The following is a 114,092-nucleotide window of genomic DNA, read 5'->3' on the forward strand; positions in this document are numbered from 1 at the left end:
TCGCTCTTAATCCCAGTTTTCAGACCCGGCTTGCGATCACGCCACGCCTTCATAGCCAGCAGAGCCGTTGTCCAGCAGTTGCCGCAGAATGCCAAAGGCTTCCGTAAGCTCCGCGCGGGTTCTGGGTGCGGAAAAACTGATGCGGACGCGGTGGAAAACTTTTTCCGAGCGTCCGGCTTTGAACTCATCCTCGTCATCGATGAGAATGCCTTCCTTCATGGCCGCGCTGCGGAAGGTGCCCGATAGCCATGGCTCCGGCAGCTTGAGCCAGAGGAATGGAATGTCCGGCATCGAATTGAACTCAATATTGGCAAAGGCTTTGCGGGCGATCTGTTCGCGGGCATTGATTTCTGCGGTCACATCCCTGCGGATGTCATGCGCATCGCCGCTATTGACCATGCGAGCGCAGAGTTCTGCCAGCAGGAAGGGCAGGCCGCCGGTCATCATGGCGTGGGAAATGCGGATGCGCGAGGCGAAATTCGAGGGGCAGGCGACCCAGCCGCCGCGCACGCCAGCCGAAACGGATTTCGACAGGCCGCCGACAACGAAGGTGAGATCAGGCGCAAACTGCGCAATCATCGGCGGCTGGTTGCTGACAAGCGCGCCATAGAGATTATCCTCAATGATCCAGACATTGTATCGATGGGCAATATCGGCAATAGCGCGGCGGCGATCCTCCGGCAGCACGGCGCAGGTCGGGTTCTGGCCGGTTGGCATGAGAAAGACCATCTTCGGGTGCTGCTGGGCGCAGACCCGCTCGAAATCCTCGGGGATAATCCCCTGCGCGTCGCTCTCCACCACGGATGCGCGGCGACCGGCCAGAATGGCGGCGCGGGCGATCTGGGAATAGGTGACGGGCTCGAAGACGATCCGATCGCCCGGAGACGTCATGGCCGTAATGACACTCATGATGGCCGCGTGAGCGCCGAGCGTGGGGACAATATTGTCTGCCATGGGTGACCAGTCGCCCTGGCTCAGCCAGCGAACACCGGCTTGCGTCCACTCATGTGGAAATGCGCGCGCGTAGTCCGTGATCTGCAACGAGCATTCCCTGACGATATCGGCGATGTGGCCGTCGATCAGCAGGTTCTGGCCGATATCCGGGGCGGCTGTCGTGTTCAGCCGATGTTTATTGGGCGTATCGGAAGTGGGGCGCGTACCACCGAAGGAAGTGACTGCGCGTTCAAGCTTGGCCGCGGGGCTGGGCGTGACGCTCGTATTCACATAGGTGCCGCGACCGACTTCACCGCTGACGAGCCCACGCTCATGGATCAGCGCATAGGCACGGCTGATCGTGCCAATTGTCACCCCCAGATCGAAGGCAAGATTTCTCTGCGGCGGCAGCTTTGTGCCCGCGGGCAGGGTGCCATCGGAAATCGCCGTTTCGATGCTGTCCGCCAACTTGATGTAGAGCGGGCCTGTGCCGGCCGAGAGGTCTGGAATCCAATTTGTCATGGTGACAATATATGCATTGTATTCATTGATCTGTCAATTGTATCTGTAGTGAAGCAACCAGATGAAAGGCGCTTTTGCGGTGACGGGTACAATATGCTCAAGATGGATCAATACAATCAGACAATAGATACAATCTACCCCGATGGCTATCAGCGTGAGCGCATTTTTCGGGATAGCGGCGATATGCTCGACCCAAAAATGGTCCCTGCTGCGCGTGGTTTTTTCGGACGGTTGATCGAAGTGATTGTGTCCTGGCAGAGCAAGCGGGCTGGGAGGCTGGCGCTTCGGGAACTGTCCGACGAACAATTGCTGGATATTGGCGTGACACGCGAACAGGCAATGAAGGAAGCGCGCAAGTCGCTGTTTTGGTCTATGCCTCCGCGATCTTTCTGAACATCGTGGCTTTTCCTGCCGCAATGTGAGGCCGAGTTCCCCCGGCCTTTGCCCAAAATTGTCGGCAGAGCCCGTCGCGCCAGTCCCAACCGGTGCTGGCGGGTTTTCTTTTACGAGCAGCCCTTGCCACCATTGGCCCAGCGCTTCACGTCGGTAGCGATGCGGGCGGCGTGGGGTTCGTTCATGGCGGGGCCGAAGGCGTCCAGCTTGGCCGGGTTGCCTTCCGCCTGCACGACGAGCATGGGGCGTGATTCCGGGCTGTTGCGCGGCACCAGAAGAATGCGCGGACGACCGGAGAAGGAGTTGAGTTCTGGCGCAAGGCGATAAGCCTTGAAAGCCGGGTCGCCCGACTTGAACCAGCAGGCATTGGCGCCCAGCGCAACGCGCTCCATGGTTGGCAGAGCTGCCTGCGATGTGGAGGATGCCGCCGGCTTTCTCTCGGATTGGCATGCCGCCAGAGACAGCGCGACGAGGCCAAGGCCTGCAATGTTCAATGCTTTACGAAGGGGCAGGCGGTTCATCGCTTCAATCCATGAAAGGGAAATACAACAAAGCCGGTGTAAACCGGCTTTGTTAATATTTACGCTGCGATGACGCCGAGGGCGGAGGCAAATATGCTGCGGCCATCATTGCCGCCATGCGCGGCTTCAATGAGATTTTCCGGGTGCGGCATCATGCCAAGAACATTGCCCTTGGCGTTGATGACACCTGCGATATCGTTGAGCGAACCGTTCGGGTTCGTGCCTTCGGCATAACGGAACACGACCTGGCCGTTATCTTCGATGGATTTCAGCTCTTCCGGCTCCACGAAATAGTTGCCGTCATGGTGGGCAACGGGCGAGCGGATGATCTGGCCCTTGTCGTAAGCGCGGGTGAATTCGGTGTCGTTGTTGACGACTTCGAGCTTCACTTCGCGGCAAACGAATTTCAGCGATGCGTTGCGCATCAGAGCGCCCGGCAACATGCCTGCTTCCACCAGAATCTGGAAACCGTTGCAGACACCGAGAACCTTCACGCCCTGTTCGGCCTTTTCGCGAATGGCCTGCATCACCGGCATGCGCGCGGCAATGGCACCGCAGCGCAGGTAATCGCCATAGGAAAAGCCGCCGGGAATGACGATGAGATCGACATCGGGGATTTCGGTTTCGGTCTGCCAGATGGTAACCGGTGCCTTGCCGGAAATCCGTGTCAAAGCCGCGATCATGTCACGGTCGCGATTGAGGCCCGGAAGCTGGACGACTGCGGATTTCATGGGGCGGCTCCTTGGTATCAGAGGATAGCGATAGAGTAGTTTTCGATCACCGTGTTGGCGAGGAGCTTTTCGCACATCGCCTTCAGGTCGGCTTCGGCTTTCGCCTTGTCGCTTGCGTTCAGTTCCAGATCGAAAACCTTGCCCTGACGGACCTGGCCGACGCCATCGAAACCGAGGCTGCCGAGCGCGCCTTCGATTGCCTTACCCTGCGGATCGAGAACGCCGTTCTTCAGCGTAACAGTCACCCGTGCCTTGATCACCTGTTGCTCTCCTGAATTTACTTGACCAGAACCGGGCCGGTGCCGCGGATCGGTTCATTTTCGTTGATGATGCCGAGACGGCGCGCGACTTCCGAATAGGCTTCCAGCAGTCCACCCATATCGCGGCGAAAACGGTCCTTGTCCATCTTTTCCTGCGTCTCGATGTCCCACAGGCGGCAGCTATCCGGGGAAATCTCGTCGGCCAGAACGATGCGCATCATATCGCCTTCGAAAAGGCGGCCGCATTCGATCTTGAAATCGACCAGCTGAATGCCGACACCGAGGAACAGGCCAGAGAGGAAGTCGTTGACGCGAATGGCAAGCGCCATGATGTCATCGAGTTCGGCAGGGTTGGCCCAGCCGAAAGCGGTGATGTGCTCTTCGGACACCATGGGGTCTTCGAGCGCATCCGACTTGTAATAGAACTCGATGATGGAGCGCGGCAGAACCACACCTTCATCGATGCCCAACCGCTTGGAGAGTGAGCCAGCGGCGACATTGCGCACGACGATCTCAAGCGGGATCATCTCCACTTCCTTGATCAACTGCTCGCGCATGTTGAGGCGGCGGATGAAGTGCGTGGGGATCCCGATCTTGTTAAGGTGGGTGAACACATATTCGCAGATACGATTGTTCAGCACACCCTTGCCGTCGATGACTTCGTGCTTTTTCTTGTTGAAGGCGGTTGCGTCGTCCTTGAAGAACTGGATGAGAGTTCCCGGCTCTGGACCCTCATAAAGGATCTTGGCCTTGCCTTCGTAAATACGGCGGCGACGGTTCATATTGACAAATCTCTTGGTTGGCGCCGGATGGGCGGCGTTCGTTTCGTGTCTTGAAGCGGTCCCATAACGGAAAAGAAGCAATTCCACAATGAGGCTATAGCGCGTTCGCTCCAATTCTGGACTGTGCGTGTTGCTTCTGCGAGGTGGTGGTCGACTGATGAAGCCTTTTCAACAGCTTTCTTTTACCGGAGACGGGCCCGGAGAAGAGCACGCCAATAATATAGAGCAAAACCCGGCTGAAATTATGATTATGACCAAAATAAAAGCGGATTTTATAACACGATAAACTTTGTCTGAAAGGCGTGGATTAATCGCTGGTCTATCGTCAAACGGCGGATCATCATGCGCTTGCATACCGATGCGGTCGGACGATGTGCGGAAAACTTTCTCATTTCGAAAGCAGTGCGACCCCCGCGGCGCTCCTTGCCGGTCTTAGGCTCTGGAAAGGTGCCGTTCTCCACGCTTGTGCCGCAACGAAGGGCGCGACCTGATCGGCAGCGAGCGGTCGACAGAGGGCGTAACCCTGCAGCGAGTCGCAACCCATGTCCTGCAGCACATGAATATGTTCCGCTGTCTCGACTCCTTCCGCGACGACCTTGATGCCGAGCGAATGGCCGATATCGATGATGGAACTCAGCAATTTGCGCTGCTCGTTTGATTTGGGAATGAGGCGAACCAGTTCTCGATCGATTTTCAGCGTGTGTGGGCTCACCTTCAGAAGGCTGATGATGGAGGCGTGGCCCGTGCCGAAATCGTCTATTTCAATGTCGATCCCGAGAGCGCGCAGCCTCCGCATGTTGTCGACGGCGATGTCGTTGCTGTCATCGAGGAAAATCGATTCCAGAAGCTCGAACGACAGGGTGCCTGGTTCTATGTCCAGCCCGTCCAGCGTCTCGGTTAGTGCCGGATCGTGCAGACGCCGCGCTGACACGTTGACGGAGAGCTTGGGAATGGCGATGCCCTGTGCTTTCCACGCTTTGAAATCCGCCATTGCTTTCTTCAGGATCATGCCATCGATCGTGGAAACGGCATCGAGATCTTCTGCAATGGCCAGAAACTTGTCGGGTGTCAGTATGCCCTCGGCGCTATGGTTCCAGCGCGCCAACGTTTCCACGCCGGAGATGTCGAGCGTCCGCGCATCGAACTGGAACTGGTAGTAGGGAATGAACTCGTCACGCTCCAGCGCAGTCAGGATTTCGTCCGACACGCGCTTGGTGTTGATGAGCCAGTCCTGTGTATCGGCGGAGAAGAACTCATAGCGGTTACGACCGCGCTTCTTGGCGTTGTAGAGCGCGATGTCGGCATTGAGCAGTACCTGCTTGTCGTCGACGGCTGCACCGATGCCGCAGGCAATGCCGATGCTCGCCCCGAACCGGCATTCATGGCCCTCGTGCAGGACCGGCTGGCGCAACTCCTTGATCAGGCGGTCAGCAAGAGCGGCAATCTTTCGGGTATTGCCGTTGAATGGCGAGACGAATACGAATTCGTCACCGCCGATCCGCGCGACGAAATCCTTCTTCTTGCGGGCCTTGCACAGAAGTGTGGCGACATGTTTCAGCATGACGTCGCCGGTGCGGTGGCCGAGCGTATCGTTGATCTGTTTGAAGCGGTCCAGGTCGATATGGAGAATGGCGATGCCCTGGCTGTTCTTGTCGCTGGAAAGCTTACGCCGTTCCAGGACCTCGTCCAGATAGCGGCGGTTGGGCAGATCGGTGAGATAGTCGTGCAGCGCATTGTGCTCGATGCTGATGCGGGCTTCTTCGAGCTCGATGTTGCGTGCTTCCGCTAGGGTCTTGGCGCGCTCCAACTCGTTTCGCAGCGTCACATCCGCTGTGACATCCCAGTTGACGCCGATCATCTTGCGCTTGCCGTCGATATCGATGAAGGGCAGCGAGCGGGCGCGGACGTAGCGCACGGACCCATCGGGCATGACTGCGCGGTAGTCTTCGGAAAAAAGCTGAAGCTGTTCGATCTTCTTCGAAACATTGCCGGATACCCGCTCCAGATCATCCGGGTGAATGCGGCTTTCCCACAAGCCGCCGATCTTGATCGGCGTATTCTTGTCGATGTTGAAAATCTCGTACATCCGGTCGTCCCAGATGGTCATGCCCGCCTCGAAGTCTACTTCGAACACGCCGACCTGCGAAGCTTCCAGTGCCAGTTTCAGGTGCCGCGAGATGCGTTCCATCTCGTGTTCGGTCGCCTTGCGCTCTGATACGTCGGTATCAGTACCCACGATCCGCACCGGCTTGCCGGAAAGGTCGCGCTCGACGCATGCGCCACGACATTCGATCCAGATGTAGTGGCCCTGTCTGTGGCGCTCCCGATACTGGAAGGTCATATAGGCGGGATCACCGGAGTTCTGCCGCTCGATACAATGCAGCGTGTGTTCGCGATCATCCGGGTGCAGCAGCGCTACCCATTTATCGAAATCGCCCTCGATCTCTTCATCGGGGGTGATACCCCGGATGGCGCGCCAGGTGTCGGATCCATACATTTCGCCGGTTACGAGATTTTGGTCCCAGACGCCGGAGAGAGAGCTGACGAGGGCGTTGTTCCACCGGCTTTCCCGCTGCTCGATGTCTTGCGCGCGTGCGCGCCGCTCGCTGATATCGGTAAATTGAGCAATACGGATACTGGCCTTGACGCCGCCGAGAGACAGGATCGCGTAACGCTCGATCGTCTCGTCGCCGTTCAACCGAACTTCAAGGGATGACGCGTCTTCTCCAAGCGCCACGCGGACCGCCGGATGGTCGGCGGCGTGTATGAAGTCTAGAAGATGCGTCGGCGGCGTTTGCGACGCGCAGAGCGTGTAACGGGTAGGGCGCTCAAGGATATCACCGCTCGGCCCGATGTGAAACGCGGGTAGAGGCAGGGCGTCGATAACGGCTGTTAGCGAAAGATCTTGATTCACGCGATCCTGCCAATATGTCTAACCGATTAAAATCGCGCACACGCGCTCGATTTACACACTATTGTCGCAGAATTAATCCGTCGTTAATAGAGACGTGCAGGAAATCCCCCTCCCTATTTATCGCTAATTCTAAAAAAGAACCCTCTAAATCAGCTTTCGAAAGCGGCAGGTGGTTTGAGCTTGCTCAGAAACTGCGCAAATACCATCGTGCCTTCCGGCCACGGACCATGTCCCGACTCGGTGTTGATATGACCCGACATGCCGGCATCAATCAGCAGCGAACCCCAGGCATTGGCGATATCGCCCGCATGTTCATAGCTGCCAAAGGGGTCGTTCTGGCTGGCGATGGTGATGGCGGGAAAGGGCAATGGATCGCGCGGGTAGGGACCGAACGTCATGAGATGCTTGGGCCGGATATCCGGGTTGGCGACATCCGGCGGGGCCACGAACATCGCACCGGCGATCTTGTCCTTGATCTGAGGCAAAGCATGGATGACCGTGGGCACGCCGAGCGAATGCGCGACCAGCACGACGGGTTTCGTGCAAGCATTCACCTCTTCGACCAGCTTTGCCACCCAGTCGTCCTTGACCGGTTTCGACCACTCGGTCTGCTCGACACGGCGGGCCGTCGACAGCTTCTCCTGCCAGCGGCTTTGCCAGTGTTCAGGGCCGGAATTGGTGTAACCGGGAACGATGAGGATATCTGCTTCAGATGCTTTCATGCCGCATATCTCGGTGTAGCGGCCGCCCTATTCAAGACATGGCCGCAGATTGGTGATGAGGATGACAAAGCATTGGTGCCTTTTGCTTCCGTCATCCCGGCCTTGAGCCGGGATCCAGTGCGGTCAAGTCCTTGACAGCAAAAGACCCTTTTGCACCGCAGACGCGGCGCTGCTGGATTCCGGCTCAAGGCCGGAATGACGGAGGCAACAGGGTCAAGCCTTACCGAACACACGATTGAAAATCGTGTCGACATGCTTGGTGTGATAGCCGAGATCGAACTTTTCGCGGATCGTTTCTTCCGGCAGGGCTGCGCGGACTTCTTCGTCGGCGAGCAGTTCCTCCAGGAAGTCAGCGCCGTGTTCCCAAACCTTCATGGCATTGCGCTGCACCAGACGGTAGCTGTCTTCGCGAGAAACGCCAGCCTGCGTCAGCGCCAGCAGAACGCGCTGGGAGTGCACGAGACCGCGGAACTTGTTCATATTCTTGAGCATGTTGTCCGGGTAGATCACCAGCTTTTCGATGACGCCAGCCAGACGGTTCAGTGCGAAATCGAGCGTAATCGTCGTATCGGGGCCGATGGCGCGCTCGACGGAGGAATGGCTGATATCGCGTTCGTGCCAGAGAGCAACATTTTCCATAGCCGGAACGACAGACATGCGCACAAGACGCGCAAGGCCGGTGAGGTTTTCGGTCAGCACGGGGTTGCGCTTGTGCGGCATGGCGGACGAGCCCTTCTGGCCCGGAGAGAAGAACTCTTCGGCTTCCAGAACTTCCGTGCGCTGCATGTGACGGATTTCGATGGCGACGTTTTCGATGGAGGATGCGATGACGCCGAGTGTGGCGAAGAACATCGCGTGACGGTCACGCGGGATGACCTGCGTGGAGACGGGCTCTGGCGCGAGACCCAGCGCTTTGCAGACGTGTTCTTCGACGGATGGGTCGATATTGGCGAAGGTGCCGACGGCGCCGGAAATGGCACCGGTTGCGATTTCTGCGCGGGCGGCGACGAGGCGGGCGCGGTTACGATCCATCTCGGCATAGAAGCGAGCGAAGGTCAGGCCCATCGTCGTCGGCTCGGCGTGAATGCCGTGGCTGCGACCGATGCGGACAGTGTCCTTGTGTTCGAAAGCGCGGGTCTTGAGGGCTGCAAGCACCCGGTCCATATCCGCAATCAAAAGATCGGCGGCGCGCACAAGCTGGATGTTCAGCGTTGTGTCCAGCACGTCCGATGATGTCATGCCCTGGTGGATGAAGCGGCTGTCTGGGCCGACGAATTCCGCCAGATGGGTCAGGAAGGCGATGACGTCATGCTTGGTGACGGCTTCGATCTCATCGATGCGGGCGACGTCGAATTCCGCGGCGCCGCCCTTTTCCCAGATGGTCTTGGCTGCATCCTTGGGGATGACGCCGATTTCGGCGAGAGCATCACAGGCATGTGCCTCGATTTCGAACCAGATGCGGAACTTGGTTTCCGGCGACCAGATTGCGACCATTTCCGGCCGGGAATAACGAGGGATCATGGCAATGACTTTCTCTCAGGAAGGAATATTTCTGCCCCTTTAGCAAAGTGTTCCGGCAATCTCAACGCATTCGAGGTCGAGACGATGTCGCGAGGGGGCAGGGCTTGAATTGGCAGTGGCCTAGCTGCGGCCCTGTTCTGCCGAAGCGCGCACGGCATTGACCATGGTGCGGTAGTCTTCGATGCCGTCACCCTTGAAGATGGCAGAACCGGCAACGAGCACGTTGGCACCGGCGGCAATCGCGCTGCCAGCCGTCGCAATGGTGATACCACCATCGACTTCGAGCTCTATCGGCCTGTCACCGATCAGCGACTTGGCGGCGCGGATCTTGTCCAGCATGGCGGGGATGAATTTCTGGCCGCCAAAACCTGGATTGACGCTCATGATGAGAATGAGGTCGACATCGTCAAGCACGTTTTCCAGAACCGACAGCGGGGTGGCCGGGTTGAGCGTAACGCCGACCTTCTTGCCCAGCGAGCGGATGGTTTGCAGCGAGCGGTGAAGGTGAGGGCCTGCTTCGGCGTGAACCGTGATGCCATCGCAACCGGCCTTGGCGAAGGCTTCAAGATAGGGATCGGCAGGCGCGATCATCAGATGGCAGTCGAAGAAAGCCTCGCTGTGTGGGCGCAGTGCCTTGATGACATCTGGACCGAACGAGATGTTGGGCACGAAATGGCCGTCCATGACATCAAGGTGAATCCAGTCCGCGCCCGCTGCCGTCACATCCGAGACTTCCTGTCCGAGTTTGGCGAAATTGGCGGCGAGGATGGAAGGGGCGATCCGTACGGGTAGGGTCATGGCTCAAGGCTCCTGAAACAACGGCTTTGCGCGCCTTTACCACTGATGCGCCGCATCAACAATCGCCGGGCTGCAGCAATCTGGTCAGCGTTCGGCGCGGTCCACAGGTACGAAGGCCGTGCCATCCCATTTTTGCAGCCGATAGGGGTTGGTTTGCAGCTCGTGACGATCGTTGAAGACGATCTGGCCGATTGCCGTGTCGAATGCGGTGCCGATCATCAATGTGGGTGCTGGTTTGTCTTGGGCGTCCACGAGTTCGATGAGCTTTGCGCTGATCTGCGTGGCGGCAAAGGCAGGCAGGCTGTAGCCCTCCGGCTCGATGTTGGCTGCACGCAATTCCTTTACCGCTTCGGCTGCGAAGGGAAGTGTTGCGTAGTCTGGTGTGGTGATGGCAAGGACGCCGGGCTGCAACGGTACGGGGGCGTTGGCGGCGCGCATCGTATCGCCCGACAGAATAGTGATCGCCACCTTCTCGGCGACTGCGTCGCGCGCGATGATCGAGACGTCATTGCGCTCTGCCGCAATGAAAACATGGGTTATTCCGGTTCGGCTCAAACGCCTGACGAGAGCCACCTGCTGTTCCTGCGCTGGACGCATCGTATCCGTGAAGGTTGGCTTCAGACCGGACTCCTCCAGCTTGGATCGAATGCGGTCCACCAGTTCGCGACTGTATATCGTGCCGTCATCGATGAGACCGAAGGAATGCCCTTTCCAGTCGCGCAGCATGATGTCCGTCGCCGCCTGCGACTCGCCACCCTCGGAAGGGCCGAGGCGAAACAGCGGCCAACCACGTTTCAGCGTATCTTCCATAAGACCTGGTGCGCGGCTGGACAATGTGATGGCCGGAATGGCCGAATTCTTGAGAGTTGGCAGAGCGTCCTGAAGCGTTTCCGTGCACAGAAACCCAACCACGACGCTGACCTTGGCTGCCACCAGCCCATCAGCAATCGCGCCACCGCTGCCTTCTTCGCAGCTTTCGTGGATTTCCATGACATCGAGGCCAGCCTTGGCAGCAGCAATCTTGACGCCCTGACGGATTTGCGTGCCCAGCATTTCGTAAGCACCGTTTTGCGGCGCGACGACGCCGATGGTTGCGGCGCTTGCCGTGCCGGCGAAACCAGCACAGGCAACAATGGTGAGCAGGCGAAATAAATACATCGGGCGGCTGTTGTCCTCTTCCTGTCCTGCGATGTTTATCGACACGGAACGGTTTACAAAAGAGGCAATGTTTTCGAAAACGCGTCTGCCCGACGAATTTTAGCGTATTTTCAGCAATCTAGCTGATTTGGTGCAGTCAGAAACGCTGCTTGCGTAAATGCCTGAAGGCGTCCTGCGCAAAAAGCGACAGGGGCTGCGGGGCGTCATCGATGTCGAACCAGCCTAGATCCGACAATTTGTCGGGCTCTGTCAGGCTTGGCTCACCCTTCACGTCTCCGGCAGTATAAATCAGCGACAGCCAGTGATGGCCATCCAATGGCAGGATTTGTTCGCTGATGCACAGAAACTCGACATCGCCGATGGACAGGCCGGTTTCTTCTTCGGCCTCACGTTTCGCGGCTATGGCGGCAGACTCCATGTGGTCCACCTTGCCACCCACAATGCTCCAGTGTCCGGCCTCGGGTGGTTTCACCCGCTTGTAGAGCAGGACCTTTCGGTCCCGCATAATCACGAGACCTGCGCCAACGCCCGGAAAGTCGGTGCGGGGGGCCATGTCAGGCCTTCGCGTTCGCCACGATCAGCATGAAGGCGGGGATGTCGTCGCCGAAACCGACTGGTGTCGGGCCATCGTCATAGTCGCGATAATGGCGGCGGCGATTGTCGTCATTTGCGGGCGACGTATTGTGGTTCCGCTCGAAATTGCGAGGTGCCTTTTCGTGCTTGCGCTCTGCCTTCACCTTTTCGCCTCCGTTTGCAGCAACATCGATGATAGTGGCTGGCTGAGTGATTTTTTCTTCGACTTCGATCTGCGGTGCAGCATCGCGACGATTTCTGTCGCGACCACGGCCGCGTTGTTCCTTTTCCTTGCCACGACGTGGACGCTCCGAAGAGAAGCTTTCCATTGCCGCAGGCAATTCCGACAGGTCACCGCTCAGCCATTCGATCTTTTCGCCAATCAGCTTTTCGATGGCGTCCAGATACTTCGTGTCGCGGCGGTTGACGAGTGTAAACGCAGCGCCGGAGCGGCCTGCGCGGCCTGTACGACCGATGCGGTGAACATAGTCTTCCGCATGGATCGGAACGTCGAAATTGAAGACGTGGCTGACATCGGGAATATCGAGACCGCGAGCGGCAACGTCCGATGCAACGAGCAGGGTGATCTGGTTATCCTTGAAACCCGCCAGCATCTTGGTGCGCGAGTTCTGGTCCATGTCGCCATGCAGCGCGCCAACTGAGAAACCATGACGCTCAAGAGAGCGGAACAGGTCAGCGACATCCTTCTTGCGATTGCAGAAGATGATCGCGTTTTTCAGGTCGGTCTGGGCATTGATGAGATCACGCAAGACCGCGCGCTTCTCATAATCTTTGTCATGCGTGGCGACGATGCGCTGCGTGACGGTCTTTGCCGTGGACGATGGCTTTGCCACTTCGATGCGAACCGGGTTCTGCAGGAAGCGGTCGGCCAGCTTCTGAATTTCCGGCGGCATGGTGGCCGAGAAGAACAGCGTCTGACGCGTAAAGGGGATCATCTTCGCGATACGTTCGATATCCGGGATGAAACCCATGTCGAGCATGCGGTCGGCTTCGTCGATGACGAGGATTTCGACGCCGGTCATCAAAAGCTTGCCGCGTTCGCAATGGTCGAGCAGACGACCGGGGGTGCAGATGAGAACATCCGCGCCGCGTTCAAGCTTGCGGTCCTGTTCATCGAAGGACACGCCGCCGATGAGCAGGGCAACGTTGAGCTTGTGGTTCTTGCCGTATTTCTCGAAGTTCTCGGCCACCTGTGCGGCGAGTTCGCGGGTCGGCTCCAGAATGAGGGTTCGCGGCATTCTTGCGCGCGCACGGCCTTTTTCCAGAAGTGTCAGCATCGGCAGCACGAAGGATGCCGTCTTGCCGGTGCCCGTCTGCGCGATGCCGCAAATGTCGCGTCGCTCCAGCGCTGGTGGAATCGCACCTTCTTGAATAGGCGTCGGCGTGGAATAGCCGGCACTTTCAATAGCGGAAAGAACTTTTTGGCTCAGGCCAAGATCAGAGAATGTTGTCAAAGGAAAAACTGTTTCCGTGTTGGTTCGAAAAGAACACTTAGCTGTCACAGCGGCGACGCCGCAGACCGTAGCGGCGAGATAGGCCGAAATTGCTGTAAAGTCAAGGAAACAGGGATTTATCCCAAAATGGCACGGCTTTATGCCTGCGTAAGCGCTTTATTGGCCATAAGACCAGCAGTCAGGGGTAACGAAAGCTCTTATTACTGCAAGTATGTCTTCAGTTCGGTTCCGGCCACGAGAAAGCGCATCGGATCGACAGGATTGTCATTCAGGCGTACTTCATAATGGACGTGCGGACCTGTAGAGCGTCCGGTGCTGCCAGCCTTGCCGATGACATCGCCCAAGGCCACCTTGTCGCCTTCCTTGACCAGAATTTGCGACATATGACCGTAGCGGGTGGTGATGCCTTTGCCGTGGTCGATCTCGACCATATTGCCGTAACCACCTGAAAAACCGGCACTTGTGACCGTTCCAGCACCTGTCGTGTGGATATCCGATCCGGTTTCCGCCACGAAATCAACTCCGGCATGCAAGGCCAGACGTCCGAGAAACGGGTCCATACGGTTTCCGAATCGGCTGGAGATGTCACGCCCGGGTGCCGGGTTGCCGAAGGGCAGGGTAACAGCCGCGCCGCGAACGCTCTCCAGACGGTTGAGCGCATTGTCGAGATTGCTAAGCGACGTTTCGAAGCTTTCCGTGCCATCCGTCATCGGCTCGAGGAACGGACCGCCAATGGCGTCTTCCTGCTTGTCGTCGATCTTGATGCCGGTTCTGCGAATGATTCCCGCCATCGCATCGGCCTTGTTTGCAGCGCCAATGGTCAGGGAAGCGATTCGGCTCAACTGTTCGTTTTCGACCTTGCTCAGAGAGGCCACCATTCGCGCAAGGCTACGTTCCGAAACTTTGTCGCTGGTTGCGCCATATCCCAGGCTGCCCTTGAGCGCGGTAGCAGGTGAGCTGGGTGTCATCAGGTGCTCGATGGCGCTGGAAGCGCCCGAAAGGCTTGCCCTCTTGTCGGCGGAATAAGCGTTGACGGGGCGGCTTTCGACCGGGGTTTCGGACAGGCCTGATTTTTCGGCGCGATCCAGCAGTTCCGTCATGCGGCCATGGCGGGAGGTGAGGGCGCTCTGGCGCTCCAAAAGCGTTTCGACTTTGCGCTCAACCACCTGCTGGTCCAGCAACTGCTTGGATGTGACGCGATCTACCTGCGCACGAAGCGCTGCTATCCTGTCTTCGTATTCGCGCTGGATGCGAGACTGGCGGGCGATGGTTGCGCCCACGAGATCATCCCGCAGGATGAGATAGGCGGTCGAGCCAATGTAGCCGACGCTCAAGAGACCTGCGAGGCAGAAGGCGGTTGCAGCCAGCCAAGGGCGGATTGTGATGTGGCGAACCTTGTCGCCACTGGCCAGAATGAGGACGTGCTGCTGGCGCTTTTTGCCAAAGGCCAGGTTTCTACCCGCTTCCGTCAAAATCCACCTCCAGCCAAAACCGCGTTCGGCTGGATAGTAATTTGTTAAGGTTAACGAAGTTTTGACTTTCTGGGGTCGGCTCTACCACAGAGCAATATTTCAGAGTGCCTTGATTGCATCCAGCACGGCCTGTGCGTGGCCGGGAACCTTTACCTTGTTCCAGATTTTGGCGATTTTTCCGTCCGGCGCCACGAGATAGGTGGTGCGTTCCACACCCATGTATTTCTTGCCATACATGCTCTTTTCTTTCCAAACGCCATAGGTTTCCAGCACGTTCCGCTCTTCGTCAGATGCCAGCATGACGGTCAGGGCGTGCTTGGCGGCAAACTTGTCGTGGCTCTTTACCGAATCGGGTGAGATACCGATGACCACGGCGTTGGCCGCTTGGAAATCTGCGCCCATGGCACTGAAGTCGATGGCCTGCGCCGTGCAGCCGGATGTGTCGTCCTTCGGGTAGAAATAGAGCACGACTGCCTTGCCCTGCAGGCTTGCGAGGTTGATGTCGCCGGAGCCGTTTCGGGGCAGGGTAAAATCCGGTGCGGTACCGCCGATTTTCAGTTCTGACATGGGTGACCTTTCTTTCGCCGAATTTTTGAGTAAATGGGCCACTATTCGATATATACCGAATAAGAGCTTCGTCCAGTCTTGTGGCGAGTCAGACGGTGTGGTTGGTTGAACCGTCACTCCGAACAGGTCCTGATGGTATTTTCAGGGCCGTGGCAATTCCGGGAGCAAGCACAGGCGGATGGCGGAAATTCGTGGCGAAAAGGTCAGCTTCAGCAAGCGCGATATCACGCCGCTGCATGCGATGCCCTCTGCCCAGATAGAAGACCCCATCATCGTCCATTGTCCGCGTCCTCGGTCGATGATGCGATCATTGTTCAAGGTCTTTGCGGCACTGGTCGTTCTCGCCTTCATTTCCATCGGCGGCATCATTCTTTCGGTCGAAACGGGCTCCATCGACAGTACCTTGTCGACCCAGGCCAAGCAGGCGCTGGAGCGTTCTTTGGGCTCCCGCTACGAGGCGCGGATCGGCTCGACATCGGTGCGTTTTGCCTCCGGTTTTCATCTTGCGCTGGTGGCGCAGGATGTGGACATCATCGAGAAGGGAAGCGGCCAGCATGTCAGCCGCGCCCGTGCCATCGGCATGGCGCTGAACCCGCTGGCGCTGCTGGGTGGGCGGGTTTCGGTTCAAAGTCTTGAAGCGACCGGCATGGAGCTGGACACCGCACTTCTGCCGAAGGGGCAGGGAATCGACTTCTCCAGTCTGCGGGTCGGCGACGTTCCGGCCTATCTCAATCTGGCCTTTGCAGAACTGGATCGTTTTGCGCTGGCTTTCGAAGCCAGCGGCACGGAGGAAATCGATCTTTCCGACATTGCCGTGCGGTTGCCGCCGCGCGGGAATGGTGAGCCGCGCATCATTTCGTTGCAGGAACTGTCGCTGGTGCCTGACGGTGAGGGCGGTTACTCGCTTGATGGCAACGTCGCCTTCAACGGCGAAGTCGCGACACTGTCGCTGGCCGCCCGAGGCTCGCAAGGCCTCATCGGCAATTTCAGCGCACGGCTCGATGGTTTCGATATTGGGCCGCTTCTTGAGGAGCATGACCCGGAAGGGCTCATGCACCAGGGGCTGAACGTCAAGGCCGGTATCAACATCATCGGTAATCGCGATCATGGCGAGGCGGAACCGTCACTCTCGGTCTCTGTCGGGATCGGTGACGGCAAGCTTTATATCGGCGGCGACGCGCAGCCGGTTTCGAGTGGCGTGATCAATGCCCACTACGATTTCGACAAACGGGTCATCGCGCTCGAAAATTCCCAACTGACGCTTGGCCAGACCGTTCTCCCACTGCGGGGCGAAATCAAGGACAGCGCCATCGGTTACGATCTGGCGATGCGTATGGAGCAGGCCACTGCGCTGGCCGAAGCGGGTGGTGAGCCACCCGTCACCTTCGACCTGACTGCGGATGGTACCTTCGACAAGTCCACCCGCAGGCTCGATGTTCCGGCCCTGTACGTCAAGAGTTCGCTTGGCGATATGGCAGGATCGCTCAAGGTTCATTTCGCGGATAAAGGCTCGCCTGAAATCAGTTTCGGCGGACAGATCGCCAAGATGGAGGCGACCGCCGTCAAGCAGCTGTGGCCATTCTGGATGGCGAGAAAGGCGCGGCCATGGGTTGTTTCCAACCTCTTTGGCGGCACTGTCAGAAACGGCTCCATTTCCGTCTTCATCCCGCAGGGCAGGATGTGCGGTCCCGGTTGCCCGCTGGAGCTTGGCGACAGCGAGTTGCAGATCAGGTTCGATGTCGACAATACGCGGCTCAACATAGCGGGCGACATACCGCCCTTGCGAGATGCGTCGGCGCATTTCGAACTTGTGGGCGAAAAGATCGATGTCGATATCATCAAGGCGACGTCGTTCTTCCCGTCCAACCGAACATTGTCGCTCGAAAACAGCACGTTTGCGATCCATTCGGTCTATGACAAGCCGTTGATGGCGGATCTCGACCTCAACGTTACCGGTTCCGCCGATGCCGTGGCGGAGCTTGCGACATTCCAGCCGATCAATGCGCTGAAGGACACGGAGTTCAAGCCAGGCGATTTTGCAGGTCAGGTCAAGGCCAATGCCAAGCTGCGTATCGGCCTGTTGAACAGTCAAAGTCCGCCACCGCCGGTGTGGAGCGCACGGCTCGATCTTGACGATGTTTCGCTGACACGACCCTTTTCCGGTCGCAACGTCTCGGCGGTCAATGGACCGCTGACCATCGACAATGATGCCTTACGCCTGAAAGGCAAGGCGCGCATCGACGACGTCGCCATGGATATCGATCTCGTTCAGCCGACACGCAAGACAAGCACGGTTGCGCGCCAGATGCTCCTCAAGGCGACCATCGAGCCCGGGCAGGTCGCAAGGCTTGCGCCCGAACTCAGCAAGCTTCTCGGCGGCACGACGCTGTTGGAAATCAATGCGTCCGATCCCAACCGTCAGGCGGTAAAGCTCGACCTGTCCAACGCCTCGATCGTGCTGCCCGGCATCGGTTGGACAAAGGGTACGGGCATTCCGGCTGGCGCGTCATTCGTCATGCAAACGGTGGACGGTCGCACCAGCGTCGATAATTTTTCGCTCAAGGGAGACGGTTTCGGAGCGCAAGGCGACCTGACATTCGACAAATCGGGACTGACGGCGGCAAACTTCTCACGCTTCCAGCTGTCGCCGCAGGATGATCTTGCCGTGAGCATTTCATCGTCGCGCAAGAATTACACGGTGAACGCCAGCGGCAAATCCGCCGACCTGCGTCCGCTGATCGCAAGGCTGCGCAGTTCATCCGCAAAGAACGGAGGCGCAGCTTCGGGCGACGGTGATTTCGGCGCCTTCACCGTCAAGGTGCAACTCGACAAGGTCTACGGCTTCAATGACGAGGTGATGAGTAACGTCAACGCAGAAGTCAATCTGCGTGATGGAAAACTGCGCAGGATCGATCTGAAGGCCGTCACCAGTCGGGGACAGGCACTGGTCGCCCAGACAACGAACCGTGGCGAAGGCGGCACCATCAATCTGACCAGCAGCGATGCAGGATCATTTGCCCGTTTCACCAATCTCTATTCGCGCGTGCGCGGCGGTCTGCTGAATCTTGCCCTGACGACGGCCAATGGCAACGATTGGAGCGGTTCGCTCGATCTGCGTAACTTCGCCGTTCTCAACGAAGCCAAACTTCAGGATATCGTCGCGACGCCGACAGGGCAGGATGGCCGCAGCCTCAACACCGCCGTTCGCCGCAACATCGACGTGAGTTCGGAAAAATTCCAGCGTGGCTTTGCCCGCGTGGTCTATGTGAACGGTACGCTGGCGCTTGAAAACGGCGTGATCCGGGGTGAGCAGATCGGAGCGACCTTCCAGGGCATCGTCAAGGACCAGAATGGCAATATGGACATGACGGGCACGTTCATGCCGGCTTATGGGCTTAACCGCCTGTTCGGCGAACTGCCCTTCATCGGCATCTTCCTTGGCAATGGAAGAGACCGAGGACTGCTCGGCATAACCTTCAAGCTGACCGGCCAGACGGATACGCCGCGCCTGACGATCAACCCCCTGTCGCTGATTGCGCCGGGCGTCTTCCGACAAATCTTCGAATTCCAGTAAAAAGCGGGCCGCTGGTTGCGGCCCGCTCGATTTCAAGTTCTGGCACTGACAATACGTCCACCGCCGAAGCGCTTACGCAATGTCAGGTGGCGTTGCCGTTACCGGCACCATTGCCGTTCCCTTCACCGTTACCATTGCCGGTTCCGTTGCCGCTGCTACCATGGCCGCCATCGCCGTGGCCACCGCCATGACCACCACCGTGGCCACCGCCATGTCCACCGCCGTGACCGCCGTCACCGTTGCCGCCGCCGTGACCACCACCGTGTCCACCGCCTTGACCTCCATGATTGCCGCCATCGCCGTGACCGCCCCCATGGCCACCACCGTGACCGTCGCCTTGGTTACCATTGCCACCTCCATTGCCGTTGCCGCCACCGTTGCCGTTGCCGCCGCCCCAGCCGCCATGTTCGCCACCACCGCCGTGACCACCCCAGCCACCGCCGTGGTTGCCACCGCCGCCATGGTTACCGCCACCGCCGTGGTTGCCACCGCCGCCATGGTTACCGCCGCCGCCGTGGTTGCCACCGCCGCCATGGTTACCGCCGCCGCCATGGTTACCGCCGCCGCCATGGTTACCGCCGCCGCCGTGGTTACCGCCGCCGCCATGGTTACCGCCGCCGCCATGGTTGCCACCGCCGCCATGGTGCCCGCCACCGCCGTGGTTACCGCCACCGCCATGATGGCCACCGCCTCCGTGATGGCCGCCACCGCCAGGATTACCGCCGCCAGGATTACCGCCGCCGGGATTACCGCCGCCGGGGTTGCCACCACCTGGATTGTTGCTGCCGGAATTTCCGCGATTGCCATCGCTGTCGCCTTGGCTGCTCAGTGCCGAGGGAATGGTAGCTGTTGGTCTGCAGAGCGCTGCTTCGAGAGTTCCGGGTGTGACCCGGTCGCATCGTTGTGGGCGCGTTTGTGCCGATACCAGTGTCGTACTGGACAGCAAGATTGCAATACACGAGAACACAGTTGTTATCTTACTGCTCATGGGATTCCTCCATTTATTGGCAGTTCATCACCGCATTCTGGAGGCTATCTTAGGAAAAAATTATCCACAATATGATGGTATACTGTGATTATTTCGTACTAACACCTTGACTATAGCTATAATTGATTATGATATTTGCATTTTTACTCGAAGTGATTACGCATACCGCGGAAATATATTCTAATTTTCGTGTGTTTTTGGGTGTTGATGTGTAGCGCTGAAACTCAAAGGAACGTTTGTTTCAGACGTGGAATTTCCCGATTCGGCACGCATCAAAAGGGGCTACGTTAATTTTTTTTTGAAATTTTAGGCTAATCATGCCATGAGGTGGGCTTAGGCGCGTTTTAAAGGTGTTTTTGTTCGAGTACGACGTGGCGTCGGGTCACCTTCAGTGTGAATGCCTTAGTTTTACTGCGTGAGTCGAGCGGTGTTTCGCCGCTCCATGATCACCAGGCTATCTCGAAGGGACTGGCATCTTATGAAGATTTCTGTATTGGGCTTCGCTCTTTTGAGCGCGGTGGCGTGTGGTACGTCTGCTTTTGCCGGGCAGTTGCAGGCCACCCGTGCCATTGCCGCCCCGGAAGGGTTTTCCTCCGCGTGTCAGCGCTACAGCTGGCTGTGCACCACCAAGGCAGGCGTAAAGATGAGCGACAGCGATGCTCTCGTGTTGCTGACCAAAGTCAATCGCCAGGTCAATGCCGCCATCAGGCCCGCCGAAGACACGGTGGTCTATGGGCGCAGCAACTACTGGGCCTTGCCGAAGGACGGTCGCGGCGACTGCGAGGACTATGCGGTGGCAAAGACCAAGGCGCTTCTTGACGCGGGTTTTCCGGCCAACAAGATGGCCGTATCCGTGGTGCTGGATCGCAGCGGCAACAACCACGCAGTCCTGATGGTTCGCCTTGCCGACGCAGACTATGTTCTTGACAACATGACCAGCACGATCAAGTCGTGGGATCGCACCGGCTACACATTCCTTGCTCGGCAGAAGTTCGAGAACAAGGCTGCATGGGAGGTCATTCTTTCCGGTCCACGCGCCAAGCAGTTCAGCCAGATTTGACGGTGAACTTCTTTTAGAGCGTTTGCACTCGACAGGAAACGTTCTAGCGGTCCCGCAGCCTTAACTCATCCGTCTGCATTTGCAGCGAACCGAGCGTAGACAGGAAGGTCATGCCCAGCAGGCTTTGGTCAAGCTGACCGTTCTGAGCGACCAGCGCCGAAACGTTACGGCGAACGATGGGACCGATGGCGATTTCCGACAGGCGTACCGGCGCGGCTGATGTGCGTCCATTGGCCGTCATGACCGTGACGGTGTAGGCGAGATCATCGACATTGATACCGGCGGCTTGCGCGTCGCTATGTGACAGAACCACGGAGCTTGCACCGGTGTCGACCAGCATGTGTATCGTGGATCCATCGACCTGCGCGTTGGTTTCGAAATGGCCGCTCATGGTTTTGTTGAGAATGACTTCCTGTTCCCCGGTCATCGTGGTCGCCACCACGGCGCGTCCCGGTATCAGCCCGGCCAGCAGCCTGTCTCCGAAACGTTGAAAATCGTACCGGTAAACATAGACCGCGACGAGACCGAGAATGATGACGAGCCATATGGCGAGCTGGCGTAACGCTGTTGGCAGTCCACCGCGATTTCCAGCCAGAATACCGACCGATAGCAGCCCAGCGATGGGTAGCAGATAGATCACCTCTCCGAATTGCTCGTTGTTGATGCCGAAGGTCTGGCCGCTGTCATGGTTGATGATCAGCAATGCAAGGCCGATGCCCAGCACGAGGAAAACGAAGGTCAGCCTGTTCATATGGTCGCCGTCTCCTGAGGGGTCTGGTTGCGCGTCGCGGCGCGGTGGGCAAGATCCGCCATGATGATGCCGCGCTCGCCCGCTGTGTAGCGCGTCCAGCTCATGATTTCCTCGATGCTGCGATGACAGCCTGTGCACAGGCCATCCAGCGGGTCGAGCGTGCAGATATTGATGCAAGGTGATTCCATCATTTCCATATCTGCATTTCACGCAATGAGCGCAAGTGCGGCGAGCATCACGATCTCTGTGATCTGCTGGGTTGCGCCGATCGTGTCGCCGCTATGCCCTTCGATCCTGCGAAGGCAGAGGCGGTTGAAGAGATGCGTGACGCCGAAGAGAGCGGCAAATGCGGTCACCAGAATCAGGGGCGAGAAGAACGGCAGACAAAGCAAGATGGCGATGGCCAGGCCGTAGACGATGGCACCCTGGCGGTCGCGCTCTCCCGGCTGGCCAGCCATAGCCGCGACACCGCCGTCTCTGGCGGCTGGCAGGGCCTGCCAATGCCACACCATCAGGCCACGGCTGAAGCAGGCGGTGGCAACGAGGCAGGCCGCAATGCCGAAGGGAGAAAGGTCACGCGCCAGAGACGCAATTGCCGTGGTTCGGATGAGAAAGGAAAGAACGAGCGCGATTGCGCCATAGGTGCCGATGCGGCTGTCCTTCATGATATCAAGTGCGCGTTCCCTCGTGCTGCCACCGCCCAATCCGTCTGCGGTGTCGGCAAGTCCGTCTTCGTGCAACGCGCCGGTCATCATGGTCGCGGCGGCAAGAACGATGGCGGCCAACAGTAGCGGGTCTGCCTCCACCCACACGAAAACAGCCGCCAGACATGCCGGGGGCAGGGCGATCAGCACCCCCGCCACGGGAAAGGCACGTACCATCTGGCCAAGCGGACGCTGGTCATCTTCGAAGAAAATATCGTTGACGGGAATGCGGCTGAGAAAACTCAGCGAGCGCATCATATCCGTCATAAAATTTCCCACAGCCAAAGGCCTCTCCTTGTGTTCAGCACGCGCCTGTCGCATTTGAGGTTGTCCCTCTGCGCATCCCCGATTATGAGAGGCGCAGAAAAGACCGATTTGCCGGAAAACACAAGCGCCCGGCGTGACCAGAGAGACCGATACCATGAGCATGAGCGGATTGCCTTTCGATGATTTTCGCACCCTGCTGCGCGACCTTCCGGGGCCTGATACCTACGCGCTGGTGGCTGCCAAAGAGCGCAATGCGCAACTGACGAAACCGGCCGGTTCCCTCGGTCGTCTGGAAGAAATCGCCATGTGGCTGGCGGCATGGTCGGGTCGTGCGCCTGCTGTCAACCGCCCGCTGGTCGCGATTTTTGCCGGTAACCACGGTGTGACACGCAATGGCGTGACGCCTTACCCATCTTCCGTCACCCAGCAGATGGTGGAAAACTTCGCTGCCGGCGGCGCCGCCATCAACCAGATTTGCGTCACGCATGATCTGGGACTGAAGATATTCGATCTGGCGCTGGACTACCCCACCGGCGACATCACCTGCGAGGATGCGCTTTCCGAGCGTGATTGCGCCGCCACCATGGCCTTCGGCATGGAAGCGATTGCGGGCGGAACCGACCTTCTTTGCGTGGGAGAGATGGGTATCGGCAACACCACCGTTGCGGCGGCCATCAACCTCGCTCTTTATGGCGGCACGGCGGAAGAGTGGACCGGCCCCGGCACGGGTTCGGAAGGTGATGTGATGGCGCGTAAGATCGCTGCCGTCAAAGCCGCCGTCGAGTTTCACAAGGAACATCTGTCCGATCCGCTGGAAATCATGCGACGTCTGGGTGGCCGCGAAATTGCAGCAATGGCTGGTGCCATTCTGGCTGCACGCGTGGAGAAGATTCCCGTGCTGATCGACGGCTACGTGGCAACTGCCGCCGCCGCGCTTCTCAAGGCGGCCAATCCCGCAGCGCTCGATCATTGCCTCATCGGCCACGTCTCGGGCGAGCCCGGACATCTGGCCGCCGTCGAAAAGCTGGGAAAGACGCCGCTTCTGGCACTGGGCATGCGCCTGGGCGAGGGCACTGGTGCGGCACTCGCAGCAGGCATCGTCAAAGCCGCCGCTGCCTGCCATTCCGGCATGGCGACCTTCGCTGCAGCGGGTGTCGATACTCGCACAGACCACTGAGAGCATCATGGACAACACCAACGGCATGCCGCCAACAGAACCGGTCTTTCGCAAGGAGACCGGATTCAAGCACCTTTTTGCAGCCGCCCGCTACTCGGCGCAAGGCCTATCACGGCTGTGGAAAGAGGCGGCGTTTCGCCACGAGGTTCTTGCGCTTGGCGCGGGGCTGGCCCTCATGGGCGTCGTCGGCGCGCCGTTGGCCCACTATCTCATTTTTATCGTGCTGATGCTGTTGCTGTTTTCCGTGGAAGCGCTGAACACAGCTATCGAAGAAATCGTGGACAGGGTGTCTCCGGAGTTTTCCTCCGCCGCCCGCAACGCCAAGGACCTCGGCTCTTTTGCCGTGTTCTGCCTGCTCATGGCCAATGGCGGCTTCGTGCTGTACTCGCTGGTCAGCACGCTCTTCTTGCCGGTGGTTCTGATTTAATCCACAAGGTTTCCAGCCAAAAAGGAAACGTTCAGGCGAAGGACCGCTTGCGCGGTTGTACCACCGGCACGTCCTCGACGGCCGGGATGCTTTGCAGAACGCGCTTGGCAGGCAGGATGGCGATGACCTCGGTCCCCTCACGCAGGCGCGACTTCAGCATGAACTGGCCGTCATGCTTGGCCAGAATGGCCTGTACGATGGGCAGGCCGAGGCCGGTGCCCTGTTCGGCGCTTTTGATGGCAATCGACCCCTGACCGAAGGCAGAAAGCACCACCGGAATTTCCTCTTCGGGAATGCCGGGGCCATTGTCCTTGATCGAGACATATTGTCCGCCGCCCGCCGTCCAGCCTGCCTTGATGGTGATCTCGCCCCCTTGGGAGGTGAATTTGACGGCATTGGACAGGAGGTTGAGGATGACCTGACGGATGGATTTCTCGTCCGCCCAGACATGCGGCAGGCTACCTTCGAACTGTTGCGAAATGCGGATGTTCTTTGCCCGCGCCCGGAGCTGGATCATGCCGACGCAGTCATCGGCAATCTCCAGAAGTGCTATGGCCTCTTCATGCAGATCGTAACGACCGGCTTCGATGCGGGAGAGGTCTAGAATTTCGTTGATGAGATCAAGCAGGTGCTGGCCGGACCGGTGAATATCGCCGGAATACTCTTTATAGAGCGGATTGTTGAGTGGCCCCAGCACTTCCGATGCCATGACCTCCGAAAAGCCCAGAATCGCGTTGAGTGGCGTGCGCAGCTCGTGGGACATGGAGGCAAGGAAGCGGGACTTGGCCATATTGGCTTCTTCGGCACGGCGTCGCGCCTCGTCCGACATGGATTTCGCGACTTCCAGTTCCGCTATCAGGTCGTCCTTTTCGGATTGGAAAGACAGAAGCTTGATGCTGGACTGGTAGAGCCGTTTCGTGACGTGGTGGCAAAACAGCATCGACAGGCCAAACATCAGGGCAAGGCCAATTTCCATCGGACTTCGCGACAGTGCCGCCGTTACGGTCAGCGCGACCAGTACCGGCAGGAACGTCATCAGCATGGCGCGCCGCAGCAGCACGTTTGAGGTCGCCGTTATCGACAGGGCGATCAGCAGAGTGCCGCCTTTGTAGAACATGATGAGCGACGGGTCGCCCGGTTCTATTTTCTGGAAAGCGAACAGCACCCAGACCAGCCCCATGACGATCTGGGCTGCCAGAAACAGGCTGCTCCACGTCGACAGGTTGGCGGCGGTCAGTTCCAGTCGGGATGCGCGGCGCGCGAGAAGCAGGGTGATGGCATGGGCGGTCAGCGCCAGGATGGCCCAGCCCAGGATCTGCGGATCACGGCTGATATAGATGCCGACGCCGGTTGCCAGGATAATGAACAGAGGCATGATGGTCGCGCTCTGCAAGGTCTCGGCAATGTGCATCTGCAGCATGTCGCGTTCGAAAGCATGCCCGCTGACGGGACCGTATTGCAAGCGCTCACGCGTCGCCCTGACCGTGTCGAACACGGCCTTGTTACGGCGAGTCCGGGACCGATCGACGATGTTCTTGTCGGCAGTGGTGCTGGCGCTCTTACTCATTGACACAACGCAAGTGATCTAAAGACTTGCAGCCTAGTGGCAAAATCTTAAGAAGATGCTGCCGTTAAAGGATTTGTTTGCCATTTCTGAAAAGGGTTTGTTCTTACATGAGACGAAAGTCAGGCGGACCCCTCCGGCTGCTGAAGGACGGTATCATTGCCGTTTTGATTCTGGTGCTGGGAACGTTGATCGCCGCACGGCTGGATGGCATGAATGAGGAGCGCTTTTCGGGCCTCTTCGCAGCGATTGACGGAGACACGATTGCCCGCGATGGCGAGCGTTTCCGCCTCATCGGCATAGATGCGCCGGAGCTGGGGCAAAGCTGCATGCGCGATGCCGAACAATGGCCTTGCGGCAGGGAGGCGAAAGCGTATGTCCAGACATTGCTTCGAGGTGGTGCAGTGGAATGTTCCGGCAGTGAGCGGGATCGCTATCGGCGGCTGCTTGTTCGCTGCCGGATCGGCGAGCGCGATCTGGCTGGACAGATCGTAAAGGCCGGTTACGCCGTGACGACCGAATATTTTCTCTTTTCGAACGAACAGGCGCACGCGCAGGATCGCAAGGCTGGCATATGGTCCGGCACGTTTGAACGTCCCGGAGACTGGCGGCGCGAGAACAAGGCCGCCGATATGGATGTGCCGCTTGCCGGTCTTCTCGGACTGGTCCGGCATATTCTGGGATGGTAGACAAGGCCATGATCGTAAAAGGCACGGATGATGGGATCGCGGCGCTGCGGCTGCACATTGCGCAATGTCGGCTCTGTCGAGATGCGCCGCTGAAAGGTGAGGACGACCGTTTACCTCACGAGCCGCGTCCGGTCGCTGTCATCTCAACAACGGCGCGGGTGCTAATTGCCGGGCAGGCGCCCGGATTGCGAGTGCACGAAAGCGGCTTGCCCTTTGACGATGCGTCTGGCAACCGTCTTCGGAACTGGCTGAATGTCGATCGTGAGAGATTTTACGACAGCGACCGGTTCGCGATCGTGCCGATGGGTTTCTGTTTTCCCGGTTATGATGCCAGCGGCAGCGATCTGCCTCCGCGCCGGGAATGTGCACCCCGCTGGCGACAGACCGTGCTGCAAGCCATGCCGCAGATCGAGCTGGTTCTGGCTATCGGCCAATATGCGCAGGCATGGCACCTTGGGGCGCGCCGTCAGAAGACGATGACGCAGACCGTGCAGAACTGGCGAAGCTACCTTTATGCCAATGAGGGGCTTCCGGTGCTGCCCCTGCCGCATCCGAGCTGGCGCAATACGTCGTGGCTCAAGAAAAACCCTTGGTTCGAAATCGAATTGTTGCCGATACTTCGCAACTCTGTGGAAAGGCTTTGCGCCTGAAACAAATTTCTTTTTTTCTGAATTTTTTAGTGTAAACAGAGGAAAATAATTCCGTAGGAGAGTAGATTGGACCGACTCGACCGAAAAATACTACGCATTTTGCAGGAAGATTCCACTCTGGCCGTCGCTGATCTTGCCAAGAAGGTCGGCCTTTCGACCACGCCATGCTGGCGTCGCATTCAGAAAATGGAAGAGGATGGCGTCATTCGCCGCCGTGTCGCCATTCTCGATGCCGGCAAGGTCAACACCAAGGTCACGGTCTTCGTCTCCATTCGGACGGCCTCGCACTCGATCGAGTGGTTGAAGCGCTTTTCCGAAGTGGTTTCCGAATTTCCGGAAGTGGTGGAATTCTACCGCATGAGCGGCGACGTCGATTATCTTTTGCGGGTCGTTGTGCCTGATATCGCTGCCTATGACGCCTTCTACAAGCGTATGATCGCCAAGATCGAAATTCGCGACGTATCGTCTGTCTTTGCGATGGAGCAGATCAAATACACGACCGAACTGCCGCTGGATTATATGCTGCTGGACAATCCCAAGTCCGGCGAAGAGTGATGCGAAGAGGCGTGCCTGACGGTACGCCTTTCCGTTTTTCCCTCTGCCACGCGGACAGGTGCCACATGCTTGGGGGCAAGCCCGAGCTTGGCGATAGACCGCGCTATCACCCCTTGAACTTTGCAATCACCAGATGGCCCGGCGTCGGGTGCCCGTCCTGCATACGCACATTGATATCGGTGACTTCAACGATGTCGAAACCTGTCGCGGCAAGGCGTTCGCGGACATAGGTTTCTGAATGTGCAAATCGCTGGTGCGGGCCGACCATGTAGGGGCGACCGGCAAGGATTTCTTCGGACAGGGTTTCCGACGAAAAGATGAAGATGCCGCCTTCGACCATGTTTTCAGCCGCGCCGAAGAAGATCGGTTCCAGCGCGCCGAGATAGGGCAGAACATCGGTCGCGGTGATCAGATCGAAGGGCTCGTCATCGTTGTCTTCCAGAAAATCTTCGACTTCGGCGACGTAGAGTGTTTCGTAGAGGTCCTTCTCATGGGCGAGTTCGACCATGTTTTCTGAAATATCCATGCCGGTAATGTCGTCCACCATGTCGCGCAGCGCTTCACCGGTGAGGCCCGTGCCGCAGCCCAGATCCAGCATCCGCTTGAAGGGGCCGAGTTCCAGCGTTTGCAGGCGCTGGCGCACGATCATCGGCACCGCATATCCCAGTTGCTCGACAAGAATATCCTCGAAAGCTTCGGCCTGCTGGTCGAACAGCGTTTCGACATAGGCGTCCGGAGCCTTGGGTGGCGTCTCGCCGCGGCCCATGGAAGCGATGCGCACGGCAGCCCCGCCATGATCTTCCGGGTCGATCTCGAGAACCTCTTCATAGGCCTTGACGGCTGCGTCGATATCGCCCGCCTTTTCCAGCGCGAGTGCGCGGTTATAGGCTTCGGCTAGGGCTTCTTCATCGATCTTCTGGTTCTTTGTCATCACACGCATCCGGGCTTTCGTCAGGTTTGGACGCCTGCTTAGAGGGTTTCCCGGTCAAATGGAAGCGTTCTGCCAAGGCACCTTTTATAGACAGGTGACCTCGCGAAGGAAGCTCCCCAAGCTCAGTCGCGCCGGACTGCAAATCCGCAGGGTGCGACGTCTGTCTTCTCAGTGAATGATGAACTCGCCTTTCAGCGAGCGCCATTCCTGTGCGGAAATCAGCTGGCGGTGAATATAGCGGACCGAATGCAGCGGACCGTCCAGCTTTTCCTTCCAGAATTTCAGAAAACCGTGCATTTCGGGGAAATCAGGCGCCAGATCGTAGTTCTGCCAGAGGTAGGTCTGCAGGACGATGGGGTGATCCGGCATTCTGTAGATGATTTCAGCAGTCGTCAGGCCATAGCCCTTCAGCATCATTTCCATGTCTTTGTTCATGGTGGCTGCTCCCGTTCTCGCTGGTCGCGATATCATTCGATACCGATGACCATGGAAGCATGACATGATTAACCGAAGCTTGCCAACGGGTGCGTTTTTCACAAAAATGTTATATTTTTCAGTGTGTTAGCATCCGACTGACAAGAGTGCTGCCACGTCGTTTCAGCGCTTGAGATGGCGGGTCAGTCTCGCCTCCAGCCGTGCCCATGTGTGGCGCAGGATTTCGACCATGGAGAGATAGAAGATCGCAGCCCATAGATAGGTCTGGTAGTCGAAGGTGCGGGAGAAGGCATAGCGCGTCTGACCCATCAGGTCGAATACGGTGACGATGGAGACGACAGCAGAGCCCTTGATCATCAGGATGATTTCGTTGCCATAGGGACGCAGCGCCACGATCAGTGCCTGTGGCAGAACGACCTTCCAGAACGTTACGGCCTTGGAAATACCGAGGGATGCGGCACCCTCATGTTGCCCTTTTGGAACGCTCTGGATCGCTCCGCGCAGAATTTCCGCCTGGTAGGCTGCGGTGTTGAGCGTCAGCGACAGGAGACCGCAATACCATGCCTCACGGAAGAACCACCACAGTCCGACCGCTTCCATCTCGGGCCGGAAGCTTCCCAGGCCGTAATAGATAAGGAAAAGCTGTGCCAGAAGCGGGGTGCTGCGAAAGACGTAGACATAGACATAGGCCAGCGAGCCGATGATCCTGTTGTGCGACATGCGGGCAAAGGCGATAGGCAGCGATAGAACGGCCCCGAGGACGACCGATGTGCCCACCAGGGTCAGCGTGGTCAGCAGGCCGTCGAGATAGCGCGGTCCATAGCGGGTGAATTTGTCTGGGTCCCAGTCGGAAACGACGCTGTAGATCAGTCCCACGGCCAGCAGGCACCAGAGTGCGGTGACACTTACGCCGACGACTTTGGCGGTGGAGAGCGCCCTGATTGGTGCGGGTGGAGCCGGGCGTGCGGGAATTAGCTGGTCGATATGGCTCATCGGCGCGCCTCCGAGCGACGAGACCAGCGGTCTATGAAACCAAGGCCAAAGGAGGAAATCAGTGCCAGTATAAGATAAAGAAGACAGGCGATGCCATAGAAGAAGAAGGCTTCCTTGCTGACACGCGCGGCGATGCCTGTCTGGCGCAGGATGTCCGAAAGGCCGATGATCGAGACGTAGGATGTGTCCTTGAGCAGGATCATCCAAAGATTCGTCATGCCGGGCAGGGCGATGCGCACGAGTTGCGGAATGATGATCAGCACCATGGTGCGGCTTCTGGGCAGGCCGAGCGCGTCGCCTGCCTCGTACTGACCCTTGGGTATGGCCCGAAAAGCCGAAAGCAGAACTTCGGACGCGTAGGATGAAAAGACGACGGAGAGCGCGATCATGCCCGCCACGAAGGCGTTGATCTCGATGGGGCCGTCATAACCGATATAACCGCCTATCGATTGCAGCAGCATCTGAATGCCGTAATAGACGATGAACAGAGTCAGCAGTTCAGGCAGGCCGCGAAAGATCGTGGTGTAGATACCCGCTGCCAACCGCAGCGACTTTTCCTGCGATTGCGCCGCCAGTGCGATGAGAAAGCCGATGACAAGGCCAACCGGTAAGGTCGCCAGCGCGACCGATATGGTGATCTTGACGCCGAAGGCGATTTCATCGCCCCAGCCCGCATTGCCGCAGGCCACGAGGGTTCCATCGCCAAAAAGAGAGAAGATGCCGACCGGTCCGCAGAAGGGATCGAAAATATACGTCAGATAGGTCCAGAACGAACCTATGGCGGAAAGTGCTCCGCTCATGCCAATTTCCCCTGCGGACTTTGCCGCGCGTCTCATATTATTTTATGAACTTGTTCTCAAACAAAAATGGCGGAAGGGCAAGCCTTCCGCCACGATATTTCAACAGAACAATCGGCCTTATTTGCCGTAGACGTCGAAATCGAAGTACTTGTCGTTGATCTTCTTGTACTCGCCGTTTGCGCGAATTGCCGCAATCGCTGCTGTCAGCTTGTCCGCAAGTGCCTTGTCACCCTTGCGAACCGCAATGCCTGCGCCCTGACCATTGATGGCTTCATCGACAGGCATGGGAGCGAGAATCTTGCAGCATGCGCCAGCGTCGGACTTGACCCACTCGGACAGTACGACGATGTCGTCGATGACGCCATCGATACGGCCATTGGTGATGTCGAGCTTGTACTCGTCTGCTGTCGGATAGAGCTTCAATTCGGAATCAGCCAGATGCTTTTCGGCGTAGTTGGCGTGGGTGGTGGAACCCTGCGCGCCGATTGTCTTACCCTTCAGGTCTTCAACGGTCTTGACCGGGCTGTCCTTCGGGACGGCGATGGCTGGAGGCGTATTGTAGTACTTCTTGGAGAAGTCGACCTTCTCCAGTCGCTCCGGTGTGATCGACATGGAAGCGACGATAGCGTCGAACTTCTTGGCCTGAAGCGCCGGGATCATGCCGTCCCAGTCGTTGGTGACGAAGGTGCACTCGGTCTTCATCTCGGTGCAGAGCGCCTTGGCAATATCGATGTCGAAGCCGGTCAAGGTGCCGTCTGCTTCGAGAACGTTGAAGGGTGGGTAGGCGCCTTCCGTGCCAATGACCAGCTTGTCCTGAGCCATGGCGGCACCGGAGAAAAGCGACATCGCGGCAATCGATGCAGCAGCAAGCAGACGGGTGGAAATACGCATTTCGATCCTCTCTTTTGGCAGGTCCCGCTTCGGTTTGTTTATGTTTTCCGTGCGGTAAAAGTTTCGCGCGGCGACCGGGCCCGGAACGGGGCGGCAGGCGCGCTTGGCGGATAGTCTTATCCTTGCCTAAAAAATGCAACCCTAATCGTTTCGCAGTGCAACGAACGCCACAAACAACTCACGAAAACGCCTTGATCTGTTCATTTACGGTACAGAAGAGCTTCGTCATCATGGGAACAAGGCTGCCATTCAGGCGTTGTTCAGCGCCCGCATGTGCAGACGCGTTTTTCCAAATGCCGTGAGACAAGCGGTAGAAACTATTTTCAGGTGAGGAACTTTGATGCTGAAGAAAAACAAGCTGCTGACCGGGGTGGTCTTTCCCCTGATGTCGATTGCGATTGTTGCCGAGCCTGCACTTGCGGCTTCTGGCCGTGGCGCAGCCTATTACACGTCCACGCAGCCCGGTATGGTGAGTGGCGAAATGCTGCTGGCGCAGGCAGAACCGCCTGCCGAAGAGGTGCCCAAGAAGCGCAAGGCCGAAGAGCCGCAGCGCGAAGAGCCAAAGGCCGAGCAGCCGCGCGAGCAACAGCCTCGGGCCGAGCAGCGCCAGGAAGAAGCGCCGCGTCCGCGCCGTGAGGCCGCGCCGGAAGCTGCACCCGAGCAGCAGCGCCCGCGTCGCGAAGCTGCACCCGATGCCGCCGAACAGCCGCAGCGCCGACGCGAAGCTGCGCCTGACGCAGCAGAGCAGCCCGCTCGTCCGCGTCGTGATGCCCAGCCAGATGCCGCGCCTGCGCAGGCACAGCCGGAGCAGCAACAGGAACGCCCACGTCGTCCGCAGCGCGACCAGCAGCCTGCTGCAGAGGGTGAACAACGCCCCGATCGTCCACGCCGTGGCGACGCGCAGCCCGACGCAGCCCCTTCCGAGGCAAAGCCGGAACAGCAGACTGAAACACCGCGCCGCCCGCAGCGTGAGCAGCAGCCGGCAGCCGAAGGCACGCAGGCACCAAACGCCGACAGCGAACGCAAGCGCCCGACGCGTGACAATGCGCCCGCAAGTGGCGAAGCCAACCCGGAAAAGCCAGCCGTTCCCGGCAAGAAGCCAGCAGCATCCGAGCCTGAAGCAGGCAAGGCCCCTGTGCCGGTCGAACCGCCGACACCGGGCAAGGCCCCAGCGCCTGCCGAGCAGCCGAACCCGGCTCCAGGCCAGCAGCCGTCAGAACAGCCACGCCCACCGCGTGCACAGAACGGTGAGCCCGCACCTGCACCGGTGCCGACTGCACCTGCGCCCGCACAGGACGGCGCAACAACGGGTCAGGCCCCAGCCGGAGAGCCGGTACCGGATCGCGTGCTTGCTCCGCAGCAGGAAGCCGCACCGACAAGCAAGGAAGATCTGGACAAGGCCCGTGCTATCGCCAAGGACCCCTCCAAATCCGCTGATACAGTGCTTCTGCCCGTCGACAAGGGTGCTGCCGTACTTGACAGCGACAAGGAAGCCTATCGTACCGGCAACCCGCAGAGCCGTGAAGAACGTCGCCGCGAGCGTGAGCAGGTGAAGGACTTCAAGGTGCCGACATCCGACGCCGAAGCCCAGTCCGCTGCCCGCCAGGAAAGCGGAAACACCACAATCAACATCCAGAACATCACCAACGTTCAGGGTGAGCGTATCGACCGCCGTCCGCAGTTCGATCGTCCCGATGGTGTCCGCGAATGGCGTCCGCGTGACATGCCGCGCGACCGCGATATGGGCGATCGCGTCTTCCTGCAGTTCGGCGACCGTGTGGTCGTTCGCGGTAACGATGACGACCGCTTTATCAGCGAAGGCGCAAAGCCGTATTACGAGCGTCTGCCGAACGACCGGTATCGCGAAACCATCGAGCGTTCCGACGGCACGCAGGTCGTAACGATCCGCAACCGTTATGGCGACGTGGTTCAGCGCTCGCGCATCGATGCCCGCGGCCGCGAATATGTGCTGTTCTATGCGCCTGAGCTCGTCGACCAGCCGGACCGTGAATATGTCTATCGCGATCCCGGCCTCGACCTGCCGCCGCTGCGTCTGCGCATTCCGGTCAACGAGTACATCATCGACACTTCGTCCGATGAGGATCGCGACTACTACCGCTTCCTCGAGCAGCCGCCGGTCGAGCCTGTGCAGCGCGTCTACTCGCTCGATGAAGTCCGTTATTCCGCGCGTGTCCGCGACATGGTGCGCCGTATCGACCTCGATACGATCACCTTTGCCACCGGCAGTGCGGAAATTCCGATGAGCCAGGCGCAGTCGCTGCGCAAGGTCGCGGATGCCATGAACAAGGTGCTGAAAAACAATCCGGCTGAAACCTTCCTGATCGAAGGCCATACGGATGCCGTTGGCTCGGATGAAAGCAACCTTGTTCTGTCCGACGAACGTGCGGAGTCGGTCGCCAACGTGTTGACCGAGGTTTACGGCATTCCGCCTGAAAACCTCACGACGCAGGGTTACGGCGAACGCTATCTCAAGGTTCAGACGCTCGGTCCGAACCAGGAAAACCGTCGCGTCACCATCCGCCGCATCACGCCACTGGTTCGCCCGGTCGCCCAGAATTGAGGCCTGATACCCGAGATGAGAAAGGCCCGGAAGCCAATGCTTCCGGGCCTTTCTGTTTTAAACGAGTGCCACGGCGATTTCTGCCGCAAGGCGCGCATTGTTGCGCACCAGCGCAATATTCGTATCGAGGCTGCGGCCTTCGGTGATCTCGAAAATCTTGGACAGGAGATAAGGCGTGACGGCCTTGCCGGCGATCTCGTCTTCTTCCGCGTGGGACAGGGCGCGGGTGATATAGACTTCCATCTCTTCGCGGGAAATTTCGTCTTCTTCCGGCACCGGATTGGCAACCAGCATGCCGCCATCGATGCCAAGCTGTTCGCGTGTAGCCTGGAAGTTGGCGATGGCCGCCGGGCTATTCAGCGAAAGCGGGCTTTTCAGGCCAGATGCGCGCGACCAGAAGGCCGGAAATTCCGTCGAGCCGAAGGTAACGACCGGCACGCCGTTGGTCTCCAGCACTTCAAGCGTCTTGGGAATATCGAGAATGGCTTTTGCGCCCGCGCAGACCACGATGACGGCTGTTCTGGCCAGTTCGGTCAGGTCCGCAGAAATATCGAAGGTTTCTTCCGCACCGCGATGCACGCCGCCGATGCCGCCGGTGGCGAAGACCTTGATGCCCGCATGTTCTGCGGCAATCATGGTGGCGGCGACGGTGGTGGCGCCCGTGCGGCGCTCGGCAATCGCAAAGGCGATATCGGCCCGCGAGACCTTCATGGCATCCTTGGTCTGGGCCAGTGCTTCCAGCTCCTGCTTTTCCAAGCCGATATGCAGTGTGCCGTGAATGACTGCGATGGTGGCGGGAACCGCGCCCTGATCGCGGATGATCTGCTCGACGCTTTCGGCCATCTGGATGTTGCCGGGGTAGGGCATGCCGTGGGTGATGATGGTGGATTCCAGCGCGACGATGGGCGCACCGCGCTGCTTGGCGGCGGCGACCTCTTGCGAATAGGCAATCGGCAACAGGGGGGAAAGGGACTTTGTCATTTTGTTCTTCCGGGTTTATTTCAGGGGTCTGTTCACACCATTTCGGCAGGCGGCACAAGGGCCAGCATGGCATCCAGCGTTTGCGGGTCCAATTCGGACGCTGTCGCGCTGGAAGATTGTACGGTGATGGCGGCAGCGGCTGCGCCCCAGCGAAGCGCCTGCGACGGGGCGTGCCCTTTGATGATTGCGGCCAGATAGCCCGAAGCCATCGCGTCGCCCGCACCGGTCACGTCGCGCACAGCCTCGATCAGGGGCGGGTGGAGGATCGCGGTTTCGTTTTGCGAAAACGCGACGACGTTTCGTGCGCCGCTGGTGATGACACCACCGCGCAGGCCAAGTGCTGCAAGATGCCGGGGCCAGTCGCAAACGTCATCGACCTTCGCCTCCGTCAAAGCCCGCGCCTCGGCCTCGTTCATGAACAGCATGTCGATATCGGCCAAGGCGGGCTTCAGCCGCACCACCTTTGCCGGCGATATGGCAATCGCCGCCAGCGGCTTGCCACAGGCCTTTGCCGCCTTGCCGATGGCGCTCAGCGTATCCTGCGGCAGGTTGGCGTCGCATAAAATGACGTCACTATTCTCTATCGCGTCGCGAACGGCGCGTACTCGCAGGCGACGGGGGGTGAACAGGCGGTAGAGATCCATATCGGCAATGGCGATGACGAGATTGCCGTCGCGCTCCAGAATGGCGGTGTAGCTCGGCGTGCGCCTGTCGAGGAAGGTGAACGGCGTGTCTTCCACGCCAGCCTCGAGTGCCGCCGCCGCAACGGTCTCGCCATTGGCATCACCACCGCGAGGTGCAATCATCCGGGCTGAAAATCCAAGCCGGGCGAGATTTCGCGCCGCATTGAAACCGCCGCCACCAGCTTCTTCCATCCATGAGCCTGGATTGCTGGCACCCATTGCCGTTTCGGTCTCGATCATGCCCCGCCGGTCTATGTGCGCGCCGCCCAGAACGAGTATTTTTGTCACTGCGAAACTTCCTGTTTTGATCGGTCAACCATGCGTCGATTCGTGCCGGGTAGGCTATTCCAACCCTACCTTACGTCCCTGTTTTTCCACAGCGCCAAAAGAAAAACAAAAGTAGAACAAAGGACTTATCCATATTTGTTTTCAATATGATGATGCGCGCTTGTGGAATGAGAACAAATAAAGTACAAAATCGCCACAGAGAGCTTCATTGCCTGTGCGGCTTCAATAACCTAAAGGTGGTTTCCAGATGGCACAAAATTCTTTGCGTCTTGTAGAGGACAAAGCAGTGGATAAAAGCAAGGCACTGGAAGCGGCGCTTTCCCAGATCGAACGGTCGTTCGGCAAGGGATCGATCATGAAGCTCGGTTCCAATGAAAGCATCGTCGAGGTCGAGACCATTTCAACCGGTTCGCTCAGCCTTGACGTCGCGCTCGGTATTGGCGGTCTTCCGAAGGGCCGTATCATCGAAATTTACGGACCGGAAAGCTCCGGTAAGACGACACTGGCTTTGCAGACCATTGCAGAAGCCCAGAAGAAGGGCGGCATCTGCGCCTTCGTGGATGCGGAACATGCGCTTGATCCGGTCTATGCCCGCAAGCTCGGCGTCGATCTGCACAATCTTCTGATCTCTCAGCCCGACACGGGTGAACAGGCACTTGAAATCACCGATACGCTTGTCCGTTCCGGTGCGTGCGACGTTCTCGTTGTCGACTCCGTTGCGGCGCTGACACCACGTGCGGAAATCGAAGGCGAAATGGGAGACAGCCTTCCCGGTCTTCAGGCTCGTTTGATGAGCCAGGCGCTGCGCAAGCTGACCGCTTCGATTTCCAAGTCGAAGACCATGGTCATCTTCATCAACCAGATCCGTATGAAGATCGGCATTTCCTACGGTTCGCCGGAAGTGACGACCGGTGGTAACGCGCTGAAGTTTTATGCGTCCGTTCGTCTCGACATCCGCCGCATCGGCGCGGTCAAGGATCGCGAAGAGGTTGTCGGCAACCAGACGCGCGTCAAGGTCGTCAAGAACAAGATGGCGCCTCCCTTCAAGCAGGTCGAATTCGACATCATGTATGGCGAAGGCGTCTCCAAGACGGGCGAGCTGGTAGATCTGGGCGTGAAGGCCGGTCTGGTCGAAAAGGCTGGTGCGTGGTTCTCCTACAAGAGCCAGCGTCTGGGGCAGGGTCGTGAAAACGCCAAGACCTTCCTCAAGGAAAATCCTGCCGTGGCGGAAGAGATCGAACTGGCGCTGCGCCAGAATGCCGGTCTCATCGCCGAGAAGTTCCTCCAGAATGGTGGACCTGAAGCGGATGCGGATGGGGTTGAACCTGACGCATGATCAGGCCTTTCGAGGCTGAAGTCTTGAGATATTCGGGCGTTTGAAGATCAAAGGTCGTGCGATTGTGTCGCACGGCCTTTATTTGTGCTGTAACCCCGCCCTCTTTGGCTGGACAGGCAGGGTGGTGAGCGATAAAAGCCAGTGTTTTTTATGCTATGGCCGCGGGATCGCGTGGAAATGAAGGACTTCTGATGAGCGGTGTAAATGAAATCCGGTCGACCTTCCTCGACTACTTCAAGAAGAACGGCCACGAGATCGTGCCCTCCAGCCCGCTGGTGCCGCGCAACGACCCGACATTGATGTTCACCAATGCGGGCATGGTGCAGTTCAAGAACGTTTTCACCGGATTGGAAAGCCGCCCATATTCGACAGCCGCCTCGTCACAGAAGTGCGTTCGCGCCGGTGGCAAGCATAACGACCTGGACAATGTCGGCTACACCGCCCGCCACCACACCTTCTTCGAAATGCTGGGTAACTTTTCCTTCGGGGATTACTTCAAGGAAGAGGCGATCAGCCATGCCTGGAACCTGATCACCGGGGAGTTCGGCATTGATAAGAACCGCCTGCTGGTGACGGTCTATCACACCGACGACGAAGCCTTTAACCTGTGGAAGAAGATTGCCGGTTTCTCCGATGACCGCATCATCCGCATTCCGACCAGCGACAATTTCTGGGCCATGGGCGATACCGGCCCCTGCGGTCCATGCTCTGAAATCTTCTATGACCATGGCGATCACATCTGGGGCGGCCCTCCCGGTTCTGCCGATGAGGATGGTGACCGGTTCATCGAAATATGGAACCTCGTTTTCATGCAGTATGAGCAGGTGACGAAGGAACAGCGCATCGATCTGCCGCGTCCTTCCATCGATACCGGCATGGGCCTCGAGCGCATTTCCGCTCTGCTTCAGGGCAAGCACGACAATTACGATACCGACCTCTTCCGTGCGCTGATCTCGGCGTCCGTCGAAGCAACCGGTGTTCCGGCTGAAGGTGCGAACCGCGCCAGCCATCGCATCATTGCCGACCATCTGCGTTCCAGCGCCTTCCTGATTGCCGATGGCGTTCTGCCGTCCAATGAAGGGCGCGGCTATGTTCTGCGCCGCATCATGCGTCGCGCCATGCGCCATGCCGAATTGCTGGGCTCGCGCGAGCCGTTGATCTGGAAGCTGTTGCCAGCGCTCGTTCAGCAGATGGGCCGCGCCTATCCTGAACTGGTGCGTGCCGAAGCGCTGATCTCCGAAACCTTGAAGCTAGAAGAAACCCGCTTCCGCAAGACGCTGGCACGCGGTCTCACGCTGCTGTCTGATGCAACATCCACGCTCCACAAGGGCGACATGCTGGATGGCGAAACGGCTTTCAAACTCCACGACACCTACGGCTTCCCGCTCGATCTGACGCAGGACGCCCTGCGCGCCCGTGAGATCGGCGTCGATGTTGCCGGCTTCACCGACGCGATGGAGCGCCAGAAGGCCGAGGCACGCTCGCACTGGACCGGCTCCGGCGACAAGGCGACCGAAACCGTCTGGTTCGAACTGAAAGAAAAGCACGGCGCGACCGAGTTTCTCGGTTACGATACCGAGACGGCAGAAGGTATCGTTCAGGCCATCGTTAAGGATGGTAAGGCGGTGGATAGCGCCGCCGAAGGCGAAAACGTCCAGATCGTTGTCAACCAGACGCCGTTTTACGGTGAGTCCGGTGGCCAGATGGGCGACACCGGCATCATCGCTTCCGACGACGGCAGCTTTACGGTGTCCGACACCCATAAGAAGGGCGAAGGCCTCTTCGTGCATATCGGCACTGTCGCCAAGGGTGGCATCAAGGTCGGTGATGAAGTTCAACTGACGGTCGATCACGATCGCCGCTCGCGCCTGCGCGCCAACCATTCCGCCACGCATCTGCTGCATGAAGCGCTTCGCGAAGTGCTCGGCACCCACGTGGCCCAGAAGGGTTCGCTGGTCGCGCCTGAACGCCTGCGTTTCGACGTTTCTCACCCCAAGCCCATGTCGGCGGAAGAGTTGAAGATCGTCGAGGATATGGCCAATGAGATCATCCTCCAGAACTCGCCGGTCGTCACCCGCCTGATGAGCGTCGACGATGCGATTGCCGAAGGTGCGATGGCGCTGTTTGGCGAGAAATATGGCGATGAGGTTCGCGTCGTCTCGATGGGCACCGGTATTCATGGCGCGAAGGCCAATCGTCCTTACTCGGTCGAACTTTGCGGCGGCACGCATGTTGCGGCGACTGGCCAAATCGGTCTCGTGCGCGTTCTCGGCGACAGCGCCGTGAGTGCAGGCGTGCGCCGTATCGAAGCGGTCACTGGCGCAGGGGCTTTCGCCTATCTGGCCGAGCAGGATGAGCGCGTCAAGGCGCTGGCGTCGTCGCTCAAGGTTCAGCCCGCCGAGGTCTTGGGCCGAGTCGAGAGCTTGATGGATGAGCGCAAGAAGCTGGAACGTGAACTGGCGGACGCCCGCCGCAAGCTTGCCATGGGTGGCGGCTCAGCGGACGGTTCTGCTGGCGATGTGAAAGACATCGGCGGCGTGAAGTTCCTGGCCCGATCCATGTCCGGTATCGACTCCAAAGACCTCAAGGGACTGGCAGACGACGCCAAGACCAGCCTCGGCTCCGGCGTCGTTCTGCTGATTGCTGTGTCTGACGATGGCAAGGCCAGCGCCGTCGCTGCCGTGACCGAAGACCTGACATCGCGGTTTAGCGCCGTCGATCTCGTGCGCACCGCATCTGCTGCTCTCGGCGGCAAGGGTGGCGGCGGTCGCCCCGACATGGCGCAGGCCGGTGGCCCGGATGGGGACAAGGCCGATGCGGCGATTGAGGCGGTTGCGGCTGCTTTGGTTGGGTGAGCAAACAGACGGCGGGCGTTGTTTTAGAACGTCGCTCGTCATCCTCGGGCTTGACCCGAGGATATAAGGAACCACGAGGGGAAATGTGGTTAGACCCTCGGGACAAGCCCGAGGGTGACGATGGTGGGACTCGAATCTCAGCGACGCCCACGTCTCCCATAAGCTCCTAATTCTACGACGCTGCCTGAAGTTCCTTCGTCGCCTCTTCATCAATCTGGGCGGCACGCTTAAAGGCGGGGCGCGAACTGAGGCGGGCCAAATAATCCACGAATACCTGTCGTTTTTCAATCGAGCCGAATTGTAGACCCCAGCCGATATGCGCGCCGACGTAGACGTCAGCTGCGGTAAAGCTTTCGCCTGCGACGAAAGGATTTTCGCTGACTGCGCGCTCCAGCGTGTTCATTACGTCGCCAAATGCTCCGCAACCTGCCATGCGCAGTTTGTCGGGGGTGATTTCAAAGCCCATAGCCTTGTTGGCCACGGCCATTTCAAGCGGGCCAGCCGCGAAGAACAGCCAGCGGTAATATAGTCCACGGTCCGTGGTCGGTGGTGCAAGATTGGCCTCTGGAAAGGCGTCGGCAAGATAGGCGCAGATGGCGGCACATTCGGTCACGACCGTGGCGCCGTGCCGAATGGCAGGCACCTTGCCCATTGGGTTGATCTGCAGATAGGCATCCGACTTCATCGACGTGCCGAAGCCGAGGATTTCGGTTTTGTACGGCACGCCGGTTTCCTCCAGCATCCAACGAATGATGCGGCCGCGAGACATCGGGTTGGTGTAAAATGTCAGTTCGCCCATTGGTCTTCTCCCTGGTATCGCTCAAATGCCGGTTTGGTATCAGGTACAATCTGCGAGAGATATCTTAGCCCACTCGTTCTTGATGCCTTTGTCACGCGCCAGGATTTTAACACAGGTTCCAGCTTGGATCACGCCGACAACAGGATTATCTCCATCATCCACGGGCGTATTCTTTAGTCTTATATTTGCGCTCCAGCGTGCTTTGATAATGTCTTCCACATCGAAGGTGCTTTTTCCCGATTTAGGGTCGAAATTTGTGTCGGCATATTTGGTTGCGGGAATGCGGGAGAGTGCCACCCAGCCAAGCGGTTGCCCCCCTGTTTCAGCTACGGCGCCTTCTACGCGTTGTGGCACCATGACGTTCATGATGTTTTGTATCTGTTGATCCGTAAGGTTTCCGCACATCCGGCCATAATTGCCAATTCTATACAGAAGTGAGTCCTTGGCCTGATCTGTTGCTTGCTGTTTGACGGCGGAGTCGATCAGACCTGTGAAAAATGCGTCGCATTGTTTAATATGCTCCCCCGTATGCTCTTGCCATGTCAAATAAAGGGTTATGATTGCTACGGCGGCAACAAGCGCGCCCTTGAGAACAATATCACTGAGTTTATGCAATGTATCCAGCATAACGGTTGCCTTATTGAAATAATCAACCATTACTAGAAATAAAGTCAAATGCAATAAAAAACCCGGCGCGGAGGCCGGGTTTTCGTATTCATTCCGTCGTCCAGATCACGCAGACATGGCAACCTTCAGGTTTTCATCGATCTTGTCGAGGAACGCCGTCGTGGAGAGCCAAGGCTGGTCAGGGCCGATGAGCAGTGCCAGATCCTTGGTCATGAAGCCAGCTTCGACAGTGTCGACGCAGACGGTTTCCAGCGTGGAGGCGAAACGTGCCAGTTCGGCATTGTCGTCCAGCTTGGCGCGGTGAGCGAGGCCACGGCTCCAGGCGAAGATCGAGGCGATGGAGTTGGTCGAGGTTTCCTGACCCTTCTGGTGCTGGCGGTAGTGGCGCGTAACCGTGCCGTGCGCAGCTTCAGCTTCTACCGTGCGGCCATCTGGCGACAGAAGAACGGAGGTCATCAGGCCGAGCGAGCCGAAGCCCTGCGCAACCGTATCGGACTGCACGTCGCCGTCGTAGTTCTTGCACGCCCAGACGTAACCACCGGACCACTTCAGAGCGGAGGCAACCATGTCGTCGATCAGGCGGTGCTCATAGGTGATGCCGACTTCGTCGAACTTCGCCTTGAATTCCGTCTGGTAGATTTCTTCGAACAGGTCCTTGAAGCGACCGTCATAGGCCTTGAGGATGGTGTTCTTGGTGGACAGGTAGACCGGCCACTTGCGCATCAGGCCATAGTTCATGGATGCGCGGGCGAATTCGCGGATCGATTCGTCGAGGTTGTACATGGCCATGGCAACGCCAGCGCCGGGCGCGTCGAACACGTCCTTCTCGATGACCTGACCGTCTTCACCAACGAACTTGATGGACAGCTTGCCCTTGCCGGGGAACTTGAAATCGGTTGCCTTATACTGGTCGCCGAAAGCGTGACGGCCAACGACGATCGGCTTGGTCCAGCCGGGAACGAGGCGCGGTACGTTCTTGCAGATGATTGGCTCGCGGAAAATAACGCCGCCCAGAATGTTGCGGATCGTGCCGTTCGGGCTCTTCCACATCTGCTTGAGGTTGAATTCCTTGACGCGATCTTCGTCTGGCGTGATCGTCGCGCACTTGATGCCGACGCCGTGCTTCTTGATGGCGTGGGCCGCATCGACCGTTACCTGGTCGTTGGTAGCATCACGGTTTTCAACGGAAAGATCGTAATATTCGATATCGAGATCGAGGTAAGGCAGGATCAGCTTGTCCTTGATGAGCTGCCAGATGATACGGGTCATTTCGTCGCCGTCGAGATCGACGACCGGATTGGCTACCTTGATCTTTGTCATGAATTCCTCACCTTCGAGAACGATTGCGCCGGGAGGGCGCGATATGCAAAAAATATCCCGTGGCGCTATAGCATCGTGTGCGGCGAAGGCAAAGCCATGGGTGTGCTTTTTTGGTGTTTCTAAAACACGCGCAGATGCATTGCCAAAACACAGGACGCAATTACAGTCTGGCGAATCGCTTACGTAGGGTAAGCCTTATTCCAGGACACCATCATGCGGAACATTCTGCTCGCCACCGCCGCCATTTTCCTAGCCACCAACGCCTTTGCGGCAGACCCGACGGAGCCGGTCAAAAAGGTGATGGACATCACCGTCAAGAACTGGTCGGGCGAGGCGGATGACTGGAAATACATCTTCGACGAGGATCTGCTGACCACGCTGTTCAGCAAGGCCTTCGTGGCGCAGTACCGGGAAGCGTCCAAGAAGCCTGCCTCGGATGTGGAGAGCGGCGATAAGGGCGATCCCTTCGGCTATGACGTGGTCACCAATTCGCAGGATGGCTGCCCGTTGCAGGACATCAGCATCACGCCCGCACCGGCCAAGGATGGCGTGACGGATGTCACCGTCAAGTTCAAGCTGTGGGCCTGCATGGATGAGGCGGAGATGAAGGCGACCGTGGATCAGGTCAATTTCGACGTGATCGAGGAAGATGGCAAGCCCGTGATCAACGACATTCACCGCGTGGGTGACGAGGGTCGTGATTCCCTCGTTCAGGAGATGACCAACATCATCAAGGGAGAATAAGCGGCTTTTGCGGGCCGCTGCCTTTGATTTGTCCAGAAAACTGTGCCAGTGAAACGCCGAAATATTGGAAGGCGACGATGGCAGGTACAAACAGCGAGCTTGAGCTTCTGGCAGAAGGTCCGGCAATCATTCTGGTCGAGCCCCAGTTGGGCGAAAATATCGGCATGGTGGCACGTGCGATGGCCAATTTCGGTCTGGCCGAGCTGCGGCTGGTCAATCCGCGTGATGGCTGGCCGAACGAAAAGGCGCGGTCTGCCGCCTCCAAGGCCGATCACGTCATCGATAATACGCGGGTGTTCGACACTATCGAAGAAGCGACGGCTGACCTGCAATTCACCTATGCCACGACGGCGCGGGAGCGTTATGGCTTCAAGCCGGTGCGTGCGCCTGTGGTCGCGGCTGAGACGCTTCGCGTCAAATTCAAGTCGGGTGAGAAAACCGGCATCCTCTTCGGTCGTGAACGTTGGGGCCTGACTAATGAGGAAGTGGCGCTGGCAGATGAGATCGTGACCTTTCCGGTCAACCCGGCCTTTGCCTCGCTCAACATAGCGCAGGCCGTGCTGCTGATGTCCTATGAGTGGATGAAGTCAGGCATGGAGGATTTGAGCCAGACGCTGTTCGAACCTCTCAAGCAGAAGCAGGCGACGAAGGAACAGCTTTACGGTCTTTTCGAACAGCTGGAAGAAGCGCTGGATGCGCGCGGTTACTTCCGGCCGGAGGGAAAGAAGCAGCGCATGATCGAAAATCTGCGCGCCGTTCTGTCTCGCCGGGCGCTGACTTCTCAGGAAATCAGCGTGTTGCGCGGCGTGTTCGGTACGTTCGACAAATATGGCCGCCAGACACCACGCGGCAGCAACGGTCCTTATGCTGACGGGAGCACTGCGGACAATGACGGCGACAACGCATAATTCCGTAGAAACGACACTCAAGCCGGTCCTTGTGCTGGATAGCGGCATCGGTGGGCTGACTGTTTTGCGCGAAGCGCGGGTGCTGATGCCGGAGCGCGGCTTCATCTATATTGCCGACGATGCGGGTTTTCCCTATGGCGGCTGGGAAGAGGACGCCTTGCGCGAAAGGCTTTTGGCCCTGTTTGCGCGCCTGATCGAAACCCATCAACCGGAAATCTGTATCGTCGCCTGCAACACGGCCTTTACGCTGGCTGGTGCGGCTCTGCGCGAGAAATTTCCTGACATGACCTTCGTGGGCACGGTGCCCGCCATCAAGCCCGCGGCAGAGCGCACGCATTCAGGCCTCGTCTCCGTGCTCGCCACACCCGGCACGGTGAAACGTGCTTACACGCGTGATCTCATCCAGTCCTTCGCCTCGCAATGTCATGTGCGCCTCGTCGGCTCGGAAAATCTCGCCCGCATGGCGGAAGCGTGGATTCGGGGGGAGGCGATTTCGGACGAGGCGGTTCTGGCGGAAATTTCGCCATGCTTTATCGAGGAAGAGGGCAGGCGAACGGATATCGTCGTGCTGGCCTGCACGCATTACCCCTTCATGGCCAATGTTTTCCGCCGTCTTGCCCCATGGCCGGTGGACTGGCTGGACCCTGCGGAGGCCATTGCCCGCCAGGCGCGGCGAAAGGTCGAGCTGGTCGAGGGTGCGGAGCATCCCGAAGGTTTCGACGTTGCGATTTTCACCTCCGGCCAGCCGGACTTCACAACGCGCCGTTTGATGCAGGGTTTCGGACTGAAGATTGCCGCGCCAACGGCGTGACTGTTGTATTTTTACATCGTCTACCGATATCGATTGCAATTCGAGATTGCGCATCTTGAAATGTGAAAAGAGCTGTGTCACAAAACTCAGGCTCGCAACTCAAACCATCAGGAGGCGTATACAATGAATACATTTATGCATAATTGCCTCTCTGGCGTAGCTCGACGGATGCCAACGGTGTTGACCGTGATTATTGGCGCATCTCTTCGATAAAAGTCCTGTTCTCAGGCTTTTCTCTGCCGAAAGGCATTTCACACACTAAACACGTTGCAAATCGATCTGTCGTAGCAGCATAGCTGCGTCCGTCGTTCTTGCGCGTCTTTTCTCATCACGAAAGGACCTGGTCGCTTGATCGCGCCGGGACGGATTTCCTATGTCCAATGAACAATCATTACGTGTAAATGACGTTTCGAAAGCGGTTGACGACCTGTTCCGGCATTTCGGTGTCTGGACGACATTCAAGGCTATGCTGTTTGTCGCCTGGCAACACCGTCAAACGCGACTGCATGTCTCGCATCTATCGGATCACATGCGTCGTGACATCGGCCTTCCTGTAAGAAAACCACTGCCGGGCCAGCCGCTGATACCACCCTGGTTCCCGCGCTTTTGAGGGAATAGCCCTCCGTCTGGCTTGCTGGCGGAGGGGGTTTTGCAGAAAGTGAATTGTAACGTGAGGCGATACGCGATACAGTCAGTTTCATGATCGTCAGTTTTCGACATAAGGGTTGGAAGCCTTCTATCTGCTAGGAACGACGAAGGGCATTCAGAACGCGCACGCAGCAAAACTCAGACGAATTTTGACTCTTCTGGATGTCGCTGCAAGTGCAGCCGAAATCAATCTGCCCGGTTTCAAATTGCATCCTCTGAAGGGAGATTTGAAGGGGCACTGGTCGATATGGGTCAACGGCAACTGGCGTGTGACATTTCGATTTATCGACAACGATATCGAACTTGTCGATTATCAGGATTACCACTGAAGGAGCGATATGATGATGAAATTTCCTTCCCACCCCGGCGAGTTGTTGCGGGAAGACGTCATCGGCGCGCTCGAGCTTTCGGTGACTGAGGTCGCAAACAGGCTGGGCATGTCTCGCGTTTCGCTGTCTCGCGTTTTGAACGGAAGGGCAGGGATTAGTCCTGACCTAGCTTTGCGCCTTGAACGCGCCGGCGTCAGCACTGCCAGGGCTTGGCTTGCCATGCAGGCGAATTACGATCTGGCACAGGCCATGCAGCGTCACCAGCCACCCGTGCGTCCACTGGATGACAAGGCGGCGTAAACGGAAATTAGCGCTTGATATCCTTTCGGCTTGGTGGCTTGCTCCGGTTTTCGCTACTCGGAGGACGTCCCAATGCCGATTGAAAACTGGCTGGCCTTTGCGGCCGCATCTGCCGTCATGCTCGCAATTCCGGGCCCGACGATCCTTCTGGTCATTTCCTACGCGCTAGGGCACGGTCGCAAGGCGAGTACCGCCACGGTTGCCGGTGTTGCGCTGGGTGATTTTACGGCTATGACGGCATCCATGCTGGGACTGGGCGCCTTGCTGGCCACATCGGCGACTTTGTTCACCGGTCTGAAATGGGTGGGTGCTGCCTATTTGATCTATCTCGGCATCAAGCTATGGCGTGCGCCAGTCATGGGGCAGGGGGTGGAGGCGTCCGATGGTGCGGCTAAGGAAAGCCCCTTGCGGATTTTCCTGCATACCTATGTCGTCACTGCGCTGAACCCGAAAAGCATCGTGTTTTTCGTGGCCTTCCTGCCGCAGTTTCTGGTGCCGACACAGCCATTCTGGCCGCAGGTGCTGATCTTCGAAGCGACCTTTCTTGTGCTTGCCACCTGCAACGCGGAGCTTTATGGACTGTTGGCAAGTGCTGCCCGCAACTCCATTCGCAAGCCCAATGTTCAGCGCATCGTCAACCGTACAGGCGGTAGCCTGCTGATCGGTGCTGGCCTGCTGACTGCCGGTTGGAAGCGCGCCGCCGGTTAAGAACGCCGCAATCCCATGCGGCACCCGATTGGATAAAAACAAAATGGCCGTGCCGCATATCCTCCTCGCCCTCGTTACCGTGTTTTTGTGGGGCTTCAACTTCGTTGTCATCAAGGTCGGCGTCATGGATATGCCGCCATTGTTTCTGACGGCCCTGCGCTACTTCTTTGCCGCCGTTCCGCTCGTCTTCTTTTTACCGCGCCCGAAAGTGCCGTGGCCGCATATGGTCATCTACGGCATGGTTATGGGCTGTGCGCAGTTCGGTCTTCTTTATACCGCCATTAAATGGGGGCTTCCCGCCGGGTTGGCGTCGCTGGTCATGCAGTCGCAAGCCTTTTTCACCATGGCGCTGGCGGTGACGTTGCTGGGTGAAATTCCGCTGAAATCCCATGTTGCGGGTGCCGCCGTGGCATTCGGCGGTCTGGCCGTGATCGGTCTGGAGCGTCTGAACATCAGCGCCATGGTGCCGCTTTTGATGTGCGTCGGCGCTGCCTTCAGCTGGGCCATCGGCAATATCGTCAATCGCAAGGTCGGGCGCGTCAATGCGGTCTCCTTCGTGGCCTGGACGAGCCTCGTGCCAGTGTTGCCGCTGGTTGCGCTTTCGCTGGTGCTGGAAGGTCCGCAGGCGATTTCGGCAGGATTGGCGTCCGCGAACCTGATGACGGTGCTGGTCGTCGTTTACATGGCCTACGGTGCGACCATCGTTGGCGCGGGCATCTGGAGTTTCCTTCTGCTACGATATCCAGCAGGCACCGTTGCGCCATTTTCGCTTCTGGTGCCGATCGTCGGTTTTCTTGGTGCGTATTTCGCTTTTGCCGAGGAAATCACATTGCTGGAGGTCATTGGCAGCGCGCTGGTGGTGGCAGGCTTGGCGCTGAATGTGTTCGGTCGCCGACTATCTTGGGGACGCGTTGCGTCCTGAAGAAGGATGATATTCCCTGTGCATTGTTGCGATAGGCAGGGGTATTCGGTTAAAACTTTGGTAAAGAGATGGTTCGCGCGGCGTGAGCCAGCGCATCATCCATTCTAAGTCGCAGGGACAGTCACAGTGCAGGTCGGTATCGACATGGGAACTCTATCGGGCGGGCAGGCGGCCAAGCTCGATATTGAAGAATTGCTTGCCACGCGTTTGCTGGTGCAGGGCAATTCCGGTTCCGGCAAATCGCATCTCCTGCGCAGATTGCTGGAGCAATCCGCCCCCTGGGTGCAGCAGGTCATCATCGATCCCGAAGGCGATTTCGTTACGCTTGCCGATAAGTTCGGCCATGTGGTTGTCGATGGCGAGCGCACCGAAGGCGAGCTGGCAGGCATCGCCAACCGCATCCGCCAGCACCGCGTTTCCTGCGTTCTAACGCTGGAAGGGCTCGATATCGAGCAGCAGATGCGCGCCGCCGCCGCCTTCCTCAACGGTCTCTTCGATGCCGACCGCGAGTTCTGGTATCCGGTGCTGGTCGTGGTGGACGAAGCGCAGATGTTTGCGCCTTCTGTTGCCGGTGAGGTGACGGAAGACGCGCGCAAGATGTCTCTGGGCGCGATGACGAACCTCATGTGCCGTGGCCGAAAGCGCGGTCTGGCGGGCGTTATCGCCACGCAGCGTTTGGCAAAGCTTGCCAAGAACGTGGCGGCTGAAGCATCCAACTTTCTGATGGGCCGTACCTTCCTCGATATCGACATGGCGCGCGCCGCCGATCTCTTGGGCATGGACCGTCGTCAGGCGGAAATGTTCCGTGATCTCCAGCGCGGCAATTTCGTGGCGCTTGGCCCGGCGCTGTCGCGCCGTCCGCTGCCGATCGTGATCGGTAACGTCGAGACCTCGGCGCGGTCCTCCTCGCCGAAGCTGATGCCGCTGCCCGACTCGCCGCAGGATGTTGAAGACCTGATCTTCACGCCCGACCCCGAAGAGTTCAACCGCGCACCCGTGCGCCGCACGCCGCCCGCACCGCGCCCGACAACGGATATTCTGGCGGAGCTTTCTCGCTCCACGCCTGCCATTGGCGGGCCAGAGCCGCAGCAGCCGCAACGCAGCAGCCAGCCCGAAATGTCGTCTGAAGAGCGGACGGAGAAGATTTCGCTGGTGCTGACCGAAATCATGGATGATCCGCAATCGGCCTATCGCACCGATGCGGTGCTGTATCAGGAGTTTCTGGTGCGCGCCCGCATGCGCCGCATTCCCGGCACGCCCATGGCGCTCTCGGAATTCCGTCGGCAGGTGGCTATCACCCGTTCCGGCGTGGATGCGGAGATGGCGGCCAGCGAAGACTGGCAGAAGGCGCTGGAGCTTTCGAAGAACGTTTCGGATGATCTGCAGGGTGTGTTCCTGCTGCTGGTGAAGGCCGCACTTGGCGAAGAGCCTTGCCCGTCTGACGCCCGGATTGCCCGGGCCTATGGCACGCATTCGGCGCGACGTGCGCGTATGTTGCTCGGCTATTTCGAGGAGAAGGAACTGGTGGTGGTGCACGCCGATTTTTCCGGCAAGCGTATCGTTGCCTTCCCCGACCTCGACGCAAAAACCGCGCCCGGCGATGCGGACGCGGCTGAGGATATTGCGAAGCTGGCGGCTGAGTAGGGTGTTTGGATTGTTTATCTCTCCGTCATGCCGGGCTTGACCCGGCATCCAGCAGACGCGCGTCTGCGCGTCGCAAGACACTTCTCGCCCTGTGCCCGACAAATGAGTCTTCTTGCCTTGCAGACGCAAGGCGGCTGGACCCCGCATCAAGTGCGGGGTGACGGAAGAGATAGATATGCGCGAAAAAAAAGGCGGGTTTCCCCGCCTTTCTTCATCACGATCAAACGTCCTTAAACCTTGTCGATGACCTTCGTTTCCTTGCGCGTAGCCAGCAGCGAGCCGACGACGCCTGTCACGAGAATGGTGACGGTGATGCCCAGCGAAAGGGCCGGCGGGATCTTGGCGATACCCAGCATATCAGCCACGAAAATCTTGGAGCCGACGAAGACCAGAACCGCAGCCAGCGCATATTTCAGATACGCAAAGCGGTGGATCAGGGCAGCCAGTGCGAAGTAGAGCGCACGCAGGCCAAGGATCGCGAAGATGTTCGACGTGTAGACGATGAACGGATCGGTCGTGATCGCGAAGATCGCCGGGATCGAATCTACCGCAAAGATAAGGTCGGCGATTTCCACCATGATCAGCGCGAGAAACAGCGGTGTCACGAAGGTCTTCAGCTTGCCGGTCTTTTCATCGACTTCCTTGACGATGAATTTTTCACCGTGCAGCGCATTGGTCACCGGCAGGTGACGGCGCAGGAACTTCAATATCTTGTTGTTGCCGATGTCGTTTTCATCATGATCCGACGAAAACAGCATTTTGAGACCGGTAAAGACCAGAAACGCGGCGAAGATATAGAGAACCCAGTGGAAGTTTTCGACGATGGCAGCACCGGCGGCAATCATGATGCCACGTAGGACGATGACGCCGAGGATACCCCACAACAGCACGCGGTGCTGATATTGGCGGGGAATGGCGAAGTAGGAAAAGATCATGGCGATGATGAAGATATTATCCATCGCCAGGCTTTTTTCGACAACGAAGCCGGTGACATATTCCATGGCCGACTGCTGGCCGGACTGGTACCAAATCCAGCCGCCGAAGGCCAAGCCAATGGCGATGTAGAAACCGGACATCAAGAGACTTTCGCGCATGCCGATTTCCTTGGAGTTCTTATGCAGAACGCCAAGATCGAGAGCGAGAAGACCCAATACGAGAGAAATGAAGACGGCCCACATCCATGTGGGCGTGCCGAGAAAATCCGAAAAGAGGAAGTCCATCAGTCAACCTTTAGCCGGACGAGGTTGGCTTTACGGATGGGGAACGTGCGATAGATATAACGTGGCCCCAACCTTAAGAAACTCGACATCGCGTATTGTCCGGTAATACGCCAGAGGGGCCCGAGTTCTGATCACGACGATGAAATAATGTGGCAAAAGACAGTTTCAAGGGATATTGCGATAAAAAATGAGATCGGCGTGTTTGACAAATTTGTGAGATGTGTCTAGAAGCCGCTCAACACCGGGCAGCAATGCTCGGTGTGTTTCGTTGACTGTCTTGCAGTTTCATTACTGACGTTCGGTAGTCAACATCACCGACATGTCCCGTGGCTTCTCCATTCGCAAATGTGAGAAACCTGTCAGAGGTCCTTCATCGGACTTCAGAGGAGGGCGTGTTTCCTTGATCCGGTTTGGCAACAAACCGGTGTAACATTCTGAAAGGAAATACGATGAGCAAGCGCGAATCGTCTAAGTATAAAATTGACCGCCGCATGGGCGAAAACATCTGGGGTCGTCCTAAGTCCCCGGTAAACCGCCGCGAATACGGCCCAGGCCAGCACGGCCAGCGCCGCAAGGGCAAGATGAGCGACTTCGGCACGCAGCTGCGCGCCAAGCAGAAGCTCAAGGGCTACTACGGTGAAATCCGCGAGAAGCAGTTCCGCGCAACCTACGACGAAGCTAACCGTCGCAAGGGTGACACCTCCGAGAACCTGATCGGTCTGCTCGAGTCCCGTCTGGACGCGATCGTATACCGCGCAAAGTTCGTACCGACCGTTTTCGCTGCTCGCCAGTTCGTAAACCATGGCCACGTCACGGTTAACGGCGTTCGCGTCAACATCGGTTCTTACCGTTGCAAGGTCGGCGACGTTATCGAAGTTCGCCAGAAGTCCAAGCAGCTCGTTACCGTTCTGGAAGCTGTTGCTCTCGCTGAGCGCGACGTTCCTGATTACGTCGAAGTCGATCACAACAAGATGGTTGCGACTTTTGCTCGCGTACCGGCTCTGTCTGACGTTCCATACCCAGTTGTCATGGAACCACACCTCGTGGTCGAATTCTACTCGCGTTAATCTGCAAGTAGCACTATTGAAAAAGCCGCCCTTTGGGGCGGCTTTTTTGTTGGGCGGTTTTGGGGTTACTCACGTAACTCCCCGTCATCCTTGGGCTTGTCCCAAGGATCTAACCACGTCGCATCCGCAGAAGCGTGATTAGATCCTCGGGACAAGCCCGAGGATGACGGAGGAGAGGTTTGCGGGATTTATCAGCGTGTCAGGCCGCAGCAACCCGCTTCGCGATCAACCGCTCGATCAGCGCCGCATCCAGTTCGTCGTAGCTGTCGATCACCACATCGGGTCCAAGCTCAGCCATAGGTACATCCGTGTAACCGAACGTCACACCAACAGAGGGAATGTTGGCGTTCTTGGCGGATGCGATGTCGTTGAAGCTATCGCCGACCATCACACTCTTGGCCAGATCGCCGCCTGCCTTTTCGATGGTGCCGGTGATGTGGCGGGCGTCCGGCTTGCGCCATTCAAACGTGTCACCGCAGGTCGTGGCTGCGAAATAGTGGCTGAGACCCAGTTTCTCCAGAAGTGGTATCGCCAGAGCTGTCGTCTTGTTGGTGCAGACGGCGAGCGTGAAGCCTGCCGCTTTCAATCTGTCCAGCGCTGCGACGATGCCGGGGTAGGGCACGCTTTGTCCGGGCATCTGCTCGAGATAATGCGCGAGGAAGCGCTCATAAAGCGGCTCGAGTTCTTCATCGGACAGTGGTTTTTCGCGAAGCGCAAAGGCGCGCTTGATCATGACGCGCGCGCCGTGACCGACGAGATGTTTGAGGTCTGCGTAGGTGGTGGGCGCAAGACCGGCTGCGGCAATGGCGTAATTCAGGCTGTCGATCAGGTCGGGTGCGGTATCGACCAGTGTTCCGTCGAGATCGAATATGACGAGGGGAGAAGTCAAGGCATGCCTCATGTGCTGTGTATTATCGCGCTAACGCTAAGCAAAGGCACCGTCTTTTGCAACGAAACCTTTGGATCGTCATGGGTTGCCGCCCGAAAGGGCTTTCGTTTGCTATTCTTCCCGTGTAAACACCTCGCCAGCGTCAGGAGCCCTTGATGGGTCGAGGCGCGGATCGCCTGAACAGACCGGAGTTTGCAGCCGCATGGATGCCCGCGAAATGAAGATCAAGGCCGCAGAGGCGGCGTTGTCCTATGTCGAAGACGGAATGCGTCTTGGTATCGGTACGGGCTCCACGGCAGAAGAATTCGTTCGGCTGCTGGCCGAGAAGGTCTCTTCCGGTCTCAAGGTTCAGGGCGTGCCGACTTCCGAGCGCACGGCGCGGCTGTGCGTGGAACTCGGCGTGCCGCTGAAGTCGCTGGACGAGCTTCCGGAGCTGGATCTGACCATTGACGGCGCAGACGAGGTCGACCATGGGCTGCGTCTGGTGAAGGGCGGCGGCGGTGCATTGCTGCGCGAAAAAATCGTTGCAGCCGCTTCATCTCGCGTCATCGTGATCGCGGATCAGAGCAAGGTGGTGGATACGCTGGGCGCGTTTCCCCTGCCCATCGAAATCAACATCTTCGGCCAGGTCGCAACCTGCATTGCCATTGAAAAACTGGCTTCAAAGCTTGGTCTTTCGGGCGAATTGAAGTTGCGTTCGCTGGAGGACGGTCCCTTCAAAACGGACGGTGGACACCTCATTTTCGACGCATCTTTTGGCCGTATTCCTGATGCAGAAGCACTGGCACGCGAGCTGAACACCATACCCGGTGTTGTCGAGCACGGACTTTTCATTAATCTGGCATCGCTTGCCATCATTGCCGGGCCGGATGGCGCCCGCGTGATGCAGGCGAAAAAATAACAGGAGCGAGAGATTTCATGATCAAACTTGCGGGACTGGGCAAAGCTGCCGCTGCTTCGATCCTCATTTCCGGCATCGTGTTCGGCACCGCCGTTCGTGCGCAGGAAATTTCCGAAGAGCACGTTGCCGCTGCAAAGCAGGCAATTGCGGCTCTGGGCGTGACCGACCGTTTCGACGACATTCTGCCAGGTCTTGCAGAGCGTCTGAAGGCAGAGCTCATTCAGGCTTCGCCGAATGTTCAGGACGCGATCACTGAAACCGTCGACGCAAAGGCACTGGAACTTGCACCACGTCGCGCCGATCTGGAACGCGAAGCTGCCCTGACCTACGCACGCGCGTTCTCGCTGGATGAACTCAAGGCCATTTCGACCTTCTACAGCAGCGATGCTGGCAAGAAGCTGCTCAAGGATGGCCCGATTGCCACGCGCGAGCTGATGAAGGCTGCCGACATCTGGGCTGCTGGCATCAACCGCGATCTCAACACCTCCAGCATGACCGAACTTCAGAAGGTCGCTGGTGCAGACCTGCAGCCGCTGCCAGCCAACAGCGCCAATATCGGCGGTGCACCGGGCGCGCCTGCGGCCGCAACACCGGCTGCCAAGCCAAAGCCCTGATCGGCATCATCTCCATTCAGAATTTTTCAAAGCCCGGATTTCACTCCGGGCTTTTCATTTGTGCGGTGTGCCACCTATATGAGGTGCATATCGGGGAAGGCTTGCCCCTCCCATCCATCAGAGGCTGATCCATGACATCTTATGACTACGACCTTTTCGTTATCGGCGGCGGTTCCGGCGGTGTGCGCAGCGCCCGTGTTGCGGCCTCGCTCGGCAAACGTGTCGGTATTGCTGAAGAGTACCGCTATGGCGGCACCTGCGTCATAAGAGGCTGCGTTCCGAAGAAACTCTTCGTCTACGCTTCGCAATTTCCCGAGCATTTCGAAGATGCCGCCGGTTTCGGCTGGACCGTCGGGCAGAGCAGTTTCGACTGGAAGAAGCTGATTGCGGCCAAGGACAAGGAAATCGAGCGGCTGGAAGGGCTCTACCGCAAGGGTCTTGAAAACGCCAAGGCCGATATTTTCGACAGCCGTGCCGAACTGGTCGATGCGCACACCGTCAAGCTCACCAAGACCGGACAGACGGTCACGGCAGAGCGGATCGTGATTGCCGTTGGCGGAACGCCCAATCCGCACGCGGCCCTTCCGGGCCACGAGCTGACGATTTCCTCCAATGAAGCCTTTCACCTGGAAGAGCTGCCGAAATCCATCCTGATTGCAGGCGGCGGCTATATCGCCGTGGAATTCGCCAATATCTTCCATGGCCTGGGTGTCGAAACCACGCTGATCTATCGCGGCAAGGAAATCCTGTCGCGCTTCGATAACGACATGCGGGAGGGCCTGCACACGGCCATGGTCGAGAAGGGCATCCGCATTCTTCTGGAAGACGTTATTCAGGAGGTCAGCACGGATGGGGCAGGCGGTCTCGTTGCGCGCACCAAGCAGGGCCATTCGCTCAATGTCGGCCAGGTCATGCTGGCGCTGGGCCGTGATCCGAACACGCAGGGACTGGGCCTGGAAAATGCCGGTGTCGCGGTCAACGAAAAGGGCGCGATCATTGTCGACGAGTATTCGCGTACCAACGTGCCCGGCATCTTCGCTCTGGGTGACGTCACCGACCGGGTACAGTTGACCCCCGTCGCCATCCATGAGGCGATGTGCTTCATCGAGACCGAGTTCAAGAACAACCCCACCAAGCCGGATCATCATCTGATTGCAACGGCCGTCTTTTCCCAGCCGGAAATCGGCACGGTCGGCATTTCCGAGGAGGAAGCGGCCCGCACGTATGAGGAGATCGAGGTCTACCGCGCCCAGTTCCGCCCCATGAAGGCGACGCTCTCGGGCCGTACCGAAAAGACGATCATGAAGCTCATCGTCAACGCCGCAGATCGCAAGGTCGTGGGCGCGCATATTCTCGGCCACGAAGCAGGCGAGATGGCGCAGCTTCTGGGCATCACCCTGAAGGCCGGTTGCACCAAGGATGACTTCGACGCCACCATGGCCGTTCACCCAACCGCTGCGGAAGAACTTGTGACGATGTATTCGCCGAGCTACCGCATCAGGAACGGTCAGCGCGTGTAAGTTTGGATTTCCCCGGAGCTGAGACGGTAAAGCTCCGGGGATTTTAAATCGGTTAAATTTGCTTTTCTTGCTCTAAGAGGCACAAAAACGGCCGAAACGTCGTGGTGCTTGAAGGATCGGCTTTGCAAAGCCCGTCCTTGAAGCTATAAGCCGCGCAACTTTCGAGATCGCCGCATGAGACAATGTCGGCGTTAAAACCAGGTGGAAAACATGGCACAGAATTGGACGCCCGGTAGCTGGAGACACAAGCCGATCCAGCAGGTTCCCGAATACCCCAGCGCCGCAGCGCTTGCGGCAACGGAAGCAACACTTGCGACCTATCCGCCGCTGGTGTTTGCCGGTGAAGCGCGTCGCTTGAAGAAGCAGCTTGCCAGCGTTGCCGAAGGCGAAGCGTTCCTGCTTCAGGGCGGCGATTGCGCCGAGAGCTTCCTTGAGCATGGCGCGGACAACATCCGCGACTTCTTTCGTGCCTTTCTGCAAATGGCCGTTGTCCTGACCTATGGCGCGCAGCTTCCTGTCGTCAAGGTTGGCCGCATTGCCGGTCAGTTCGCCAAGCCGCGCTCCTCGAACATCGAGTCGCAGAACGGCGTCGATCTGCCGTCTTACCGCGGTGACATCATCAATGGCATCGAGTTCAACGAAGCCTCGCGCATTCCGAACCCGGAGCGCCAGCTGGATGCCTATCGTCAGTCGGCGGCAACGCTGAACCTGCTGCGCGCCTTTGCCATGGGTGGTTATGCCAACCTCGAGAACGTGCATCAGTGGATGCTCGGCTTCGTCAAGGATAGCCCGCAGGCAGACCGTTACCGCAAGCTGGCCAGCCGCATTTCCGAAACCATGGACTTCATGAAGGCCATCGGTATCACGGCGGAAAATCAGCCGAGCCTGCGCGAAACCGATTTCTTCACCAGCCATGAAGCTTTGCTGCTCGGCTATGAAGAAGCGTTGACCCGCATCGATTCCACCTCCGGTGACTGGTATGCCACATCGGGCCACATGCTGTGGATCGGCGATCGTACGCGCCAGCTCGATCACGCTCATGTCGAATATTTCCGCGGCATCAAGAACCCGATCGGTCTGAAGTGCGGTCCATCCTTGCAGCCAGACAATCTGATCGAGCTGATCGATGCGCTGAACCCGACGAACGAAGCCGGTCGTCTGACGCTGATCTGCCGCTTCGGTCACGACAAGGTTGCCGAAAGCCTGCCGAAGCTGATCCGCGCTGTTGAGAAGGAAGGCCGCAAGGTCGTCTGGTCCTGTGATCCGATGCATGGCAACACGATCACGCTCAACCACTACAAGACGCGTCCGTTCGAGCGCATTCTGTCGGAAGTCGAAAGCTTCTTCCAGATCCACCGCGCCGAAGGCACGCATCCGGGTGGCATTCACATCGAGATGACCGGCAAGGACGTGACGGAATGCACCGGCGGTGCACGCACGGTCACGGCAGATTCGCTGTCCGACCGCTACCACACCCATTGCGACCCGCGTCTCAATGCGGATCAGGCGCTGGAACTGGCGTTCCTTCTGTCAGAGCGCATGAAGAGCGGCCGCGACGAAAAGCGTCTGGCCGTTGCCAACGGCTGATAACCTCAAGCATTTGCAAAAGCCGCCGGAGCGATCCGGCGGTTTTTTTATGGGTGCTGTCTGGCTGGGATGACCATGTCGCGTTTGTCGGCATGGTGGTGAGTTCGCTGTGCTTCGTCCTTACTGCACCAGAGCCGGGTGGGCGCAACGCACGTCGGTGACGCGCACGTCGGCCTCGCCGATCTTGATGCCGAGCACCATCAGCGTGTTGTAGAGCAGGGCGTCGATGGGAACGGTGGCCACCGAGAGCGTTTCGGCAAGAGCAGCCTGAACGAGTGTGGGGGAGCCGATCGTCAGAAACAGAACGTTGATATCCACATCGAGATTTTTCAGCAGTGATTTTACCAGCGATGTCGTGGCATCCTTGGTGGATACGCTTTTCACCGTCGCCTGCGTGATGTCGGATTGCTGAAACGTCAGTTTCGTCTTGGTCATGTTGGCGGCGTCGACATGCGCCATGCCGTTGATCTTGAGCACCAGCGAGTCGACGATTGCGGCCTTGGTAACGCGCGGGTCGCGTCCGAAATTGTTGAAACCGGCGGTGTCGACATTGCCCAGCGAAATTTCTGCAATGCCGGGCACGACGTCGACATCCACAGCGCCGGTTCCGTTTGCCGAACAGCGGATATCGGTCAGTTTTGCTTCGGCATTGGCCACCTCGACATAGAGTGGCACATTGACCGACAGACCGAGAAGCGCTTTCAGGCCATCCACTTTTGTGTCGATGGAAAGCCGCGTCTGCGCTGTTCTGACGACAGTGCCGGGCGCACCCAATGCGACGGACGGCGTGCCGACGGGCGGTTCGCCGATGGCAAGGGTAATCTTCGTTCCTGCAAGTCCGGGTACCGTTAGTCCCGCATCGACGCTGACCTGCTTGCCGCCATTGGCTGCCGTAGCGGCTGCGGTGATGAGGTCGAACACACCGGCCTGCACGTTCAGATTTTCGGCATTGCCGATGTGCTTGTCGAGAATGGGTTCCAGCGCCAGCACCTGTTCCAACCGCAACTTGACGGTCGTCTTGTTGAGGGTCTTTTCGAGGTTTTTCAGTGCCGCTGTGACGGTGGGTCGTGTGCCGGTGGCCTTGATCAGCGCGGTGATGAACTTGCCGTAGCCGACTTCCGTCTTCAGCACATCGCGATAGGTGCCCGCCGTCAGGCTGAGGTCGAGCGCCAGGGCATCGATGATCGCGAGAGCATTCACATCGGCGGCGACGAGAGCCTGATAGTCCATCAGATTGAGCGAGACGCCGGTTCCCAGCAGCCCACTCAGCAAGTTGTTGAGCAGGCCATTGTTGAGGCTTGCGACCCTTGATCCAACGGAAAATGCCGCAACCCGCTGTGCCGCTGCTGTCCCCACGGCGGAAATGTCAGGCGCTGTCGTGAAGGTGCCTGCGAAATAGATCCGGCCTTTTTCAACGATGTTGACTTTCACGGCGTTGGTTGGGACGGCCTTTTCCACGAAACGCTGGCCAACGCCGACACTGGCATCTGCGACGTATCGCCCCTGGATGACTTCCGCGTAGCCGTCGCGACTGGAGAAGACAGTGTCGAGGTTAAAGGGAGTGGTGCCGGTATCCGTCAATATGCCGGCTGCCGTTTTGACGGCGATATTGTTGTCGTTGAGCTGGAAATACTGGTAGACGGCCCGCTCGGCATTCGTCGCCGAGGCCGCGGAAATGGCAGCCATGTCGGCGGTGGTCTGCAGGTGACGCTTTTGCAGCGTCAGTGAGCCATAGTCCACCCCCAGCGCAAGCACGCCCATCATCAAGGGTGCAGTGATGCCGGCCATGATGGCGATGTTGCCGGAACGGTCTCGCAGCAGATGTCTGGCCTTGGAAACGTAACCGCGCATATCAAATTCCCCCGATCCGAATGGTCGAAAAACGCCGTATGGTTTTGTCGGGAAGCGCGAAGCTGTAGAGGCTCCAGATCGGCAGGCCCGTCGCGTCATATTCCACGGTCACGGTAAACTGGTTGACATTGTTCGGGTCGCTGCCGACGCGCACATTCACAAGGTTCTTGTCGAGGAAAATGTAGTTCAGCGCGGTCCTGTCGACGAAGTCCTTGGCCAGCGTCTCTCGCTCGGTGCGATTGATGCCTGCGACCGCGGTGCGGGCGGCGTCGGCTGCGACCTGCTGCACGGCATAGGCCGCCGTCAGATATATGCCATAGGCGATCATGGTCAAAAGCACGAGGATGAAGACCGGCGCAACGATGGCAAACTCCACCGCGGCAGAACCGGAGCGATTACGGAAAATTTCTGCCACAGACCTCATGGCGTCCCCCGATCCGAAACATTATTATTTTCGAATAGGCTAAAGTATAGGGATTGATTTTCTGTTAATCGGATAGCTGGCGGCTGTGTCGATCAGACCTGACATCTGTCAGGACATGTACCAAAACGGACCGTCACCGGCAGCACTGTGGAGGCCTCAGATCAGTCGCAGCCCCTTGAAGCTGACATGGCCGTCCTTGCCGATGATGATGTGGTCGTGCACGGCAATTCCAAGCGGCTTTGCGGTTTCGACGATGGTCTTGGTCATCTCTATGTCGGCGCGGGACGGGGTGGGATCGCCGCTGGGATGATTGTGGACAAGGATGATCGCGGTCGATGAAAGCTCCAGCGCCCGTCGCACCACTTCACGCGGATAGACCGGCGTATGGTCCACGGTGCCCTGTCCCTGCACTTCATCGGCAATCAGCACATTGCGCTTGTCGAGAAAAAGAATGCGGAACTGTTCGCGCGCCTCATGCGCCATGACGGCGCGGCAATAGTCGATGACGGATGACCACGAGGCCAGCACCTCCTTTTTGCGAATTTCGCTTTTCAGCATACGCTGGGAGACAGACGCGATGAGCTTGAGGTCGAGAGCCACATTTTCGCCCACGCCCTTCACCTCCTGCAAGAGCGAGATGGGTGCGCCCATGACGCCGCCGAAGGTTCCGAACCGCGCAATCAGCGCCTTCGCGATAGGCTTGGTATCGCGCCGCGGGATGAGCCGGAACAGCAGAAGCTCCAGCAGCTCGTAATCGGCCAGCGCCGCATCGCCATTGTCCCGGTATTTGCTGCGCAGCCTTTCCCGGTGGCCGTGATAATGGGCGACGTCACTGTCCGGGGATACGGGCGGCTCCGCCTTGACCTTGCGGGTCGTCGGACGCGGCTCTGCAAAGAACCCCCGTTCATCCGCAGCTTCGGCAAGTCCGTCGCTGCCGCCCTCGTTGGAAGTGAACAATGTCTTCTGGTCGGCGGGGCGTTTGGCCATCGGCATCGTCTCGCTTGAATTAGATCGGGGGCAGTCCGGGGCGGTGCTGACCGCCGGGTGACAGGGTGAAGATTTCACAGCCCGTGGCGGTCACGCCTACGGCATGTTCGTATTGTGCCGATAAAGACCGGTCACGGGTCACCGCCGTCCAGCCATCCGACAGAACCTTTACATGCGGCTTGCCCAGATTGATCATCGGCTCGATGGTGAAGATCATGCCTTCACGAATTTCCGGTCCGTCCGATTCCTTGCCGTAATGCAGAATGTTCGGCGTGTCGTGGAACAGGCGTCCGACGCCGTGGCCGCAGAAATCCGTGACCACCGAGCAGCGCTGTGCTTCCGCATAGGCCTGGATGGCGGCGCCGATGGCACCGGTGCGGGCACCGGGACGCACGGCGGCGATGCCGCGCATCAGGCATTCATAGGTGACTTCCAGCAGCCGTTCGGAAGCGCGCTTGATCTGCCCGACAGGATACATGCGGCTCGAATCACCATACCAGCCGTCGAGAATATAGGTCACGTCTATATTGACGATGTCGCCTTCGCGAAGCGGCTTGTCGTCTGGAATGCCGTGGCAAACGACGTGGTTGATGGAGGTGCAGACGGATTTGGTGTAGCCGCGATAGTTCAGCGTGGCGGGCAGGGCGTCGTGATCCATGCCGAACTCGAAGACGAAGCGGTCGATCGCGTTGGTCGTTACGCCCGGCTTGACGATATCGGCCAGCTCGTCGAGGCACTGCGCCGTCAACTGGCTTGCCTTGCGCATGCCTGCGAAGTCTTCCGCATTATACAGGCGGATCACGCCGGTATTCTTCATGGGTGCCGTTGCCGCGTCGATATAGGTAACCATTGTATCGCTTTCTTGTGCTTTATGCTTCGTTTCATAATGCAGCAGGGTGCCAGTCGTCTATTGCAACCATGTCGTTTGCGATGATTTCCCGTTCCGAGACACGACATTTGATGGCGTAGGCCTCCACCCCTCGGGCCATGGCGCGCCGAAAAGCGGTGAAATAGATGGGATCGAGATCGGCACAGATGCGCAGGCGCTCGCAATCGTCCCGCTGGATCAGGTAGAGCATGACCGCCCGACGACCGGCCTGTGCCGCGTCGCCAAGCTCTTCGAGATGTTTCGTCCCGCGCTTGGTGGCCGTGTCGGGAAACTCCGCCAGTCCTTTTTGCCGGGTGAAATGCACGTTCTTCACCTCGACATAGGCATCCGGTCGCCCCGGTGCCGACAGCAGGAAGTCGATGCGGGAATTGACGCCGTATTTCTGCTCACGCTTCAGGACGGTATAACCCGCCAGCTGCGGCACTTTCCCGCCCTCGATGGCTTCCTGTGCAAGCCTGTTGGGCATGCCGGTGTTGATTCCCACCACTGTTCCATCAGCTTCGACCAGTTCCAGCATATGGCGATATTTGCGGGTGGGGCTGTCATGCTGCGAAAGCCAGATGCGGGAACCCGGCGTCGTCAATCCGCGCATGGAGCCGGTATTGGGGCAGGAGCCTGTGATCTCGGTACCGTCTTCGAGCACAGCATCGAAGAGAAAACGCTTGTAGCGGGCAACGAGCGTGGCGGGAATGAGCGGAGAATCAAAAACCATGGCGCAGTGTCGGGTTCGCCGGACGTTTATTCAAGCACATAGGTTCCCGGCGCGTCGCACAGCGGTACCATCGCAGCCCCGCCGGGCAGGCGGGCAGGGACCTTGCGCTTGTCCTGGCTTTCGATCCACTTTTGCCAGTGCGGCCACCATGAACCCTTGTGCACGCTTGCAGCCTGCTGCCACGCGTCGAAGTCACCATCGGGTGACGCGCCGGTCCAGTATTGATACTTGTCCATGTCGGGCGGGTTGACGACACCGGCAATATGGCCGGATGCGCTCAGAACGAATTCCACTGGCCCACCAAAGCAGCCGGACCCGGTAAAGACTGATTTCGCCGGGGCGATATGGTCCTCGCGGGTGGCAAGGTCGAAGACCGGGATGGTCACGTCTTTCAGGTCCAGAACCTTGCCCAGCACCTGCATGCGGCCTTCGGCCAGATTGTTCTCCATATAGCAGTTTCGTAGATAGTAGGAATGATTGGCGGCAGCGACGCGGGTGGAATCGGAATTCCAGTAAAGAAGGTCAAAGGGCGGCGGTTGCGCGCCGCGCAGGTAATTGTCCACCACATAGGGCCAGATCAGGTCGGAGGCGCGCAGCATGTTGAAGACGCTGGCCATGATTGCGCCATCCAGATAGCCGACCGCCTTCATGTGAGCGTCCAGCGCGGCAAGTTGCTGCTCGTCGATGAAGACCTTCAGGTCGCCCGCATGGGTGAAATCGGTCTGTGCGGCGAGAAGCGTTGCGGAGCGAATGCGCTTGTTCTTTTCCTGTGCGTGCAGCGCCAGCGTCGAAGCCAGCAGCGTGCCACCGATGCAGTAACCCACCGCATTGATCTGTTCTTCGCCAGTTGCCTTCTCGATGGAATCAAGCGCGAAATCGATGCCTTCGCTTGTGTATTCGTCCCATCCCTTGTCCGCGTGGCGGGCATCCGGGTTGACCCATGAGATCATGAAGACGCTATGGCCCTGGTCCACGCACCATTTGACGTAGGACCTGCGGGCGTTGAGATCCAGAATGTAGAACTTGTTGATCCATGGCGGGATGATCAGCAGCGGTCGCTTCAGTACCTTATCGGTAGAAGGCGCATACTGGATGATTTCACACAGATCGGAGCGGGCGATCACCTTGCCCGGTGTGACGGCAATATTCTGCCCGATGACGAATTTGCTGTAGTCGGTCTGGCGCAGCTTGATTTTGCCATTGCCCGCCGCCATGTCTTCGGCCAGCTGTGCCATGCCCTTGACGAGATTGGCTCCGCTGGTGGCCACCGTTTCGCGAAAGACCTGCGGGTTGGTAAAAGCGAAGTTTGCCGGAGAAATCGCCTCCGTCACCTGCCGCATATAGAATCGCGCCTTCTGACGTGTGTGCTCGTCCAGCCCGTCCGCTTCGTTGACCATCCTGTCGGCCCAGCTGGCGGTAGCGAAATAAACCTTTTGCAGAAAGTCAAAGAACGGGTTGGCCTGCCAGTCGGCGTCGGTGAAGCGCTTGTTCCTGCGCTCGCCGTCTGCCTGCGCCTGCGCCCCCACGGGCGCGCCCGATAGCTGCGATAGCGATGCCTGCCAGATATCGAAATAGCTGGAAAGCAGATGAGTCTGCGCCTCCACGGAACGCTGTGGCTCCGCCATCCAGTATTCCGCCACATCGGAAAGTGTTTTGAACAGGTCGCTGGCGGGGCTTGCAGCAGATTGCGGGATCTCGCCGCGTTCGCGCGGGGCCAGCCATTCGGAGGCTGCCTTGCCCAGATTTTCCAGCGCTCGCGCCACGTTCATGGCAAAGGCCTGGGGATCACGCAGGATGTAGGCGTCTGCGGATTTGGGATCGAAGCCTTCAGGCTTTTCCTCCTTGTCGTCAAAGCCGCCCTGCGTACCCTTCATACATTCTTCTCCACCGCATTTTTGTGTTTGCACATTCTGCATGAAAACGAATACAAGTTCCAGCAACACAGACGCCAGAGAAATGGCGTCCGGCATTTGAATAATTCGTTACAGGCGGGATTTCGAAATGGTGGGCAAGCATATGGATGGCGTAAGGGTAGCAACGGTGCTGTCCGTATGCGGTGTTCTTCTGCCGCTTCTGGCCGCCTGCAAGACGCTGCCGCCGGTTGTCGCGCCGGAAAGCATGCCGCGTCCCCAGGCGCAGATCGTCGGCCCGCAAAAGGTGGATGCATCGCCCGTGGCGCAAAAGCGCGATACCGGCACCTATCCTACATTCGCCAAGCCGATGACCGCGGCGCTGCCGCAGATGGAAAATGAAGAAGCGGGTTCCATGGAAACCACCATGACCCGTCTCGGCGCCGCCCGCCGCAAGGGCCAGATTTCCGAAGCGCAATACAAGCGTCAGGTCGCCGAACTTCGTGCGTTGCAGGAACAGCAGAAGCCTGTGGCGACACCCGCCGCCTCGCAGTAAAGCGAACCTGAAGGGGCAAGACGAACGCTTGCCCCCGACCAGACCTTGGCACAAACGGCACGCAGGCCCGTTCCGTCCGTCAACGTTGCGAGCTTCTCACCAGTTCTTCTGAAGCAGTTCGCCCGCTGCAGAGCAGGCGTAAAAACCTGCCGTGGGGCCGAAGGCGTGCGTCATCGCCAGTGCGACCGCCGGGCGGGCACCGTCTTCCGGTGCGTGACCGGGTCCGTTCCCGGTCATATCCGTGGACGTCAGACCCGGGTCCACCGCATTCACCTTGATGCCTTCGCGATCCAGTTCCTTGGCCAGCTTGACCGTCACCATGTTCAGTGCTGCCTTCGATGCGCAATATCCGCCAAAACCGACCGTCCATGTCTCGCTTCGCATGTCCAGCGCGTCCGTGAGTGAACTCAGGCCGCTGCTCATCATCACGATACGGGCAGCCTTTGATCTGCGCAGCAGTGGCAGGAAGGCCTGCGTCACGCGCAGGACACCGAACACATTGGTCTCGAACATCTGCCGGATTTCGTCCATTGATTCGTCGGCGAGGGAAGGAGGCTGTCCAAACATGAGGCCTGCATTGTTGACCAGCACATCAAGACCGCCCGTCTCACCGTCGATGGTTCGGGCCGCTGCCGCCACGCTTGTGTCACTGGTAACGTCGAGCAAGACAGCACGGGCGTCGATTCCCTCGCTCCGCAACTGGACGGCGGCTGCTTCGCCGCGCGAAAGGTCGCGGCAGCCGAGCCACACCCGATAGCCATTCGTCCCCAGCTGACGGGCGATGGCCAGCCCAATTCCCTTGTTTGCACCTGTAACAAGCGCGGATAGTGGTGTGTGAGTCATAGTGCTTTCCCTGATAGTTTTGGCTATCAGAATAATAATACGAATTTCGTACTATTCAATGTTCGTAGTTTGCTATTTTTTGCGTCAGACGCAGGAATTCCGACCTGTCGGCGGGATCGAGCGCTTCCAGCATCGCACGGCACGACGCCCGATATCCGTCGACATAGCCCGCAACCGCATCCTGCCCTTTGGGGGTGATCGTCAGCGCCACGGAGCGTCGATTTGCTTCCAGTCGCTGGCGGTCGATCATGTCGCGGCGCACCAGCCGCTCGGCTGAAGACGACATCGTCGTCAGCGGCACCTGGAGATGCCGCGCCACGTCGCCCAGACTACAATCGGCATGCTCATTGATGAAAAGAAGAGCCTGGATATCAAGCGCATTGAGCGTTTGCTGCAGAGCGGCGGACGCTTCGGCCACCTTGAAACGGCGCGTGAAACGCTCGAAGGCAATGGCGAGTTCTTCAGTTTGTTCTGTCGTCGGTTCTGTCATGTTTGGAATTAAGCATTTCCGATCCTCGAATGTAAGACGCACGACAAAGCATATCTCCCCAGCAGCGCGTTCTCGTGCCCACCGAAGAAGCAGGACATTCATTTGCAATGACAGACGTCAATTCCTCAGCTTGTTGCCGCACCGTCGCTAGGAAACATGCAAGAGCTTTTGCCCTGCATAGGTGCCGATGAAGGCGCCCGCAGCGCCGGCAAGGGCGGAAAGCCACAACGGCATATCGAAACTGTCAGCGATCCAGACGGATGCACCCGCCAATACGCCACCAATCAGACTGGTCAGAAATGTTTTCATCACATCCTCCACGGTCTCTGCAGTCTCCATTTTTCGGGAGAGGCTTCAGCGCAAGGATAGCCCGAATCGGACAAATTCAAAACTGCGCGATAGTTGGCTGCATGCGCAGTCGACCGCTGGCCGTTCGTCTCCTGCGAATGGGAAACGGCTGGCGTTAACAAGGCGTTACCCGCATCTTGCGCGTTTTACGCTTTCCGACAACCCCCGGCTTACCGCGCTTCTTAAACGAATAGAGGCACTTATGCTCTATATATGGAAGCAGGGAGGCCACTGGTTGGCACACGCTGGGGAGCGTAAAAGATGAAGTGCTTTTTTGTTATGCTGTTGATGGCCGGGGCCATTTTCACACCCGCTGAAGCGAAGGCGCCGCATATGTACGGCGCCGCCTTGGGGCATCTGCATCGCAACATGTAAGACGGGTCAGTCGTTGCCCGCTGCCATGTTCAGCCCATCCATGTCGGGCACCGTGATGTGGCGGTTGTTTTCGATGCGGATCACGCCATCCTTGCGCAGTTTCGTCATCTGGCGGCTGACGGTTTCGATGGTCAGGCCCAGGAAATCCGCGATATCGGCGCGCGACAGGGGCAGGTCGAAGCAGGACCGGTCCTCGTTTTCAGGGTCGATATGGGTGGCGATGAGGTAGAGGAAACTGGCTACCTTCTCCTGCGCCGATTTGCGACCCAGTGTCAGCATCCAGTCGCGTGCTTCGTCGAGTTCCTTCAGCGACTGGCTGTGAAGCCTGCGCTCCATGCCGGGTACATCTCCCACCATGCGGTCTACCACGCGGCGCGGAAAGCTGCATATGTCCACATCGGTCGCAGCTTCCGCCGTCATGCTGCTTTCCACTATGAAGGGGCGACCGAGAAAATCGGGCGCAAATTGCAGCCCCACGATCTGCTGGCGGCCATCCGACATCATCTTGGACAGCTTGACCACGCCTTTAAGAATATTGGCGTAATAGGCGACCTCTTCGCCCTGGCCCAGCATTTCATGGCCAAGGTCCAGTTTCCTGCGGCTTGAGTGACGGCTGAGTTCGACAAGCTGGTCCGGCGTCAGCACACCGCACAGTCCTCCGTGCCGCGCTTCGCAGGAGCGACAGACAACCGGGATCTCCGAGTTGTGGATGTTTCGCTGTAAGGTGTCCATGCCGTATGTCCGATCGTAACGGCCAGCGCAAAGCCCGCCATCGATCGATGTGCCCTTGACCCGCCCCGGCAAGCCGCAATCCCCCACGGCTTTTGATGCTGTGAGTTTATGCTCTGACTTGATCGAAGTCAAAGTTGCAAACTGTCGCAGGCTGTATCCCATAGTCGCAGAATTGATACATGCTAAGAGGGGACAGTGTCGTGATCGAGCATCTGATTCAGAAATACGCCGCTGCCGTGCCGCGTTACACCAGCTACCCGACCGCGCCGCATTTTCACGAGGGAATCGATTCGGGCGTCTACGTCTCCTGGCTGGACAGGCTGGGCGCGGACAACGACCTGTCGCTTTACCTGCACATTCCCTATTGCGACCGGCTTTGCTGGTTCTGCGCCTGCCACACCAAGCATACGCTGAAATACGAGCCTATCGCGACCTATCTGAAATCCCTGCACCGGGAGATCGAAAAGGTCGGCCGCCACGTTTCGCGGGCTGCGACGGTCAAGGCCGTGCATTTCGGCGGCGGGTCGCCGACCATGCTCAGGCCGGATGATATGGTGGCGCTGATGGACTGTCTGCGCTCGGCATTCTCGTTTTCGCCGGATGTCGAGATCAGTGTCGAGATGGACCCGAACGATCTGGACGCGGGGCGCTACGATGCGCTCGCGGCCATCGGCATGACGCGGGCGAGCCTCGGCGTGCAGGATTTCGATCCCAAGGTCCAACGCACCATCAACCGCATCCAGACCTTCGAGCAGACGAAATCGGTGGTGGAGGCTGTCAGGGCGAGGGGTGTCCATTCGGTCAATTGCGATGTCCTCTACGGGCTTCCCTACCAGACGTTGACGACACTGGCCGAGACCGTCAGGCAGGTCATTTCGCTCGACCCGGATCGCATCGCGCTGTTTGGCTATGCCCATGTGCCATGGATGAAAAAACACCAGACGATGATCCCGGAACGCGCTCTTCCGAACGTCATGTTGCGCTATCAGCAGATGGTGACGGCGGCGCAGATGCTGGTTGCTGCCGGTTATGTCGCCATCGGCATAGACCATTTCGCCAAGCCGGGCGACAGCCTGTCGATGGCGATGAGAGAAGGCGCGCTGAAACGCAATTTTCAGGGCTATACGGATGACAGCGCCGATGCGCTGATTGGTCTCGGCGCGTCCGCTATCGGCAGATTGCCGCAGGGCTATGTGCAGAACATGCCTGCAACCGGCGAGTATGAGCGGATGGCTGATGGCGACGATCTCTGCGTCGTGCGCGGTATCGAACTATCACAGGAAGACCGCGTCCGCGCCTTCGTCATCGAACGCATCATGTGCGATTTTTCGCTCGACCTTGCTGGTCTCGCGACCCTCTACGGCGCGGCGGCATCCGATGCTATCGATGAGGTGCTGCAATTTGCAAGGGTCGAGCAGGATGGCCTTGTGGCGATGGATGGCGATGTGTTTTGCCTGACGGAAACCGGAAAACCCTTCGCCAGAAGCATTGCCGCCGCCTTTGATACCTATCTTTCCAGCGGGCGCGGACGTCATTCGGTTGCTGTTTGAGCAACACTTTGCCCTGAAAATTCAATGATGCTGTACGAACCCATTGGCTTTTTTGCGCAAGTTCCCTATGTGGTGCGTCATACATTTGGACATACGAAGGATTATGGGCGTGACAGCTACATTCGACAAGGTTGCAGACATTATCGCTGATACAAGCGAAATCGACCGCGAGACCATTACGCCGGAAAGCCACACGATCGACGATCTGGGCATCGACAGCCTCGACTTCCTGGATATCGTTTTCGCGATCGACAAGGAATTCGGCATCAAGATCCCGCTCGAGCAGTGGACGCAGGAAGTCAACGAAGGCAAGGTTTCCACCGAGGAATACTTCGTTCTCAAGAACCTCTGCGCCAAGATCGACGAGCTGAAGGCCGCCAAGGGCTGATGATTTGAGGAGGCTGCTTCGGCGCCTCCGTACGTCCCTCATTCCTGTGCTTGTCACAGGAATCCAGCCAGCCCAAGTCCTTGGGCTGAAAAGACTCCCTCCGCCGCGCAGACGCGCGACGACTGGATTCCTGTGACAAGCACAGGAATGAGGGAGGTATACGGTTGGTGCTGTGCATCCACCCAATCCATGGACGGAACATGCTTCTAGAATATTTCCAGATGGTGGACCGCATCGAGTCCATCGACCGCTCTGCCCGCATTCTCAAAGCGCGCTCCGTCGTGCCTGCCCAGAGCCCTGTCTTCGAAGGCCATTTTCCCGGCATGCCGCTGGTTCCCGGCGTTCTGCTGATCGAAACGATGGCCCAGACATCCGGCATGCTGGTTCTCGCCATGACCGATTTCGCCGCCATGCCGTTTCTGATGACAGTCGATGGTGCGAAAATGCGGACCTTCGTCGAGCCGAATGCTGTTCTCGATATCGAGGCCTATCTGGAGCATGACGGTTCAGGCTTTGCGGTGACGAAGGCGAAGATCACGTCTGAGGGCAAAAAGGTGTGCGATGCGCAGTTGAAGCTGCGGACCATGCCGTTCAGCGAAATTCCGCTTGGACCCATCGTGAAGAAGCGCGCCGAGGAAATCGGACTTATGGCTGCAATTGCGGCTGATACGTCGGTTTAACGCACCCCCTCATTCCTGTGCTTGTCACAGGAATCCAGTCAGCCCAAGTCCTTGGGCTGAAAAGACTTGTCCCGTCGCGCAGACGCGCGACGACTGGATTCCTGTGACAAGCACAGGAATGAGGGCGGGACCTGCGACATTGACCCCAATAAACGATGAAAATCCATGCATTGCGACGCGTCTTTGGGCCTTCGCCATTGCAAAGCTGCATCTCGCCCTTTATTTCGCATGGCATGTGCGGTCTCCAAGACCGCTTTCAAAAGCTGGCCTGCTTCTTCACGGGCGAGCGACGAAGGATGACAGATAATGAAGTCTGACAATGATGTGGTGATTACCGGGGTCGGTATCGTGACCTGTCATGGTGTCGGTATCGATGCCCATATTGCGCTGCTGTCGGCAGGCGCAGCACCCGAGGCAATCGTCGAGACCGAGAAATTCGCTCCCTATCCGATCCATCCGCTGCCGGAGATCGACTGGTCGAGCCAGATCGGCCGCAAGGATCAGCGCCAGATGGAAAACTGGCAGCGTCTTGGCGTGTTCGCCGCCGGTCTGGCGCTGGATGATGCTGGCCTGAAGACGGATGCAGAGGCCTGCGGCACCATGGACATGATCGTCGCTGCCGGTGGTGGCGAGCGCGACATCAATGTCGATACGCTGATCGTGGACGAAGGCCTGAAACGCAACGACCGCGAAGTCATGCTCAATGAAAAGCTGACGACTGAATTGCGCCCGACGCTGTTTCTGGCCCAGCTGTCCAACCTCATGGCGGGCAACATCTCCATCGTCCACAAGGTCACCGGCTCCTCGCGCACCTTCATGGGTGAAGAGGCTGCGGGCATATCCGCCGTCGAAACCGCGTTCTACCGCATCCGCTCCGGCGAATCGAGCCACGCCCTTGTCGGCGGTGCCTTCGCTGCCGAACGTCCAGACATGACGCTGCTTTTCGAAGCCATCGGCGCGCATGCGCAGGGTGAGTGGCAGCCGCTGTGGTCGCGTGCGGACCGTGAGGGCGGTGGCATGATCACCGGGTCCGTCGGTGCCTTCCTCGTTCTGGAATCCCGCAAGCGGGCGGAAGCACGCGGCGCGAAGATTTATGCCCGCATCGATGCCATCGAGGGTGATCGCGGTGCGCGTGAAGACGGCAAATTCGAAACCCGGCTGGAGCGTCTTCTGGCCCCTGCAAAGGATGATGCCGCAACGGTCGTCTTCTCCGGCGCCAGCGGCTATGATGCCGTGACGGCTCGTGAGAAGGACGCGCTGGCGAAGGCGCTGCCTGCATCCGCTCTACGCGGCTTTGGCGGTGTCACCGGTCATGGACTTGAAGCGCAGTTCCCGCTGGGTTTGGCACTTGCAGCCCTTGCGCTGCAAAGCGGCGCGAAGGTTCCAGCCTTCGATGCGTCCGCCGAAAAGCCGATGACATCAGCCGCCACGCAGGCCGTCGTTACCACCGTTGGCCATGTTCGCGGCGAAGGCGTTGCCGTGCTTTCCAAAGATTCTTGAGGAGTAGACACCATGGCGTCCAGCAATTTCAGGGATCACCTCGGTCGCCCCATCGTCGCCGTTACCGGCATGGGCATCATCACCTCGCTCGGTCAGGGGCTTGAGGACAATTGGGCGGCATTGACGTCCGGCAAGTCGGGCATCCACAAGATCACCCGTTTTCCGACCGACAACCTGTCGACCCGCATTTGCGGCACGGTGGATTTCATCGAGATCCCCAAGCCAAACTCGGTCGAGCGCTCCTTTGCCTTTGCCCGCGAAACCACCATCGAGGCCTTGGCGCAGGCCGGTCTTTCCGGTGATTTCAACGGTCCGCTGTTTCTGGCAGCACCGCCCATCGAGCCGGAATGGAGTGCCCGTTTCGAACTCGGCGATCGTTCGCCGCCCGCTGCAAAGCCCGGCGATGCCTATGACCGCTTCATGGCCGCACTGCGTGAGCGTCCCGATCCCGAGTTTCAGGAAGCGGCTCTGTTCGGCGCGATTTCCGAGCGTCTGGCCGACCGTTTCGGCACCCGAGGACTGCCCGTGACGCTCTCCACGGCCTGTGCATCGGGCGCGACTGCCATTCAGCTTGGTGTCGAAGCCATCCGTCAGGGACGCACGGATCGAGCACTGACGGTTGCGACCGATGGTTCGGTCAGCGCCGAAGCGCTCATCCGCTTCTCGCTGCTGTCTGCACTTTCAACGCAGAACGATCCGCCGGAAAAGGCATCGAAGCCCTTCAGCAAGGACCGCGATGGCTTCGTCATCGCCGAAGGTGCTGCAACGCTGGTGCTGGAATCGCTGGAAGCAGCCGTCGCCCGTGGCGCGAAAATCCTCGGCATCATCAAGGGTGCCGGTGAAAAGGCCGATAGTTTCCACCGCACCCGCTCGTCACCGGATGGTGGCCCGGCGATTGCGACCATCCGCGCGGCGCTTGCCGATGCAGGCGTGGCCGAAGGCGATATCAATTACATCAACGCCCACGGCACCTCAACGCCAGAAAACGACAAGATGGAATATGGCTCCATGCTCGCCGTCTTCGGTGAGGGGCTTAAATCCATTCCCGTCTCGTCCAACAAGTCGATGATCGGCCACACGCTGACGGCGGCCGGTGCGGTTGAAGCGGTGTTTTCGCTGCAAACCATGCTGACTGGAACGGTTCCGCCGACCATCAACTACACCAATCCAGACCCGACGATTGCGCTCGACGTGGTGCCGAATGTGAAGCGCGATGCGGAGGTTACCGCCGTGCTGTCCAACTCCTTCGGCTTCGGCGGCCAGAACGCAAGCCTTGTCATGACGCGGGAACCGGCTTAAGCGGTTCCCCAACTCGAAAACAATAAGAACGCCTCCGGGCGAAGGACTTCATTATGCGCGCCTTGCAACTCGTTGATGATCGTAAGCTTGAAAGAGTGGACCTGCCCGAGCCGGAAGCACCGGCACCGGGCGAAGTCACGCTTCGGGTCAAGGCCGTGGCGCTGAACCACATCGATGTCTGGGGCTGGCGCGGTATGGCATTCGCCAAGCGCAAGATGCCGCTCACCATCGGTGCGGAAGCATCCGGCGTGGTTGAAGCCATCGGCCCCGGCGTGTCCAATGTCCTGCCGGGCCAGCTCGTCTCGATCTATGGCGCGCGCACCTGCGGTCGCTGCCACCACTGCGTGGCCGGTCGCGATAATCTGTGCGAAAATGTCGGTGGCGTCCACGGCTTCCATCTGGATGGCTTTGCGCAGGAAAAGATCAACATTCCCGCCCGTCAGCTGGTGCTCGCACCGCCCGGCGTCGATGCCGTTGCAGCGGCCCTTGCACCTGTGACGTTTGGAACCGTCGAACACATGCTCTTCGATAATGCCAAGCTCCAGCCGGGCGAAACCATCCTCATTCACGCTGGCGGCTCTGGCATTGGCTCCGCTGCCATTCAGCTCGCCAAGAAAATGGGCTGCACCGTCATCACGACAGTCGGTTCTGATGACAAGATCGAGCGCGCCAAGGCGCTGGGTGCCGATCACGTCATCAATTACCGTGTGGACCGCTTCGAAGGCGTCGTGCGCAAGCTGACCAAGAAGAAGGGCGTCGATGTCGTCTTCGAACATGTCGGTAAGGACACCTGGGCAGGCTCCATGTTCTGCCTCAAGCGCGGTGGCCGTCTCGTTACCTGCGGTTCCACGTCGGGCGTGTCCTCGGAAATCAACCTGATGATGCTGTTCCAGCAGCAGTTGAAGCTGCTCGGCTCCTTCGGTTGCCGCATGGAAAACATGGCCGATGCCATGCAGAAAATGGCGCGTGGTCTCGTTCACCCTGTTATCGATACCAAAGTCACCTTCGACACCATCGAAACGGCGCTGGAGCGTATGGAGACCCGTCAGGTCTTCGGCAAAATCGTTCTGCGGATGGACTGACGCCATTGAAAATGTTCATCACGCGCGTCGTTCTGGCGCTCGAAAACTTCCGCCAGTGGCTGAACGCAACGATTGCGTTCAGCGTTCTGAACCTGCTGAAGCTTCTGCCGGCTGACCCGGCCATCAATTTCGCAGACAGGCTCGCCCGCAAGATCGGGCCGAAGACGCCGCGCCATAAGCTGATGCTGTTCAATCTGGCCCGCGCCTACCCTGAGAAATCGGAAGAGGAGCGGCTGGAGATTGCGCTGGATAGCTGGGGCAATATGGGCCGCCTCGCTGCCGAATACGTCTTTCTGGACCGCCTGTTCGATTTTGATCCGGCCAATACCAAGCCGGGCAGGGTGGAAGTCATCGGCACGGAGACGTTTCTGGAACTGCGCGACAATCCGCGCCCCTTCATCGTCTTCACTGCCCATTCCGGCAATTTCGAACTGCTGCCCGTCGCAGGCTCTGCTTTCGGCCTCGATGTGACCGTGCTGTTTCGTCCGCCGAACAATCCCTATGTGGCAAAGCGCATCTTCGATTTCCGCAAGGAGCGTATGGGCAACCTCGTTCCGTCGCATGCGGGCTCGTCCTTTGCGCTGGCACGTCAGTTGGAAAAGGGCGGCGGCATCGGCGTTCTGGTGGATCAGAAATTCCGCAAGGGCCTGCCCACCAAATTCTTCGGCAATGACGTCCTGACCAACCCGCTGCTGGCAAAGCTGGTGCGCCAGTTCGGTTGCGATGTGTTTCCGGCGCGCTGCATTCGTTTGCCGGACAATCGTTATCGTCTGGAAATAGAGCCGAAGGTCGAGATACCCTTGAATGAGAAGGGTGCCGTTGATGTTCAGAAGACCGCGCAGCTTCTCAACGACAAGGTTGAAAGCTGGGTGCGCGAATATCCTGGCCAATGGCTGTGGTATCACGACCGCTGGCACATCAAGGATAGAATCGAAGAGTAGAAAAGTCGCATATGCGGGAGTGAAGCCAGATAACATCCCAAGATTGTGAATGTATATTGTTCTTCACAATTTCTGGGATTTGTTAAAGCTGGTCCGCGTGTGTTAATTTATGTTTGTGTGTAATGGCGATGCTGTTTCTCGTTACGTCATTTTTTACGGTGATACCTTATAACGAGTCTCATGCCGCTGGGCCGGAGTGAAGTTGAACGTGCGAATGGCGCACTGTCATCCGGGGGGGATTCGGGTTGAAAGCTTTGATTGACTTGTTCTGGCAACGATATTCGGAGCTGAAAGGTGCCGTTGATCGCAACGACGCCCAGAAAATCACTGTTCTGGATCGCGAGCTGGATCCGTTGCTGGAAAGTATCACCAGCTGGAAGACCAAAAGCTCGGCAGAGGTGCTGGAGCAATTCCGTTTCGCCATCGATCTTTTGAACGAGGAAGCGGAAGATACCGGTTGCGTCCAGCGCAATTCCGAACTGTTGCGCAAGCTGGTGGATCGCTACATCGGCGCGGGCCTGCCCTATGATGGCATTGCCCCTGATGGCGAATCCGCCTCTTGGAGCCCTTATGTCATTCTCGATGAGGATCGGCTGGATGATCTGGACGAGCGTGTCTTCGTCGTATCGCCCGGTTACCGCATCAATTACACCAATGCCATCAACGCGCAGTGTTACGAGGCCAAGACGAACGATCTCGTCGGTCGCCACATCGCGGAGTTCATCGGCATTCACCATTTTCAGCAGGCGCTGCGTGAGAAGCTGGATGCCTGCTTCAAGGGGCAACCTGCGAAATACACCTATGCCGAAGATATAGACGGGCGCACCGTCGTTCGCTCCTACGAGATGTCGCCCTGCTATTCTCCGTCCTACAAGCTCGTCGGCGCCATAATCATCGTCAAGGAACTGGCCGACCGCAGAAACCGCGCTGTCGCCTGAGCATTGAACGCATGTCTTTTGACATGGCTGAATCGTGTCTGCCGGTTGCATATGCCCGCAGCAGGGTCTGTCCTCGGCGGCTGTCGTTCACGCGTGCGTGCTTTAATGTGAACGGGCTGTAGTAAAAATCCGCGCAGGCGCAGTATGAATCCGGTTTTTCCGTTATTCCCAAGAAATAGCGGTCGCTGAGGCGGTACATGCAACTTATGGGTTGTCTCGCTATAATAAATATTAATGAGCAATCATTGATAGATATGTGAAAACTAGTGTATTGACGATTCAGGTCCAGATAGTGATCATGTCGTCAATACAACCTGTGTTGAAAATATTGCTGGCCTTTTCATGAACTTGCATGTGAAGAACTGGTATTGCAATGATGGTCCGTTCCAGTGATCCGTTGTATTTCGTGTTCCTGGGCATCGGCTTTTTAAAAGGAAGGACGTTCTCTGCGTCGCGTCTGCCAGTATGTTGCAGATCGCGTCGAATGCGGGGAACATGTGTGAAAATATGGAGACTCCATTGCAGGGACTCTTCGACGCTTTCTCGCTGAAATGCTCCCAGCTTAAGCAGGCTGTTGCAAGCGGCCATGATGATCTCGTGCGCGTGCTGGACCGCGAGCTGGAGCCGATGATCGCCGAAATTCTGGCCTACCGGGCCGAGACCCGCGAGAACGCGCATATGCAGCTGCAGTTTCTCAACGGTCTCATTCGTGACGAGGCAGAGGACAAGTCGAGCGTCGTGCGTCGCAGCGCTGCCATGTCTATGCTGATCGACCGTTATTTCCGCGCCAACAGCGATGGTGGTGATGGCTTCCGCCAGCCACCCTCCCGCATGCCGGCAAAAAGCGCAGTGTTCGATGCGCCTGATCAGCCGCTCTTCAACGAGGCGGTGCTGGATTGCCTGCCGGATCGCGTCGGCGTCATTACCAAGGACTACCGCTATCTTTTCGCCAATCAGGCAAATGCCGAGTTTCTCGGGCGGTCTCCGCTGGCTCTGGTGGGGTGCCACGTGTCGGAGTTCATTGGCGACGACAGCTTCCACGCTCTGGCAAAGCCTGCCTTCGACAAATGTTTCGATGGCATGGCGGTGGATTACATGCACCGCGGGCGGCTTGGCTGGGCGGAATTCAAGGCTCGATGCCGCATGACTCCGCTGCGCGCTGCCAACAAGGAAATCATCGGCGCGGTCGTCGTTCTCCAGAATGCCAGCCAGTCGATGGCGCTGGAAAAGAGCTGAGGCGCTTCAGCCGCCAAACAGGCTGCCTGCAAACCCGGCAACGGAGGCGAGGGTGCCGGAATCCAGCAGCAGCTTCGTTGCCATCGCCAGGCAGGAAATGACGAGAAGCGGACGAATGATCTTTGCGCCATTGCTCATGGCAAGGCGAGAGCCGATCTGCGCACCCAAGAACTGTCCCAGCCCCATCAGCAGGCCGAGCTTCCAGAGGATCGCGCCGCTCAGCGTGAAGACCAGGAAGCTGCCGAAGTTGGAGCCGAAGTTGAGAAGCTTGGTGTGCGCCGTTGCTTTCAGCATGCCGAAACCGGCAAGGCCGACGAAGGCCAGCATGTAGAACGACCCGGCGCCCGGTCCGAAAATACCGTCATAGAAGCCCACGAGCGGTACCACTGTCAGTCCGAAGACGAAGGGCGTGATACGCTGATGGCTGTCGAGATCGCTCAGGTTCGGCTTGAACGCGAAGTAGAGCGCAATCGCGATCAGCAGAAATGGCATGATCGAGCGCAGCGTATCCGGTGGCACGAAAGACGCGGTCAACGCTCCGAAAATGCCACCAATAAAGGCCATCAGCGCCATTGGAAACTGCTTTTTCAGGTCCACATGGCCGCGCCGTGCATAGGCGATGGTCGCGGAAGCGGAGCCGAACTGCGCCTGCAGCTTGTTGGTTCCCAGTGCTTCCAGCGGTGGAATGCCGAGGATGAGCATGGCGGGAATGGCGATCAGCCCGCCACCGCCTGCTATGGAATCGACAAAGCCCGCAAAGACGGCGACGAAAAACAGGATGAGAAAGACTTGAAGAGCGACGTCGTGCACGGGAGGCATTCCGGGAGGGTGATGATGATGGCTGCTTCTGGCACCGAAACAGGGCCCTTGCAACGTTTTTCCTATGCTGCATGCAGGCCATTGCGTCGATTTCCCGTCCGTCTATGGTGCGCTCGCTGCGTCGCCGCATTTCGGCGATTCTGCCGCTGATAAAATCGAGGATATGGCATGCATAAGGTAATTTTCGACACGGACCCCGGCATTGATGATGCGATGGCGCTGCTTTACCTGCAACGTCATCCCGATATCGATCTGATCGGGGTCACGACCACTTTCGGCAACGCGCCGATCGACATTACCACCCGCAATGCTCTGTTCCTCAAGCAGCAATGGGGCTTGAGCGCACCCGTCGCCAAGGGCTCGGGCGTCACTTTCGATCCCTCGCGTCCGGAAGGCCACTGGCCAACCTTCATCCATGGCGAGGATGGTCTCGGAAACATTGGTGTTCCAGAGACGATAGACCTGCCGCTCGATCCGCGCCCGGCGCACAATTTCATCATCGATACCGTCAAGGCGAACCCCGGCGAGGTGACGTTGATCGCCGTCGGCCGGATGACCAACCTTGCTCTGGCGCTTCGCGAAGACCCGGATTTTGCCGCCTTGGTCAAGGATGTCATCATCATGGGCGGTGCGTTCGACATCAACGGCAATGTCAGCCCGGCGGCAGAAGCCAATATTCATGGCGACCCGGAAGCTGCCGATGTGGTGTTCACGGCTCCCTGGCGCGTGACGGTCGTCGGCCTCGATGTCACGACGCGCACGGTCATGACCTCGAAATTCATGGACGAGATGGCGAAAGAGGGCGGTGCAGCGGTTCAGCTTCTGTCGGACCTGTCGCAGTTCTATATCGAGTTCTACAACACGCGCACCGGCGATGGCATGGTGGTGCACGACAGCTGTGCCTGCGTCTACCTCACCAATCCGGAATTGTTCGAGACGCGCAGTGGTGCGGTTCGTGTCGTCTGCGGCGGTATTGCCGATGGTCAGACGATCCAGAAGCCAGATGGAATCGGCTTTCCGCCCGGCAAGTGGGACGGCCATCCCAGCCAGTTGGTCTGCACCGATATCCAGCCCGAGCGTGTGCTTTCTGTCATTCGCGCCGCAATTGTGAACGGCCAGCGCGGCTGATTTCCAGCACGCGCCGCCAAAGGCTGGCAATCGCCTTGCATTTTTAAAAAAACTCGCGTTATGCAAGGCGCGTGCTGGTCGCAGCTGCTTCGTGCGCTGTGGAAAAGCCATTCGTGTTTTGCGCCGCATGCGCTACACTCATCGATACAGGCCCGATTTGTTCGTGTCGGCTGTATTTGAACCGAACAACGAACGCATGTGAGCCGGTTGCCCCGGCTCATTTCCACGAGGAAAGAGATGGAAGAGTTTCACAAGGTCAAGCGTCTGCCGCAATACGTGTTCGAACAGGTCAACCGTTTGAAAGCGAGCGCGCGAGCGGGTGGAGCCGACATCATCGACCTTGGCATGGGTAATCCCGACCTTCCGACACCGAAGGCCATCGTCGACAAGCTGTGCGAAGTCGTTCAGGACCCACGCACGCACCGTTATTCCTCGTCCAAGGGCATTCCCGGCCTTCGCCGTGCGCAGGCGGCCTATTATGCCCGCCGCTTCGGCGTGAAGCTGAACCCCGATAGCCAAGTCGTCGCCACGCTCGGTTCCAAGGAAGGCTTCGCCAACATGGCGCAGGCCATCACCGCACCGGGCGATGTCATCCTGTGTCCGAACCCGACATACCCGATCCATGCCTTCGGCTTCCTGATGGCAGGCGGCGTCATCCGCTCGATGAATGTCGAGCCGGACGAGACCTTCTTCGGTCCGCTGGAGCGCGCCGTGCGTCACTCCATCCCGAAGCCCTTGGCGCTGATCATCAACTATCCGTCGAACCCGACGGCCCACGTCGCGTCGCTGGATTTCTACAAGGACGTTATCGCGTTCGCGAAAAAGCACGATCTCATCGTTCTGTCGGATCTTGCCTATTCGGAAATCTATTTCGACGAAAACAATCCGCCGCCATCCGTTCTGCAGGTGCAGGGCGCCATGGATGTGGCGGTTGAATTCACCTCCATGTCCAAGACCTTCTCCATGCCCGGCTGGCGCATGGGCTTTGCCGTCGGCAACGAGCGTCTCATCAGCGCTTTGACGCGGGTCAAATCCTATCTGGATTACGGCGCCTTCACGCCCATCCAGGTCGCAGCCACCCACGCCCTGAACGGCGACGGCACCGATATTGCCGAAGTGCGCAATGTCTACCGTCGCCGCCGCGACGTGATGGTGGATACCTTCGGCAAGGCTGGTTTCGAAGTGCCGCCACCGGCTGCCACCATGTTCGCCTGGGCGAAAATCCCGGAAAAATTCCGCCATCTCGGCTCTCTGGAGTTCTCCAAGCTCTTGGTTGAAAAGGCCGATATTGCGGTCGCTCCCGGCGTTGGTTTCGGCGAAATGGGCGACGATTACGTCCGCCTCGCCCTCGTCGAAAACGAGCACAGAATTCGTCAGGCTGCACGCAATTTGAAGCGATTCCTGTCGACTGCGGACGATACGTTGCACAACGTCGTCTCGCTCAACGCCCACCGTTAAGGGCATCCAACCGGGTGGCCGCATCAAGGCCACCTATCAATTTTTAGCAAATCAGGAATATACCCATGGCAGATTCATTGAGAATCGGCATAGCGGGACTCGGCACTGTCGGCTCTTCGCTCGTGCGCATCCTCCAGCAGAGAAGCAACGAACTTGCGATTACCTGCGGACGCGCCATCGAGATTATCGCGGTCAGCGCGCGCGATCGTTCGCGTGATCGCGGTGTCGATCTCTCGGGTATGACCTGGTTCGATACGCCTGAAGAACTGGCCGAGAAGGCCGATATCGATGTCTTCGTGGAACTGGTCGGCGGTGCGTCCGGCCAGGCCGAGAAGTCGGTGCGCGCGGCTCTTGCACGTGGTCTCCATGTGGTGACAGCCAACAAGGCGCTGCTGGCAAAGCATGGCGTCGAACTTGCCGTGCTGGCCGAAGACAAGGGCGCGCTGCTCAACTTCGAAGCCGCCGTGGCCGGTGGCATCCCCATCATCAAGGCGCTGCGTGAATCGCTGACCGGCAACCATGTGTCGCGCATCTACGGCATCATGAACGGCACCTGCAATTACATCCTCACCAAGATGGAAAAGGAAGGCCTGTCCTTCGAGGCCTGCCTCAAGGAAGCCCAGCGTCTGGGCTATGCCGAAGCCGATCCGGCCTTTGATATCGAGGGCAACGATACCGCCCACAAGCTTGCCATCCTGACGACCCTTGCTTTCGGCGCGAAGATTTCTGCCGATGATATTTACCTCGAAGGCATCACCAACATTTCCATCGAGGATATCCAGGCCGCCGCCGACCTCGGTTATCGCATCAAGCTGCTCGGCGTGGCGCAGGTCACCGAATCGGGCATCGAACAGCGCGTGCATCCCACCATGGTGCCGCTGGATTCGGTCATCGCGCAGGTGGATGGCGTCACAAACGCGGTCGCCGTCGAGTCCGATATTCTCGGCGAATTGCTGATGGTCGGCCCCGGCGCTGGCGGCAACGCCACGGCATCTGCCGTGCTGGGTGACATCGCCGATATCGCCAAAAGCCGCCCCGGCGCCCAAAAAGTTCCGGCCCTCGGCCGCCCGGCAAGATCGCTCACCGAATACCGCCGCGCCAAGATGAAAAGCCACGAAGGCGGCTACTTCATCCGCCTGACCGTCAAGGACAAGGCGGGCGTCTTCGCCTCCATCGCCACACGCATGGCCGAAAACAACATCTCGCTGGAATCCATCGTCCAGCACTCCCGCGTGCCCACCGAAGGCGGCGCCCAAAACATCATCCTCGTCACCCACGCCACCATGGAAGACGCCATCCGCAAGGCCGTCAAAGCCATCAAGAGCGAAAAATACCTCGTCAGCGAACCCCAGGTCATCCGCATCGAGCGGACGTAACGGGGCAGGGCGCTCATATGTGAGCGCCCGATTGACGCGAGGAGCGTCTCACGTATCGGTCTTTCCCTTCGACAGGCATCGGATGATGCGGGAGGGTAGCCCGCCTCTATAATGAACAGAGCCAGCAGCTCACCCCCCTCTGCCTTGCCAGGCATCTCCCCCTCAAGGGGGGAGATCGGCCAGCCGCGCTTTCGTCACTCCATCTTCGACGTCCAAGTAGGCCGGGAGCCAACCACGAGTCGATCTCCCCACCTGAGGGGGAGATGGCCGGCAGGCCAGAGGGGGGTAAGCCCCAACCTCCAACCTCACAGTATGCCCCCCCAACACACCCACACCAAAAATACTTCCCAACCAAATCAATCGCTTACCCAAAACCCCGCAAAAAACACCCAAATTCCCCCGCAACTTTCTCAATGGCGCGCGAATCACCCGCACACTGCTCCCGTTCCGCCCTCGGATACACCGCAAGGCGTTGCGGCGAGGCGGGACCGGCGCTGGGGTTGGGAGGGTGACGCAAACCTTTCAACCTCGGCACACTGCTCCCGTTCCGCCCTCGGATACACCGCAAGGCGTTGCGGCGAGGCGGGACCGGCGCTGGGGTTGGGAGGGTGACGCAAACCTTTCAACCTCGGGGTCAGGCAGCGATCTCCCCGGTGGGACGGGAGAAAGGTGGCGGCGGTTTCGGACCGGCTGTCGTTGCCTTTCCAATGTCCTGATCGGCCCGGCATGTCTTTGCTGCAAAACACCGTTTCGGGTTTTGCGRGTGAGGTCATGGCGGTCCGGTTCGCCCACCACCGGGTGTACCGACAGCTCATCGTCCTCTGGTCGAACGCGGCCATGGGGATTGAAGCGAAAGTCAGGCGGTACACAGGAACACGCTGCATCTGCCCCGCACCGTTGTGAAACGGCGCGGACGGATCGCAAGGGAAACCGCCGCCCACCACCGGGTGTACCGACAGCTCATCGTCCTCTGGTCGAACGCGGCCATGGGGATTGAAGCGAAAGTCAGGCGGTACACAGGAACACGCTGCATCTGCCCCGCACCGTTGTGAAACGGCGCGGACGGATCGCAAGGGCAACCGCAGCCATGTGCGCTGTGGATCGCCCTTGCGGAAAACGGATCGATGGCTGCAGGCGCTTCGTCAGAATGAAGCCTCTCATCCTCGAGGGCAGATGTGGCCGAACTGGCAGGCGGCGGCTTTGGCAACGAAGCCGCCGCCACCCGGAGGGGTAAGGGTCGGACCTTGAACATGTCCGACCGTTCCAACGGCAAGGCCCCCCTTGCCCTCCCGGGTTCTGCCAGCCGTGGCAAGAGGATCGCTGTTTGGCCAAAAGAGCTGAACGGGGCGCTGCGAGGTGCCATTCTTAGACTACCCAACGAGGAGGATCGCTGTTTGGCCAAAAGAGCTGAACGGGGCGCTGCGAGGTGCCATTCTTAGACTACCCAACGAGGCAACTTACAGCGCCCCGTCCGAATACCCATGGCCGAAAATGGCGGTGGACACTGAGAGAAGGTCATGCCACGGGCAGATGCTGCCGCGTGAACGGCGAAGCTTGGCTGAGCGGTGGCCGGGGTTTTTGACAGGATTGGGTTTGGGAGGGTGAGGCTGGATGCTTCGAGGCCCCTGCGGGGCGCCTCAGCATGAGGGCGGAGGGTGTGGTGGCCCGTGCCCTGGAGAGGGCGAGGAAGAGACTGGGCGAAACGCAGCAACCCTCATCCTGAGGTGCGCAGGCGCAGCCGGAGCCTCGAAGGACGGGGGTTGCGGGCTTGGGGCAGAGTATGCGGCGGTTGCTTAGAGGCCCCTGCGGGGTGCCTCAGCATGAGGGCGGAGGGTGTGGTGGGCCTCACCGAACCAACGTGGCATGCAAGCAGGTAAGAAGAATGCTTTGGACGATGATGCGGGGCGCAACGCAGCAACCCTCATCCTGAGGTGCCCCGTAGGGGCCTCGAAGGACGAGGGTTGCGGGCTTGGAGCAGAGCACGCAGCGGATGCTTCGAGGCTTTGTCCTTCGGCCAAAGCGCCTCAGCATGAGGTTGGTGGGTGTGGTGGCCCTCACCGGATCAACATGGCATGGAAGCAGACATGAAGAATGCTTCAGACGAAGAAGGACGGCACAACGCAGCAAACCACCAGTGAGCGTCCCCTGCAAACCCACTTGCAGCACAAACCCGGTAAGCCCAATACCAAAATCCACCCCAAAACACCCACTCCAAATCACCGCAAAAACAGTCTATACCCACCCAAAACGGAGAAAAAACGTGATCCATATTCGCCCCGCCAGAGAGACAGATGCCGCCGAGCTGGCGGCTATTGGGTTGCGGGCTTGGGCGACGGCGACGGCGATGATCGGGGTGACGGAGCCGTTGAACGAGAATGCGCGGATGGCATTTACCGACTTTGCGCAATCGGCCTGGCAGTCGATCACGCTGGTGGAAACCGGTGAGGCCATCGCGGGATGGGCGGCGCGCGAAAATTACGATGACACCATCTCCGATTTCTGGATCGATCCGATCTATCAGCGGCAGGGCATTGGAACGGCGCTTCTGGCAGATATCGAACGGCAGATCGTCGAGCGCAATTTTCCTTCCGCGCAACTGGAGAGCCACGCTCAGAACGAGCAGGCGGTGTCGTTTTTTCGCAAGCACGGTTACGGTGTGAGCTGGTTTTCGATGAAATACTCGGAAAGGCTCGATCGCGAGGTCCAGTCCATAGGCTTGCAGAAGGAGTTCGTGGTGATGGAGACAGGCGGTTACGGCTTCGGGTTCTGAAGCAGTGTGAGGGCAAAGACCAACAGTCTCTGTGGCCAGTCGGGCATGATGAGCAGGGAGGCGACGAGGCCCAGTTGCAGCACGATGATGGAAAGCAGAATGCTGCGAAACGGCTCCTTTCGTGTCTTGTGCCGCAACAGGCGCTGCGCCAGCACCGCGCCTGCGCTGCCACCGAGAAAGGCCAGCCACAGCAGGGTACTTTCGCGCACGCGCCGCTCGCCCTGTTGCGCCGCCTGCTTGTCTCGCCGATAGACGAGAAAAACCGCGAGGTTGAAGACCAGATAGACAGCGAGCAAAATCACAGGGATCATCATGGGACGATTGAAAATCCAAACCGTAAAAATTTGATATCCAGGCGGCCCAAAACATTGCAGCTTTTCTGCCTTCGGCGCGACAAGCCTTGCGCCACGGTGCCAATTGCTCTACCTCACCACAGACAGACATTCCGTATATTAAGAGCTTGATATGACCCTTGTAGACGTGCGCACACCAGACCCGAAACGCTTCATTCCCGGCGCGACCGGCGATTGGGAAATCGTCATCGGCATGGAGGTTCACGCTCAGGTTCTCTCCAATTCCAAGCTGTTTTCCGGCGCTTCCACCACCTTCGGCAACGCGCCGAATTCCAACGTGTCGCTGGTGGATGCGGCCATGCCCGGCATGCTGCCCGTGATCAACGAGGAATGCGTGGCGCAGGCGGTTCGCACCGGCTTGGGTCTGAAGGCGCAGATCAACAAGCGCTCCATTTTCGACCGCAAGAACTACTTCTACCCCGATCTGCCGCAGGGATACCAAATTTCGCAGTTCAAGGACCCGATTGTCGGCGAAGGCAAAATCGTGATCTCGCTGGGACCGGACCGTCAGGGCAATTTCGAGGATATCGAAATCGGCATCGAGCGTCTGCATCTGGAGCAGGATGCCGGCAAGTCGATGCACGACCAGCACCCGACCATGTCCTACGTGGACCTGAACCGTTCCGGCGTGGCGCTGATGGAAATCGTCTCCAAGCCGGACATGCGTTCGTCTGACGAAGCCAAGGCCTACATGACCAAGCTGCGCTCCATCGTGCGCTATCTCGGCACCTGCGATGGCAACATGGACGAAGGCTCCATGCGTGCCGACGTCAACGTGTCGGTGCGCAAGCCGGGCGAGGGCTTCGGCACACGTTGCGAAATCAAGAACGTCAACTCCATCCGCTTCATCGGTCAGGCCATCGAATACGAGGCCCGTCGCCAGATCGCCATTCTGGAAGACGGCGGCAGCATCGATCAGGAAACCCGCCTGTTCGATCCCGGCAAGGGCGAGACGCGCTCCATGCGCTCCAAGGAAGACGCGCATGATTACCGCTATTTCCCCGATCCGGACCTGCTTCCGCTGAATTTCGATGACGCGTATATCGAAGAGCTGAGCAAGGATTTGCCGGAACTGCCTGACGATAAAAAGGCACGTTTCGTCAGCACGCTCGGCCTGTCCGTCTATGATGCGTCGATCCTCGTTTCCGAAAAGGCGATTGCCGATTATTACGAGCTGGTTGCCGAGGGACGCGATGGCAAGATTGCCGCAAACTGGGTCATCAACGATCTGCTCGGCGCGCTGAACAAAGCCAGCAAGGGCATCGAAGAGACGCCGGTTTCCGCCGCTCAGCTGGGCGGTATCATCGACCTCATCAAGGCGAACACCATTTCCGGCAAGATTGCCAAGGACCTGTTCGAAATCGTCTGGAACGAGGGCGGTGACCCGGCAGAGATCGTCGAAAGCCGCGGAATGAAGCAGGTCACCGACACCGGCGCCATCGAAAAGGCCGTGGACGAGATCATCGCTGCCAACCCGGATCAGGTCGAAAAGGTCAAGGCAAAGCCAACGCTGGCTGGCTGGTTCGTCGGTCAGGTCATGAAGGCCACCGGCGGCAAGGCCAACCCGCAGGCCGTGCAGGAACTGGTGAAGGCGAAGCTGGGTATTGAAGACTGAGGGACCGCTAGCCGGGGTTTACGCCCCGGCAGGCCGTGAGAGACCCACGACCGTCATTCTCGGCACAGGCCGGGGATGACGTCGAGGGGGAAATGAAACTGACCATGCCGGGATCATTCCCGGCGTTTTCATTCCGAGACGGAGCAGACATGGTGTTCTTCATTCGCACAGCCAGTGAGCGTGATATCGAGCCGGTGAGGGCGCTTCTGGCGCGGACATGGCATGCGACCTATGACGGCATTTACGGTGCGGACAGGGTCACGCAACTGATTGCCGAATGGCATTCGCAAAAGGCGATGAAGGAGCGGGTCGAAAAGAAGGGCGGCGAATTTCTGGTGGCCGACGATGGCAAGCGCATCGGGGGCATGGGCTTTGCCGCCATGTCGACCAAGATGACCAAGACCGCGCTTCTGCACCAGCTTTACGTCGATCCGCAATTCCAGCGCCAGGGTGTTGGTCGCGACATATTCGCGGAGCTTGAGACCTGCTTTCCCGACGCTGAAATCATGCGGCTGGAAGTGGAGCCGAAAAACACGGTGGCGATAGCCTTTTACGAGAGCGTCGGCTTCACGGAAGTCGATCGCGTCGAGAAAATGGCCGGTGTCGAGGGCCTGCCCGGAATAGCCATGGAAAAGACACTCAGCCGATGAGCACGCTCTCGGACAAGCTCATCATCCGCTTTGCCCGCGAGACCGATGTCCCGGCGCTTGCCGCCATTTTCGCGGCCGACGAGATGGGCGGTCATGGCGATACCGCAGACGAAGCGGCATTGCCGGACTATCTCGAAGCCTTTCACACAATCGAGGAATCATCCAACGAGACGCTCTATGTGGCCGAGTTGGATGGCGAGGTCGTCGGCACGTTTCAGACGGTGATCCTGACCAAGCTGGTGGCGCGCGGGGCAACGTTAATGATGATCGAAGCCGTACAGACGCGTGCCGATATGCGCGGTCGCGGCATTGGCGCCATGATGATCGAGCACTGCATTGCGGACGCCCGGGAGCGTGGGTTGAAAAGCATTCAGCTCGGTTCGAACAAGGTCAGGCTCGATGCGCATCGCTTCTACGAGAGGCTCGGTTTCGAGCAGCGTCATCTGGGCTTCAGCATGAAACTGAAATAGCGGTGGTTCGACCGGAAATACTGGACAATTGGTCCACGGAGCGGCATAAGCTTTCACGGTGCAGCGCACCCAAATCGTCGCGACGCACTCGAGCCCGAGGAATGGATAATGAAGACTCTTCTGACGCAAATCTTCACCTGGTGGAATGGCCAGACAATCGGAACGCGCTTTCACACCTGGCGTTTCGGAAAGAAGGTCGGCACGGATGAGTTGGGCAACACCTATTACGAGGGTGGCACCACCTCCTGGGGCATGCCGCGCCGCTGGGTGATCTATAACGGCTATGCAGAAGCGTCGGCGATTCCGCCCGGCTGGCATGGCTGGATGCACTATCGCACGGATGTGCCGCCAAGCCAGGAGAGCTACACCGCACGCGAATGGCAGAAGGCGCACCAGCCCAATCTCACCGGCACGTCGAAAGCCTATCGCCCGCAGGGTTCGCTTGCTGCTTCCGGCGAACGTCCACGCGTGACCGGCGACTACGACGCCTGGACGCCGGGCAACTGATTGCGGTTGCGGGCGACCTTCGCATGCTGGATGCCTGCGTTGAACGGCCACCCGCTTTTGCCACATTCCGCCTGTAGGCGTTGAACCCGCACCTGTGGTGCGGGAAATCTTTCTGGAGACGGTTCGATATGGGAAAATTCACGCGAGATGGCTCTTTGCGTGCACTGGCTGTGTCACTTCTGGCATTGCTGCCGGTCTCAGGCCCTGTGTCTCCCGCTTCTGCCGCCCGCATCGAAAACCGCGTCGCCGTTTTTTCCGGCATCGACAAGATCACCGGCCGCATCACATCCTTCGACGTCTATCTGAACGAGACCGTGCAGTTCGGCGCGCTTCAAGTCACCCCGAAGGTCTGCTATTCGCGTGACGACACCGAAGCGCAGAAGATCGACGCCTTTATCGAGGTCGATGAAATCACCCTCGACCGCAAGATCAAACGCATCTTCACCGGCTGGATGTTTGCCGACAGCCCGGGCCTCAACGCCGTCGAGCATCCGATCTATGACGTGTGGTTGACCGGCTGCAAGCAGGAATCGGATGTACCTGCGCCAACGTCAGCGGCTAAAAAGAACTAGCCCTCTCTTCCCTCATTCCTGTGCTTGTCACAGGAATCCAGCCAGCCCAAGTCCTTGGGCTTAAAAGAGTCTTTCCGCCGCGCAGACGCGCGACGACTGGATTCCTGTCACAGGGACAGGAATGAGGACATTGAGCGTGGAGGCTAGAAATCCACGTTCCCCACACCGACAGCACGCTCTAGCAGTTTCGCATAATCTGTCTTCGGAACATCGATCGCGCCGAATGTCTTGAGATGTTCGGTCGTGAACTGCGTGTCGAGCAACGTGAAGCCCTGTTTTCGCAGGCGTTCGACAAGGTGAACGAGGCAGATCTTGGAAGCGTTGGTGCGGCGGGAAAACATGCTCTCACCAAAGAAGGCCGAGCCTAACGAAACGCCATAGAGACCACCGACCAGCTCATCGTCTTCCCATGCTTCGACGCTATGGGCGTGGCCGATCTGGTGCAGTTCGAAATAGAGATCGCGAATGATCGTGTTGATCCAGGTGCTCGGTCGGTTCGGAGCCTCGGCCGCGCAGCCAGCCATCACGGCCTGGAATGCAGTGTCGAAGCGAACATCGAATGGCCTCTTGCGGATGGCCTTCGCCAGGCTTTTGGAAACATGAAAATCATTGAGCGGAATGATGCCGCGGACTTCCGGCTCAACCCAGAAAAGCTCCGGATCATCCGCCGAATCGGCCATGGGGAAAAGGCCGATGGAATAGGCGCGCAGCAGAATATCGACATCGATGTCGTTGTTTCTGCCGCGCCGTCCCATCTCTTACTTCGCGTCGCCGGCCAGATATTTTTCCAGCCAGTGGATGTCGTAGTCACCCTTCAGGATGTCTTCGTTCTGAAGAAGGTCCTGGAAGAGCGGCAGGGTGGTCTTGATACCGTCCACCACGAACTCGTCCAGCGCGCGGATCAGACGACGAATGCATTCGTCGCGATTGCGGCCGTGCACGATCAGCTTGCCGATCATGCTGTCGTAGTATGGCGGGATCTTGTAGCCCTGATAGGCACCGGAATCGACGCGAACGCCGAGGCCGCCGGGCGTGTGGAAGTAGGTCAACGTGCCCGGAGACGGCACGAAGGTGCGCGGGTCTTCGGCGTTGATGCGGCATTCGATGGCGTGGCCATTGAACTTCACCTCATCCTGTGTGACCGAAAGGCCCTGGCCGGATGCAACGCGGATCTGCTCCTGCACGAGGTCCATGCCTGTGATGGCTTCCGTGACGGGATGCTCCACCTGAAGACGGGTGTTCATTTCGATGAAATAGAACTCGCCGTTTTCGTAGAGGAACTCGATGGTGCCGGCACCGCGATACTTCAGCTTGCGCATGGCATCGGCGCAGATTTCGCCGATCTTCATGCGCTGCTCGACGGTGAGTGCAGGCGAGTTGGCCTCTTCCAGAACCTTCTGGTGGCGACGCTGCAACGAGCAATCGCGTTCACCCAGATGGATAGCGTTGCCTTCACCATCGCCGAAGACCTGAACTTCGATATGGCGTGGCTTGCCGAGGTATTTTTCCATATAGACGGCGTCGTTGCCGAAGGCGGCCAGCGCCTCGGAACGGGCAGTCGAAACGGCTTCCTCGACTTCCGACTCGTTCTTTGCGACCTTCATGCCGCGTCCACCACCGCCAGCCGTGGCCTTGATGAGAACCGGGAAGCCGATCTTGCGGGCGATTTCAGCCGCGTTTTCAGGCTTCACTTCACCATCGGAGCCTGGAACGACGGGAATGCCGAGTTCCTGCGCCGTCTGCTTGGCCGTGATCTTGTCACCCATGATGCGGATGTGATCTGCGGTCGGTCCGATGAAGGTGATGCCGTGCGCTTCCAGAATATCCGCAAACTTGGCGTTTTCGGACAGGAAGCCGTAGCCGGGGTGAACGGCATCCGCACCGGTGATTTCGCAGGCCGCAACGATCTGGTGGATGTTGAGGTAGCTGTCACGCGATGGCGGCGGACCGATGCACACGCTTTCGTCAGCGAGGCGCACATGCATGGCGTCGGCATCTGCCGTGGAGTGAACGGCAACCGTGGGAATACCGAGTTCCTTGGCGGCGCGAAGCACGCGAAGGGCGATTTCGCCACGGTTGGCAATGAGGATCTTGGAAACCATGCTGATGCGCCCCTTATTCGATGACCACGAGGGCTTCACCATACTCCACGGGCTGTGCGTCGTTGACGATGATTTCCGTGACCTTACCGGACTTTGGTGCCGGGATCTGGTTCATGGTCTTCATGGCTTCAACGATGAGAAGCGTCTGGCCTTCCTTGACGGTGGCGCCGACTTCGACGAAGGGACGTGCGCCTGGCGCCGACGACAGGTAAACGGTGCCAACCATCGGCGACGTCACTGTGTTGGCAGGATTGCGGGCTGGGGCGGCGGGTGCTGCCGAGCCGGGTGCGACTGCAGGAGCAGCGGCGGCGGGTGCTGCGGCAGGCGCGGGGGCGTATTGTGGGGCGGGAGCCGTTGCGTAAACCGGCGCAGGTGCTGCGCGCGATACGCGGATGCGCAGGTCGTCCTGCTCGACTTCGATCTCGGAAAGGTCGGTGTCGTTGAGAATGTTCGCGAGGTCGCGGATCAGTTCCTTGTCGATACCGTTTTTCTTTTCAGACATGACAAACCCTATTCTGATTGTTTCTTTTTATGCCGTGATGTTTTTCAAGGCGTTGAGCGCCATGATGTAGCCGTATGGCCCAAAGCCGCAAATCATTCCTTTTGCAGCGGGCGCTATCATCGATTTATGGCGGAATTCCTCGCGTGCGTGGATGTTGGAGATATGGACCTCCACCACGGGAACAGAGATGGCGCGGATGGCATCGTGCAGGGCAATCGATGTGTGGCTGTAAGCGCCGGGATTGATAACGACACCAACTGCGCGTTCACCTGCTTCGTGCAGCAGATCGACCAAAGCGCCTTCATGGTTGGATTGATGGCACTCAACGGTAAATCCAAGCGAGTCACCAACTTTGACGCATTCGCTTTCGATATCTTTCAGCGTCGTGCCGCCGTAAATACCCGGTTCCCGTTTTCCCAGCATGTTGAGATTGGGACCATTGAGGACGAAGATTGTGTTGCTCATTTGCCGTTCCGCCAAAAAATCAGCGCCACCTATAGACCGGGCGACCGCGAAGGAAAAGCCCCGAAGCGCTCAAAGCATCGGTTGTCCTTAATCTTCTGATGTTTATGGCGTGTTTCGGGGTGGATTAGGTGGCTGAGCCCTTCGGTCGATAAAAACCGAAGGGCTTGGTCTGCGGATCAGTAAACCACGACGCCGCGGATGCTTTCGCCGGAATGCATCATCTCGAAGCCCTTGTTGATGTCCTCGAGTGGCATGGTGTGGGTGATCATCGGGTCGATCTGGATTTTGCCTTCCATGTACCAGTCGACGATCTTCGGAACATCGGTGCGACCGCGCGCGCCGCCAAAGGCAGTGCCCATCCATGTACGGCCTGTGACCAGCTGGAACGGGCGGGTGGAGATTTCCTGACCGGCACCGGCCACGCCGATGACGACCGATTTGCCCCAGCCACGGTGGGACGATTCCAGCGCCTGACGCATGACCTTGGTATTGCCGGTGCAATCGAACGTATAATCCGCGCCGCCGATCTGGTCTGCGCCACGTTTGGTCAGGTTGACGAGGTAAGGTACGATATCGTCGCCCGCATCCTTCGGGTTGACGAAGTGGGTCATGCCGAAGCGTTCGCCCCAGGCCTTCTTGTCGTTGTTGAGATCGACGCCGATGATCATGTCGGCACCAGCGATCTTCAGGCCCTGAATGACGTTGAGACCAATGCCGCCCAAACCGAAGACGATGGCTGTGGAGCCCATTTCCACCTTGGCGGTGTTGATGACGGCCCCGATACCGGTCGTCACACCGCAGCCGATGTAGCAGACCTTATCGAACGGGGCGTCCGGGTTGATCTTGGCAACGGCGATTTCCGGCAGAACCGTGTAATTCGCAAAGGTCGAGCAGCCCATATAGTGATGGATTTTGTCTTTGCCGATGGAGAAACGGCTGGTGCCATCTGGCATCACGCCTTGGCCTTGAGTGGAGCGGATGGCGGTGCACAGGTTGGTCTTGCGCGATAGGCAGGATGGGCATTCGCGGCATTCCGGCGTGTAGAGCGGAATGACGTGGTCGCCCTTCTTGACGGAGGTGACGCCGGGGCCGACATCGACCACGATGCCTGCACCTTCATGGCCGAGAATAGCGGGAAACAGACCTTCCGGGTCTGCGCCGGAGAGCGTGAAATCGTCCGTGTGGCAAAGACCGGTTGCCTTGACCTCGATCAGCACTTCACCAGCACGAGGCCCTTCCAACTGAACCGTCATGATTTCCAGCGGTTTGCCTGCCTGAACAGCGACTGCGGCGCGAACGTCCATATTCGTCTCCATGATTATATGCGTATAAGTCGAGATGACTTTTGCCCGACCTCAGCTTCTGGAACAAGGGCGTGGGCGGATATTCGTCAAACTTCTGCGACTTCGGCAATCGTCTTGTTGGCAGCCCGGCGCTCGCGCCAGATGATGAACAGGCCGGATGCAACGATGATGACAATGCCGAGCCATTTCGATGCCGTTGGGAAATCCGAAAACAGCACGTAGCCGAGAACGGTGGCAGAGATGATTTCGAAATACTGAAAGGGGGCCAGCAGCGACACCGGCGCAAGACGAAACGCCTTGACCACGAGAAGGTGCATGTAGCCGGATATGGAGCCAAGCAGCACCAGCAGCACCAGCCCATGACCCCAGCCGGGCAGCGACATCTCGAAATTGACGTCGCCCAGTCCATGTCCGATCAACAACGCCACACCCATGAACACCGTGCCGGCAATACCTGCCATGGTCTGCATCACGAGCGGACTATCGGCATCGCCCATGGCGCGGTTGAGAAAGAGATAGAGCGTGAAGAGAAAGGCGCAGGCGACCGGCAGAAGCGAAGTCCAGCCAAAGACCTCGAAGCTCGGCTGTATCACGATCATCGCGCCGACGAAGCCCACGGCAATCGCGCTCCAGCGCATCCAGCCAACTTTTTCGCCCAAAAACAGCGCCGACATCATGGTCAGCAAAAACGGTTCGACGAAGTAGATCGCGAACACATCCGCGAGCGGCATATATTTGACCGCTGCGAAGAACGCCAGGCTGGCCGCGGCATGCAGGACGCCGCGCAGCAGATTAAGCCATGGACGCTTTGCAGATAGAAGCGCCTTCGGCGACATGACCATCAGCAAGGGCAGGGTGCAGACGAGCTGGAAAAAGAAACGATAGAAGGTGACCTGTGCAGGCGACATGCCTTCTGACACGGCCATATATTTGGCAATCGCATCCATGACCGGCAGAACGATCATGCAACCCGCCATGATCAGCATGCCCTTGAATGCGCTTGCGCTCGTGAATGAAGACGTCATGCGATCACCGTTTGTTCCGTCTGCGACGTTGAGCAGAGTCGCAGGGGCATGGCAACCTGTATGGTGACACGAAAAAGCCTATCAGCGCGAACTGACAGGCTTTGATGCGTTGGTGCTTGGAAACGGTGAGTTACTTGTCTCGGGTGACGGCCATTTCGCCGAAGATGCGTGCCATTTCCTTTTGGACCTCACTGTCAGCGGTGCCATCGGACACAGGTGGCGAGACGGGCTGGGGAGCGTCCTGATTGCGCTCGGGTTCAATGCTGACGTCGGGAGCCTCAGCGGCATTGTTCTTGGCGATTTCCGCCTCCAGGAAGCTTTCGAAATCGCTGGTGAGTTGGTCTCCAAAGACAGGACCGTTGTCGCTGGGAGCCAGTGGCTCGGGTTTGGCGACGGTGACCGTTGCTTCGATAGGCTCTGCCATGGTGAAGGTGGGCAACACACGTTCACGCGCCGCGTCCAGAAAGTCAGCCGCATTCGTCTGGTCTATAACGGGTGTCGGGACAGGGTCTGCCGGGGCGATGGCGGGAGCGGGGATGAAAGGCTGTGGAGCATCCACCTCGGGTGCGGTTGTCGATTTCGCAATTGGTTCAGCCGTAAGCGTTGCCGCCGTCACAGCGGGCACAACCGCGGGCGCTATACTGGGCGTTATGGGTTCGCGTGCGATGGCGCGGGGGGCGGGCGGAGTGACGGTCGGTGCAGCTGGCGTTACTGCCGGCGCTGGCCGAGGCGGCGGGACGGGCTGCGGTGCGGCCGTTACCGCCGGATGTGGTGGCGCAACAGGCTGGGTGACGGGCGCAGGTGATCTTGGTGTTGGAGCGGGGGGGGGTGCCGGAGCGGGTCTGACCGCTGCGGCAGGTGCCGGGGCAGGCGCAGGACGCTTCTCTGGCTGGGGTGCCGGAGTGGCGGCTGCGGGCGTCGATACCGGACGCAGATCCTCGTCTCTCTCCTGCGGCAGCGCGCGGGTGCGGCTTGGCGCAATCGCCTTTTCCACCGGTGGCGCTGGCAACATTTCGTCTTGCGGTTCGCGAACGTCTTTCATGAAGGGGATGGCACCGATGCCGCTTTCGATGACGATATCGGTCGGGCCGCCGATCATGACGAGATGTTCGACGTTGTCGCGTCGAACCAGCACGAGGCGGCGACGGGCATCGACAGCGGCGGCGTCAAGCACCTGCAGGCGCGGCTGGCGGCTTTTGCCGCCGCGAATGAAGGGAGACGACCCGCCGCGTCTACGAATGAGCCACAGGATGATCGCTAGAAGCAGGAGTGCCACGCCGACACCCACGACAGCAACGATCAGGTTGTTGCCGTATGTGCCGATAAAATCTTCCATCATCGAGCCAGTCCCTTTGGTCTTTTGTCGGGCAAATGATTGCCTTGTCTGAATTTTTCAAGCCGGTTGAAGCGAAAAGACGATTTTTTTCCGACAAGTACAAGTTTTTATGCATGCTGCGCTGCCAAATTGCAGTGCATTTCAATCTGCGACAACGTTCTGACGTGGCAAAGGTGCCACGCAGGATGCGATATCGCATCGAAAACGTTGCATTCGTTGTGTATTGACAAAGGTTTATGGTGGCATGGAGCTTTTTGATATTTCAGCGAATTGCTACAAGGGTAGACAAAAGCGATTCCGTTCGGGGTAATTGGTCCTGAGGATGACGGATCGGCAAAACTGCAAGGGTTAGAGCCTCCATGACCAAGGTCAGCCAAGCCAGCGACAATGACTTTCCGTTGGTGGATAGGCGCGCCAGATCCGGCACCCTGCTGCGCATCCTTCTGCTGGCGCTGGTTCTCGTCGCTGCCGCCGTGGGCTTTGTCTACTTCAAGGACTCGCTGGAAAACGAGATCGTCCTCGGTATTCTCGGCGTTCTCGCCATGCTCGGGATCTTTTTCCTGGTGTCTTCTGCCATCGGCTTCATCGAGGTCATGCCGCAATCGCAGTCGGATGGAATGGCCCGCCGGTTTCTTTCGTCTCATCCAGATGGCACGCTGATCACCGATCCGAAGGGTCGGCTCGTCTATGCCAACGCCACATATTGCCAGATGACGGGCGCGACCAAGGCCACCGAAATTCAAAGCCTTGAAACGCTTCTGTCTCGGGATCGGGAATCGACGGAAGCGCTCTATCGGCTGATCAATGGCCTGCGCGATGGCAATGACGGTTATGAGGAATTCCGTCTGCTGAAGCCGCTCAGCGAAACGACATCTCAGGCCGGGCCGCACTGGTACCGCCTGAAAGCACGGTTGCTGAAAGACCAGAGCGACAATTCGCTCTACGTTTTTCAGATCGCCGACATCACGACGGAGCGTGAGGATCAGGAGCGGTTTTTCCGCGAATTGCAGAACGCCATCGATTATCTCGACCATGCGCCCGCGGGCTTTTTCTCGGCGGGCAAGAAGGGTGAGATCGTCTATCTCAACGCCACGCTATCGCAATGGCTGGGGATCGATCTTGCGCAATTCTCTCCGGGGTCGCTGACGGTTTCCGATATCGTCGCGGGCGAGGGCATGGCGTTGATCGAATCGGTACAGCCGCAGGCGGGTTCCAACAGAACAGAGATGCTGGATCTGGACATGCGCCGTATCAACGGGCAGAGCATGCCCGCGCGTCTCGTTCATCAGGTCATAGCCACCCGGGACGGCGCGCCAGGTGAAAGCCGGACGATCGTCCTGATGCGGGCCAAGGGCAAGGCGAACGCCGAATCCGCCTCGGCCATGCGTTTTACACGCTTTTTCAACAACACGCCGATGGCGATTGCCTCGCTAGACGGCGATGGGCGGATTTTGCGCACCAATGCGCCGTTCCTCAAATTGTTTTCGGGCGTCGTCGGGCGCGACGATATCGACAATGGCGTGGTGCTGGACGCCGTATTGCACGAGAACGACAAGCCGAAACTGTCGCAGGCCATCGATGCCGCCAAGGATCGTCAGGGCGATATTCCGCCGTTCGATTCGCGCCATCCGACAGATGACGCGCGGCACTTCCGTTTCTACGTCCATGCCGTGATCGATCAGGATGACGAAGCACCGGAAGAGGTGGCGATCGTCTATGCTATCGAGGTAACCGAGCAGAAGGCGCTCGAAACACAGATGGCGCAGACGCAGAAGATGAATGCGGTCGGTACGCTTGCGGGCGGTATCGCGCATGACTTCAACAACGTGCTGACGGCCATTCTGTTGTCGTCGGACCATCTGCTGCTTCAGGCCCGACCCGCCGATGCCAGCTTCGCCGACCTGATGGAAATCAAGCGCAACGCCAACCGCGCCGCCGTTCTGGTGCGGCAGTTGCTGGCATTCTCGCGCAAGCAGACGATGCGCCCGGCCGTGCTGAACCTGACGGATGTCATCGGCGATCTGCGCATGCTGGTCGACAGGCTGATTTCCGGCACCAACGTCAAGCTGGAAGTGGATTACGGGCGCGACCTTTGGCCCGTCAAGACCGACCTTTCGCAGTTCGAGCAGGTCCTGATCAACCTCTGCGTCAATGCGCGTGACGCGATGCCCGATGGCGGCAAGATCAAGATCATCACCCGCAACATGTCTGCCCAGGACGTGGTTGCGCTGGGACGCTCCGACATTCCATCCGAAGATCTGGTCATGATCGAGGTTGCCGACACCGGGACCGGCATTCCGCCCGAGATCATGGACAAGATTTTCGAGCCGTTCTTCACCACCAAGGAAGTGGGCAAGGGCACGGGTCTGGGCCTTTCCATGGTCTACGGTATCGTCAAGCAGTCGGGCGGATATATCTACCCCGATTCCGAAGTCGGCAGGGGTACGGCATTTCGCATCTTCCTTCCTCGCCATATCATCGAGGTCGTCCATCAGACCGAAGCGGAAATCGCGGCGCGTACCATTGCCGATGCCGCTGCCGCAAAGGATGCGGCCAAGGAAGAACCGGTGGACCTCACCGGAAAATCCGCAGTGGTTCTTCTGGTCGAGGACGAGGAGGCGGTGCGCCGTGGCGGCAAGCGTATGCTGGAAACTCGTGGCTATACGGTTCACGAGGCAGGCTCCGGCACAGAAGCGCTCGAGGTGATGGAAGAACTCGAAGGCAAGGTCGATATCGTCGTGTCCGACGTCGTCATGCCGGAGATGGACGGACCTTCTCTGCTGAGAGAGCTTCGCAAGAGCTATCCAGATATGAAGTTCATCTTCGTGTCCGGCTATGCCGAAGATGCTTTTGCAAAGAACCTGCCCGCCGATGCCAAATTCGGCTTCCTGCCGAAACCATTCTCGCTGAAGCAGCTGGCGGTCGCCGTGCGGGAAATGCTGGACAGCGAAAATTGACAGGCTGAGCCCGTCCATCTACGCTTTCCCATTGGAGCGTCGAACTGATTTGACGTTCCGTTCGGCCATTCCGGCGCGATCGGCTGGTCGGTCCTTTTCATGCAAAGGCCTTGAAAATCAACCAGAAGCTTCTCATCAAAATGCGCAAAGCCGACACGATGGATGATGTCGCGCTGCTGCTGAGCGAAGTTCAGCAGATGTTCGGCTTCCGCTATTACTACGTGTTCGAGACATCGCGTCTGGAAGAAAAAGAACCGATTGCCCTTCTCTTTCCGTCCAATATTCCGGCGTTCATGTTCTACAAGATCGATGAGCGCATGGCGGCTTATGCTGCCCGGCTATCCACCCATCTGCCCGGCACGTTGGGGCCGATGCGCTGGGATCTGGCCGATATGGAGGCCAGAAGCGCAATCGAGCCGGATGCTGCAGAAATCTATCGCGCCGCCGGCTTTACCATGGCGATCAATTTCCCCGCGCTTGGCGTATCGTCCCTGCCGAGGCTGATCGGCTTTGCTGGAGGTCGACCACATCCCGAGGTCGATGAAGTCGAGCAACTGAGCATGCTGATGTTTCACATGCATATACGCCTCACGATGATCGGGCGTGCGCGCACGGAAAAGCGACAACCGCTTTCCGACCTCGAAAGACAGGTACTGTGCCTTGCCGCAGACGGAGAAAGTTTCGAGACCATCTCCGCAAATGTGGCTCTTTCCAGCATCACGATCGGCTATCTGATGGAATCGATTTGCCGCAAGATGGAGGTTGCGACATTCGATCATGCGGTGGCCGTAACGCTGAGACGAGGGTTGTCGCGATAAGGCGGCTTGCGTAACACCGCAGCTTGGCACCTCTCTTTACACTTTCGTCGCTTGTGAACGGATTATTGATTGCAGTGCAACGCGGGGGGCTTAAAATCATCTCTCGAAGACCTAAATAAAGCATAGCGAAATTCTGGCTCGCACCATTCTACAAGCGGTGCGAGTGCGATCTGGAGAATGACAAAAGATGATCGCGAAGCCGATCTACATGCAGGGCGACAGTGAAGGGGAAGATGGCGGTACCAACCGCGGAACGTCTGTTATTACCCGCACCAAACCGAAGACAAAAAAGCCTAATCTTTACCGTGTTCTTTTGCTGAACGACGATTATACTCCCATGGAATTCGTCATTCACATTCTGGAGCGTTTTTTCCAGAAGGACAGGGAAGGGGCAACGCGCATCATGTTGCACGTACACCAGCATGGTGTCGGAGAATGTGGTGTATTCACCTACGAGGTCGCAGAAACAAAAGTAAGTCAGGTCATGGATTTCGCCCGACAGCACCAGCATCCGCTTCAGTGCGTCATGGAAAAGAAATGAGGATCGCAACGTGCCAACTTTTTCCCCAAGTCTAGAGAAGGCGCTGCATCAGGCACTGACCTTTGCAAATGAGCGTCATCATGAATATGCGACGCTCGAGCATCTGTTGCTGGCGCTAATAGAAGACGCCGATGCGGCCGCCGTGATGGGCGCCTGCAACGTCGATCTGGACGCGCTTCGCAAAACTGTGGTCGATTATGTCGACAACGAACTGTCCAACCTGGTGACGGGTTACGACGAAGATTCCAAGCCTACGTCCGGTTTCCAGCGCGTCATTCAGCGTGCTGTCATTCACGTTCAGTCTTCCGGTCGCGAAGAGGTGACTGGCGCCAACGTGCTTGTCGCCATCTTTGCCGAGCGTGAAAGCCACGCGGCCTATTTCCTGCAGGAGCAGGAGATGACCCGCTACGACGCGGTCAATTACATCTCCCATGGCATCGGCAAGCGTCCGGGTTCCTCCCAGACCCGCACGCCACGCGGTGCAGAGGAAAACGAGAACGAAGCCAAGCCTGTGCGCGGCGGTTCCGAGGAAGACAGCTCCGCGCCTAAAAAGCAGCAGGACGCGCTGAAGGCCTATTGTGTGAACCTCAACGAAAAGGCCAAGGGTGGAAAGATCGATCCGTTGATCGGTCGTCACGCCGAGGTCAATCGAACCATTCAGGTTCTGTGCCGTCGCTCCAAGAACAACCCGCTCTACGTCGGTGATCCCGGCGTCGGTAAAACGGCGATTGCCGAAGGTCTGGCCAAGCGCATCGTTGAAGGCAAGGTGCCCGAAGCGTTGAAGAACGATACGATCTTCTCGCTGGACATGGGTACGCTTTTGGCTGGTACGCGCTATCGCGGTGATTTCGAAGAGCGCTTGAAGCAGGTCGTCAAAGAACTTGAAGAGTTCCCCGGCGCCGTGCTGTTCATCGACGAGATACACACTGTCATCGGCGCCGGTGCGACATCAGGCGGTGCAATGGATGCATCGAACCTTTTGAAGCCCGCCCTGTCTTCCGGCGCAATCCGTTGCATCGGTTCGACCACTTATAAGGAATATCGCCAGTTCTTCGAAAAGGATCGGGCGCTGGTGCGTCGATTCCAGAAGATCGATGTGAACGAACCTTCCATCGAAGATGCCATCGAAATCATGAAGGGTCTGAAGCCCTATTTCGAGGACTATCATCACCTGCGCTATACCAACGAAGCCATCAAGGCTGCGGTGGAGCTTTCGGCCCGTTACATCTCCGACCGCAAGCTGCCGGACAAGGCCATCGACGTGATCGATGAGACCGGTGCGGCACAGATGCTGCTGCCCGCTTCCAAGCGCCGCAAGCTCATCACCGAAAAGGAGATCGAGGTTACGATTGCTACGATGGCGCGTATTCCAGCCAAGACCGTTTCCAAGGATGACGAGATGGTTCTCGCCAATCTGGAAAAGGAACTGCGCTCGGTTGTTTATGGCCAGGATATCGCTATCGAGGCGCTGTCCACCGCCATCAAACTCGCCCGTGCGGGCCTGCGTGAGCCCAACAAGCCGATTGGCTCTTACGTTTTCTCCGGCCCGACGGGCGTGGGCAAGACCGAAGTCGCCAAGCAGCTGGCCGCTTCGCTCGGCGTGGAAATGCTGCGTTTCGACATGTCGGAATATATGGAGCGCCACACCGTATCGCGTCTCTTGGGTGCACCTCCCGGCTATGTCGGTTTCGACCAGGGCGGTCTCCTGACAGATGGCGTCGATCAGCATCCGCATTGCGTGGTGCTGCTGGACGAAATCGAAAAGGCGCATCCGGACATCTACAACATTCTGTTGCAGGTCATGGACCATGGCTCGCTGACGGACCATAACGGCAAGAAGATCGACTTCCGCAACGTCATTCTGATTATGACGACCAATGCGGGCGCATCGGAAATGGCAAAGTCGGCCATCGGCTTTGGCTCATCCAAGCGCAGCGGTGAGGATGAAGAGGCACTCAACCGCCTGTTCACGCCTGAATTCCGTAACCGTCTGGATGCGATCATTCCGTTCTCGCCGCTGCCGACTGCGGTCATCCACAAGGTGGTTCAGAAGTTCGTCATGCAGCTGGAAACGCAGCTTTCCGAACGCAATGTCACCTTCGACCTGCACGAGGACGCCATCGCATGGCTGTCCGAGAAGGGTTACGATGAGAAAATGGGTGCGCGTCCGCTGGGTCGCGTCATTCAGGAACACATCAAGAAGCCGCTCGCCAACGAGATACTCTTCGGAAAACTCAAGAAGGGTGGCGTTGTCAGTGTCAGTATCGGCAAAAAGGAAGACGGCACCCAAAGTCTCAAGCTGGACGTGCTGCCGGAAACGGCTCCCGTGAAGCCAAAGCCCGAGGCTGAGCTGAAGGCGGCGAAGTCTCCCGGCAAGACCAAGGGCAAGGCAAAGTCTGCCAAGGCTGAAGAGTCTGAAGTCGTGGCTGCGGAGACAGGTAAGGCGGAAGACGAGGCCAAGCCCCGTCGCAAGGCCAACACCGTGCCAAAGGTGCCGAAAAAGAAGTAAGTTGATGTTATGATGCAATAAGTGCCGGGCTTTATGCCCGGCACTTTATTTTGTCGATACCGGATTTAAATATGCCTTCAGACAGTGTTGCGGAGCCTCTTTCCCTCTGGTTTTTTCGAGGCATGAAGGGCATTTTTTCGCTTCCAGCCCTCATTCTCATGACATCCTTCGTCGGGTTTAGCGCCTTTGCGCTGGAGTCGGGTGTCAGCCGCGGCGAAGCCGTTTTCATGACGCTGACCATCTGGGCACTACCGGCAAAGATGATCCTGATCGGCGCAATGACGAGCGGCGCGGGACTTGCGACTTGTTTTCTGGTCGTGACGCTGTCCTCCATCCGCATGATGCCCATGGTAGCGTCGATCGTGCCGGAAATGCGCACCGCGAAAACACCCACTTGGGTGCTGCTGTTTCTCTCGCATTTCGTTGCCATAACCGCCTGGGTCTTCGCCACGCAAAATCTGACCAAGGTGCCGCGTGAGGCGCGGGTCGCGTGGTTTGCTGGGTTTGGCATGACGCTGACGCTCATCAATGCCGTCATCGTCGGCATCTGCTACGGCGTAGTCGCGGCATTTCCGCCTGTCGTTGCGGGTGTTCTGTTCTTCCTAACCCCGGTGTATTTCGTTTCGTCCATCTGGGCCTCTGCCCGCCATACGGTGGTGAAAGTGGCTTTCGTCATCGGTGTGATTGCCGGACCGCTGTTTGCAGTCATCGAGCCGGAGTTCGATATTCTCTACGCTGGTATTGGCGGGGGCACGCTGGCCTATCTGATCGACCGTTTCTGGTTCCGCCGCAAGATCGCGCCAGTCATAGAGGAGGGCGAGCCATGATGAGCGACGCGTGGTGGGCACCCTATCTCTTTATCGCCATTGCCGGCTGGCTTGCCACCGATCTCTGGCGCTGGCTCGGCGTCATCGCCGGGAACCGCCTGAAGGAAGGTTCGGAAACGCTGAACTGGGTGAGGGCGGTGGCCACGGCACTCGTCATGGCGGTGACTGCAAAGCTGATCGTGTTCCCGACGGGGACACTGGAGCATTCGCCGATGTGGTTGCGGGTGGGTGCGGCGGCGTTGGGGTTTGCGGTGTTTCTACTTGCCCGGCAACGCGTGCTGGTCGGCGTTGTGGTGCCGATTATCCTCCTGGCGGTTGGCCTGCTGGCACTGGACATAAGGTAAGAATGGCCGTCGCATTTACGTGAATTTCAGGCTTGGCGTTTATGATCAATCGCAATGGAGAGACCAATGCGATTATTGCCAGCCGAACGCTTTTTCGCTTCCATCATTGCGCTGATGGCACTGCTGGATGTTTCGCTCATCCTGATAAAGGGTGTGAGCACGGATTGGCGTGGCTATGCACTACCTGCCTGCGGAGCTCTGGCATTGATTGCCGGTGGTCAATATTATCGCGTTTGTCGTGGTGAGGAGCGCATCGCGCTCGCTCTGATCGCCTCCGGCCTGTTCATCATTTTCACGCTGGTGGCATCGATCTTCAACTACATGCTGCTGCCGATCCGCACCGCGCCTTTCGATCTTATGCTCGTAAGTTTCGATGCTCATTTCGGCTATAGCTGGCCAGACGCGGTCGCGTTGGCAGCGGAATGGCCAACGGTGGCAAGGGCGCTTTTCTTCGTCTATTTCAGCTCTCTGCCTCAGCTCGTTTTCGTCGTCCTGCTGCTGGGCTTTGCGGGCAAGGCAGACGCCTTGTGGCATTTTCTGTTGACCGGCGTCTTGGGCGTGATGGGTTGCATCGCCATTTGGTTCGTCTTTCCAACCTTCGGGCCATCGACGCTCTACACTCTGTCGCCGGAAGTGCTGGCGAAGATAGATCTGGGTGTGACGCCGGAATATGGTGCAGAACTGCTGAGGTTGGGCCGGGATGGGCCGACCTATATCTCACCGGCTAATGTGCTCGGCCTGATCGGCTTTCCGTCTTTCCACACTGTCATGGCGTGCATGTCGGTCGTGTTTCTGGCGCGCTTCAAATGGATCATGCCATTCGCAGTGCTTTTAAACATTGCCATGGTGCCAGCCATTCTGGTCCACGGCGGGCACCATCTCAGCGACGTCTTCGGTGGCATCGTGATGTTCGGTCTTGCCTATCTGTTGGCCGGAAAACTGCTGGTGCGTTTGTCCGCGTCCGGCAGAGGGGAAGCGGACATCAAAGCTTCGCCTGCACGATAGTTCGGTCGTGGTGGCTCCGAACGTCCGCTCGGAGCCTTGCGCACAATCAGGCCAAAGCAGCCTTGATCTTTTCCGCATGCGCCTTCAGCACCTCGCTGTCCGCCATGGCACCGCTATGAGGCTTCAGTGGTTCGCCCTCCTTGCGTGGAACGATGTGAAAATGCAGGTGAAACACCGTCTGGCCTGCTGCAGGTTCGTTGAACTGCGCGATATAGACACCGTCCGCATCAAAAGCTTCCTTTGCAGCGACTGCGAGCTTCTGGACGACGGCGATGGTTTTGGCGAGAACGGTTGGATCTGCATCGAGAATGTTGCGTGACCCGGTCTTCGGAATAACCAGCAGATGGCCGGGGGCCTGTGGCATGACATCCATGAAGGCCAGCGTGTCGTCGTCTTCGTAAACTTTCACCGACGGAATTTCGCCGCGCAGGATTTTGGCGAAGATGTTGTTGGTGTCATAGGCCGATGTCATGAAATGTCTCCTCGTCTAAAATTTTGTCAGTCGTCATCTTCCGGGCGTTCGCCCTTGCGGAACGGGCTGTGCTCATCGAGATAATCGCTGATCTGCTCGACTTCACTGCGCTCTCGTTCCAGATAATCGGCAATCGCCCGCCGCAGGCCCGGATGGGTGATGAAGTGGGCGGAATGGGTGGTGACGGGCGTGTAGCCGCGCGCCAGCTTATGCTCGCCCTGCGCACCAGCTTCGACCCGCTGCAGACCCTTTGCCAGCGCAAAGTCAATGGCTTGATGGTAGCAGACCTCGAAATGCAGAAAGGGGTGGTCTTCGATGCAGCCCCAGTGCCTGCCATACAGCGCGTCACCGCCGATGAAGTTGATGGCACCGGCGATATATTTGCCTTCGCGCTTTGCCATGACGAGCAGAATGTCGTCGGCCATGCGCTCGCCGATCAGCGAATAGAACTGTCGGGTGAGGTAGGGTCGGCCCCATTTGCGGCTGCCGGTGTCCATGTAGAAGCGGAAGAACTGGTCCCAGATGTCTTCGGTCAGATCACTACCTGTCAGCCAGTCGATTTCGATACCGTTTTCGAGTGCCGCGCGGCGTTCCTTTTTCAGGCCCTTGCGCTTGCGCGATGACAGCGCATCGAGAAAATCCGCGTGGTCGCGGTAGCCATTGTTGATGAAATGGAACTGCTGGTCGGTGCGAGGAAGGAAGCCTTCGCTCAGCAAAGCCTCGATGTCGCCATCCGGTGCGAAGGTGACATGGGCCGAGGATACGCCGATTTTCTCGGTAACCTGCCGCAGGCCCGAGGCCAGAACCTGCCGGAAGGCCGCGTCATCGATTCCGTTGGTCAGAAGTCGTGGCCCGGTCGAGGGTGTGAAGGGCACGGAGCATTGCAGCTTGGGATAATAATTGCCGCCAGCCCGCTCCAGCGCATCCGCCCATCCATGGTCGAAGACATATTCACCCTGGCTATGGCTCTTCAGATAAGCCGGGATCGCGCCGGTCAGGTGACCTTCGCCGTTTTCGAACAGCAAGTGGTGGCCGCGCCAGCCAGTCTTGGCGGTGGCCGATCCGGACTCTTCCATGGATGATAGAAAGGCATGGGATATAAATGGGTTATAATTGTTTGTTCGCGTAGATTTAGCGGTTCCGGAAAGCCTGTTCCAGCTTTCCGGATCGATGTCCTTGAAGGACGTCGCTACACGAATGGAATATTCATCGCTCATGCGCTGGCTGTAACGCTTTCCCTTGGGTCGAAACCTTCGAACGTCATCTGGTCAGCATATGTATAGGTGGTCTCACGACCTTTTTCATCCCGCACGGTCCAGGTAATCACCGGAAGCCCGAGTTTTCTTTGCGCTTCGATAAAGCTGTTGGGCAGATGCGCCCAGGCATAGGAGATGAAATCGAGGCCGATCTGCATGGCGTCATCATGCTTGAAGAAGTCTTCCGGCTTCGCGCCTTCCGCCGTCAGGCCAAGCGGCCAAGGCGATCCTGCAGCTTTCAGATCCTTCAAAAGGTGATGGTCGAAGCTCATCAGCGCGACATGACCCTCATAACCCTCCAACACTTCCAGCACGGCCTCGGCAAAGCCGTCATCGACGCCTTCACCTTCGCGGCCCTTGAGTTCCAGCACGAGCGGAACCTTGCCCGCGCAGAGCTTCAAGAGCTGCTTCAGCGTCGGAATTTTGTCCTTGGTCTGGCCAACCGAGAGCATGCCGAGTTCGCCCGAGGTCCGCTCGCGCACATCGCCCTTGATGCCGGTGAGGCGTGTCATTTCGTGGTCGTGGAAGATGACGGGAACGCTGTCTGAGGCAAGTTGCAGATCGCACTCGATGGCAAAACCCGCGTCGATTGCGCGGGAAAAGGCCGTCAGGGTGTTTTCCCAGACGGCTTTGTTCTGGTCATGATAACCGCGATGGGCAATGGGGTTCGCGGTCAGCCAGGAAAGCTTCAGCGTCATAGTTCGATTTCCACGATGGCATCGATCTCGACGGCGGCGTTGAAGGGCAGGGAGGCCATGCCAACGGCGGCACGGGCGTGTTTGCCGGCATCACCCAGCACATTGGCAATGAGGTTGGACGCGCCGTTTATGACCAGATGCTGTTCGGTGAATTCAGGCACGGATGCGACGAAGCCATTTAGCTTCAGCACGCGACGGACTTTCGAGAGATCGCCGTTGAGGGCAGCCTTGACCTGTGCGAGAATGTTGACGGCGCAGAGTTCGGCAGCGCGCTGGGCGGTCGCAACATCGACATCGCGACCAACATGGCCGGTGACCGCAATCTTGCCGGATTCCATGGGCAATTGACCTGAAATATAAAGCAGATTGCCGCTAATGGTGAATGGGACGTAGTTTGCAGCAGGCGCTGCTGCGGCGGGCAGGGTGTAGCCCAGTTCTTTCAGGCGAGCTTCGATGGCATCCGACATTTTCGTCTCCGCTTTTGTTGTAAATCTTTCAAAAATCCGGCAGACAGAGCATGATGTCCAAAAGCCGGGCGGTTGCTTGTACAATATGAGCAGTGAGTCCAACAGGAGATATTGAATGTTTGTCAGGAACCTTGCTGTTGCTTTCGCTTCCGGCGTCGTTTTCGTTCTGCCGGGTGTCGCAAGCGCTGTGCCTGCCACCGTTCCCAACCTCATCTCCCACCGCGCCGTCTATGATCTGGAATTGAAGGATGCGTCCGACCGTTCCGGCATCGAGGGAATGACGGGCAGAATGGTCTATGAGTTCACCGGCTCTTCCTGCAAAGGCTACAAGACGGATTTCCGTTTCGTGACCCAGATCAGCACCGGCGATACCGTGCGGATGACGGATCAGCAGACGACGACGTTCGAGGATGCGGGTTCCAAGAAGTTCACCTTCGAGACCAAGTCGTTTACGGATGACAAACTGGACAAGGAAGTCACTGGGTCCGCAGCCGATTCGAACGGCACGATGACCGTGGATTTGACAAAACCGGATGCGCGCAAGATCGATTTGGCCGCAGGCGAGTTTCCGACCGAACACATGTTCCAGGTCATCGAGAATGCCAAGCTCGGCAAACGCATCTTCGAATCGCGCGTGTTCGATGGCTCCGACGATGGCGATGAAAGCCTGATCACCTCGACGCTCGTCGGCAAGCAGCAGACGCCGGCCGATGGTGACGCGGATGCGGGCAAGGCGGGCGATTTTGCTAAGACGCCGTTCTGGCCGGTGACGATTGCCTACTACAACGACAAGAGCGGCACCGATTCGCTGCCCATCTATCGCATGTCGTTCAAGCTCTATGAAAACGGCATCACGCGCGACCTGACGATGGACTATGGTGATTTCGTTTTGACGGGCAAGCTCGCCAAACTCGATATTCTCCAGCCTGAAAGCTGTGAAAACAAGCCGATGCGCTGAACGGCGCGCCACGCGAATTCGTAATTTTCCGCATAATTGCTTGCATTTCGTTGAAACTGGCTGTATGCGGCACACCATTCCACACGCGAAGCTTGGGATGTTCCGGGAGAAATCCGGATCGTTCCGCCCGGTGGCACCGCCTCAAAACGGTGCTGTTTGCTTCGCGGGGGTTCAACCGGAAAAGGATAACTAGGCATGGCATTGCCCGATTTCTCTATGCGTCAGCTTCTGGAAGCTGGCGTTCACTTTGGTCACCAGACACACCGCTGGAACCCAAAGATGAAGCCGTACATCTTCGGCGACCGCAGCAACATTCACATCATCGACTTGGCACAGACAGTTCCTTTGCTGTCGCGCGCCCTTCAGGTCGTGTCCGACACGGTTGCCCGTGGCGGCCGCGTTCTGTTCGTTGGCACGAAGCGTCAGGCTTCTGAAATCATTGCAGACAGCGCAAAGCGCTCCGCTCAGTACTACGTCAACTCGCGTTGGCTCGGCGGCATGATGACCAACTGGAAGACGATTTCGAACTCGATCCAGCGCCTGCGCAAGGTCGACGAAATCCTCAACTCCGACGCTTCCGGCTACTCCAAGAAAGAGCGCCTGAACCTCGAGCGCGAACGCGAAAAGCTTGAAAAGGCTCTCGGCGGTATCCGCGATATGGGCGGCGTTCCTGACCTGATGTTCATCATCGACACCAACAAGGAAAAGATCGCGATCGAAGAAGCCAAGCGTCTTGGTATTCCAGTCGTTGCCATCATCGACTCGAACTGCGACCCGGACCAGATCGACTACCCGATCCCAGGTAACGACGATGCGTCGCGTGCTATTTCGCTGTATTGCGACCTGATCGCTCGCGCTGCCATCGACGGTATCGCACGTCAGCAGGGCTCTTCCGGCCGTGACATCGGCGCTTCCGAAGAAGCTCCGATCGAGCCTGCGCTCGAAGACGAAGCTGGCGCCTGATAGTCTGGCTTTTGGCGGCATCTCGGTGCCGCCTTATCAATCAGGATCTGACAAGGCCGTTCTGGACTCTATAAGTTCGACGGCCTTGTTTGTTTAAATCGCGCCACAGAGCTCGAGCGCGATTTTGAAATTTCGTGGTGGCTGTTTCATCAGCCTGTCACAGTTCCGGGTACATTCGTTCCCAAAATCCGATTTCGGTCGGGCCGCAATCGCGCCGTGACCGACGAACCGACAAGAGGCACACAATGAGCGAAATCACAGCCGCAATGGTAAAGGAACTGCGCGAGAAGTCTGGCGCAGGCATGATGGATTGCAAAAAGGCGCTGGCCGAAACCGGCGGCGACATGGAAGCTGCAATCGACTGGCTGCGCGCCAAGGGCATTTCCAAGGCTGACAAGAAGTCTGGCCGTACGGCTGCTGAAGGTCTCGTTGGTATCGCTTCTGCCGGTCACAAGGCTGTCGTCGTTGAAGTCAACTCCGAAACCGACTTCGTTGCTCGCAATGATGCCTTCCAGGATATCGTCCGTGGCGTTGCTTCCGTTGCGCTGACGACAGACGGCACGGTTGATGCGGTTGCTGCTGCGACCTACCCAGCCACCGGCAAGACTGTTGCCGACACCATCAAGGACGCGATTGCGACCATCGGCGAAAACATGACCCTACGTCGCTCCGCTCTGCTCGAAGTCGAGCACGGCGTTGTTGCGACCTACGTTCACAACGCTGCTGGCGACGGCATCGGTAAGCTCGGCGTTCTCGTTGCGCTGAAGTCCGTTGGCGACAAGGCTGTTCTGACGTCCATCGGCCGTCAGGTTGCCATGCACATCGCTGCGACCAACCCGCTCGCCATCCGCGCTGAAGAAGTCGACGCTGCTGTTGCTGAGCGCGAACGCAACGTCTTCATCGAGCAGGCCCGCGAATCCGGCAAGCCAGAAGCCATCATCGAAAAGATGGTTGACGGCCGTATGCGCAAGTTCTTCGAAGAAGTTGCCCTTCTTTCCCAGGCTTTCGTCATCAACCCTGACATCACCGTTGGCGATGCTGTCAAGGAAGCCGAAAAGGAAGCCGGTGCCAAGATCGAAGTCGTCGGTATGGCTCGCCTGCTGCTCGGCGAAGGCATCGAAAAGGAAGAAAGCGACTTCGCTGCTGAAGTTGCTGCGGTCGCCAAGGGCTGATCTCTTTACCCTAGCGCATCGGCACAAAAATCGAAGTCGATTTTTGTAAAGCACGATGCGTAGATTTAAAGGGTTAGAGCGTCCTTTGTGCGTCCGAAAAGGACGCACGGCGCTCTAATATGGGAAAACTACGGGGCATCGCGTGACAACGCGGTGCCCTTCGTGTATCCGCGTTCCGGTAATATCCCGTACTGCGCGGCGATCTCCAGGATTCGTCGTGCTTGCGGTTTTCTCTAGTTTTCGCATGGCGTCACCGCAAACTCTGCATGGCCGTGCGTGACATGCTTTAAGGAGTCATGATGTCTTCCAAGCCGCTTTATAAACGTGTTCTGCTCAAGGCGTCGGGCGAAGCCCTCATGGGCGATCAGGGGTTCGGCATCGACGTTGCCGTCGCAGACCGTATTGCTTCTGACATTGCCGAAGCCAGAGCCATGGGCGTCGAAGTTGGCGTTGTCGTTGGCGGCGGAAACATCTTCCGCGGCGTGGCGGTTGCCTCCAAGGGCGGCGACCGGGTGACCGGCGACCACATGGGCATGCTGGGAACGGTCATCAATGCGCTGGCGCTGGCAACCTCGCTGCGCAAGCTGGATCTCGACACCGTCGTTCTCTCGGCCATTGCCATGCCGGAAATCTGTGAGAGCTTCTCGCAGCGCGCAGCCGTGCACCATCTTTCGCAGGGCCGGGTCGTGATTTTTGCTGGTGGCACCGGCAACCCGTTTTTCACCACCGATTCTGCCGCGGCATTGCGCGCGGCAGAAATGGGTGCCGAGGCAATCTTCAAGGGCACACAGGTGGACGGCATCTATTCCGCCGACCCGAAGAAAGACCCGACGGCAACCCGTTTCGAGGAACTGACGCATTCGGAAGTTCTGGGCAAGGGCTTGGCCGTGATGGATGTCGCCGCCGTTGCGCTGGCCCGCGAAAACCACATTCCAATCATCGTTTTCTCGATCCACGAGAAGGGCGGTTTTGCACAAATATTGACGGGTGGCGGTCGCAAGACCATCGTGCACGACAAGTAACATCCGGCGTTGATTCCGCGCCGTGACATTAAGGCCCTCTTGGCCAGAACTGATGGAGTATGAAAATGAGTGGTATTGACCTCAACGATATCAAGCGCCGCATGGATGGCGCGATCAATGCTTTCAAGAGCGATATCGCTTCGCTGCGCACCGGTCGCGCTTCTGCCAACATTCTGGACCCGGTGACAGTCGACGCCTATGGTTCGCGCGTGCCGCTGTCGCAGGTCGCCAACATTACCGTACCGGAAGCGCGCATGCTGGGTGTCAACATCTGGGACAAGTCCATGGTTGGCGCCGTCGATCGTGCGATCCGCGAATCCAATCTCGGCCTTAATCCGATCGTTGATGGCCAGAACCTGCGCATTCCTCTTCCGGAACTCAATGAAGAGCGCCGCAAGTCTCTGGTCAAGGTTGCACATGACTATGCGGAAAAGGCCAAGGTTGCCATTCGTCACGTTCGCCGCGATGGTATGGACGGTCTGAAAAAAGCCGAAAAGGATGGTGACATCGGTCAGGATGAAAGCCGTGGTCAGTCTGACAAGGTTCAGAAAATGACAGATGACACAATTTTGGATATTGATCGCTTGCTTGCGGAGAAGGAAAAAGAAATCATGCAGGTGTAGTCGGTCGTTAGGCCACCGCAGATTTTTTCCTATTCATTCCGTGCTGCTTTATACTGGATCGAGATGTCGGACATTACACGTTCCTCACCACCCGAGCATGTTGCCATCATCATGGATGGTAACGGGCGTTGGGCAAAGCAGCGCGGTCTTCCGCGCATCATGGGCCACCGTCGCGGTGTCGAGGCGGTGCGTGAAACCGTGCGCGCAGCAGGCGAATGCGGCCTGAAGTATCTCACACTCTTTGCATTCTCCTCCGAAAACTGGCGCAGGCCGGAATCGGAGGTCAGTGATCTGCTTGGGCTTCTCAAGGCCTTCATCAGGCGCGATCTTGCAGACCTGCATCGGGAAAATGTCCGGGTGCGCGTCATTGGCGATCGGGACAACCTGAAAGACGACATTCGCAACCTGCTTGTCGAGGCCGAGCAGATGACGGCGGAAAACACGGCGCTGACGCTGATCATCGCCTTCAATTACGGTTCTCGCGATGAGATCGCCCGGGCGGCGGCCTCGCTTGCGAGGGACGTTGCAGCTGGTGTCATCGACGCTGCGGCTATTGACGCAGACGCGATTACTGCGCGCCTCGACACTGCCGGCATGCCCGATCCCGACCTCATCATCCGCACGAGCGGCGAGGAGCGTCTGTCCAATTTCATGCTATGGCAGGCCGCCTATTCGGAGTTTCTGTTCATCCCCGACTACTGGCCGGATTTCGACCGCAAGACATTCTTTGCTGCCATCGATCAGTATATGACGCGTGATCGCAGGTTTGGTGGCCTTTCCGGGCAAGTCGCTCTGGCGGGCGTTTGATGAGCCGCGAACTGAAACTGCGGATCATTTCCGCCATCGTCCTGGCTGCTGTCATTCTTACGGCCACCTGGCATGGCGGAATGGTCTTTCGCCTGATGGCTGGTCTGCTGGCGCTGCTGATCTTTTACGAGTGGAGCACGATTACCAAGCTGTCGGACACCAATCCTACGGGGTACGCCTGGGGTTGGTTTTCCGTTGCGGTTATGAGCGGGAATACCATTTTTGGCGAGTCGTCGCTCGATCTGCCGCTTCTGTCCGGTTTTGCGCTGACGGCGGCGTTGTTTCCGGTGTTGCGCGGGCGGAACTGGTGGCTGGTTGGCGGTATCATTTACGCCGGACTGAGCGGGATCTCGCTGGCAGCCATCCGCGGCGATGAAGCGAGCGGGCTGGCGGCGATGATCTTCGTATTCGCTATCGTCTGGGCCACCGATATTCTGGCTTATTTCGTCG

Annotated in this window: 112 protein-coding genes (1 of these 112 cut by a window edge); 59 read left to right on the forward strand and 53 right to left on the reverse strand. The window is 58.4% G+C overall.

Annotated elements, in window-relative coordinates:
- Positions 1 to 36: 36 nt before the first annotated feature.
- Positions 37 to 1,455 (reverse strand): PLP-dependent aminotransferase family protein, encoded by a 1,419-nt coding sequence (locus ASF29_RS06160; protein ID WP_062449606.1) that lies wholly within the window; start codon positions 1,453 to 1,455, stop codon positions 37 to 39.
- A gap of 93 nt (positions 1,456 to 1,548) precedes the next feature.
- Between ASF29_RS06160 and ASF29_RS06165 the strand changes: the two genes are divergently transcribed.
- Positions 1,549 to 1,848: a DUF1127 domain-containing protein gene (locus ASF29_RS06165; RefSeq protein ID WP_062449608.1), complete on the forward strand. Its 300-nt coding sequence runs from the start codon at positions 1,549 to 1,551 to the stop codon at positions 1,846 to 1,848.
- Between the two features lie 110 nt (positions 1,849 to 1,958).
- Here ASF29_RS06165 and ASF29_RS06170 read toward each other — a convergent pair whose 3' ends face one another.
- The 13 genes from ASF29_RS06170 to bcp all read right to left on the reverse strand — a co-directional run bounded on the left by ASF29_RS06170 (position 1,959) and on the right by bcp (position 15,342).
- Entirely contained in the window at positions 1,959 to 2,369 is a 411-nt protein-coding gene (locus ASF29_RS06170; protein ID WP_062449610.1) for a hypothetical protein, read from the reverse strand.
- Between the two features lie 59 nt (positions 2,370 to 2,428).
- A complete protein-coding gene (gene purQ / locus ASF29_RS06175) occupies positions 2,429 to 3,100 on the reverse strand; it encodes a phosphoribosylformylglycinamidine synthase subunit PurQ (RefSeq protein WP_062449612.1) in 672 nt (223 codons plus the stop codon).
- 17 nt (positions 3,101 to 3,117) lie between these two features.
- Complete coding sequence (gene purS, locus ASF29_RS06180; protein WP_027673420.1) at positions 3,118 to 3,360, reverse strand: phosphoribosylformylglycinamidine synthase subunit PurS; 243 nt, start codon at positions 3,358 to 3,360, stop codon at positions 3,118 to 3,120.
- A gap of 17 nt (positions 3,361 to 3,377) precedes the next feature.
- Positions 3,378 to 4,142: a phosphoribosylaminoimidazolesuccinocarboxamide synthase gene (gene purC / locus ASF29_RS06185; RefSeq protein WP_062449937.1), complete on the reverse strand. Its 765-nt coding sequence runs from the start codon at positions 4,140 to 4,142 to the stop codon at positions 3,378 to 3,380.
- A gap of 388 nt (positions 4,143 to 4,530) precedes the next feature.
- On the reverse strand, positions 4,531 to 7,056 hold the full coding sequence (locus tag ASF29_RS06190; RefSeq protein WP_082453402.1) for a bifunctional diguanylate cyclase/phosphodiesterase: 2,526 nt from the start codon (positions 7,054 to 7,056) through the stop codon (positions 4,531 to 4,533).
- A 149-nt stretch (positions 7,057 to 7,205) separates the two neighbouring features.
- Positions 7,206 to 7,778 carry an alpha/beta hydrolase gene (locus ASF29_RS06195; protein WP_062449616.1) on the reverse strand — a complete coding sequence of 191 codons (573 nt, stop codon included), beginning with the start codon at positions 7,776 to 7,778 and terminating at the stop codon, positions 7,206 to 7,208.
- 213 nt (positions 7,779 to 7,991) lie between these two features.
- Positions 7,992 to 9,299 (reverse strand): adenylosuccinate lyase, encoded by a 1,308-nt coding sequence (purB, locus tag ASF29_RS06200; RefSeq protein ID WP_062449618.1) that lies wholly within the window; start codon positions 9,297 to 9,299, stop codon positions 7,992 to 7,994.
- Positions 9,300 to 9,419: 120 nt separating this feature from the next.
- Entirely contained in the window at positions 9,420 to 10,097 is a 678-nt protein-coding gene (gene rpe, locus ASF29_RS06205; RefSeq protein WP_062449621.1) for a ribulose-phosphate 3-epimerase, read from the reverse strand.
- An 84-nt stretch (positions 10,098 to 10,181) separates the two neighbouring features.
- Positions 10,182 to 11,255 carry a branched-chain amino acid ABC transporter substrate-binding protein gene (locus tag ASF29_RS06210; RefSeq protein ID WP_062449622.1) on the reverse strand — a complete coding sequence of 358 codons (1,074 nt, stop codon included), beginning with the start codon at positions 11,253 to 11,255 and terminating at the stop codon, positions 10,182 to 10,184.
- Positions 11,256 to 11,391: 136 nt separating this feature from the next.
- Complete coding sequence (locus tag ASF29_RS06215; RefSeq protein WP_062449625.1) at positions 11,392 to 11,808, reverse strand: NUDIX domain-containing protein; 417 nt, start codon at positions 11,806 to 11,808, stop codon at positions 11,392 to 11,394.
- Between the two features lies 1 nt (position 11,809).
- Positions 11,810 to 13,303 (reverse strand): DEAD/DEAH box helicase, encoded by a 1,494-nt coding sequence (locus ASF29_RS06220; RefSeq protein WP_062449627.1) that lies wholly within the window; start codon positions 13,301 to 13,303, stop codon positions 11,810 to 11,812.
- Between the two features lie 200 nt (positions 13,304 to 13,503).
- Positions 13,504 to 14,775 carry a M23 family metallopeptidase gene (locus ASF29_RS06225; RefSeq protein ID WP_062449629.1) on the reverse strand — a complete coding sequence of 424 codons (1,272 nt, stop codon included), beginning with the start codon at positions 14,773 to 14,775 and terminating at the stop codon, positions 13,504 to 13,506.
- Between the two features lie 99 nt (positions 14,776 to 14,874).
- Entirely contained in the window at positions 14,875 to 15,342 is a 468-nt protein-coding gene (gene bcp, locus ASF29_RS06230) for a thioredoxin-dependent thiol peroxidase (protein ID WP_062449630.1), read from the reverse strand.
- Between the two features lie 178 nt (positions 15,343 to 15,520).
- On the opposite strand from bcp, the gene ASF29_RS06235 reads away from it, so the two are divergent.
- From ASF29_RS06235 to ASF29_RS06245, 3 genes are all read left to right on the forward strand, one after another.
- The gene (locus ASF29_RS06235; protein WP_062449632.1) at positions 15,521 to 18,916 is read left to right on the forward strand and encodes a DUF3971 domain-containing protein; all 3,396 of its coding nucleotides are present in this window, start codon (positions 15,521 to 15,523) and stop codon (positions 18,914 to 18,916) included.
- Between the two features lie 79 nt (positions 18,917 to 18,995).
- Positions 18,996 to 19,979: a hypothetical protein gene (locus tag ASF29_RS24660; RefSeq protein ID WP_200925518.1), complete on the forward strand. Its 984-nt coding sequence runs from the start codon at positions 18,996 to 18,998 to the stop codon at positions 19,977 to 19,979.
- A gap of 403 nt (positions 19,980 to 20,382) precedes the next feature.
- The gene (locus ASF29_RS06245; protein ID WP_062449634.1) at positions 20,383 to 20,964 is read left to right on the forward strand and encodes a transglutaminase-like cysteine peptidase; all 582 of its coding nucleotides are present in this window, start codon (positions 20,383 to 20,385) and stop codon (positions 20,962 to 20,964) included.
- 43 nt (positions 20,965 to 21,007) lie between these two features.
- Here ASF29_RS06245 and ASF29_RS06250 read toward each other — a convergent pair whose 3' ends face one another.
- From ASF29_RS06250 to cobS, 3 genes are read right to left on the reverse strand one after another with little or no spacing between them, the layout of a single operon-like run.
- Positions 21,008 to 21,715 carry a TIGR02281 family clan AA aspartic protease gene (locus ASF29_RS06250; RefSeq protein WP_062449636.1) on the reverse strand — a complete coding sequence of 236 codons (708 nt, stop codon included), beginning with the start codon at positions 21,713 to 21,715 and terminating at the stop codon, positions 21,008 to 21,010.
- A complete protein-coding gene (locus ASF29_RS06255) occupies positions 21,712 to 21,906 on the reverse strand; it encodes a DUF1289 domain-containing protein (RefSeq protein WP_244473498.1) in 195 nt (64 codons plus the stop codon). The genes ASF29_RS06250 and ASF29_RS06255 overlap by 4 nt, the downstream gene beginning before the upstream one ends.
- Positions 21,907 to 21,921: 15 nt before the next feature.
- Entirely contained in the window at positions 21,922 to 22,686 is a 765-nt protein-coding gene (gene cobS, locus ASF29_RS06260) for an adenosylcobinamide-GDP ribazoletransferase (RefSeq protein WP_244473499.1), read from the reverse strand.
- A 154-nt stretch (positions 22,687 to 22,840) separates the two neighbouring features.
- Between cobS and cobT the strand changes: the two genes are divergently transcribed.
- A complete protein-coding gene (gene cobT / locus ASF29_RS06265; RefSeq protein WP_062449939.1) occupies positions 22,841 to 23,863 on the forward strand; it encodes a nicotinate-nucleotide--dimethylbenzimidazole phosphoribosyltransferase in 1,023 nt (340 codons plus the stop codon).
- A gap of 7 nt (positions 23,864 to 23,870) precedes the next feature.
- Positions 23,871 to 24,290 carry a diacylglycerol kinase gene (locus tag ASF29_RS06270; RefSeq protein WP_062449646.1) on the forward strand — a complete coding sequence of 140 codons (420 nt, stop codon included), beginning with the start codon at positions 23,871 to 23,873 and terminating at the stop codon, positions 24,288 to 24,290.
- Positions 24,291 to 24,321: 31 nt separating this feature from the next.
- On the opposite strand, the gene ASF29_RS06275 is transcribed toward ASF29_RS06270, so the two are convergent.
- Positions 24,322 to 25,857, reverse strand: coding sequence for an ATP-binding protein (locus tag ASF29_RS06275; protein ID WP_062449648.1), 1,536 nt, complete (start codon positions 25,855 to 25,857; stop codon positions 24,322 to 24,324).
- A 107-nt stretch (positions 25,858 to 25,964) separates the two neighbouring features.
- Between ASF29_RS06275 and ASF29_RS06280 the strand changes: the two genes are divergently transcribed.
- From ASF29_RS06280 to ASF29_RS06290, 3 genes are all read left to right on the forward strand, one after another.
- Positions 25,965 to 26,543 (forward strand): thermonuclease family protein, encoded by a 579-nt coding sequence (locus ASF29_RS06280; protein WP_062449650.1) that lies wholly within the window; start codon positions 25,965 to 25,967, stop codon positions 26,541 to 26,543.
- Positions 26,544 to 26,551: 8 nt separating this feature from the next.
- The gene (locus ASF29_RS06285) at positions 26,552 to 27,193 is read left to right on the forward strand and encodes a uracil-DNA glycosylase family protein (protein ID WP_062449940.1); all 642 of its coding nucleotides are present in this window, start codon (positions 26,552 to 26,554) and stop codon (positions 27,191 to 27,193) included.
- Positions 27,194 to 27,259: 66 nt separating this feature from the next.
- Positions 27,260 to 27,748 carry an Lrp/AsnC family transcriptional regulator gene (locus tag ASF29_RS06290; protein ID WP_062449651.1) on the forward strand — a complete coding sequence of 163 codons (489 nt, stop codon included), beginning with the start codon at positions 27,260 to 27,262 and terminating at the stop codon, positions 27,746 to 27,748.
- A 106-nt stretch (positions 27,749 to 27,854) separates the two neighbouring features.
- Here the strand turns inward: ASF29_RS06290 and ASF29_RS06295 are convergent, their stop codons facing one another.
- From ASF29_RS06295 to ASF29_RS06315, 5 genes are all read right to left on the reverse strand, one after another.
- The gene (locus ASF29_RS06295) at positions 27,855 to 28,679 is read right to left on the reverse strand and encodes a class I SAM-dependent methyltransferase (protein WP_062449941.1); all 825 of its coding nucleotides are present in this window, start codon (positions 28,677 to 28,679) and stop codon (positions 27,855 to 27,857) included.
- Between the two features lie 168 nt (positions 28,680 to 28,847).
- Positions 28,848 to 29,114 (reverse strand): usg protein, encoded by a 267-nt coding sequence (locus ASF29_RS06300; RefSeq protein ID WP_062449653.1) that lies wholly within the window; start codon positions 29,112 to 29,114, stop codon positions 28,848 to 28,850.
- A gap of 162 nt (positions 29,115 to 29,276) precedes the next feature.
- Entirely contained in the window at positions 29,277 to 30,107 is an 831-nt protein-coding gene (locus tag ASF29_RS06305) for an ABC transporter permease (RefSeq protein WP_062449655.1), read from the reverse strand.
- Positions 30,104 to 30,907: an ABC transporter permease gene (locus ASF29_RS06310; protein ID WP_062449942.1), complete on the reverse strand. Its 804-nt coding sequence runs from the start codon at positions 30,905 to 30,907 to the stop codon at positions 30,104 to 30,106. Before ASF29_RS06310 ends, ASF29_RS06305 begins: the two co-directional genes overlap by 4 nt.
- A gap of 117 nt (positions 30,908 to 31,024) precedes the next feature.
- The gene (locus ASF29_RS06315) at positions 31,025 to 31,798 is read right to left on the reverse strand and encodes an ABC transporter substrate-binding protein (RefSeq protein WP_062449657.1); all 774 of its coding nucleotides are present in this window, start codon (positions 31,796 to 31,798) and stop codon (positions 31,025 to 31,027) included.
- A gap of 340 nt (positions 31,799 to 32,138) precedes the next feature.
- Between ASF29_RS06315 and ASF29_RS06320 the strand changes: the two genes are divergently transcribed.
- A complete protein-coding gene (locus ASF29_RS06320) occupies positions 32,139 to 34,379 on the forward strand; it encodes an OmpA family protein (protein ID WP_062449659.1) in 2,241 nt (746 codons plus the stop codon).
- A gap of 57 nt (positions 34,380 to 34,436) precedes the next feature.
- Here the strand turns inward: ASF29_RS06320 and ASF29_RS06325 are convergent, their stop codons facing one another.
- A complete protein-coding gene (locus ASF29_RS06325; protein ID WP_062449661.1) occupies positions 34,437 to 35,360 on the reverse strand; it encodes a pseudouridine-5'-phosphate glycosidase in 924 nt (307 codons plus the stop codon).
- Between the two features lie 32 nt (positions 35,361 to 35,392).
- A complete protein-coding gene (locus ASF29_RS06330; protein ID WP_062449662.1) occupies positions 35,393 to 36,331 on the reverse strand; it encodes a carbohydrate kinase family protein in 939 nt (312 codons plus the stop codon).
- A gap of 247 nt (positions 36,332 to 36,578) precedes the next feature.
- Here ASF29_RS06330 and recA point away from each other — a divergent pair, with 247 nt between their 5' ends.
- Complete coding sequence (recA, locus tag ASF29_RS06335; protein WP_062449664.1) at positions 36,579 to 37,667, forward strand: recombinase RecA; 1,089 nt, start codon at positions 36,579 to 36,581, stop codon at positions 37,665 to 37,667.
- 191 nt (positions 37,668 to 37,858) lie between these two features.
- On the forward strand, positions 37,859 to 40,522 hold the full coding sequence (gene alaS / locus ASF29_RS06340) for an alanine--tRNA ligase (protein ID WP_062449943.1): 2,664 nt from the start codon (positions 37,859 to 37,861) through the stop codon (positions 40,520 to 40,522).
- Between the two features lie 172 nt (positions 40,523 to 40,694).
- On the opposite strand, the gene ASF29_RS06345 is transcribed toward alaS, so the two are convergent.
- From ASF29_RS06345 to ASF29_RS06355, 3 genes are all read right to left on the reverse strand, one after another.
- Complete coding sequence (locus ASF29_RS06345; protein WP_062449666.1) at positions 40,695 to 41,321, reverse strand: glutathione S-transferase family protein; 627 nt, start codon at positions 41,319 to 41,321, stop codon at positions 40,695 to 40,697.
- Positions 41,322 to 41,360: 39 nt separating this feature from the next.
- The gene (locus ASF29_RS06350; protein WP_156462550.1) at positions 41,361 to 41,948 is read right to left on the reverse strand and encodes a hypothetical protein; all 588 of its coding nucleotides are present in this window, start codon (positions 41,946 to 41,948) and stop codon (positions 41,361 to 41,363) included.
- 105 nt (positions 41,949 to 42,053) lie between these two features.
- A complete protein-coding gene (locus ASF29_RS06355; RefSeq protein ID WP_062449670.1) occupies positions 42,054 to 43,268 on the reverse strand; it encodes an NADP-dependent isocitrate dehydrogenase in 1,215 nt (404 codons plus the stop codon).
- 213 nt (positions 43,269 to 43,481) lie between these two features.
- Here ASF29_RS06355 and ASF29_RS06360 point away from each other — a divergent pair, with 213 nt between their 5' ends.
- The 9 genes from ASF29_RS06360 (at position 43,482) to ASF29_RS06395 (ending at position 50,282) form a co-directional block, all read left to right on the forward strand.
- Complete coding sequence (locus ASF29_RS06360) at positions 43,482 to 44,012, forward strand: hypothetical protein (protein WP_062449672.1); 531 nt, start codon at positions 43,482 to 43,484, stop codon at positions 44,010 to 44,012.
- Positions 44,013 to 44,089: 77 nt separating this feature from the next.
- Entirely contained in the window at positions 44,090 to 44,920 is an 831-nt protein-coding gene (locus ASF29_RS06365; protein ID WP_062449674.1) for an RNA methyltransferase, read from the forward strand.
- Positions 44,901 to 45,731 (forward strand): glutamate racemase, encoded by an 831-nt coding sequence (gene murI / locus ASF29_RS06370; RefSeq protein WP_062449676.1) that lies wholly within the window; start codon positions 44,901 to 44,903, stop codon positions 45,729 to 45,731. The genes ASF29_RS06365 and murI overlap by 20 nt, the downstream gene beginning before the upstream one ends.
- A 373-nt stretch (positions 45,732 to 46,104) precedes the next feature.
- Positions 46,105 to 46,341 carry a DUF1127 domain-containing protein gene (locus ASF29_RS23845; protein ID WP_082453406.1) on the forward strand — a complete coding sequence of 79 codons (237 nt, stop codon included), beginning with the start codon at positions 46,105 to 46,107 and terminating at the stop codon, positions 46,339 to 46,341.
- A gap of 115 nt (positions 46,342 to 46,456) precedes the next feature.
- On the forward strand, positions 46,457 to 46,708 hold the full coding sequence (locus tag ASF29_RS06375; protein ID WP_244473500.1) for a type II toxin-antitoxin system RelE/ParE family toxin: 252 nt from the start codon (positions 46,457 to 46,459) through the stop codon (positions 46,706 to 46,708).
- A 12-nt stretch (positions 46,709 to 46,720) separates the two neighbouring features.
- A complete protein-coding gene (locus ASF29_RS06380; protein WP_062449944.1) occupies positions 46,721 to 47,008 on the forward strand; it encodes a HigA family addiction module antitoxin in 288 nt (95 codons plus the stop codon).
- A gap of 72 nt (positions 47,009 to 47,080) precedes the next feature.
- Positions 47,081 to 47,716, forward strand: coding sequence for a LysE family translocator (locus ASF29_RS06385; protein ID WP_062449678.1), 636 nt, complete (start codon positions 47,081 to 47,083; stop codon positions 47,714 to 47,716).
- 43 nt (positions 47,717 to 47,759) lie between these two features.
- Positions 47,760 to 48,638, forward strand: coding sequence for an EamA family transporter (locus ASF29_RS06390; RefSeq protein WP_062449680.1), 879 nt, complete (start codon positions 47,760 to 47,762; stop codon positions 48,636 to 48,638).
- Between the two features lie 126 nt (positions 48,639 to 48,764).
- Positions 48,765 to 50,282 carry an ATP-binding protein gene (locus ASF29_RS06395; protein WP_062449682.1) on the forward strand — a complete coding sequence of 506 codons (1,518 nt, stop codon included), beginning with the start codon at positions 48,765 to 48,767 and terminating at the stop codon, positions 50,280 to 50,282.
- A gap of 230 nt (positions 50,283 to 50,512) precedes the next feature.
- Here the strand turns inward: ASF29_RS06395 and ASF29_RS06400 are convergent, their stop codons facing one another.
- A complete protein-coding gene (locus ASF29_RS06400; protein WP_062449683.1) occupies positions 50,513 to 51,502 on the reverse strand; it encodes a TerC family protein in 990 nt (329 codons plus the stop codon).
- A gap of 449 nt (positions 51,503 to 51,951) precedes the next feature.
- Between ASF29_RS06400 and rpsD the strand changes: the two genes are divergently transcribed.
- Positions 51,952 to 52,569 carry a 30S ribosomal protein S4 gene (gene rpsD, locus ASF29_RS06405; RefSeq protein ID WP_062449685.1) on the forward strand — a complete coding sequence of 206 codons (618 nt, stop codon included), beginning with the start codon at positions 51,952 to 51,954 and terminating at the stop codon, positions 52,567 to 52,569.
- A gap of 199 nt (positions 52,570 to 52,768) precedes the next feature.
- Here the strand turns inward: rpsD and gph are convergent, their stop codons facing one another.
- Positions 52,769 to 53,458: a phosphoglycolate phosphatase gene (gph, locus tag ASF29_RS06410; RefSeq protein ID WP_244473501.1), complete on the reverse strand. Its 690-nt coding sequence runs from the start codon at positions 53,456 to 53,458 to the stop codon at positions 52,769 to 52,771.
- 202 nt (positions 53,459 to 53,660) lie between these two features.
- Here gph and rpiA point away from each other — a divergent pair, with 202 nt between their 5' ends.
- The 4 genes from rpiA (at position 53,661) to ASF29_RS06430 (ending at position 58,080) form a co-directional block, all read left to right on the forward strand.
- The gene (gene rpiA, locus ASF29_RS06415; RefSeq protein ID WP_062449689.1) at positions 53,661 to 54,359 is read left to right on the forward strand and encodes a ribose-5-phosphate isomerase RpiA; all 699 of its coding nucleotides are present in this window, start codon (positions 53,661 to 53,663) and stop codon (positions 54,357 to 54,359) included.
- A 17-nt stretch (positions 54,360 to 54,376) separates the two neighbouring features.
- Complete coding sequence (locus ASF29_RS06420; RefSeq protein WP_062449691.1) at positions 54,377 to 54,973, forward strand: DUF2059 domain-containing protein; 597 nt, start codon at positions 54,377 to 54,379, stop codon at positions 54,971 to 54,973.
- Between the two features lie 131 nt (positions 54,974 to 55,104).
- The gene (gene gor / locus ASF29_RS06425) at positions 55,105 to 56,493 is read left to right on the forward strand and encodes a glutathione-disulfide reductase (RefSeq protein WP_062449693.1); all 1,389 of its coding nucleotides are present in this window, start codon (positions 55,105 to 55,107) and stop codon (positions 56,491 to 56,493) included.
- Between the two features lie 210 nt (positions 56,494 to 56,703).
- Positions 56,704 to 58,080: a 3-deoxy-7-phosphoheptulonate synthase class II gene (locus tag ASF29_RS06430; protein ID WP_062449695.1), complete on the forward strand. Its 1,377-nt coding sequence runs from the start codon at positions 56,704 to 56,706 to the stop codon at positions 58,078 to 58,080.
- 120 nt (positions 58,081 to 58,200) lie between these two features.
- On the opposite strand, the gene ASF29_RS06435 is transcribed toward ASF29_RS06430, so the two are convergent.
- From ASF29_RS06435 to phaC, 6 genes are all read right to left on the reverse strand, one after another.
- Positions 58,201 to 59,931, reverse strand: a complete 1,731-nt coding sequence (locus ASF29_RS06435; protein ID WP_062449697.1) for a pilus assembly protein TadG-related protein — start codon at positions 59,929 to 59,931, stop codon at positions 58,201 to 58,203.
- A gap of 1 nt (position 59,932) precedes the next feature.
- Complete coding sequence (locus ASF29_RS06440; protein WP_062449698.1) at positions 59,933 to 60,355, reverse strand: TadE/TadG family type IV pilus assembly protein; 423 nt, start codon at positions 60,353 to 60,355, stop codon at positions 59,933 to 59,935.
- A 156-nt stretch (positions 60,356 to 60,511) separates the two neighbouring features.
- Positions 60,512 to 61,312 carry a DNA repair protein RadC gene (radC, locus tag ASF29_RS06445; protein WP_348271305.1) on the reverse strand — a complete coding sequence of 267 codons (801 nt, stop codon included), beginning with the start codon at positions 61,310 to 61,312 and terminating at the stop codon, positions 60,512 to 60,514.
- Between the two features lie 49 nt (positions 61,313 to 61,361).
- Positions 61,362 to 62,192 carry a type I methionyl aminopeptidase gene (map, locus tag ASF29_RS06450; RefSeq protein ID WP_062449702.1) on the reverse strand — a complete coding sequence of 277 codons (831 nt, stop codon included), beginning with the start codon at positions 62,190 to 62,192 and terminating at the stop codon, positions 61,362 to 61,364.
- 31 nt (positions 62,193 to 62,223) lie between these two features.
- A complete protein-coding gene (gene sfsA / locus ASF29_RS06455) occupies positions 62,224 to 62,943 on the reverse strand; it encodes a DNA/RNA nuclease SfsA (protein ID WP_062449704.1) in 720 nt (239 codons plus the stop codon).
- Positions 62,944 to 62,969: 26 nt separating this feature from the next.
- Positions 62,970 to 64,817 carry a class I poly(R)-hydroxyalkanoic acid synthase gene (phaC, locus tag ASF29_RS06460; protein ID WP_062449945.1) on the reverse strand — a complete coding sequence of 616 codons (1,848 nt, stop codon included), beginning with the start codon at positions 64,815 to 64,817 and terminating at the stop codon, positions 62,970 to 62,972.
- Positions 64,818 to 64,944: 127 nt separating this feature from the next.
- Here phaC and ASF29_RS06465 point away from each other — a divergent pair, with 127 nt between their 5' ends.
- A complete protein-coding gene (locus tag ASF29_RS06465) occupies positions 64,945 to 65,349 on the forward strand; it encodes a hypothetical protein (protein WP_062449706.1) in 405 nt (134 codons plus the stop codon).
- Between the two features lie 96 nt (positions 65,350 to 65,445).
- On the opposite strand, the gene ASF29_RS06470 is transcribed toward ASF29_RS06465, so the two are convergent.
- The 4 genes from ASF29_RS06470 to fnrN form a co-directional block, all read right to left on the reverse strand.
- The gene (locus ASF29_RS06470; protein WP_062449709.1) at positions 65,446 to 66,192 is read right to left on the reverse strand and encodes an SDR family oxidoreductase; all 747 of its coding nucleotides are present in this window, start codon (positions 66,190 to 66,192) and stop codon (positions 65,446 to 65,448) included.
- Between the two features lie 55 nt (positions 66,193 to 66,247).
- Entirely contained in the window at positions 66,248 to 66,682 is a 435-nt protein-coding gene (locus tag ASF29_RS06475) for a MarR family winged helix-turn-helix transcriptional regulator (protein WP_062449711.1), read from the reverse strand.
- A 147-nt stretch (positions 66,683 to 66,829) separates the two neighbouring features.
- Positions 66,830 to 66,991, reverse strand: a complete 162-nt coding sequence (locus tag ASF29_RS06480; RefSeq protein WP_156462551.1) for a hypothetical protein — start codon at positions 66,989 to 66,991, stop codon at positions 66,830 to 66,832.
- Positions 66,992 to 67,411: 420 nt separating this feature from the next.
- Entirely contained in the window at positions 67,412 to 68,137 is a 726-nt protein-coding gene (gene fnrN / locus ASF29_RS06485) for a transcriptional regulator FnrN (protein ID WP_062449715.1), read from the reverse strand.
- A 200-nt stretch (positions 68,138 to 68,337) separates the two neighbouring features.
- On the opposite strand from fnrN, the gene hemN reads away from it, so the two are divergent.
- The 9 genes from hemN (at position 68,338) to ASF29_RS06530 (ending at position 77,751) form a co-directional block, all read left to right on the forward strand.
- Positions 68,338 to 69,687 carry an oxygen-independent coproporphyrinogen III oxidase gene (hemN, locus tag ASF29_RS06490; RefSeq protein WP_156462552.1) on the forward strand — a complete coding sequence of 450 codons (1,350 nt, stop codon included), beginning with the start codon at positions 68,338 to 68,340 and terminating at the stop codon, positions 69,685 to 69,687.
- Positions 69,688 to 69,790: 103 nt separating this feature from the next.
- The gene (locus ASF29_RS06495; protein WP_103088466.1) at positions 69,791 to 70,075 is read left to right on the forward strand and encodes an acyl carrier protein; all 285 of its coding nucleotides are present in this window, start codon (positions 69,791 to 69,793) and stop codon (positions 70,073 to 70,075) included.
- Between the two features lie 200 nt (positions 70,076 to 70,275).
- Complete coding sequence (locus ASF29_RS06500; protein ID WP_062449719.1) at positions 70,276 to 70,755, forward strand: 3-hydroxyacyl-ACP dehydratase FabZ family protein; 480 nt, start codon at positions 70,276 to 70,278, stop codon at positions 70,753 to 70,755.
- A gap of 303 nt (positions 70,756 to 71,058) precedes the next feature.
- Positions 71,059 to 72,255: a beta-ketoacyl-ACP synthase gene (locus ASF29_RS06505; protein WP_062449721.1), complete on the forward strand. Its 1,197-nt coding sequence runs from the start codon at positions 71,059 to 71,061 to the stop codon at positions 72,253 to 72,255.
- Positions 72,256 to 72,267: 12 nt separating this feature from the next.
- Positions 72,268 to 73,554, forward strand: a complete 1,287-nt coding sequence (locus ASF29_RS06510; RefSeq protein ID WP_062449723.1) for a beta-ketoacyl-ACP synthase — start codon at positions 72,268 to 72,270, stop codon at positions 73,552 to 73,554.
- A 53-nt stretch (positions 73,555 to 73,607) separates the two neighbouring features.
- A complete protein-coding gene (locus ASF29_RS06515) occupies positions 73,608 to 74,636 on the forward strand; it encodes a zinc-binding dehydrogenase (RefSeq protein ID WP_062449724.1) in 1,029 nt (342 codons plus the stop codon).
- 11 nt (positions 74,637 to 74,647) lie between these two features.
- Positions 74,648 to 75,577, forward strand: a complete 930-nt coding sequence (locus tag ASF29_RS06520) for a lipid A biosynthesis lauroyl acyltransferase (protein ID WP_062449726.1) — start codon at positions 74,648 to 74,650, stop codon at positions 75,575 to 75,577.
- Positions 75,578 to 75,822: 245 nt separating this feature from the next.
- Entirely contained in the window at positions 75,823 to 76,515 is a 693-nt protein-coding gene (locus ASF29_RS06525; RefSeq protein WP_062449728.1) for a hypothetical protein, read from the forward strand.
- A 519-nt stretch (positions 76,516 to 77,034) separates the two neighbouring features.
- Positions 77,035 to 77,751, forward strand: a complete 717-nt coding sequence (locus ASF29_RS06530) for a PAS domain-containing protein (RefSeq protein ID WP_162237882.1) — start codon at positions 77,035 to 77,037, stop codon at positions 77,749 to 77,751.
- 6 nt (positions 77,752 to 77,757) lie between these two features.
- Here the strand turns inward: ASF29_RS06530 and ASF29_RS06535 are convergent, their stop codons facing one another.
- Entirely contained in the window at positions 77,758 to 78,561 is an 804-nt protein-coding gene (locus tag ASF29_RS06535; RefSeq protein WP_062449732.1) for a TSUP family transporter, read from the reverse strand.
- A 177-nt stretch (positions 78,562 to 78,738) separates the two neighbouring features.
- On the opposite strand from ASF29_RS06535, the gene ASF29_RS06540 reads away from it, so the two are divergent.
- The 4 genes from ASF29_RS06540 to ASF29_RS06560 all read left to right on the forward strand — a co-directional run bounded on the left by ASF29_RS06540 (position 78,739) and on the right by ASF29_RS06560 (position 85,302).
- The gene (locus ASF29_RS06540; RefSeq protein ID WP_062449734.1) at positions 78,739 to 79,698 is read left to right on the forward strand and encodes a nucleoside hydrolase; all 960 of its coding nucleotides are present in this window, start codon (positions 78,739 to 78,741) and stop codon (positions 79,696 to 79,698) included.
- Between the two features lie 237 nt (positions 79,699 to 79,935).
- Positions 79,936 to 81,156 carry an LL-diaminopimelate aminotransferase gene (locus ASF29_RS06545; RefSeq protein ID WP_062449736.1) on the forward strand — a complete coding sequence of 407 codons (1,221 nt, stop codon included), beginning with the start codon at positions 79,936 to 79,938 and terminating at the stop codon, positions 81,154 to 81,156.
- A 65-nt stretch (positions 81,157 to 81,221) separates the two neighbouring features.
- Positions 81,222 to 82,532 carry a homoserine dehydrogenase gene (locus tag ASF29_RS06550; RefSeq protein ID WP_062449740.1) on the forward strand — a complete coding sequence of 437 codons (1,311 nt, stop codon included), beginning with the start codon at positions 81,222 to 81,224 and terminating at the stop codon, positions 82,530 to 82,532.
- A gap of 2,260 nt (positions 82,533 to 84,792) precedes the next feature.
- On the forward strand, positions 84,793 to 85,302 hold the full coding sequence (locus tag ASF29_RS06560) for a GNAT family N-acetyltransferase (RefSeq protein ID WP_062449744.1): 510 nt from the start codon (positions 84,793 to 84,795) through the stop codon (positions 85,300 to 85,302).
- On the opposite strand, the gene ASF29_RS06565 is transcribed toward ASF29_RS06560, so the two are convergent.
- Entirely contained in the window at positions 85,284 to 85,616 is a 333-nt protein-coding gene (locus ASF29_RS06565; RefSeq protein WP_062449746.1) for a DUF1294 domain-containing protein, read from the reverse strand. The two genes, ASF29_RS06560 and ASF29_RS06565, sit on opposite strands and share 19 nt — an antisense overlap.
- Positions 85,617 to 85,767: 151 nt before the next feature.
- Between ASF29_RS06565 and gatB the strand changes: the two genes are divergently transcribed.
- From gatB to ASF29_RS06590, 5 genes are all read left to right on the forward strand, one after another.
- A complete protein-coding gene (gatB, locus tag ASF29_RS06570; protein ID WP_062449748.1) occupies positions 85,768 to 87,270 on the forward strand; it encodes an Asp-tRNA(Asn)/Glu-tRNA(Gln) amidotransferase subunit GatB in 1,503 nt (500 codons plus the stop codon).
- 152 nt (positions 87,271 to 87,422) lie between these two features.
- Positions 87,423 to 87,920: a GNAT family N-acetyltransferase gene (locus tag ASF29_RS06575; protein WP_062449946.1), complete on the forward strand. Its 498-nt coding sequence runs from the start codon at positions 87,423 to 87,425 to the stop codon at positions 87,918 to 87,920.
- Positions 87,917 to 88,390, forward strand: coding sequence for a GNAT family N-acetyltransferase (locus ASF29_RS06580; RefSeq protein WP_062449750.1), 474 nt, complete (start codon positions 87,917 to 87,919; stop codon positions 88,388 to 88,390). Before ASF29_RS06575 ends, ASF29_RS06580 begins: the two co-directional genes overlap by 4 nt.
- 108 nt (positions 88,391 to 88,498) lie before the next feature.
- Entirely contained in the window at positions 88,499 to 88,897 is a 399-nt protein-coding gene (locus ASF29_RS06585) for an NADH:ubiquinone oxidoreductase subunit NDUFA12 (protein ID WP_062449751.1), read from the forward strand.
- A gap of 128 nt (positions 88,898 to 89,025) precedes the next feature.
- On the forward strand, positions 89,026 to 89,469 hold the full coding sequence (locus ASF29_RS06590; protein ID WP_062449753.1) for a DUF2155 domain-containing protein: 444 nt from the start codon (positions 89,026 to 89,028) through the stop codon (positions 89,467 to 89,469).
- A gap of 143 nt (positions 89,470 to 89,612) precedes the next feature.
- On the opposite strand, the gene aat is transcribed toward ASF29_RS06590, so the two are convergent.
- The 7 genes from aat to ASF29_RS06625 form a co-directional block, all read right to left on the reverse strand.
- On the reverse strand, positions 89,613 to 90,224 hold the full coding sequence (gene aat, locus ASF29_RS06595; RefSeq protein ID WP_062449755.1) for a leucyl/phenylalanyl-tRNA--protein transferase: 612 nt from the start codon (positions 90,222 to 90,224) through the stop codon (positions 89,613 to 89,615).
- A 3-nt stretch (positions 90,225 to 90,227) separates the two neighbouring features.
- Positions 90,228 to 91,571, reverse strand: coding sequence for an acetyl-CoA carboxylase biotin carboxylase subunit (gene accC, locus ASF29_RS06600; RefSeq protein WP_062449947.1), 1,344 nt, complete (start codon positions 91,569 to 91,571; stop codon positions 90,228 to 90,230).
- Between the two features lie 13 nt (positions 91,572 to 91,584).
- Positions 91,585 to 92,073, reverse strand: a complete 489-nt coding sequence (accB, locus tag ASF29_RS06605) for an acetyl-CoA carboxylase biotin carboxyl carrier protein (protein WP_062449757.1) — start codon at positions 92,071 to 92,073, stop codon at positions 91,585 to 91,587.
- Positions 92,074 to 92,100: 27 nt separating this feature from the next.
- Entirely contained in the window at positions 92,101 to 92,538 is a 438-nt protein-coding gene (gene aroQ, locus ASF29_RS06610; protein ID WP_062449759.1) for a type II 3-dehydroquinate dehydratase, read from the reverse strand.
- 176 nt (positions 92,539 to 92,714) lie between these two features.
- The gene (locus ASF29_RS06615) at positions 92,715 to 93,842 is read right to left on the reverse strand and encodes an S-(hydroxymethyl)glutathione dehydrogenase/class III alcohol dehydrogenase (RefSeq protein ID WP_062449761.1); all 1,128 of its coding nucleotides are present in this window, start codon (positions 93,840 to 93,842) and stop codon (positions 92,715 to 92,717) included.
- A gap of 86 nt (positions 93,843 to 93,928) precedes the next feature.
- The gene (locus ASF29_RS06620) at positions 93,929 to 94,867 is read right to left on the reverse strand and encodes a DMT family transporter (RefSeq protein ID WP_062449763.1); all 939 of its coding nucleotides are present in this window, start codon (positions 94,865 to 94,867) and stop codon (positions 93,929 to 93,931) included.
- A 130-nt stretch (positions 94,868 to 94,997) separates the two neighbouring features.
- A complete protein-coding gene (locus tag ASF29_RS06625) occupies positions 94,998 to 96,206 on the reverse strand; it encodes a flagellar biosynthetic protein FliO (RefSeq protein ID WP_062449765.1) in 1,209 nt (402 codons plus the stop codon).
- Between the two features lie 356 nt (positions 96,207 to 96,562).
- Here ASF29_RS06625 and ASF29_RS06635 point away from each other — a divergent pair, with 356 nt between their 5' ends.
- The 7 genes from ASF29_RS06635 to ASF29_RS06665 all read left to right on the forward strand — a co-directional run bounded on the left by ASF29_RS06635 (position 96,563) and on the right by ASF29_RS06665 (position 105,204).
- A complete protein-coding gene (locus ASF29_RS06635; RefSeq protein WP_062449770.1) occupies positions 96,563 to 99,160 on the forward strand; it encodes a PAS domain-containing sensor histidine kinase in 2,598 nt (865 codons plus the stop codon).
- Between the two features lie 110 nt (positions 99,161 to 99,270).
- Positions 99,271 to 99,978: a LuxR C-terminal-related transcriptional regulator gene (locus tag ASF29_RS06640; protein WP_062449772.1), complete on the forward strand. Its 708-nt coding sequence runs from the start codon at positions 99,271 to 99,273 to the stop codon at positions 99,976 to 99,978.
- A gap of 187 nt (positions 99,979 to 100,165) precedes the next feature.
- Positions 100,166 to 100,519, forward strand: coding sequence for an ATP-dependent Clp protease adapter ClpS (clpS, locus tag ASF29_RS06645; RefSeq protein WP_062449775.1), 354 nt, complete (start codon positions 100,166 to 100,168; stop codon positions 100,517 to 100,519).
- Positions 100,520 to 100,529: 10 nt separating this feature from the next.
- Positions 100,530 to 103,028, forward strand: coding sequence for an ATP-dependent Clp protease ATP-binding subunit ClpA (clpA, locus tag ASF29_RS06650; RefSeq protein ID WP_062449778.1), 2,499 nt, complete (start codon positions 100,530 to 100,532; stop codon positions 103,026 to 103,028).
- A 71-nt stretch (positions 103,029 to 103,099) separates the two neighbouring features.
- Positions 103,100 to 103,855 (forward strand): AzlC family ABC transporter permease, encoded by a 756-nt coding sequence (locus ASF29_RS06655; protein WP_062449780.1) that lies wholly within the window; start codon positions 103,100 to 103,102, stop codon positions 103,853 to 103,855.
- On the forward strand, positions 103,852 to 104,199 hold the full coding sequence (locus ASF29_RS06660; RefSeq protein ID WP_062449781.1) for an AzlD domain-containing protein: 348 nt from the start codon (positions 103,852 to 103,854) through the stop codon (positions 104,197 to 104,199). The genes ASF29_RS06655 and ASF29_RS06660 overlap by 4 nt, the downstream gene beginning before the upstream one ends.
- Before the next feature lie 66 nt (positions 104,200 to 104,265).
- Entirely contained in the window at positions 104,266 to 105,204 is a 939-nt protein-coding gene (locus tag ASF29_RS06665; RefSeq protein ID WP_062449784.1) for a phosphatase PAP2 family protein, read from the forward strand.
- 46 nt (positions 105,205 to 105,250) lie between these two features.
- Here the strand turns inward: ASF29_RS06665 and ASF29_RS06670 are convergent, their stop codons facing one another.
- From ASF29_RS06670 to ASF29_RS06685, 4 genes are read right to left on the reverse strand one after another with little or no spacing between them, the layout of a single operon-like run.
- Positions 105,251 to 105,676: an HIT family protein gene (locus ASF29_RS06670; protein ID WP_062449786.1), complete on the reverse strand. Its 426-nt coding sequence runs from the start codon at positions 105,674 to 105,676 to the stop codon at positions 105,251 to 105,253.
- A gap of 26 nt (positions 105,677 to 105,702) precedes the next feature.
- Complete coding sequence (locus ASF29_RS06675) at positions 105,703 to 106,893, reverse strand: GNAT family N-acetyltransferase (RefSeq protein WP_062449788.1); 1,191 nt, start codon at positions 106,891 to 106,893, stop codon at positions 105,703 to 105,705.
- Positions 106,890 to 107,630 carry a glycerophosphodiester phosphodiesterase family protein gene (locus ASF29_RS06680; protein ID WP_062449790.1) on the reverse strand — a complete coding sequence of 247 codons (741 nt, stop codon included), beginning with the start codon at positions 107,628 to 107,630 and terminating at the stop codon, positions 106,890 to 106,892. The genes ASF29_RS06675 and ASF29_RS06680 overlap by 4 nt, the downstream gene beginning before the upstream one ends.
- A complete protein-coding gene (locus ASF29_RS06685) occupies positions 107,627 to 108,097 on the reverse strand; it encodes a RidA family protein (protein ID WP_062449792.1) in 471 nt (156 codons plus the stop codon). The genes ASF29_RS06680 and ASF29_RS06685 overlap by 4 nt, the downstream gene beginning before the upstream one ends.
- A gap of 115 nt (positions 108,098 to 108,212) precedes the next feature.
- On the opposite strand from ASF29_RS06685, the gene ASF29_RS06690 reads away from it, so the two are divergent.
- The 7 genes from ASF29_RS06690 to ASF29_RS06720 form a co-directional block, all read left to right on the forward strand.
- Positions 108,213 to 109,055: a cell envelope integrity EipB family protein gene (locus ASF29_RS06690; RefSeq protein ID WP_062449795.1), complete on the forward strand. Its 843-nt coding sequence runs from the start codon at positions 108,213 to 108,215 to the stop codon at positions 109,053 to 109,055.
- Between the two features lie 195 nt (positions 109,056 to 109,250).
- Positions 109,251 to 110,018, forward strand: coding sequence for a 30S ribosomal protein S2 (gene rpsB, locus ASF29_RS06695; RefSeq protein ID WP_062449796.1), 768 nt, complete (start codon positions 109,251 to 109,253; stop codon positions 110,016 to 110,018).
- Positions 110,019 to 110,263: 245 nt separating this feature from the next.
- A complete protein-coding gene (tsf, locus tag ASF29_RS06700) occupies positions 110,264 to 111,190 on the forward strand; it encodes a translation elongation factor Ts (RefSeq protein WP_062449798.1) in 927 nt (308 codons plus the stop codon).
- A 299-nt stretch (positions 111,191 to 111,489) separates the two neighbouring features.
- Complete coding sequence (gene pyrH / locus ASF29_RS06705; protein ID WP_062449802.1) at positions 111,490 to 112,212, forward strand: UMP kinase; 723 nt, start codon at positions 111,490 to 111,492, stop codon at positions 112,210 to 112,212.
- A gap of 65 nt (positions 112,213 to 112,277) precedes the next feature.
- Positions 112,278 to 112,835, forward strand: coding sequence for a ribosome recycling factor (gene frr / locus ASF29_RS06710; RefSeq protein WP_062449804.1), 558 nt, complete (start codon positions 112,278 to 112,280; stop codon positions 112,833 to 112,835).
- 63 nt (positions 112,836 to 112,898) lie between these two features.
- Complete coding sequence (locus ASF29_RS06715) at positions 112,899 to 113,642, forward strand: isoprenyl transferase (protein ID WP_062449806.1); 744 nt, start codon at positions 112,899 to 112,901, stop codon at positions 113,640 to 113,642.
- A protein-coding gene (locus ASF29_RS06720; RefSeq protein WP_062449808.1) for a phosphatidate cytidylyltransferase crosses the window boundary here: on the forward strand, positions 113,642 to 114,092 show its 5' portion. It continues 383 nt past the right edge of the window; the window shows 451 of its 834 coding nt (coding positions 1-451); it begins with the start codon at positions 113,642 to 113,644; its stop codon lies off the right edge, out of view. Before ASF29_RS06715 ends, ASF29_RS06720 begins: the two co-directional genes overlap by 1 nt.

It is taken from the genome of Rhizobium sp. Leaf262, assembly GCF_001422245.1.
Taxonomy (GTDB): domain Bacteria; phylum Pseudomonadota; class Alphaproteobacteria; order Rhizobiales; family Rhizobiaceae; genus Agrobacterium.

Bases quoted from the DNA above. Each gene is read 5' to 3' on its own strand.
- ASF29_RS06160 (WP_062449606.1), bottom strand. From the start codon at position 1,455: ATGACAAATTGGATTCCAGACCTCTCGGCCGGCACAGGCCCGCTCTAC.
- ASF29_RS06165 (WP_062449608.1), top strand. From the start codon at position 1,549: ATGCTCAAGATGGATCAATACAATCAGACAATAGATACAATCTACCCC.
- ASF29_RS06170 (WP_062449610.1), bottom strand. From the start codon at position 2,369: ATGAACCGCCTGCCCCTTCGTAAAGCATTGAACATTGCAGGCCTTGGC.
- purQ (WP_062449612.1), bottom strand. From the start codon at position 3,100: ATGAAATCCGCAGTCGTCCAGCTTCCGGGCCTCAATCGCGACCGTGAC.
- purC (WP_062449937.1), bottom strand. From the start codon at position 4,142: ATGAACCGTCGCCGCCGTATTTACGAAGGCAAGGCCAAGATCCTTTAT.
- ASF29_RS06195 (WP_062449616.1), bottom strand. From the start codon at position 7,778: ATGAAAGCATCTGAAGCAGATATCCTCATCGTTCCCGGTTACACCAAT.
- purB (WP_062449618.1), bottom strand. From the start codon at position 9,299: ATGATCCCTCGTTATTCCCGGCCGGAAATGGTCGCAATCTGGTCGCCG.
- rpe (WP_062449621.1), bottom strand. From the start codon at position 10,097: ATGACCCTACCCGTACGGATCGCCCCTTCCATCCTCGCCGCCAATTTC.
- ASF29_RS06210 (WP_062449622.1), bottom strand. From the start codon at position 11,255: ATGTATTTATTTCGCCTGCTCACCATTGTTGCCTGTGCTGGTTTCGCC.
- ASF29_RS06215 (WP_062449625.1), bottom strand. From the start codon at position 11,808: ATGGCCCCCCGCACCGACTTTCCGGGCGTTGGCGCAGGTCTCGTGATT.
- bcp (WP_062449630.1), bottom strand. From the start codon at position 15,342: ATGTCAGAACTGAAAATCGGCGGTACCGCACCGGATTTTACCCTGCCC.
- ASF29_RS06235 (WP_062449632.1), top strand. From the start codon at position 15,521: ATGGCGGAAATTCGTGGCGAAAAGGTCAGCTTCAGCAAGCGCGATATC.
- ASF29_RS24660 (WP_200925518.1), top strand. From the start codon at position 18,996: ATGTCAGGTGGCGTTGCCGTTACCGGCACCATTGCCGTTCCCTTCACC.
- ASF29_RS06245 (WP_062449634.1), top strand. From the start codon at position 20,383: ATGAAGATTTCTGTATTGGGCTTCGCTCTTTTGAGCGCGGTGGCGTGT.
- ASF29_RS06250 (WP_062449636.1), bottom strand. From the start codon at position 21,715: ATGAACAGGCTGACCTTCGTTTTCCTCGTGCTGGGCATCGGCCTTGCA.
- ASF29_RS06255 (WP_244473498.1), bottom strand. From the start codon at position 21,906: ATGATGGAATCACCTTGCATCAATATCTGCACGCTCGACCCGCTGGAT.
- cobS (WP_244473499.1), bottom strand. From the start codon at position 22,686: ATGACGGATATGATGCGCTCGCTGAGTTTTCTCAGCCGCATTCCCGTC.
- cobT (WP_062449939.1), top strand. From the start codon at position 22,841: ATGAGCATGAGCGGATTGCCTTTCGATGATTTTCGCACCCTGCTGCGC.
- ASF29_RS06270 (WP_062449646.1), top strand. From the start codon at position 23,871: ATGGACAACACCAACGGCATGCCGCCAACAGAACCGGTCTTTCGCAAG.
- ASF29_RS06275 (WP_062449648.1), bottom strand. From the start codon at position 25,857: ATGAGTAAGAGCGCCAGCACCACTGCCGACAAGAACATCGTCGATCGG.
- ASF29_RS06280 (WP_062449650.1), top strand. From the start codon at position 25,965: ATGAGACGAAAGTCAGGCGGACCCCTCCGGCTGCTGAAGGACGGTATC.
- ASF29_RS06285 (WP_062449940.1), top strand. From the start codon at position 26,552: ATGATCGTAAAAGGCACGGATGATGGGATCGCGGCGCTGCGGCTGCAC.
- ASF29_RS06295 (WP_062449941.1), bottom strand. From the start codon at position 28,679: ATGACAAAGAACCAGAAGATCGATGAAGAAGCCCTAGCCGAAGCCTAT.
- ASF29_RS06300 (WP_062449653.1), bottom strand. From the start codon at position 29,114: ATGAACAAAGACATGGAAATGATGCTGAAGGGCTATGGCCTGACGACT.
- ASF29_RS06305 (WP_062449655.1), bottom strand. From the start codon at position 30,107: ATGAGCCATATCGACCAGCTAATTCCCGCACGCCCGGCTCCACCCGCA.
- ASF29_RS06310 (WP_062449942.1), bottom strand. From the start codon at position 30,907: ATGAGCGGAGCACTTTCCGCCATAGGTTCGTTCTGGACCTATCTGACG.
- ASF29_RS06315 (WP_062449657.1), bottom strand. From the start codon at position 31,798: ATGCGTATTTCCACCCGTCTGCTTGCTGCTGCATCGATTGCCGCGATG.
- ASF29_RS06320 (WP_062449659.1), top strand. From the start codon at position 32,139: ATGCTGAAGAAAAACAAGCTGCTGACCGGGGTGGTCTTTCCCCTGATG.
- ASF29_RS06325 (WP_062449661.1), bottom strand. From the start codon at position 35,360: ATGACAAAGTCCCTTTCCCCCCTGTTGCCGATTGCCTATTCGCAAGAG.
- recA (WP_062449664.1), top strand. From the start codon at position 36,579: ATGGCACAAAATTCTTTGCGTCTTGTAGAGGACAAAGCAGTGGATAAA.
- alaS (WP_062449943.1), top strand. From the start codon at position 37,859: ATGAGCGGTGTAAATGAAATCCGGTCGACCTTCCTCGACTACTTCAAG.
- ASF29_RS06345 (WP_062449666.1), bottom strand. From the start codon at position 41,321: ATGGGCGAACTGACATTTTACACCAACCCGATGTCTCGCGGCCGCATC.
- ASF29_RS06350 (WP_156462550.1), bottom strand. From the start codon at position 41,948: ATGCTGGATACATTGCATAAACTCAGTGATATTGTTCTCAAGGGCGCG.
- ASF29_RS06355 (WP_062449670.1), bottom strand. From the start codon at position 43,268: ATGACAAAGATCAAGGTAGCCAATCCGGTCGTCGATCTCGACGGCGAC.
- ASF29_RS06360 (WP_062449672.1), top strand. From the start codon at position 43,482: ATGCGGAACATTCTGCTCGCCACCGCCGCCATTTTCCTAGCCACCAAC.
- ASF29_RS06365 (WP_062449674.1), top strand. From the start codon at position 44,090: ATGGCAGGTACAAACAGCGAGCTTGAGCTTCTGGCAGAAGGTCCGGCA.
- murI (WP_062449676.1), top strand. From the start codon at position 44,901: ATGACGGCGACAACGCATAATTCCGTAGAAACGACACTCAAGCCGGTC.
- ASF29_RS23845 (WP_082453406.1), top strand. From the start codon at position 46,105: ATGTCCAATGAACAATCATTACGTGTAAATGACGTTTCGAAAGCGGTT.
- ASF29_RS06380 (WP_062449944.1), top strand. From the start codon at position 46,721: ATGATGAAATTTCCTTCCCACCCCGGCGAGTTGTTGCGGGAAGACGTC.
- ASF29_RS06385 (WP_062449678.1), top strand. From the start codon at position 47,081: ATGCCGATTGAAAACTGGCTGGCCTTTGCGGCCGCATCTGCCGTCATG.
- ASF29_RS06390 (WP_062449680.1), top strand. From the start codon at position 47,760: ATGGCCGTGCCGCATATCCTCCTCGCCCTCGTTACCGTGTTTTTGTGG.
- ASF29_RS06400 (WP_062449683.1), bottom strand. From the start codon at position 51,502: ATGGACTTCCTCTTTTCGGATTTTCTCGGCACGCCCACATGGATGTGG.
- rpsD (WP_062449685.1), top strand. From the start codon at position 51,952: ATGAGCAAGCGCGAATCGTCTAAGTATAAAATTGACCGCCGCATGGGC.
- rpiA (WP_062449689.1), top strand. From the start codon at position 53,661: ATGGATGCCCGCGAAATGAAGATCAAGGCCGCAGAGGCGGCGTTGTCC.
- ASF29_RS06420 (WP_062449691.1), top strand. From the start codon at position 54,377: ATGATCAAACTTGCGGGACTGGGCAAAGCTGCCGCTGCTTCGATCCTC.
- gor (WP_062449693.1), top strand. From the start codon at position 55,105: ATGACATCTTATGACTACGACCTTTTCGTTATCGGCGGCGGTTCCGGC.
- ASF29_RS06430 (WP_062449695.1), top strand. From the start codon at position 56,704: ATGGCACAGAATTGGACGCCCGGTAGCTGGAGACACAAGCCGATCCAG.
- ASF29_RS06435 (WP_062449697.1), bottom strand. From the start codon at position 59,931: ATGCGCGGTTACGTTTCCAAGGCCAGACATCTGCTGCGAGACCGTTCC.
- ASF29_RS06440 (WP_062449698.1), bottom strand. From the start codon at position 60,355: ATGAGGTCTGTGGCAGAAATTTTCCGTAATCGCTCCGGTTCTGCCGCG.
- map (WP_062449702.1), bottom strand. From the start codon at position 62,192: ATGGTTACCTATATCGACGCGGCAACGGCACCCATGAAGAATACCGGC.
- sfsA (WP_062449704.1), bottom strand. From the start codon at position 62,943: ATGGTTTTTGATTCTCCGCTCATTCCCGCCACGCTCGTTGCCCGCTAC.
- phaC (WP_062449945.1), bottom strand. From the start codon at position 64,817: ATGAAGGGTACGCAGGGCGGCTTTGACGACAAGGAGGAAAAGCCTGAA.
- ASF29_RS06465 (WP_062449706.1), top strand. From the start codon at position 64,945: ATGGTGGGCAAGCATATGGATGGCGTAAGGGTAGCAACGGTGCTGTCC.
- ASF29_RS06470 (WP_062449709.1), bottom strand. From the start codon at position 66,192: ATGACTCACACACCACTATCCGCGCTTGTTACAGGTGCAAACAAGGGA.
- ASF29_RS06475 (WP_062449711.1), bottom strand. From the start codon at position 66,682: ATGACAGAACCGACGACAGAACAAACTGAAGAACTCGCCATTGCCTTC.
- ASF29_RS06480 (WP_156462551.1), bottom strand. From the start codon at position 66,991: ATGAAAACATTTCTGACCAGTCTGATTGGTGGCGTATTGGCGGGTGCA.
- fnrN (WP_062449715.1), bottom strand. From the start codon at position 68,137: ATGGACACCTTACAGCGAAACATCCACAACTCGGAGATCCCGGTTGTC.
- ASF29_RS06495 (WP_103088466.1), top strand. From the start codon at position 69,791: ATGGGCGTGACAGCTACATTCGACAAGGTTGCAGACATTATCGCTGAT.
- ASF29_RS06500 (WP_062449719.1), top strand. From the start codon at position 70,276: ATGCTTCTAGAATATTTCCAGATGGTGGACCGCATCGAGTCCATCGAC.
- ASF29_RS06510 (WP_062449723.1), top strand. From the start codon at position 72,268: ATGGCGTCCAGCAATTTCAGGGATCACCTCGGTCGCCCCATCGTCGCC.
- ASF29_RS06515 (WP_062449724.1), top strand. From the start codon at position 73,608: ATGCGCGCCTTGCAACTCGTTGATGATCGTAAGCTTGAAAGAGTGGAC.
- ASF29_RS06520 (WP_062449726.1), top strand. From the start codon at position 74,648: ATGTTCATCACGCGCGTCGTTCTGGCGCTCGAAAACTTCCGCCAGTGG.
- ASF29_RS06540 (WP_062449734.1), top strand. From the start codon at position 78,739: ATGCATAAGGTAATTTTCGACACGGACCCCGGCATTGATGATGCGATG.
- ASF29_RS06545 (WP_062449736.1), top strand. From the start codon at position 79,936: ATGGAAGAGTTTCACAAGGTCAAGCGTCTGCCGCAATACGTGTTCGAA.
- ASF29_RS06550 (WP_062449740.1), top strand. From the start codon at position 81,222: ATGGCAGATTCATTGAGAATCGGCATAGCGGGACTCGGCACTGTCGGC.
- ASF29_RS06565 (WP_062449746.1), bottom strand. From the start codon at position 85,616: ATGATGATCCCTGTGATTTTGCTCGCTGTCTATCTGGTCTTCAACCTC.
- gatB (WP_062449748.1), top strand. From the start codon at position 85,768: ATGACCCTTGTAGACGTGCGCACACCAGACCCGAAACGCTTCATTCCC.
- ASF29_RS06580 (WP_062449750.1), top strand. From the start codon at position 87,917: ATGAGCACGCTCTCGGACAAGCTCATCATCCGCTTTGCCCGCGAGACC.
- ASF29_RS06585 (WP_062449751.1), top strand. From the start codon at position 88,499: ATGAAGACTCTTCTGACGCAAATCTTCACCTGGTGGAATGGCCAGACA.
- ASF29_RS06590 (WP_062449753.1), top strand. From the start codon at position 89,026: ATGGGAAAATTCACGCGAGATGGCTCTTTGCGTGCACTGGCTGTGTCA.
- aat (WP_062449755.1), bottom strand. From the start codon at position 90,224: ATGGGACGGCGCGGCAGAAACAACGACATCGATGTCGATATTCTGCTG.
- accC (WP_062449947.1), bottom strand. From the start codon at position 91,571: ATGGTTTCCAAGATCCTCATTGCCAACCGTGGCGAAATCGCCCTTCGC.
- accB (WP_062449757.1), bottom strand. From the start codon at position 92,073: ATGTCTGAAAAGAAAAACGGTATCGACAAGGAACTGATCCGCGACCTC.
- aroQ (WP_062449759.1), bottom strand. From the start codon at position 92,538: ATGAGCAACACAATCTTCGTCCTCAATGGTCCCAATCTCAACATGCTG.
- ASF29_RS06615 (WP_062449761.1), bottom strand. From the start codon at position 93,842: ATGGACGTTCGCGCCGCAGTCGCTGTTCAGGCAGGCAAACCGCTGGAA.
- ASF29_RS06620 (WP_062449763.1), bottom strand. From the start codon at position 94,867: ATGACGTCTTCATTCACGAGCGCAAGCGCATTCAAGGGCATGCTGATC.
- ASF29_RS06625 (WP_062449765.1), bottom strand. From the start codon at position 96,206: ATGATGGAAGATTTTATCGGCACATACGGCAACAACCTGATCGTTGCT.
- ASF29_RS06635 (WP_062449770.1), top strand. From the start codon at position 96,563: ATGACCAAGGTCAGCCAAGCCAGCGACAATGACTTTCCGTTGGTGGAT.
- clpS (WP_062449775.1), top strand. From the start codon at position 100,166: ATGATCGCGAAGCCGATCTACATGCAGGGCGACAGTGAAGGGGAAGAT.
- ASF29_RS06655 (WP_062449780.1), top strand. From the start codon at position 103,100: ATGCCTTCAGACAGTGTTGCGGAGCCTCTTTCCCTCTGGTTTTTTCGA.
- ASF29_RS06660 (WP_062449781.1), top strand. From the start codon at position 103,852: ATGATGAGCGACGCGTGGTGGGCACCCTATCTCTTTATCGCCATTGCC.
- ASF29_RS06665 (WP_062449784.1), top strand. From the start codon at position 104,266: ATGCGATTATTGCCAGCCGAACGCTTTTTCGCTTCCATCATTGCGCTG.
- ASF29_RS06670 (WP_062449786.1), bottom strand. From the start codon at position 105,676: ATGACATCGGCCTATGACACCAACAACATCTTCGCCAAAATCCTGCGC.
- ASF29_RS06675 (WP_062449788.1), bottom strand. From the start codon at position 106,893: ATGAGCGATGAATATTCCATTCGTGTAGCGACGTCCTTCAAGGACATC.
- ASF29_RS06680 (WP_062449790.1), bottom strand. From the start codon at position 107,630: ATGACGCTGAAGCTTTCCTGGCTGACCGCGAACCCCATTGCCCATCGC.
- ASF29_RS06685 (WP_062449792.1), bottom strand. From the start codon at position 108,097: ATGTCGGATGCCATCGAAGCTCGCCTGAAAGAACTGGGCTACACCCTG.
- ASF29_RS06690 (WP_062449795.1), top strand. From the start codon at position 108,213: ATGTTTGTCAGGAACCTTGCTGTTGCTTTCGCTTCCGGCGTCGTTTTC.
- rpsB (WP_062449796.1), top strand. From the start codon at position 109,251: ATGGCATTGCCCGATTTCTCTATGCGTCAGCTTCTGGAAGCTGGCGTT.
- tsf (WP_062449798.1), top strand. From the start codon at position 110,264: ATGAGCGAAATCACAGCCGCAATGGTAAAGGAACTGCGCGAGAAGTCT.
- pyrH (WP_062449802.1), top strand. From the start codon at position 111,490: ATGTCTTCCAAGCCGCTTTATAAACGTGTTCTGCTCAAGGCGTCGGGC.
- frr (WP_062449804.1), top strand. From the start codon at position 112,278: ATGAGTGGTATTGACCTCAACGATATCAAGCGCCGCATGGATGGCGCG.
- ASF29_RS06715 (WP_062449806.1), top strand. From the start codon at position 112,899: ATGTCGGACATTACACGTTCCTCACCACCCGAGCATGTTGCCATCATC.